The organism is Bacillus sp. HMA207, from assembly GCF_003402455.1.
In the GTDB taxonomy this organism is placed as follows: Bacteria; Bacillota; Bacilli; order Bacillales; family Bacillaceae_G; genus Bacillus_A; species Bacillus_A cereus.
This window is the reverse complement of the sequence record NZ_BEZT01000004.1, coordinates 115,343-203,437: the sequence shown is the minus strand read 5'-3', so window position 1 is coordinate 203,437 and position 88,095 is coordinate 115,343. Positions and strand designations below refer to the sequence as shown.

Sequence of the window (88,095 nt, the reverse complement as noted above, 5' to 3'; positions counted from 1 at the left end):
AGATGATCAGGTTGATAGGTTCGAGGTGGAAGCATGGTGACATGTGGAGCTGACGAATACTAATAGATCGAGGACTTAACCATATAATATGTAGCAATGTTATCTAGTTTTGAGAGAACATAAAAAACTTGTTGACTTTTAAAGTAAATAAGTTATAATAATGATTGTCTCAAAAGAATAATGTCTGGTAATGATGGCAGAGAGGTCACACCCGTTCCCATACCGAACACGGAAGTTAAGCTCTCTAGCGCCGATGGTAGTTGGGACCTTGTCCCTGTGAGAGTAGGACGTTGCCAGGCAATATTATTCCGCAGTAGCTCAGCGGTAGAGCTATCGGCTGTTAACCGATCGGTCGTAGGTTCGATTCCTACCTGCGGAGCCATTGGAGAGCTGTCCGAGTTGGCCGAAGGAGCACGATTGGAAATCGTGTATACGTCACAAGCGTATCAAGGGTTCGAATCCCTTGCTCTCCGCCATAGGATTTATAATATTTGGCCCGTTGGTCAAGTGGTTAAGACACCGCCCTTTCACGGCGGTAACACGGGTTCGAATCCCGTACGGGTCACCACTTTGGAGGATTAGCTCAGCTGGGAGAGCACCTGCCTTACAAGCAGGGGGTCGGCGGTTCGATCCCGTCATCCTCCACCATATAAATTTTATATGAATAGTATTATCGCGGGGTGGAGCAGCACGGTAGCTCGTCGGGCTCATAACCCGAAGGTCGCAGGTTCAAATCCTGTCCCCGCAACCAAATGGTCCCGTGGTGTAGTGGTTAACATGCCTGCCTGTCACGCAGGAGATCGCCGGTTCGACCCCGGTCGGGACCGCCATTTTAATAAGGCTCGGTAGCTCAGTCGGTAGAGCAGAGGACTGAAAATCCTCGTGTCGGCGGTTCGATTCCGTCCCGAGCCACCATTTATTTTAATAAAATACGCCGGCTTAGCTCAATTGGTAGAGCAACTGACTTGTAATCAGTAGGTTGGGGGTTCAAGTCCTCTAGCCGGCACCATGTAAGTTTCGGAGGGGTAGCGAAGTGGCTAAACGCGGCGGACTGTAAATCCGCTCCTTCGGGTTCGGCAGTTCGAATCTGCCCCCCTCCACCATTTACATAGGGGCATAGTTTAAAGGTAGAACTGAGGTCTCCAAAACCTCCAGTGTGGGTTCGATTCCTACTGCCCCTGCCAAATATAATTACACAACATGGCGGTTGTGGCGAAGTGGTTAACGCACCGGATTGTGGCTCCGGCATTCGTGGGTTCGATTCCCATCAGTCGCCCCATTTTTATTTTAAAAATTACAAATAATCTAATGGATACTTACATATAATTAAGTAAGAATTCGATGGGCTATAGCCAAGCGGTAAGGCAACGGACTTTGACTCCGTCATGCGCTGGTTCGAATCCAGCTAGCCCAGCCATTTTTGCGGAAGTAGTTCAGTGGTAGAATACAACCTTGCCAAGGTTGGGGTCGCGGGTTCGAATCCCGTCTTCCGCTCCAATAAAATTTAATATGGCGGCATAGCCAAGTGGTAAGGCAGAGGTCTGCAAAACCTTTATCACCGGTTCAAATCCGGTTGCCGCCTTTTCTTTTGTGCCGATGTGGCGGAATTGGCAGACGCGCACGACTCAAAATCGTGTTCCTTCGGGAGTGTCGGTTCGACCCCGACCATCGGTATCATGAACGGCGTAATAAAAGACTCTACACCAAATGTGTAGAGTCTTTTTATGTTTTCATCACACTATAAAATAAGCAAAAATGGTGTGTTGGTGAAATGGTTATAAATGATTAAGGTAAACTATTCATTTAGTACATGCGATACAGTTGGGGAAAACTACAAAACAATAAAGGGATAAATTTTTATCCCTTTATATAATTTCATTATTTTATAGAGAATTTCTCCAACCTGGTGACATGAAGTTAAATCCGACGCCACCAGTAGATATTAGTACATGATCAGCTGTTAATTTCGTAATTTCTAAGAACTTCTTTTCAAACTCTTCTCTGTTGTATTTGTACATAGTTGAGTGGCATGACCACATGTGCGTTGAAGTACTCAACCAGTCTCCTAATTCCTTTAATTCAGAAAACGACTCAAATCGAATTGGTTCATCTAATTTCATGAATCTCACTTGATAGATAGTTGGGTTTAATTTTTCTCTTATTCCTTTAAAAGCATGTGATTTTTTGTCTTTTGAATGTGTCATAATTCACCCTCCATCTTTTCTTCAAATTTTTTCCTGTTTTTATTATACAACAATAGAAAACAATTATGGGAATAATATGGAAATCGTTATTGGCAATATAAAAAGACTCTAACAGAAATGTTAGAGTCTTTTTGTTAAATTATACTATGTGCTTCTAAAATTCGTAATAAACGTAGGAATTCATGTATAATATAACTTGTCGAAAGAACAAAATGATAGTGATTTATATTATGTCTGTAATATGAATCAAAAATGAACTTTTTATATTTCTTTTAAAAATGTGTTGAACACACAATATATTTCATATTAATATTTTTATGTAGATTTAAAACGGGAAAGAGAGTGGAAAGTATGGGCCGTAAATGGAACAATATTAAAGACAAAAAAGCATCAAAAGATGCAAATACAAGCCGTATATACGCGAAATTTGGGCGTGAAATTTATGTGGCAGCAAAACAAGGCGAGCCAGATCCAGAATCAAACCAAGCACTAAGAGTTGTATTAGAGCGTGCGAAAACATACAATGTTCCAAGAACAATTATTGATCGTGCAGTTGAAAAAGCAAAAGGCGGTTCAGAAGAAAATTATGACGAGCTTCGTTATGAAGGATTCGGACCAAATGGAGCTATGGTTATTGTAGATACACTTACAAATAACGTAAACCGTACTGCAGCAGATGTACGAGCTGCATTTAGCAAAAACAGTGGTAATATGGGTGTGAACGGTTCTGTAGCTTACATGTTTGATGCGACAGCTGTTATCGGCCTTGAAGGTAAAACATCAGATGAAGTTCTTGAAATTTTAATGGAAGCAGATGTAGATGCACGTGACATTCTAGAAGAAGAAGATTCTGTTATCGTGTATGCTGAACCAGATCAATTCCATGCAGTACAATCTGCACTTAAAGGTGCTGGCGTTGAGGAGTTTACAGTTGCAGAATTAACAATGCTTGCACAAAGTGATGTAACACTTCCTGAAGATGCTCAAGCACAATTTGAGAAAATGGTTGATGCATTAGAAGATTTAGAAGATGTTCAACAAGTTTATCACAACGTAGACTTAGGAGAGTAATACGATAGATGACCCTTTTCGCTTAGCGGATAGGGTCTTTTTTATGAAGTTAATTAAGGTGATGAAGTATTAAAGGTATTTTGTTGTAGGTAGGGAATATGATTATAGGGATATATAAAATATTCATTATCTCTAGGAGGCTTAATATGGAACATAAGACACCAAAGCATATCGTTGCTGTAGCCGGTTATTTAACAAATGAAAAAAATGAAGTGTTATTAACAAAAGTGCACTGGCGAGCTGATACGTGGGAGTTGCCAGGAGGACAGGTAGAAGAAGGCGAAGCGCTCGATCAAGCTGTCTGTAGGGAAATAAAAGAGGAAACAGGGTTAACGGTGAAGCCTATCGGAATTACAGGCGTTTATTATAATACTTCTATGCATATTCTAGCTGTTGTTTTTAAAGTAGCATATATAAGTGGTGAAATAAAAATTCAACCTGAAGAAATACAAGAGGCTAAATTTGTTGATTTAAATGAAGAGAACATAGATGAGTATATAACGCGTCCTCATATGAAATCCAGAGCGCTTGATGCAATGAGAGCAACACATTTTATTCCGTATGAAACGTGGGAAGTACAGCCGTATAATTTAATAGGAAGATTGTAAAGAAAAGAGTAGCCGATTTGAGATACATTCGAATCACTACTCTTTTTTTGTATACTGTTTAAGAAAAAGGTCAAAATAATAATAGCACTAGTATTGATTCAAGGAACATTTGTTCTGTATAATAAATCTATATGTTATATACATTTAGATTACTAGATAGTCAAAAGTATATATATTTGTAGATGATATAATTAAAGTGTAAAGTGAAAATATAATAGTCTTAAGGGTTTCTCTATTATTGGTTATTCGTACTTTAACATAACCTATATTCAATATTTCAGATGAATAGTAGATAAAAAAATACTGTGATACAATACTTTTTTATCCCACTATTTGCTGGGCAGTAAGCCTGATTGATGAGGGCTCATTAAAGTTTCACTTTATACCTTACAATGATGTAAGGTACGTGTAAGAGAAATCGATGGGATATTTTTTTACAACAATGTATTCTTAAAGTAAGAGTTATATGCTGTGTGGAAAAGAGGTGTTCAAGATGAAAGAACGAGTATTATCTAGGGTGAACTATCATCAAAAAGTTGCATTAAATCCAATGACTAAACTTTTTTATAAAGCCATTATATTATTATTATTGTTAAGTTGTACGTTATTATTCATTGGAAATGTAATGATTGAGAAAAGTGATATTAGTAAATTACATGTACCGGCTAAGTTAGAGGTGCCAGAATCATTAACACATGCATTTATTGCGACAGAAGATAAAAGATTTTATCATCATAACGGTTTAGATTATATAGCAATTATTAGGGCATCTGTTGAGAATATAAAGGCTGGTGGTGTCGTGCAAGGAGGAAGTACAATTACACAGCAGCTATCTAAAAATGCCTTTTTAACGAATGAACGTACATTTTCTCGGAAGTGGAAAGAGATTTTTTATACGAAAAAAATTGAACGCACATTTACGAAGGATGAAATTTTAAAATTATATGTAAGTAATATTTATTATGGAGAAGGAGCATGGGGAATTGAAAAAGCAGCAAACCTTTATTTCGGTAAAAAGGTAAACCAATTAACGTTGGCTGAAAGTGCAATGATGGCTGCTGTAGTAAAAGCACCTGCTTATTACTCACCTGCACAAAATTATGATAAAGCAGTAGAGAGACGTAATGTCGTTTTGAGACTAATGGAGAAAGAAGGCTATATAAGCCATGATGAGTATGTTCAAGCAGTTAGTGAGAAATTGGTAATTCGTCATGATATAAAAATAGAGCAGTCGATGTTAAATAGCGCGCGTAAAAAAGCAGTAAGTTAAGAGAAGTTCCTACAGAGGAGCTTCTTTTTTTGAATAAATTGTGACAAATTGTGACACAATATCGTCACAATTATTGTGTTTTTGTAATTTATGTGAGCGTGTTCATTGCGTGACGTATATAAGTGTTGATATTATGTGTATTGTGTACAATGCTGTATACAGAATATGAATTTAAAGAGGAATGTATATGAAATCAAATAAACTCATGGCTCTTGGTATAGTTTTTTCTATCGCAGTATTAATTGTAATTGGAACAATTGCGTATAGCATCATAAATGACAAAAAAGATAAAGGGAATGAGATGTTTGCTTATTCTACGCAACAATCTTTAGGGAAAGATGATGCTCCAGTTAAGGTAGTTGAATTTGGAGACTTTAAATGTCCTGCTTGTCGTACTTGGGATGTAACAGTATTACCTCGATTAAAAGAAGAGTATATTGATAAAGGCAAAGTGCAGTTATACTTTATTAATTTCCCATTTATTGGAAAAGACTCAGATTTAGGTGCAGCAGCTGGTGAAGCAATTTATAAACAAGATAAAGATTCATTCTGGATCTTCTATGATGAGATCTATCAAAATCAAAAGAAAGATACAGAAGAATGGATTACAGAAGATTTGCTTCTTAGCATTGTGAAAGAGAAACTGCCGAAAGTTAATGTAGAGCAATTTAAGAAAGATTTACACAGTAAAGACATTAAAGAAAAAGTAAGTAAAGATTCAGATCGTGCTCAAAAATTAAAAGTTCAAGGTGCTCCTTCTGTATATGTAAACGGAAATCTTGCAAATCCTGATTTTGATAGTATGAAGAAGGCAATTGATAAAGAATTGAAAAAGTGATGAGGTCTCTCATCACTTTTTCGACTTTTTTCGATAAAATTCTTGCCTCTACTTTTTTTACATGCTATACTACTTTACATAAGTTATTCTAATATCTTATATGTAATTCATATTTGCGGGTGTAGTTTAGTGGTAAAACAAGAGCCTTCCAAGCTCTGGTCGAGAGTTCGATTCTCTTCACCCGCTCCAAATTTTATTAAATGTTTTTCTATAAATTGTGATCAACGCAGTGTTTCGTTTCCGAGATAAACGAGGCATTGCGTTTTTTAATGTTTGAAAAATATAATTACATGCGAAAATAGAAGTAAATAATAGTATTCCAAACGTGAATTACTAACCAATAGAGTGGTTACATAAGGGGTGGATTCATCTGAGGAGGCGATTAAGAGTGGATTTTGAACAATTAAAGCAAGATGTAATTGCGTATAGTAAAACAATTGGCATAGATAAAATAGGCTTTGCGAGCGCTTCTCCTTTTGAGGAATTAAAGCAGCGCTTAATCCAGCAACAACAATTAAATTATCAATCTGGATTTGAAGAGCCTGATATAGAGAAGAGAACGAATCCGCAACTGTTATTACCGGGTGCTAAATCAATTATTGCGATTGCTTTAGCATATCCTTCAAAATTAAAAAATGCACCATTAAGTAAGCGTGGAGAACGCCGTGGGATTTTTTGTCGTGCTTCTTGGGGACAAGATTATCATCTTGTTTTACGAGATCGTTTGCAAAAATTAGAGGCATATTTAATTGAAAAACTTCCTGATATAGAAGTGAAGTCCATGGTTGATACAGGTGAATTAAGTGATCGAGCTGTATCAGAGCGTGCTGGTATTGGATGGAGCGGTAAAAACTGCTCTATTATTACACCAGAATTTGGTTCGTACGTATACTTAGGGGAAATGATTACAAATGTTCCATTCCCGCCAGATAAGCCGATAGAAGATCAATGCGGGGGCTGTACGAAATGTATCGATATTTGTCCTACCGGTGCTTTAATACAGGGGGGACAGTTAGATTCGAAGAAGTGCATTGCGTTTTTAACACAAACGAAAGGATTCCTACCTGAAGAATATCGCGATAAAATAGGAAATCGCATATATGGATGTGATACGTGTCAGACTGTTTGTCCGAAAAATAAAGGAATGGATTTTCATAATCATCCTGAGATGGAGCCGGATCCTGAGCTAGTTAAACCATTATTAACGCCACTTTTAACAATTAGTAATCGTGATTTTAAAGAGAAATATGGGATTATGTCAGGGTCATGGAGAGGGAAAAAGCCACTGCAAAGAAATGCGATTTTAGCATTAGCACATTTTAAAGAAGCATCGGCAATTCCTGATTTAATTGGTGTTATGAAAGATGACCCAAGACCGGTACTACGCGGAACGGCAGCATGGGCACTTGGGAAAATTGGTGGAGACGGCGTCGGCGAAGCTATTGAAAAAGCGATGCAACGTGAGAAAGACGAAGAAGTGCTTCATGAAATGAATCGCGGGCTTGAATTGTTAGCACAGAAAAAAGAGTAGATAATATTTCCCTTTTTCATATTGTAATATGGGAGGGAGACAGAATGGTTGTAAAAACGAAGATTGAAAACCAAGTACAACAATTTTTAGCATATATAACGGAGAAAAGAACGAATGTGGATGGTATTGCTGAGGATTTACTACAAATGGCACTGAGAAAGAAACAATTGTTTCAAAGGCGTAGTGCACATATAGTGAAAGCAACTGCGGATGTTTCTTTCATTAGACAATTAAATAGTAATGACCATCAAGAAATTGATTATCAAATACATTTTAAATATTTAATTAAGCATAAAGAATTATTTTATATTGAAGAGGAACAATTAAAACGAAGAGTTTGTTTAAATAATAGTCGAATTATAGGTGATTCTGCTATTGAAGTGTCAGAAGAAATTAGAATGGGTGAGACATTAGAAAGGGATATTACGAAAGAGAAGTACGGTTCTTATCAGTATAATCGTTTAGAGGCAGTGAAATATGCAGAGCGTTGGTGGGATGACCGGAATCCTATGTATCGTAATTTCCCTGATAATTGTACGAATTTCATTTCTCAATGTCTTCATACTGGAGAAGTACCTATGAACGGGTATCCTAATATTCGTAAAGGATGGTGGCAAAGGGAGAATCAGTGGAGTTGGAGCTGGGCTGTTGCACATTCTTTTTATTGGTATTTGTCAGGTGCTACAACAGGACTTCGAGCAGAGGCGGTAGAGAGGCCAGAAGAACTTATTCTTGGAGATGTCATTGCTTATGATTTCGAGGATGACGGAAGATGGAATCATACGACGATTGTAGTAGCAAAAGATGCAGATGGTATGCCGCTTGTAAATGCACATTCAGCGAATAGCCGTCGACGTTATTGGAACTATGAAGACTCTAGTAAATATACACCACAAATGAAATATAAATTCTTTCATATTATTAATGGGTAGAGATTTTTCGCTCAAGTGGTATAATACGTAGTAGACAAAAAACAGAGGTGAATATCGCGTGGGAGTACATGTTGTTTTATATCAGCCAGAAATTCCAGCAAATACAGGGAATATTGCTCGTACTTGTGCAGCAACTGGAACAGAATTACATTTGATTAGACCGCTTGGATTTTCAACGGATGATAAAATGTTAAAGCGTGCAGGATTAGATTATTGGCAGCACGTAAAAATTACGTATTATGATTCAATTGAAGAATTTTATGAAAAAAATAAAGACGGTGAATTCTTCTATTTAACAAAGTATGGCGAGAAAGCTCATACAGCGTTTGACTATAGCAAGCGTGAGAAGGATTACTATTTTGTATTTGGAAGAGAAACAAACGGCTTACCAGCTAATGTAATCGAAGAAAACTTTGATCATTGTTTACGTATTCCAATGACAGATAAAGTACGTTCATTAAATTTATCTAATACAGCAGCAATTTTAATTTATGAAGCGTTCCGTCAACAAAATTACCCTGGATTAGATTTAGAAATCGTTTATTAAAAGTCGCCATATGGCGACTTTTTTTTATAAAATAAAAATAATATATAATCATACATTTAAAAGAGAGGACATAATCATATAGAATGGGATATATGATTAAAAATAGATAAGACGGGTTGAGATAAATATGAAGGAAGAATATAGTAATCAAAATACCTTTTTAAGTATGATAGATATGGATTTAATTAGACAAGGATTATTACATGCTATTCAAGATTTAGTATTCATATTGAAAGTTATTGATAATGAAACGTTTCAATATATGTATGTGAATAAGATAGGAATGGATTATGCTAGGTTAAGCGAAGAGTGCTATGGAAAAACTTTTGCAGAAGTATTACCAAAAGATATAGCGGGGATATTGCAAAGGCAATATGCAAAAGTAGTGAGAGAAGCGAAAGCACACACCTTTTGTGATGTAGTCAATTTACCAAAAGGTGAGATACATTATGAATCTTCACTTAATCCTGTCTGCGACGAAGAAGGAATATGTCAATTTGTTATTTGTATTACAAGAGATATTACAGCTCAAATTGAGGAGAAGACAAAGATAGAGGAAAAACAAATGTTATTTAAGTCGTTACTGGAATATAATAATGACTCAATTATATCTATAGATTCTATAGGGAGAGTTACATATGCAAATCCGGCAACGTATGAAATATTTGGATACCGGTATGAGGAATTAAATAATAAATTTATTTTTGAATTCATTAATAAAGAATATGAAAAAGATTTTCAAATTATATTTAAGGGATCGATGCAAGGAAAAGCAAAACAAATTGTTTCAAAGAAATATGTTCATAAAGAAGGGTACGAGCTATATATTTCTTTGAGAACTATCCCGATTATTGTGAACGGTGAAATTGTTGGAATTTATATTGTTACGAGAGATGTTACAAGGCAAGTATTAAACGAAATGCGAACAGAATATTTAGCTTACTATGACCAGTTAACGGGATTAATGAATAGAATTTCATGTACAAATAAGTTAAATACTTTTTTAAATGAGAGTGTAAATTTTGCACTTGTATTTATAGATTTAGATGAGTTTCATCGTATTAATGATACATTTGGTCATAAAGAGGGAGATAAAGTATTACAAAAAGTTACAGAATGTTTAAGCAATCTAAAAATAGAAGATATGCACTTATTTAGAGAACACGATGATCAATTTGTTATGTTGATAGAAAATATAACGAAAGAATATGTAGAGGAAGTTGCAAAAAGCATACTGAAAAATATTAGTGAATATTTTGTAATCGAAGAAGAAGATGTATATTTAAGTGCATCAATTGGAATTGTAATGGCTCCAGCAGATGGAGAAGATGAAAAAATACTATTTCAGAGGGTCGATGCTGCTTTAGAAAAAGCAAAAGAAAAAGGAAAAGGACATTATCATTTTTATTGTAGTGGATTAGACTGTGAGCGTGAACAAAGGTTTATAATAGAAAACCAGTTACATCGTGCTATAGAAAAAAATGAATTTTTCTTATATTATCAGCCACAAATTAATATTGAAACGAAAAAAATAGCTAGTATGGAAGCTTTAATAAGGTGGGAGAATAAGGAATTAGGATTTGTTTCTCCAAACCAATTTATTCCATTGGCGGAAAGAACAGGATTTATTATTAAGCTCGATGAATGGGTAGTAAATCAAGTGTGTCAGCAACTGCGCGAATGGTTAAATAAAGGATATGAAGTGGTCCCAATTGCGGTTAATATTTCAGCTAGACACTTTCGTTCTATTACATTAATAGAGATGATTACACGGGCTTTAAATAAGTACAATGTATCAGCTCATTTATTAGCGATAGAGGTTACAGAAGGAGCTCTTATACATAAAGATATATCAAAGAGAGTGTTACTACAATTAAAAGAACAAAATTTAAAGATTCATTTAGATGATTTTGGAACAGGCTATTCATCTTTAAGTTATTTAAAAACATATCCAATTGATACTTTAAAAATTGATCGTTCTTTTATGGAAGGTATACATATAGATGAACGTGATACGAATATTACAGCTGCAATTATTCATTTAGCTCATACTTTAGAATTGAATATAATTGCAGAAGGAGTAGAAAAAAAGGAGCAAATACAGTTTTTGAAAGAAAAGAATGTGAAGCTTGTACAAGGTTATTATTATAGCCGACCACTATCCAAATATGATATGGAAAATATGTATTATAAATAAAAAAATGATGTGCTAAAAGCACATCATTTTTTATGTGTACCTGGTTTGTCATTGTAACCGGATGTAAAAATAGCTGTAAGAAATGTGAGTGATACACCTAAAATTAATAATAATTTCATACTAATATCCTCCTTACTTTTTTCGGTTCATGAGTTTTATTTATTATCCAAAATGTATGTAAGGTTCTTAGAAGAAAAGAATTTATTTATAATGAATAGCAGTGTAAAAACGTTAATACCTATATTATACAGAATTTTCTTTGAATTTTGGAGAGAATTTTAGCGTGCTATTATATATTTCGTTTTGATTTAAAGAATGTTTAAGGACATCCTAGCATACCTTTTATAATAATCCGATTGAACAAGGAGATGGGGGAGGAGCTATAATGGATATTCTAAAAAAGATTGAACAGCATCGAGCAGCAGAAGAACGTTTACAATGGGAAGGTACGTTTGCGGAGTATTTGGAGCTTGTGAAAGAAAGACCATGGGTGGCTCAAACAGCACACTCTCGCATTTACAATATGATAAAAGACGCTGGAATTGAAGAAGTTGATGGTAGAAGAAAGTATAACTTCTTTAGTAATCAGCTCTTTGGATTAGAGGATGCTCTAGAACGTCTTGTAGAGGAATATTTTCATCCATCTGCAAAACGATTAGATGTTAGAAAAAGAATTTTATTATTAATGGGTCCTGTTAGTGGAGGGAAATCAACGTTAGTTACAATGTTGAAACGAGGATTAGAAACATATTCAAGAACAGATCGCGGAGCAATTTTTGCAATTAAAGGATGCCCAATGCACGAGGATCCACTGCATTTAATTCCACATCATTTACGAGATGATTTCTTTGATGAGTATGGGGTTAGAATTGAAGGGAATTTATCACCACTAAATGTCATGCGTTTAGAGCAAGAATACGGATCAAGAATTGAGGATGTAGTTGTAGAGCGTATTTTCTTCTCTGAAGATCGCCGTACAGGGATTGGTACATTTAGCCCGTCTGATCCAAAATCACAGGATATTGCAGATTTAACAGGTAGTCTGGACTTTTCTACGATTGCAGAATATGGTTCAGAATCAGATCCGCGTGCGTATCGATTTGATGGAGAATTAAATAAGGCAAACCGAGGAATGATGGAGTTCCAAGAGATGTTAAAATGCGATGAGAAGTTTTTATGGCACTTATTATCGCTTACGCAAGAAGGAAATTTCAAAGCGGGAAGATTTGCGCTTATTTCAGCAGATGAATTAATTGTAGCGCATACGAATGAAACAGAGTATCGCTCATTTATAGCAAATAAGAAAAATGAAGCATTGCACTCAAGAATTATTGTAATGCCAGTTCCTTATAATTTACGAGTAAGTGAAGAAGAACATATTTATGAAAAAATGATTCGTGAAAGTGATGTATCGAATGTTCACATTGCACCACACACACTTCGCGTTGCAGCAATGTTCACTATTTTAACTCGTTTAAAAGATCCGAAGCGTCCGGATATTGATTTAATTAAAAAGATGCGTTTGTATGATGGAGAAACGGTAGAAGGTTATAATGCGATTGATGTAGAAGAATTACAACGCGAATATCAAGATGAAGGTATGAAGGGTATTGATCCTCGTTATGTCATTAACCGAATTTCGTCTACAATCATTCGAAAAGAGGTACCATCTATTAACGCGTTAGATGTACTTAGATCTTTAAAAGATGGGCTAGATCAGCATCCATCCATTAGTAATGAAGACCGTGAACGTTACATGAACTTCATCTCATTAGCGAGAAAAGAATACGATGAAATCGCGAAGAAAGAAGTACAAAAAGCGTTTGTTTATTCATATGAAGAATCAGCTAAGACGCTTATGGATAATTACTTAGATAACGTTGAGGCGTACTGCAATAAATCGAAATTACGTGATCCGTTAACAGGAGAAGAAATGAGTCCAGATGAAAAATTAATGCGCTCAATTGAAGAGCAAATTGGAATTTCAGAAAATGCTAAGAAAGCGTTCCGTGAAGAGATTTTAATTCGCATTTCTGCTTATGCCCGTAAAGGAAAACGCTTTGATTATAATTCACATGAGCGTCTTCGTGAAGCGATTCAGAAAAAACTATTTGCTGATTTAAAAGATATAGTGAAAATTACAACATCAACGAAAACGCCGGACGAAAATCAGCTTAAGAAAATCAATGATGTTGTTGCGCGTTTAATTGATGAGCATGGCTATAATTCTTCTTCAGCAAATGAATTACTACGCTATGTAGGTAGCTTGTTAAACAGATAGTTTGATAACAAAACGCTGTCTCTTGTATTTTGCGGGACAGCGTTTTATTATCCGTTCATATGTGTATAAAGTGTCATACCTTGTCCAAATGTAATAAATTAAGATGCAATTTTATGAATTTATTGTCAATTATTTTTACAATATGCATATGATAGAGTAACCAACCATTCATACGAAAAAAGCCAACACAATACAATATGTTGCAAAGTAAAAATGTGTGCAACAATGCATTGTGTTTCTTTCTTATCAGTGGCTGAATATTTCTTTCTATTTATGTGAGTGGCAAAATTTTGTTTAGGATGCTCGGGGTATTGTATGAAAAACGTTATAAATGTTTATGGGATGATTTTCTGTGGGCAGTTACCTTTCAAATATTCTAGCTTGCATATTACAGAACAAAATTTATAGATTGCTGTTCATACAGGAAGACAATTACAGTAAGGAGGGAAAGGAATGGGCGAAGAAAATCAACCAAATTATACGATTTCACAGGAAAACTGGTCCCTCCATCGCAAAGGATATGACGACCAACAGCGCCATCAAGAAAAAGTACAAGAGGCAATTAAGAATAATTTACCCGATCTTGTAACAGAAGAAAGTATAGTTATGTCTAATGGCAAGGATGTTGTAAAAATACCAATTCGTTCTCTAGATGAATATAAGATTAGATACAATTATGATAAAAATAAACATGTTGGGCAAGGAAACGGTGACAGCAAAGTTGGTGATGTCGTTGCGAGAGATGGATCAGGTGGTCAAAAACAAAAAGGGCCAGGAAAAGGGCAAGGAGCAGGAGATGCAGCTGGGGAAGATTACTATGAAGCTGAAGTCTCTATTTTAGAATTAGAACAAGCGTTTTTCAGAGAGTTAGAACTGCCTAATTTAAAGAGAAAAGAAATGGATGAAAACCGGATTGAACATGTTGAATTTAATGACATTAGAAAAACAGGATTATGGGGAAATATCGATAAGAAACGAACAATGATATCCGCATATAAACGAAATGCAATGAGTGGTAAGGCATCTTTTCATCCAATTCATCAAGAAGACTTAAAGTTCCGCACTTGGAATGAAGTATTAAAGCCAGATTCAAAAGCTGTTGTATTAGCGATGATGGATACGAGTGGATCGATGGGAATATGGGAGAAATATATGGCACGTAGCTTCTTTTTCTGGATGACAAGATTTTTACGCACAAAGTATGAAACAGTTGATATTGAATTTATTGCTCATCATACAGAAGCGAAAGTCGTTACAGAAGAAGAATTTTTCTCAAAAGGAGAAAGTGGCGGAACAATATGTTCCTCCGTATATAAAAAAGCATTAGAACTTATCGATAATAAATATTCACCAGACCGCTATAATATTTATCCATTCCATTTTTCAGATGGTGATAATTTAACATCAGATAATGCTAGATGTGTAAAGCTTGTTGAAGAGCTAATGAAGAAGTGTAATATGTTTGGGTATGGGGAAGTGAACCAGTATAACCGCCATAGTACACTCATGTCAGCCTATAAAAATATTAAAGATGATAATTTCAGATATTATATTTTAAAGCAAAAAGCAGACGTATTTCATGCGATGAAAAGCTTTTTTAGAGAAGAATCAGGTGAGAAAATGGCATAACCTCTTTTAAAGAGGTTCTTTTTTTGTAAACTTTTTATTTTTCTAGTTGACAATGATAATGAAAATCATTATCATTTATTCGAGAAATGATTACATTTCGAATTATATATTTCGGAGGAGATGTAAAGTTGAAACAAAATAAAAGAAAACGTATAAATGCAATGATTATAGCGGCGGCGTTATCACTTCCGTTTGCTGTTTATTCAACACCTGCTTTAGCGGCAGTAGCAATTGAGGCGAATAAAACTGGACAAGGTTTAGAAGATGGTACATATGACGCTGTTATTAAAGCGTATAAAGATAAAACGAATGAAGAGTCTATGGCAGCTGTTTATATAAAGGATCCGAAATTAACAATTGAGAATGGAAAGAAAATTGTAACAGCAACATTAAGTGATAGTGATTTCTTTCAATACTTGAAAACAGAGGATATTCACACTCCAGGTGTGTTTCATGATGTGAAAGTAATATCAGAAGACAAAAAGAAAAATGGAACGAAAGTGATTCAGTTTGAAGTAGGGGAATTAGGAAAAAGGTATAATATGCGAATGCATATTTATATTCCAACAATGGCCTATGACAATAAGTACCAAGTACAGTTTGAAGTAAATACATTGAATTTAGATAAAGATGTTCCAGAAGCACAAAAGGAAAATAAAGAGGATAAAGTGGATCAACAAGATGCGAATGTAATAGTAGATAAGCAATTACAAAGGCATATTAATAAATATAACTTGAATAGAGAGAATCTAGATACTCCAATAACTAAGGAAGATTTATTAAAAGTTAAATCCTTAATAGTCGTTGAAGCTAAAAGTAAAGGAATAAAAGACGTAAGTGGTCTAGAATATATGACGAACTTAGAAAACTTAACGTTGGAAGAAGTTAAGTTAAAAAATATAAAATTTATCTCGAACTTGAGACAATTGAAATCATTAAGTATAACCTATGGTGAACTTGAAGATATTGGGCCTTTGGCTAAGTTAGAGCATATTGAGTTTTTAACTTTGAGAAACAATAAAATCTCAGATTTAAGCCCATTAAGCCAAATGAAGAAGATTAAAATGCTAGATTTAAATAGTAATTATATAAAAGATATTAAACCATTATTTACAGTGAAGTCTTTAAGGACTTTGACTGTAGCAAATAATCAAATTAGTAATGATAACCTTGCTGGAATTGAGCAATTGAAAAATGTAAAAAACTTATCTTTAAGTAACAATGGACTTACGAATATTGAACATATTACATCAATGAAAAAATTAGTAGAGTTAGATCTTGCTAAAAATGAATTAGAAAACATCGAACCTTTATCAAGATTGTCTACTGTACAATCACTTAATTTAGAAGAAAACTATATTTCAGATATAACGCCACTCAGTCACTTAACAGACTTATATGATTTAAAACTAGGTTCAAATGAAATTCGTGATGTTAGATCAGTTCAAGAACTAGGAAAAAGAATGTATATCGACATTCAAAGACAAAAAATTTTTTTAGATGATGTAGAAAAAGATAAGGAAGTTAAAATACCTATTTATAATTTACAAGGAGAGGCACTTGATACTATTCAATTGAAGAGTGAAGATGGGATCGTTAATAATGGTTCTGTTAAATGGGGGACTACCGGTGAAAAAACATATGAATTTATGTTGGATATAAATCCAGAAGAGAATCGTATTAAGTTTAATGGAACAGTAATTCAAAATGTTGTTGAAAGATTAGACGAAATCAAGGAAACAATAAAAGAGAATAATGAACAAAAGGAAAATGTAATTCTCGATAAAACTTTACAACAACATATTAATAAAGAGAATTTAGGTAGAGAGAATGTAAACGCTCCTATCACAAAAGAAGATTTATTACAGATTAAAAAACTAGAGATACTTAAAGAAAAAGGAAATGAGATAAAAAATATAACAGGTTTAGAGTACATGACGAACTTAGAAAACCTCACTTTAGAAGGAGTAGGCCTGAAAAATATTGAGTTCATCTCAAACTTGAAACAATTGAATAATGTGAATGTATCTCATAATCAAATTGAAGATATAACACCACTATCTTCATTGGAAAATTTACAGTGGTTAAATCTTGCGGACAATCATATTAAAGATGTAACGGTTATTGGTTCCATGCTAAACTTACTTAGTTTAAAATTAGCTGAAAATGAGATTCGTGATGTAAGGCCATTAATACAATTAGGTCAGTGGATAACAATTGATGTTAGAAGACAAAAGGTCATTTTGGATGATGCAGAAATAAATAAAGAAGTGAAAATTTTTGTATATGATTTAGAAGGAGAGCCAATTGAAAAGATTACACTAAAGAGTGAAGGTGGAACACTTACTGATGAGGGAATTATTTGGAGTACTCTAGGGGAAAAAATATATGAATTTGATTTAGATGCAGATCATTATGAGACTGGCATATTATATAGTGGCATTGTCATGCAGAATATAGTAGAAAAATTAATACCGAAAGAAGAAGTAAAAGAGCCAACAAAAAAAGTTGAAGAAGAGAAAGAAGAAGTAAAAGAGCCAACAAAAGAAGTTGAAGAAGAGAAAGAAGAAGTAAAAGAGCCAACAAAAGAAGTTGAAGAAGAGAAAGAAGAAGTAAAAGAGCCAACAAAAGAAGTTGAAGAAGAGAAAGAAGAAGTAAAAGAGCCAACAAAAGAAGTTGAAGAAGAGAAAGAAGAAGTAAAAGAGCCAACAAAAGAAGTTGAAGAAGAGAAAGAAGAAGTAAAAGAACCAACAAAAGAAGTTAAAGAAGAGAAAGAAGAAGTAAAAGAGCCAACAAAAGAAGTCGAAGAAGAGAAAGAAGAAGTAAAAGAGCCAACAAAAGAAGTTGAAGAAGAGAAAGAAGAAGTAAAAGAGCCAACAACAGGAGTTGAAGGATCGAAAGCGAAGGTAAAAGAAACAGGAAAAGAAATTGAAGGTTCAAAAGACGCGGTAAATCAATCAGCAGTAGTCCAAGAACAAAACGTGAATAATCAAGTTGTGAAAGAAAATAAACCAGCTGTTAATAAGCAAGAAGAAAATAAGAAAGCATTAGGAGCAACAGGTGGACAAGAGAATACATCAATATTACTTTCAGGCATAGCGTTAGTTCTTTCAGCGATGAGTATGCTTGTATTTAGAAAGAGATTATTTAAGAAATAAAAAACGTTTTATCTTATTATAACGTAAGATGATTATATGAGTTTTTGAGAAGACATTATCATGGCGATTTCATTTTGAAATATGCTTATGGTGATGTCTTTTTTAGAAGGAGATAAATGGAAAAGGTGTGAATATATTAGAGAAGGAGGAGAGATTATGTATGTTAGTTCAATTTCAAAAGTTGAAGACGCAGCATCATTTATTGCGAATATGAATAAAGATGCTATTCATCATGTTGGTTATTGCGGAGATGAGAAAAAGGAGGTGTTACATACGATTCTTCATGATTTTTCTGATATAGGCTGGGAGAAATCTTTCGTTGTTACTTATGAGGACAATAAAATAATTGGCGTATTAGGGTTTGATGTGGATGAAGTAAAGAGATGTGCAGAAATTTGGGGGCCGTTTATTAAAGCAGAGAATTGGGAAGAAGTTGCTTTACATATGTGGAAGGAACTTATAGAAAAGGGGCCTTTTCATATTGAAAAATTTTATGGTTTTTATCATGTAGAAAATAATAATTGTGCCCGTTTAATGAAGAATTTATATGCAAAAGAACAAGATCAACATAGTATTTTCAGTTTAAGTCATAATATTGTGGAAGAACGTAGTATATGCAATGTAGAAGAGGCTTTACCAAAAGTATTCGAGCAGTTTATCTCTTTACACAATCATACTTTTCCTAATGCATATTATCAAGGAAATGAAATTATCGAACATTTAAGTGATACGAATAAATTATTTGTAAGTATGAAGAATGGTAAATTAGAGGGTTACGTATATGTTGAAGTAAATCCGGAGTTTCAAGAAGCGAATATCGAATTTATTGCAACCGCTGAAAATAGTAGAAGAAAAGGTGTCGGAGAGCAGTTATTATAAGGGGCAATTCAGTATATTTTCTCCTTCCAAGAGATGAAAGAGATAGAACTATGTTTGAATACGAATAATGATCGTGCGATGGAGTTGTACAAGAAAGTAGGGTTTGAGGAGAAGGCATGTTTACAACACTATATAATAGAGTAAAAACCCATTCGTATGAAGATTATATTTCATACAAATGGGTTTTATTTCATTTACTTTGCCGCCCTCGGTAATAACAGATTCAGGACTAATTTGAGGGCCGAATTCTTCTTGTATAAGAGGTGATAATCGTTACATAACCTTTTTTATTTTTTTCGGGATTTCTTTCGTTTGCGAATTAACATCTTCTTTTTTTAGCTCTTTAAAAAGAGAAGTGACCATAAGAACGACTACAATAGAAAATGGTAGCGCAGCAATTATAGCTGCGATTTGTAGTGCATTTAATCCTCCAGCTTGTAATAAAATAGCGGCAATTATCGCGATTGTTAATCCCCATATAAGTTTTAAACTATTTTTCGGTGATAAGCTTCCGTTACTCGTTTGCATTGAAACAACAAATGTTGCTGAATCGGCAGAAGTAACGAAAAATGTGGCTACTAAAATTAACCCGATAATCGTTAAAAATGTAGAGAATGGTAGATGTGAAATAACAGCAAATAATCCAATCTCTGTACCATTTTTAGCAATTTCATCAGCTATTCCAAGCGATTGGAACATTTCCATATGAATTGCGGTACCACCAAATACTGCAAACCAAAATGTACAGATAAGAGTTGGGACTAATACAACTCCAAAAATAAATTCTTTTATTGTGCGTCCTTTAGAAATACGTGCGATAAATGTGCCGACGAATGGAGACCAAGAGATCCACCACCCCCAATAGAAAATAGTCCAGTTTTCAATCCAAGAAGAAGATTTTTCACTAAATGCTCCTAAATTTAATCCCATACTAGGTAAAGCGCCGATATAAGAACCGAGTGTAGATGTGAAATATTTCATAATAAATACAGTTGGTCCTAAAAGTAAGAAAGAGATGAGTAAAATGCCTGCAAGAGAGAAATTCAAGTTGCTCAAATATTTAATCCCACGATCTAAGCCAGTTTGTGCACTTGTTAAATATAAAACAGCGAATATAGCTATAAGTACGAGCTGAGTAAGTAAAGTGTTATGAATGGAAGGGAATAAATAGCTTAATCCTCCAGCAATTTGTTGAGCACCAATCCCAACAGATGGTACAATGCCAAATACTGTGGCTAAAACAGCTAGAATATCAACTGTTTTTCCAATACGAGAATTTTTCGATCGATTAAATAATGGAGTAACTGTAGCCCCGATAGTGCTCCCTTTTTGTTTGCGGAATGTGAAATATGCAATTGTTAAAGCGACCATTGCGTATAGTGACCACGGAAAGAGTCCCCAGTGGAAAAATGAATATTGCATAGCGAGTTTGGCGCTTTCTTCTGTACCTGCTTTTCCTGTTAACGGATCTGTAAAATGTGAAATCGGTTCAGCGATTCCATAAAAGAGGAGTCCAATTCCCATTCCTGCCCCAAACAACATGGATAGCCAAGATGGATAATTATATTTTGGCTTTTCTCCATCTTTACCAAGACGAATAGAACCGTACTTGGAAAATGCTAAATAAGCAGCCAAAATAATCATTGTAGTCATAAGTAGAGAGTAAAACCATCCAAATTTATTGAGGATAAATGAGTTTAAAGAAGATGTAACACTTTGTAAATCGTAGCCTTGTATCCAACTTGCTGGGGTAATTCCCCATATAATGAATAATGTTGTTAGCAAGAAGGAGATATAAAATACACTGTTTTCTTTTTTTATCATAGAATCCCACCCTTATTTAATAAAGTTAACAATTATAATAATCATAACAATTAAGTTTTTAATTGTCAAAAAATTCCCTTTTTATAATGTGAAAGGATGCAATTTGTTTTAGGGAGGTAAAGAGCAATGCGTTCACGATATGTACAAATTATAGGAAGAAATAATATGAAATATTGCATTTTATATTGTTACATCCAGATTTTATGTTAAATTCTTGAATGGAATATTAAAATAGGGGGCAAGGATATGAACAAGAAATCAAAGATCAATAAAGTGATGCTTAGCATTAGTACAATGGCTTTATCGTTAGGCGCACTTCAAACTCATGCAGCAGCGGAAGAAAAAGTACCGTATAACGTGTTAAAAACGAAACCGGTTGGAATTGAAAAGTCGGTAGATGAAGTTGGACATATTTCAAAAGTTGATGAAACTTTATCATTTCAAGAACGTTTAAAAGTAGGAGATTTTTCACAGCGACCAGCATCTATTAAGAAGAAAACTGCAGTAAAGCAGGTTAAAGAAAGCTATTCAATGGCTGATTTAAACAAAATGAATGACCAAGAATTAGTTGAAACGTTAGGCAGTATTAAATGGCACCAAATTACAGACTTATTCCAGTTTAATGAAGATGCAAAGGCTTTTTATAAAGATAAAGGAAAAATGCAAGTCATTATAGATGAATTAGCTCATAGAGGTAGTACATTTACGAAAGATGATTCAAAAGGAATTCAAACGTTTACTGAAGTGCTGCGTTCAGCTTTTTATCTTGCATTTTATAATAGTGAATTAAGCGACTTAAATGAAAGAAGCTTCCAGGATAAATGTTTACCTGCTTTAAAAGCAATCGCAAAAAATCCAAACTTTAAGCTTGGTACAGTTGAACAAGATACAGTCGTATCTGCGTACGGTAAATTAATTAGTAATGCTTCAAGCGATGTTGAAACGGTTCAATATGCATCGAATATTTTAAAGCAATACAATGATAATTATACTACTTATGTAAATGATCGAATGAAGGGACAAGCAATATACGATATTATGCAAGGTATTGACTATGATATGCAGTCGTACTTAACTGAGGCTCGTAAAGAAGCGAATGAAACGATGTGGTATGGAAAAGTAGATGGGTTTATTAATGAAATAAATCGTATTGCTCTTCTAAATGAAGTAACGCCAGAAAATAAATGGCTCGTTAATAATGGCATTTATTTTGCTAGCCGTTTAGGGAAGTTTCATAGCAATCCAAATAAAGGATTAGAGGTTGTTACACAAGCAATGCATATGTACCCGCGCTTAAGTGAACCGTATTTTGTTGCGGTAGAACAAATTACAACAAATTATAATGGTAAAGATTATAGCGGGAATACAGTAGATTTAGAGAAAATACGTAAAGAAGGAAAAGAGCAATACCTACCAAAAACGTATACATTCGACGATGGATCAATTGTGTTCAAAACAGGAGATAAAGTATCAGAAGAAAAAATTAAGAGACTATATTGGGCTGCGAAGGAAGTAAAGGCACAGTATCACCGTGTAATTGGAAATGACAAAGCGTTAGAGCCAGGAAATGCGGATGATGTATTAACGATCGTAATTTATAATAGTCCAGATGAATATCAGTTAAATAGACAATTGTATGGATATGAAACAAACAACGGTGGAATTTATATTGAAGAGACAGGTACATTCTTTACATATGAGCGTACACCAGAGCAAAGTATTTATAGTTTAGAAGAGTTATTCCGTCATGAATTTACTCATTATCTGCAAGGGAGATATGAAGTTCCTGGTTTATTTGGAAGAGGAGATATGTATCAAAATGAAAGGCTAACTTGGTTCTAAGAAGGAAATGCAGAGTTTTTCGCAGGATCTACTCGTACGAATAACGTTGTACCAAGAAAGAGTATAATTAGCGGATTATCATCTGATCCTGCAAGCCGTTATACAGCAGAGCGTACACTATTTGCTAAATACGGTTCTTGGGATTTCTATAATTACTCGTTCGCATTGCAGTCTTACTTATATACGCATCAGTTTGAAACATTTGATAAAATTCAAGATTTGATTCGTGCGAATGACGTGAAAAATTATGATGCATATCGTGAAAATCTAAGTAAAGATCCTAAGTTAAATAAAGAGTATCAAGAGTATATGCAGCAGTTAATTGATAATCAAGATAAATATAATGTACCGGAAGTAGCAGATGATTATTTAGCTGAACATGCACCGAAATCGTTAACTGAAGTGAAAAAAGAAATTAGTGATACGTTGCCTATGAAAGATACAAAAATGACAAAACATAATTCTCAATTCTTTAATACATTTACATTAGAAGGTACGTATACAGGTAGTGTCACAAAAGGTGAATCAGAAGATTGGAAAGCAATGAGTAAAAGAGTAAATGAATCTTTAGAACAATTGGCGCAAAAAGAATGGAGTGGCTACAAAACTGTTACAGCATACTTCGTCAATTATCGTGTGAATAGCTCAAATGAATTTGAATATGATGTAGTCTTCCATGGAATCGCAAAAGATGATGGAGAAAATAAAGCTCCAACGGTTAATATAAATGGCCCTTATAGCGGTCTTGTAAAAGAGGGAATTCAATTTAAAAGTGATGGCTCAAACGATGAAGATGGAAAAATTGTTTCTTATTTATGGGAATTTGGAGATGGAAGCACAAGTGTAGAAGTGAATCCAGTACATGTATATGAAAGAGAAGGTTCTTATAAAGTATCGTTAAGAGTAAAAGATGATAAAGGCAAAGAGAGTAGAAGCGAAACAACTGTTACGATTAAAGATGGAAGTTTAACAGAATCAGAACCAAATAATCGTCCAGAGGAAGCAAATCGTATCGGGCTAAATAGTACGATAAAAGGTAATCTTATTGGCGGGGACCACACTGATGTTTATACATTTAATGTAGCATCAGCGAAAGATATCGACATTTCTGTTTTAAATGAGTATGGAATTGGGATGACATGGGTACTTCACCATGAATCAGATATGCAAAATTATGCAGCTTACGGTCAAGCCAATGGGAATCATATAGAAGCGAAATTTAATGCAAAACCAGGCAAGTATTACTTGTATGTATATAAATATGATAATGGCGATGGAACGTACTCATTATCAGTAAAGTGAAACTTTAATCATTCATCCCCCAATGATTATTAGCCCACACCAATCGGGGGAAAATAAGCGCTTTTCCAATGTATGTTTAACTTTACTTTTTGTGGAAAATAGTATATTATATAGATATATAATATATCGGTTATTTTCTAGGAGGAGCCTGTCACAATAGGTTTCTCCTGTTCTTTTTTAGGGGCCTGTTTTACAGGCTTTTCTTTAAAGAGTAAATAACTGAAAATTAAGAACTATAATCTTTGAAAGAGGTGGGGCATACACATAACAAAAAAGGGATTGTTTAAGAAAGGGGGATAAGAAATGGTCTTGTTTGGTTATCCACTTGAAACAATTTATTTATATGGATTTATTATTGCTACTATACTCACTGTTATTTATATCTTCTTTGGAGATATATTTGAATCGATATTTAGTTTTGGGGGCGGATCTGTATCCGTTGTTACTTTATTACTTAGTTTCTTCGCCATGTTATGTGGGCTTAGTTATATAGGAGAGTACTTATTTTCCTTTAATAGTATTACTATTTTCGGGGCTGCATTTGCTATATCTTTTATCGGTGTTTTCATCATGAAAATACTAATTTTAAAACCGATTGCAGAAGCAGAACAAAATACGATGCAACGTATGGATGAATTTATTGGTTGCAAAGGAGAAGTCATTACGACAATTCCTACAGAAGGATTTGGTGAAGTATTAATTTTATCCCAATTTGGAAGTAATGCAATCCCAGCTAAAACTGTTGGAAAAAAAGATATTTCGCAAGGAACAGAGGTTATTATCGAGGGAGTCCAAGATGGTGTTTTACTTGTACAAAACATCGCTTATTCTTTAAAAAAACCAAAATTATAAGGGGGAATTTACATGACGATTCCATTAATTATCGGTGGAGTTTTACTGGCAATTTTAATTCTACTCATTTTAGTATTCATTACGAAGTATCGTACGGTTGGTCCAGATGAAGCGTTAATTGTTACAGGGAACTGGCTTGGTGGAGGAAAGAATGTTGTTACCACTGATGATGGAAAGAAGATTAAGATTATCCGCGGGGGCGGTACTTTCGTAGTTCCAATTATGCAAAGAGCAGAGCCTTTAAGCCTATTAAACTACAAATTAGAAGTTGGTACACGTGATACGTATACGAAGCAAGGTGTTCCAGTTACAGTAAATGGTGTTTCTATTATTAAAGTAGGTTCTACAATTGAAGAAGTATCTACTGCAGCTGAGCAATATTTAGGAAAAGAAACAGAAGAGTTAAAAGTAGAAGCAAAAGAGGTTTTAGAAGGTCACTTACGTGCAATCTTATCTTCTATGACAGTAGAGGATGCGTATAGTAATAGAGAGCAATTTGCTCAAAAGGTACATGAAGTAGCTTCTACAGATTTAAAGAAGATGGGACTTCGCATTGTTTCTTTCACAATTAAAGAAATAATGGATAAAAACGGATACTTAGATGCGCTTGGTCAGCCGCAAATTGCGACAGTTAAGCGTGATGCAACAATTGCAAATGCAGAGCGTGAAAAAGAAGCACGTATTGAAAAAGCACGTGCTGAAAAAGAGGCAAAAGAAGCAGAATATCAACGTGATGCACAAATCGCTGAAGCTGAAAAACATAAAGAATTAAAAGTACAGTCCTATAAGAGAGAACAAGAGCAAGCACGTGCAGATGCGGATCTTTCTTACGAATTACAACAAGCGAAAGCACAACAAGGTGTTACAGAAGAGCAAATGCGCGTTAAAATCATTGAGCGTGAAAAGCAAATCGAGTTAGAAGAAAAAGAGATTGCGCGTCGTGAAAAGCAATACGATGCAGAAGTTAAGAAAAAAGCAGATGCAGATCGCTATGCTGTTGAGCAATCAGCAGAAGCAGAAAAAGTAAAACAAATTAAAAAGGCAGATGCGGATCAATATAAGATTGAAGCTGAAGCGAGAGCTCGTGCGGAAGAAGTACGTGTGGAAGGTTTAGCGAAGGCGGAAATCGAAAAAGCGCAAGGTCAAGCGAAAGCGGAAGTACAAAAAGCGCAAGGTACAGCAGAAGCAGATGTTATTAGATTAAAAGGTTTAGCAGAAGCAGAAGCGAAACAAAAAATTGCTGAAGCATTTGAATTATATGGTCAAGCGGCAATTATGGATATGGTTCTTAAAATGCTTCCAAGTTATGCGAAGGAAGTTGCAAGTCCGCTTAGTAATATTGATAAAATCACAGTTGTCGATACAGGCGGCGGTGGTAAAAATAGCGGGGCCGGAAAAGTTGCGGGCTATGCCACTGATTTAATGGCAACGATGCAAGAAACGTTAAAGGCTTCTTCTGGAATTGACTTAAAAGAGCTATTAGAAGGATTTGCAGGAAAAGGAGCAGTGCAACAATTATCAAGTGATAAACCTGTTGTATCTGTAGTAGAAGATGAGAAAAAAGAAGTAGAAAAAGATAAAGAATAATAAGGTGGAAAGAACCTCTAGTAAGTGAAATACTAGAGGTTCTTCTGTGAATTATAATATTTCGAATAATATACATTTTTATACATTGTTTTAATTATTTAATTTATATAGAATGAAAAAGATATGTATCAATTCTTTATGATGTAGAAAAAGATAGAGAGTCTCATCGATACATTTAAATCGTATTATTTTTATAGAAAGATTAAATGTTAATTAATTACATTTAAAACGGTATGGAGGGGTAGAAGTATGTTTCAAGGGAAACTAAGGAGTAGTAGTTTAAAAACAAAGTTACTTGTATCATTTATTATTATTTTAGTTCTTCCAAGTATTGTAATTGGTTGGACGTCTTATCAACAGGCGAAGACGAATTTTAATGAAACGATTTTAAACTCGGCGAAAGATAATATAAAAATTTTGGATAATGTAATTAATAAAGAATTGGATAGTAAAAAAGTAGATGCAACTTATTTTACGAAATTATTCACACAATCAAGTTACCAAGCAGATCAAATTCAAAACATACAAAATAAACTAGAAGAATACAATAAACTGCATCCAGAAATGGAAGCAATCTATACAGGATCTAGTAATGGACAGTTCATTCAATCACCAGCTATTCAGATGCCAGATGGATATAATCCTACAGAAAGAGATTGGTATAAAGAGGCCGTGAAGAAAAGCGGAGAAGTAATTGTAACTGCTCCATATAAGTCAAAAACGACAGGGAATATTGTTATTACACTAGCAAAGCAAAACGAGGATAAAAGTGGAGTTCTTGGGATTGACTTAATCATTAATGATATTGTTACTACTTCCAAGATGGTTAATATCGGTAAGGAAGGATATGTAGCGATATTTGATCAAGATAAAAATGTAGTAGCGCACCCGAAAATGAAGCCAGGAGAGAAATTAGAAGAGAAACTTAGTAAAGAATTGTATAAACAGGAAGCTGGGGATTTTCATTATTCATTAGATGGTGAAGATCGCAATATCACTTTTAAAACGAATAAGAAAACTGGGTGGAAAATAGCAGGAATTATGCCTTCCAAAGAAATTATCGAAGCGGCTGAACCTATTTTCTATAAAACAGTAACTGTTCTTGGAATTTCACTAATAATCGGTGGGATTGTAATTTACTTCATAATTGCGTCTATTATTAAACCGTTAAAACAACTTGTCATATCATCGAAGAAGATTAGTGAAGGTGATTTAACAGAATCAATTACAGTTCATTCTAAAGATGAAATTGGACAGCTAGGAGAAAGTTTTAACGAGATGGCTGCATCGTTACAAAGTGTCATTTCCAATATAAACACTTCAGCAAGTCATGTAGCGGCATCTTCAGAAGAATTAACAGCTAGTATGAAGCAGACAAGCGAAGCGACGGAACAAATTACACAGGCAATAGAGCAAGTATCAAGTGGTGCAGAAATACAAACGAAAGAAGTTGAAGAAGGAGCAACATTGTTAGAAGAAGTTACAGAAGGAATTCAGCGTGTTGCAGATAGTTCTTCATTAGTATCTACAGCCTCTATGTATACGAAGAAAAAAGCTGAAAATGGTGGGAAGTTAGTTGAACAAACTGTGAATCAAATGCAATTAATTCATGAGTCTGTTTCACAGTCAGACAAAATCATTGGTTTGTTAGACGATAAGTCGAAACAAATTGGAGCAATCCTTGAAGTGATTCAACATATTGCAGAACAGACAAATTTATTAGCGTTAAATGCGGCAATTGAGGCTGCGAGAGCTGGAGAGCAAGGAAGAGGATTTGCAATTGTAGCAGATGAAGTGCGAAAGCTAGCAGAACAATCAGGACAGTCTTCTACGGAAATTGGGAAACTAGTGAAAGAGATTCAATTTGATATAAAAGAAACAGTAAGCTCTATGAATCAAGTTGGAGCAGAAGTACAATCAGGACTTGTAGTTGCAAATGAAACGAAGCAAAGCTTTGCTGAAATATTGAAATCTACGGATGATACAGTTGTACAAATTGATAACATGGTAGATGTAGCAAAACAAATGACGGTAGATGCAAAACAAGTAAGTGCATCTATTAATGAAATTGCAGCTACAATTGAAGAAAATGCAGCAAGCGTTCAAAATATTGCTGGTTCCTCTGAGGAACAATTAGCTTCAGTAGATGAAATAAATGCAGCAGCAGTCCATTTATCACAAATGGCAGAAGAATTACAAGAGATGATTAGTAAGTTTAAAGTGTAATAACGAATGTTAAGAAACGAGGTAGTAATTTTACTTCGTTTCTTTTTTTATGAGAAGAAAAAGAAAGAAATATAGAGTAACCGTGTTATGATTAAGTATAATTAAAGAGACTGTATATTCTTTAAATTCTATCTTTAATCATGTTAGGGGAATGGTTTTGAAATTAAAAAAATTAAAACTCCAACCGAGAATTACATTAACTATTAGTACACTTATTTTAGTTGTACTTATGCTAACGAGTTATTTATTTTATTACATATTATCTGAAACGGTAGAAGAGCAAATTGGCAAAAGGGCTTTGCATGTTGCGAAAACAGTTGCTGCTATACCTGAAATAAAGGAAGCTTTTCAAAAAGAAAACCCAGCTTCTATTATTCAGCCGATTGCAGAAAGAATTCGAATGGATACAGAGGCTGACTTCATTGTAGTTGGAAATAAAGAGGGGATTCGATATGCACATCCTGAGCGAGATAAAATAGGAGAAGCGATGATTGGTGGAGATAACAAAGGCGTTTTATTAGAAGGAAAATCATATGTTTCGAAAGCAACTGGATCATTAGGCCCTTCATTACGCGGAAAAGTTCCAATCCGTAATCAGGAAAATGAAATCATTGGTGTGGTGTCTGTTGGATTTTCAATGGATGATATTCATGGAGCGGTAGAGGTGTATGGAAAGCGTGTATTTTGGATTACAATAATAGGGCTATTAATTGGAGTAATCGGCTCTATATATTTAGCGGCAAGTATAAAAAGAATGATGTTCGGTATGGAACCAGAAGAAATTTCATCTTTATATGAAGAGCATAGTACAGTGATTCAATCTGTACGTGAAGGGATTATTGTAATCGATAAAAATGGCATGATTAGTTTAGTCAATCAAGCAGCTTATGATATTCTTTCGCTAGATAAACAACAAAATATTATTGGGGAATTTATTTTAAATGTAATTCCTAATTCAACGATACTAGATGTACTTCAAACTGGTGAAGAACAGTTTGATCGCCAATTAAATATAAAAGGACAGGCTGTTATTGCGAACCGTCTACCTATTAAAGTAAAGAATAAAGTAACTGGCGTTGTATCGAGCTTACGTTTGAAATCTGAAATGGATCAGTTAACAGCAGAATTATCTCAGACGAAGCAATATACAGAGGCATTACGAGCGCAAGCGCACGAATATAACAATTTATTGTATACGCTTTCAGGTCTTATCCAATTAGAATCATATGAAGATGCTTTAGAGCTTATTCATAAGGAAACAGCGGTATATCAAGATTTTGTTCAATTTATTATGAAGCGGATTCAAAATCCATGGCTAGGTGGAATTTTAATTGGATTTTATAATAGAGCACGAGAGTTGAAGATTGATTTTATGCTAGATAGAGAAAGTGGTTTAGACAAATTAAGTCCACATATTGAGAGTAATTATGTCGTTTCTATTTTAGGAAATTTAATTACGAATGCATTTGAAGCAATTGAAAAAAATGAAGAGAATGATAAGAGAGTAAGGATGTTTGTAACTGATATTGGAGAAGAAATATTAATTGAAGTGGAAGATTCAGGACAAGGGATTCATGATGAAATAATTACTAGCATATTCTATAAAGGCTTTTCGACGAAAGAAGGAGGAGAGCGAGGATATGGATTAGCAAAAGTGAAAGAGTTAGTAGAAGATTTAAATGGAAGTATTGCAATTGAAAAAGGGGATTTAGGTGGTGCGTTATTTATTATTGCACTACCGAAAGAGAGAGGCGAATAGTAATGGGTGAGGAGATTGAAGTATTAATTGTAGAAGATGATATTCGGATTGCTGACATTCATCGTCGTTTTACTGAGAAAATTGAGGGATTTAAAGTAATTGGAACGGCAACGACTGGAGAACAAGCGAAAGAATGGCTAGAGCTTGTGAAGCCACAGCTTGTTTTATTAGATGTGTACTTACCTGATATGCAAGGAACGGAACTTGTCACATATATTAGGCATCATTTGCACGATACAGATATTATTATGATTACAGCGGCATCGGAAACAGATGTAGTGAGGCACGCCCTGCGGGGCGGAGTAACAGATTATATCGTAAAGCCACTAATGTTTGACCGATTTAAAGCAAGTCTGGAAGGCTATCAAAAAAAGATTATACAGTTAAAGAAAAATAATCAATTATCTACGGAGCAAATTGAATATTTATGGTCTCAAAGAGGGGTGAAGGGAGATCAAATAGAATATGCCCCGAAAGGGATAGATCCTTTAACTTTAGCGAAAATAAAAAAGCATATGTTAACAGTTAATGAAGAAGGGATTACAGCAGAGGTGCTAAGTTCAATGGTAGGCGTAAGCCGATCAACTGCAAGGCGTTATTTAGAGTATTTGATATCTGGGAAGAAAGTCCACGCAGAGCTAATATATGGAAGTGTTGGGAGACCGGAGAGACGTTATTTTCTTGTTTCTTCATAATAAAAAACAGTAGAGGATTTTATTCCTTCTACTGTTTTTTTTGCATCTTATATTGGAATAATCCCAATTACAATTCCGGTAATTAACATAACCATTGTCGTTCCAACGGCCCATAATAAAGTGAAGCGTTGATGTTCACCGAAATCAACTTTTGCCATTCCGACCAATAAATAAGTGGAAGCGACAAGAGGACTTAATAAGTGAACGGGTTGCCCAAGTAAGGAAGCACGCCCCATTTCAGCTGCACTAATTCCGTAAGTCGCAGCAGCTTTCGTCAAAATAGGTAATACCCCGAAGTAAAATGCATCATTAGACATGAAAAATGTGAATGGCATACTGAGAAGTGCTGTAATAATTGGCAATTGTGGTCCAAGTGCATCTGGTATAAGAGTTACTACACTGTTAGCCATTGCATCTACCATTTTTGTTCCAGATAAAATACCAGTGAAAATACCGGCAGCAAATACGAGAGAAACAACTGCTAATACATTCCCAGCATGAGAAGCAATACGTTCTTTCTGTTGCTCTAAGTTTGGATAGTTAATCATAACAGCGATAGCAAAAGCGACTGTAAATAAAACAGGTAACGGCATAACTTCTAGTATGAGACAGACAAGTAATGTGGCGGTTAATAAAAAGTTAATCCATAGAAGTTTAGGGCGTTTATGCACTGCTGCTTCGACAGTTGCAGCTTGCTCATCCATTGTTTGCATTTGTTTTAAATATTGTACATCCATAATTCCTAAACGTTTTCTTTCTTTTTTTCCAAGATAGTAGGCAACGAAAACAACCCAAATTGCACCAGCAATCATTCCTGGAATAAGAGGTGTAAATAATTCGGAAGCCTCAAGTCCAAGTGCGCTCATAACACGAGCTGTCGGTCCACCCCAAGGTGTAAGATTTGTTACCCCTGCCCCTAACATAACAACTCCAGCTAATATGAGGGGGTTCATTCCAAGGCGCTTATATAGTGGATACATTGCGGAAACTGTAATCATGTATGTTGTTGTACCATCACCATCTAGAGAAACGATAATAGTCAATATAGCCGTTCCGACAACGATTTTTAAAGGATCTCCTTTTACAAATTTTAAAATCTTACTAATGACAGGATCGAATAAACCGCTATCAATCATAATCCCAAAATATAAAATAGCGAACATAAGCATAATACCAGTAGGTGCTAATTTTTGAATCCCCTCTAACATCATAGGCCCCATATTGGCATAGAATCCGCCAATTAATGCAAAAACACTCGGAATTAATATTAATGCTACTAGCGCTGACATACGTTTCGTCATAATTAAAAACATAAAGACAAATACCATCGCAAATCCAAGTAGTGCTAACATGTAATTTCCCCCTTAAAAGAATGATTGCGCTTTCAAAATAGAATAAAAATTCAGAAAAAGGTTTTTTATTTATAATAAAAGCATCTATTCAAATGGTAAATAATTTGAAAAATAACATCATTAGAAGCATAATTTTTATTTTGTTCATTTTGTTCACGGTAGTTAATTTGAATTTTTAAAAAGTAAGCTGCTTTTCGTAAGAATGGTAGAATAAGATGAAAATAGTGAAGTGTGAAATAGGGAGTAGATGTTATATGAAAACGAGAATTGAAGAGATTTATAGCTCTTATGAAGGAAAAGTAGAGGAGATTTTTATTAATGAATCTTCTTACGTATATGAATGGGAAAAATTACTGATGATCCGAAAAAATGACGGTGAGCTTAAAAAAATTGCAGTCGGGATTAGTGGAAATATAAGATTGGTAAATGTAGAAGTTGGACAGGAAATTAGTGCGGATACATTATTAGTTAAATTAGAAGATGATTTGTTAATTACAGGTTGCGAGTGATGAGAGATGTGTAGAAATAACTACACATCTTTTTTTGTTTTCTATATTACAAAAAGCACATTGTTTTTTCACAAATCTCACACAACCTTTTGGTATTCTTTTCGTGGAGTATACGGTTTCTAGGGAGGAATATTGATGAAAGTAAAATATGTCGTACTTGCTATATGTTTATGTTTCGTATTTACGGTAGTCGGGTGTGGGAAAAAGGAAACAGCAGCTGTTGCCATTGATGAGAAACATGATAAATGTGATATTTGCCAAATTGGGGTAACAGATAATCAATTTGCAACAGAAATTATTTTAGAAAATGGAAAAGCGTTAAAGTTTGATGATATCGGTTGTATGTATAAATGGATGGAGATCAACTCAGATGAAAAGACGAAAGAGAAATTTGTCCGAGATTATGATTCGAAAGATTGGATTTCGTTAGAAGACGCTACTTACGTATATGATAAAACAATAACGACACCGATGGCTTATAATGTCATCTCATTTAAAAATAAAAAAGATGCAGAGAGCTTTGTATCTAACTATAAGGGGAAAGTTCTTTCGTATAAAGAGCTAGCAGAGCATAAATGGGAAATGAATAAAGAGATGATGGGGAAACCGAAGGCAGGAAATCATGGTGGACATCATTAATAATAGAAAAAGACAACTATATAGTTGTCTTTTTCTATTATTACTCAGGTGCAAATATAGAAAAGGTGTAAAATTTTTAGAAGAACGGTTACAATGGAATATAGTAACCTAAAGCAATCATTTATCCCGCATTAACGGGCGGTAAGATCCCCACCTCAAAATTTAGTGAAAGCAAAGAAGTTAGGTGGAGTCGGGCTGCCCGTAAAAGCCCAACTGGTGTGGGCTAATAATTAGTGGTGGATGAACAAAACCCCCACTAATTAAAGTTTCACTTTATGTACTTTTTAGAAATGTATACAAATGCGGTAAAAACGTGCTAAACTAATTGCTTCATAATGTTAATGATGGGGCCATCAGGCGTATCATTTCAATAGGTTGAGAAACATAGTATAAGCTTAAGATAATCCGATTAAAGAAGGAATCTAAAGGGCTTATGGATAAATGTACTCAAGAAGAGTTATTGTATGTGATGGAGGAATGGTTAAGAAAACATTATCTTTCATAGGAGCTGTAGTTGTGAGAAAACAAAAAATTTTATTATGTATTTTATTAGGACTTTTAATGACGGTAGTGGCTTGCGATAAGCAAGAAGAACCAGAATCGAAACCGGTTCATGTGAAAAATGAGAAGAAAAAAGAGAAGCATAAAGAACAGGAAGAATCTAAAGAAGAGAAAAGTATAAATTTAATGGACAAACAGTTGTTACTTTCAGCTACTCTTGGAGACACAGAGACAGCTATGAAGTTGATTCAGGATGGAGCGAATATAAACGTAGAAGGTGACAACGGAGAAACGCCTGTCCTTGCAGCGACGTACCAAAATCATGTAGAGACAGTTAAAGCATTAATTGGTGCAGGTGCTAATATTGAAATTAAAGATGAGAAAAAAAGTAATCCACTTCTTTATGCAAGTAGAGAAGGATATACGGATATTGTAAAAGTATTAATTAATGCAGGAGTTAATACGAAAGAAACGACTAGGTCAGGTGGGACAGCACTTATTTCTGCATCTGAGCGTGGCCATGTAGAGGTTGTTAAAGAATTATTAGAGCATACAGATATTGATGTGAATTATAAAAATGAACGTGGTGGAACAGCGTTATTAGAAGCAATTGTATTAGGAAATGGTAGTGAAAACCATAAGAAAGTAATTCAATTACTTATTGATCACGGTGCAGATGTAAACATGGCTAACAAGGAACATCTGACACCACTGCAATACGCTGAAAAAAGAGGTTTTAAAGATATTGTAAATATGTTGAGGGTAGCTGGAGCGAATGAAGTAGTACAGCCACAACAACCAGTAGAGTAAAAAACGAAAAATAATCCCATTTAGATAGACAGAATGAAGAAATCAGTTAGTATGATGGATTCAGTAATGTGTATTTGAATGGGATTTTTATTTTGAACATGAAAAATAGATTATGAATGGATGGTAAATGGAGTAAATAAGGAGGCAACCTTATTTGGCAATTGTAAAAAATGAAAAAGTAGTTTCTGTTTGTTGCAGTGCCAGAAGTACGCCCGTAGCTGCTGAGGCAAGTGTGGAAACTTTAGCTGAGTTTCAAGGGAACGGATATGGTACTGATGTTGTTACAGCCTAGGCCATATCAATACAAGAGAAAAGGCGCATTCCACTTTATAGTACTGCTTGGGATAACTTTAGTTTGCAAGCAGTGGCAAGCAAACTAAAAATCATTAACTATGGAATGAATTTACATATTGATTGAATTTTAAGTATTGTTTCGTTCTATTTATTTATATTTTAATATCTAGATTAATGTAAATAATGATATGGTGAATATTAACATTCGATTAACACCTAATTAACAATCTATCAAAACTGACTTAATAAATGCGTAATATAGTAAAGGTAACAAAATAACTAGGGTAGAGAACATTTGAGAACACCCACTTACATATAATGTGCCACTTTCTTAGGTGTGCTCTATTCCCTAGAGTTCAAATAAGGAGAAAGGCGTTCTATGTAAGTAGGTGTTTTTAGTTTGGATAAAAATAGAACAGTTAGGTGGAATAAATGTTTAAAGAACCTTATATTGCGATGATAAAGGATTGGAAAGGATACAAAGCATACAAAAAATTGCCGAAAACAGTTTTTCTTATGACTGGTTCAATGCTGGAATTACCAGAGCGTGTATATGAATTGCAGAAACATGGACATGATGTATTTCTTCATTGTGATTTTATACAAGGCTTAAATACGAATACAGAGGAAGCGCTTTTGTATATTCAAGATGTTATCGGGGCACAAGGTATTATTTCAACAAAGGGTTCAACAATTCGAAATGCTAATAAAATTGGATTGAAAACAATTCAACGTATTTTTATTGTAGATACTTTATCTCTTACTAAATCAATTGAAAATTGTAAAACGACTAAACCAAATGCAGTAGAGATTATGCCGGGGATTATGCCTTCTATTATTAAGCAGCTAGTAGAGGAAATAGAGTTTCCTATTATTGCAGGAGGGCTGATTCAAACGCGAGAAGATGCGGAAATTGCAATTCGTGCAGGAGCAAGTGCGATTTCAACAAGTCATTATGAAGTATGGATACAAGAAGAAAAAAGGAGTGCAACCTTGTGATTGAATTGAAAAATGTTTCAAAGGTATATAAAAATGCAGAAGAGACAGCGGTTAAAGGCGTATCGGTTCATATTAAGAAGGGTGAATTTTTTGTTTTAGTTGGACCTTCGGGATGCGGGAAAAGCACATTATTACGAATGATCGCTGGCTTAGAAGAGATTTCTTCAGGAGATTTAATTATTAATGAACGTGTTGCAAATGATCTAGAGCCGAAAGACCGTAATCTATCAATGGTATTTCAAAATTATGCATTATATCCACACTTATCTGTAGAAGAAAATATTTTATTTGGACTTAAGGTAAGAAAAGTACAAAAAGAAGAGCGACAAAAGCGATTAATGGAAGCTATTGAAATGGTAGGACTGAAAGAGTATGTGAAAATGAAACCAGGCCAATTATCAGGCGGACAAAGACAGCGTGTTGCACTTGCCAGGGCAATTGTGAGTCAAGCGCCAATCTGTTTAATGGATGAACCACTTTCGAATTTGGATGCGAAATTACGTGCGCAAATGAGAATTGAAATTAGAGAAATTCAGCAGCGATTAGGAATTACGATGATTTACGTTACCCACGATCAAATAGAAGCGATGACTATGGGTGATCGTATCATGGTTTTAAATAAAGGAAGTATACAGCAAGTTGGAACACCACTTAACATATATAACGAACCAGCAAACGAATTTGTTGCAAGTTTTATAGGTTCTCCTTCTATGAATATAAATGATGGGGAAGTAAATAAAGAAAAAGGTGTATTACATATAGGACAATTGCAAATTCCATTATCTATTAGACAGTTAAAGCAATTACCAGAAGGAACAATTCGCATAGGCATGCGCCCTGAGCATATTGCACTGTCTGAGGAGGGACAAGAAGTGACGTTGCAATCTGTAGAAGTATTAGGGAATGAATCTATATTGAACTTTGCGGTAAATGGAACAACTTGGAGTGCGAAAGTTATCGGACAGTTACTCCTGAACAAAGGTGACAAAGTAAAATTATTATTCTCGCAAGAAAAGTTATGCTTCTTTAACGAAAACACGAATGAACGCTTAAAAGTGGTAGCTGAAGAAGAGTTGAAAGTGGTGGCGAAATAATGATCGAAGTAAGTAAGTTACCAGTTCAAACAAAGGTGTCAAAAAAGAAAAAATTATGGGAGAGAACGAAAGATTTAAGAGTAGGATTATTGTTTTTGGCGCCATCTATTTTGCTATTTTCGATTTTTCTGTTCTATCCATTGTTTAGGACGATTTATTATAGTTTTTATTTAACCGATATACATGGAGAAGCTAATCTTTTCGTTGGCTTAGAAAATTATCAATATTTATTCTCTGATCCAGCCTTCTACAAAAGTATAAAATCAACTTTATTATTTGTTTTATATACAGTTCCTACGAGTATTATATTTGCTTTGTTTCTTGCATTGATTGCAAATGGAAAGGTAAGAGGTATTGGGTTATTCCGAGTTCTGTTTTCTTCGACGATGGGAATATCAGTAGCTGCTAGTGCAGTGATTTGGCTATTTTTATTTCATCCAAGTGTAGGATTATTTAATAATATATTAGCCTCTATGAACCTTCCTGCAATCGCATGGTTAACGAGTCCGGACTGGGCACTATTCTCTGTATCAGTTACAACAGTTTGGGTGAATACAGGTTTTGCATTTTTAGTTATATTAGGTGGTTTACAAAATATTGATACGTCTTTATATGAGAGTGCATCTATAGATGGCGCTAGTTATTTATATAAGCTTCGCCGTGTTACATTACCGATGCTATCACCAACTTTATTCTTTATTGTAACAGTAACATTAATTAGTGCGTTCCAAAGCTTTGGACAAATTGATATTTTAACGCACGGTGGACCAAATGATGCAACGAATTTAATTGTGTACTCGATTTACAAAGAGGCGTTTGTGAATCATCAATTTGGAACAGCAAGTGCACAAGCGATGGTATTATTTGTTTTCATTTTCGTTGCTACATTACTTCAATTTAAGTTTGCTGAGAGAAAGGTGCATTATAAATGATTGTTAAACAGTGGAAACAAAATTTCCTATTATACATGCTACTCATTATTAGTGCAGTGATGGTATTTTTTCCTGTACTGTATGCTTTTTTAATAAGCTTTATGACACCAGACGATATTCAAATGAGAAGGTTATTTCCGACCCAGTTTACTTTTGATAATTTCATTAATATTTTTCAAAAAGTACCGCTTTTTACATACTTATATAACAGTTTAATTGTATCGACAGTCGTTATGATTGGACAACTTATCGTATCAAGTTTAGCAGCTTATGCTTTTGTTTTTCTTCAGTTTAAAGGGAGAAACTTAATTTTCTTCCTGTTTATTTCAACGATGCTTATTCCGTGGGAAGCAACGATGGTGCCTAACTTTTTAACGATTCAAAACTTTGGCTGGATCAATAGTTTCGCCGGGATGACAGTGCCGTTTTTTGCAACAGCTTTCGGTATTTTCTTGTTACGTCAACATTTTATGACACTTCCGAATGAACTGAAAGAAGCTGCTTTTATTGAAGGGATTGGAAATATAAGATTTTTATTCAGCGTTGTAATACCGTATTGTAAAACGAGTTTTATTACGCTTGGAGTATATAGCTTTTTAACAACATGGAATATGTATTTATGGCCACTTTTAGTGACCACTGATGAAAAAGTAAGAACAGTGCAAATCGGTGTAAAGCAGCTTCAGTCTCAAGAAGTTGCAACTGATTGGGGAAGCGTAATGGCCGGTGTTACGGTTATCGTTATTCCAACATTGATTTTACTATTTTTAGGGCAAAAGCAATTACAACAAGGATTAACAAAAGGTGCAATTAAATAACTAAGAGAAGGTGGGATTTAAATGAGTCTAGTTAAAAAAGGTGCTGCTCTATTAATGGTAGCAACAATGGCATTATCTAGTGCAGCTTGTTCAAATAGTAAAACAGAGGGAAAACCTGAAGCACAGGCAAAAGTATCACCATTTGAAAAAAATGGTGATAAAACTGTAATTCGTTTCTGGCATGCGATGAGTGGAAAAACACAAGGAGTATTAGATGGTCTTGTTGCAGACTATAATAAGTCGCAAAATAAATATGAGATAAAGGCAGAGTTCCAAGGGACATATGAAGAGTCTTTAACGAAATTTAGAACGATGTCTGCAACGAAAGAAGCGCCAGCTCTTGTTCAATCGAGTGAAATTACAACGAAATATATGATTGATAGTAAAAAAATCACACCAATTGATAGCTGGATAAAAAAAGATAAGTACGATACGTCAAAATTAGAAAAAGCAATTACAAATTATTATTCAGTTGATGGAAAAATGTATTCTATGCCATTTAATTCATCTACACCAGTATTAATTTATAATAAAGATGCTTTCGCAAAGGCGGGCTTAGATCCAGAGAAAGCTCCAAAAACATATGCGGAATTACAAGAAGCAGCGAAAAAGTTAACGATTAAAGAAGGCGGAAATGTAAAACAATATGGATTCTCCATGCTTAACTACGGTTGGTTCTTTGAAGAATTGTTAGCGACACAAGGTGCTTTATATGTAGATAACGAAAACGGTCGTAAGGATGCTGCAAAGAAGGCGGTATTCAACGGTAAAGAAGGACAGAAAGTATTTGGAATGTTAGATGATTTAAATAAGGCTGGCGCCCTTGGAAAGTATGGAGCAAGTTGGGATGATATTCGTGCCGCGTTCCAATCTGGACAAGTTGCTATGTATTTAGATTCTTCAGCAGGTGTTCGTGATTTAATCGATGCATCTAAGTTTAATGTAGGTGTTTCATATATTCCGTATCCAGAGGATTCGAAACAAAATGGTGTTGTTATTGGTGGAGCATCATTATGGATGACGAATATGGTTTCAGAAGAAACGCAACAAGGTGCTTGGGACTTTATGAAATATTTAACGAAGCCAGACGTACAAGCAAAATGGCATACTGCAACAGGTTATTTCTCAATTAATCCAGATGCATATAATGAGCCATTAGTAAAAGAGCAATATGAAAAATATCCACAGTTGAAAGTAACAGTAGATCAATTGCAAGCGACGAAGCAATCTCCAGCAACACAAGGTGCTTTAATTAGTGTATTCCCAGAATCACGAGATGCAGTTGTAAAAGCATTAGAAGCGATGTATGACGGGAAGAATAGTAAAGAAGCGTTAGATGAAGCTGCCAAAGCAACAGATAGAGCAATTAGCATTTCAGCTCGTACGAGTCAAAAATAAGAGAAAGCCGTATCCTTAAAAGGGATACGGCTTTCTTTATAGGGAGATAAGGGATCAAAGAAATGATGAAGTCTTATCTCTTTTATATGAGTAAAGGGTCTAGAGTGAATGTTGTCCTTTTCATTATTTATTTAACTCCATTGCGACTTGTTTACCATTTAAGAAAACCTCTACTACCGCTACTACAACTTCCATTACTTTTTTCATCTCTCATCTCTCCTTATTTTTGTTTCATTTCTTACTCTCAGTATAAGGAAATACAGTAATTACAACTATCGAATTGGATGACAAGAGACTTACATTGTTGTAAGGATAATAGTTTAGTTTGTAATAAAGTGAAACTGTAATCAGTGGGGGGCTTACTGCCCGTTAATGCGGGATTTCAATTCTGAACTTTCTGTCGTTTTGAACTATAATTAGAAAGAGGGGGGATAATATGAAAAGAATTCTTGTTATTAGTGATATTCATGGAGAGATAGAAAAGTTCGAACAGTTATTGGAAGAAGCTCAATATGATGCGAAACAGGATCAATTAATCTTACTGGGAGATTATGTAGATCGTGGTCCAAATGCGCGTGCTGTAATTGAAAAGGTAAGAGAATTGAAAAAAGAGGGAGCACTCATTTTAAAAGGAAATCATGAAGATATGATGATTAAGGCGTTAACGACAAATGAGGAACGTTCATGGAACCATTGGGTAAAAAGAAATGGTGGAGATAAGACATTATATAGCTATGGATTTGTAGAAGAAGATATTGCGGTTAATGAGAAAGACTTCCAAAAACCGATTTTACACTCTCGTGTATTAGAGGAACATATAAAGTTTATTCAAGAATTAGATCATTACATTGAAACAGAAGAGTATATATTTGTACATGCTGGGGTTGAACCGATGAAACGAGTTTCTGAATCTGAACCATATACATTAATGTGGATCCGTAATGAATTTCATAATGGATATAGCGGTGAAAAGGTTGTTGTATTTGGGCATACGGAAACAAAAACGCTTCATGGTAGTGAGGATTGCGGAGTGTATTTTGGTAGTAATCGTATTATTGGGATTGATGGCGGGGCTGTGTATGGCGGTCAGCTAAATTGTTTAGAGTTGCCGAGTAAAAAGGTATATGTAATAAAAAATTGAAAGAGATAAGAGGAATCTTATTTCTTTCAATTTTTTATTAAGCTAAATTTAAGACAAAGTTTTTATAATAAAACTTCAAAATTTTAGAAGGAAATAGTTAAAAATGAAATTACGTAATGTAACTACATTCTTTTGTTATAAAGAGAAGAAATGTAATAATAAATAGAATTGAACTATTTGATGGAAGGTGAGAGCATGCGTTTACTTGTAGTAGAAGATAATGCTTCGTTATTAGAGTCTATCGTACAAATTTTACGTGATGAATTTGAAGTAGATACGGCAATAAATGGAGAAGATGGATTGTTTTTAGCTCTTCAAAATATATATGATGCAATTTTGCTGGATGTGATGATGCCAGGGATGGACGGATTTGAAGTGATTCAAAAAATACGAGATGAAAAGATTGAAACACCAGTCCTGTTTTTGACAGCGAGAGATTCTTTAGAAGATCGGGTGAAGGGATTGGACTTTGGTGGAGATGACTATATTGTTAAGCCATTTCAGGCCCCTGAATTAAAAGCGAGAATTCGTGCTTTACTACGCAGAAGTGGTAGTTTAACAACGCAGCAAACAATTCGTTATAAAGGGATTGAATTGTTCGGAAAAGATAAAGACGTTCAAGTAGATGGACAAAGTATTAAGTTGACATTGAAACAATATGAGCTACTAGAGTATCTCATTCAAAATAGCGGGAAGATTTTAATGCGTGAACAAATTTTTGATCGTGTTTGGGGATTTGATTCAGATACTACAGTAGCGATTGTAGAAGTATATGTGCATCATTTGCGTAAAAAATTAGAACCATTCGGTTATCAGAAAGATATTCAAACCGTTCGAGGTATTGGATATATATTAAAAGAACAATGAAAAAAGGAAGTATGTTTCAAAAAACACGCATTCGTTTGACTATAGTGAACTCATTAGTATTTATTCTATTAATAGGTATATTAGGTAGTATTATTTATTCATACACATATAAGCGTATTTATAATGAAGTGGATCAATCTATAAAAATGATGGCTCAGTATAGAGAAAAATTAGATGTTAAAATACCACCAAGAAAACGCATGGAGAATATCCAAATTGGAGATCCGCGAGTAACTAGAATAACTTGGAATGGAAAAATAGTGAAAATAGAGGGCGATAACCGTAAATTCCGTTCTATTTTTGAAGAGAATTTGGAAAGTTTTTCTCCCGAAAAATTAGAGGAGTTACAAGATATTGAAATACAAGGACGATATTTTAGAGCATTTTCGCTTCAAAAAGATGGAGAAATAGTTCAAATCGTGCGAGATATAACAGCGGAAGAAGGAATGTTAAATACTTTATTTTTAATTCTCGTTATAGGTTGTAGCATAGGAAGCCTCTGTGCGATAGGTATTGGCTTTTTCCTAGCTGGTAGAGCACTTGTACCTATTCAAAGTTCATGGGAGAAACAGCAACAATTCGTTTCTGATGCATCACATGAACTCAGGACACCACTTGCAGTTATTCAATCAAAAACGGATGTTTTATTCCAGTCACCATCCGCTACGATAGAAGAAAAAGCGATGGATATTTCTACAATTTCAAAAGAATGTAGGCGGTTATCGAAACTCGTTAGTAATTTATTATTGCTAGCACGTTCTGATTCTAATCAAATTGAGATGGATAAGAAAACATTTGAACTTGATAAATTGTTAGAAGAAATAGTAGCTCCATATAAAGAGATTGCTTCTTATCAAGAAAAAGAAATGATGCTAAAAGTAGAACGTGGTGTATCTTTTATGGCTGATAGAGAGCGGATTCATCAAATGATGGTCATACTGTTAGATAATGCGATGAAGTATACAAACGAAGGTGGGCATATTCAAATTGATTGCACGCAAACGAGTAGTTCAATTCGCATACAGGTGAAAGATGACGGGATAGGAGTGAAAGAAGAAGATATTCCGAAATTATTTGATCGTTTTTATCAAGGGGATAAAGCAAGAAGTACGTCAGAAGGAGCTGGATTAGGTCTTTCAATCGCAAATTGGATTGTAGAAAAGCATTACGGAAAAATATCAGTAGAGAGCAAATGGGGAGATGGCACTTGTTTTGAAGTGATTTTCCCTAAAAACCAAAAAATATAAGTAAGAAGACGACCTTGTTTTTACAGGGTCGTCTTTTTTTAAGGTAAAGTTAAGAAACTATTTATATTATGTATGGCATAAAGAAAGTTCGTTACATGAAGAAGAGACTAGGTGTATGTGAGTGGGGGTTATCAATCATAATGTTATCTCAAGCAGCGATGAGATGTATGTATAGTATTAAAAAAACTAGGGGAATGATGGGAAAGAAAGTATAAGAGGGAGGAATTAATTTTGAAAAAGAAAATGATGACGGTATTCACTATTGGAGTAATGAGTTTAAGTATATTAGGGGGTGCCTCTCCTTCTGAAACACAAAAAGGAAAGACAGATTACACGCAGCGCAGTAAAGAACAATTGAACAATGGTAAGATACATGCAGTGCATACAGAAGAAAAAGCAGAGAAACTAGGTATTGAAACGGAAGGAAAAGAACAAATTACACTAGAAAAAGAAATTCATGAAACAGAAGTAGGAAGGGAAGCAGAGCAGTTAGGCATATCGATTGAAGGAAAAGATGTTGGGACGCTGTCAGAAGAAATCTATGAAACAAAAGTAAAGCAAGAAGCGTTAAAGCTAGGTATATCTATAGAGAATACATCAATTGTAGATTTAATTACTCAAATTAATGCGATTAAAATTAAAGATGAAGCAGATAAATTAGGTATTTCGACAGATGGAAAAGAAATCGAAGACATCGCGGAAGAAATCTACGGAAAGAAAGTAAGAGAAGAAGCAGAAAAGCTAGACATTTCTCAAAAAGGAAAAGAAATTGAAGAGTTAGCACAAGAAGTGTACGAACAAAAAGTACAAGAAGAAGCAAAAAAACATCATATTGATTTGTATGGTAAAGATATATATCAAATATTAAGAGAAATTAATGAACAAAAGGTGCTACAAATGGCAGATGAGCTTAATATGGATAAAATGAATATGAATATTCAAGAGTTAGCGGAAAAGATAAAAAAAGATCAGCCTGAAAAAGGAAAAGAACTAAATTTTGTACCGATGGTACGAACGGATGCTGACGCATTTTATTCTTATTTAACGAATTAATAAGGGTGTGAAAGCGATAAGAAAATTGAAGTGGTATATATGTACAGCTTTACTAGGTGCAGCAATATGGAGTGTATATACAAATGGAATTCCAAAGTATGTAGAGAAGTTAACATTCTCAAATATACAAAGAGGAAAAGAAACGGAGTTTAGTAATAACGATGAAAAAGTCATCTTATCAAATGTTCCCTTAATTCAGCAGTTACCAGAATTGGATAGAGGCTGTGAAGTGACGAGTTTAGCGATGATGTTACAATACGCTGGTGTTTCAGTGGATAAGATGACATTAGCAAATGAAATAAAAAAAGTTGATTTTATAGACGATGGTGTGCGCGGGAATCCAAATGAAGGATTTGTAGGTAATATTTATACATTTTCTGAATCGGGATATGGTGTATATCATGGGCCACTTTTTCAGTTAGCGGAAAAATATTTACCTAATAAAGCTGTAGACTTAACAGGGAAGAATATAGAAGAAATTTATAAGAGTATAAAAGCAGGGCAACCTGTAGTCATGATCACAAATGCAACATTTGCACCATTAGATGCAGATGAATTTACTACATGGGAAACAAATAGTGGAGATGTTTCTATTACGTATAATGAACATTGTATTGTACTTATCGGGTATGATCAGGAATCTGTATATATTCGAGATCCACTTGAGGGTAGCTTAGATGTAAAAGTACCGAGAGAAACCTTTGAACAGGCATGGGCGCAAATGGGAAGTCAGGCAATTAGTTATGTAAAGAGCGTCAAATAAATTAGGACGAAGAGTTTTAGTAATATGACTATAAGGCGAAGGATAAAGATTTGAGGATTATAAGAGAAGTTTTATAGAGTATAAGCTGTTAAGAAATAAGAGAACTTTAGCATATATAATGCTAAAGTTCTCTTATTTTTATGATTAAAATACGTATAAGGAGTGAATATGCAAAAATGCATAATTGACGAAAAAATTACATGTTATCATTATATATTGTTTTATATATGTTAATTGTATAAAATGACACAAGTATCCACATTACATAAAGGAGGCTTATTATGCAAAAAATATTTAACTGGGTTAAATGTATGAGTATCAATAAAAAATTAATCATTTCATTTTTTATTATTTTAACTATACCAGGAATTATTATCGGTGGTGTTTCATATCAAACTGCCAAAACAAATTTTGAACATCAAATGACAGCTAAAGCAAAGGAGAATATTTCGATTTTAAATACTGTTATTTCTCAAAATATAGAAGAGAAATTTGTTGATGCGACGTACTTTGCAGACATCTTAACAGAGGATACATATCCAAATGGACAGGAAGAAATAGTAAGAACGAAGTTAGCACAATATATAAAGCTTCATCCAGAAGTAGAAGGTATTTATATTGGAACAGAGACAGGAAAGTTTATAAGAGAACCATTTATCCAGATGGCTGATGGGTATAATCCAACAGATAGATCTTGGTATAAAGAAGCTCATGAAAATAAAGGGAAAGTAATTGTTACTGCACCATATCAGTCAGCATCTACAAAAAATATGGTAGTGACAATTGCGAAAGAAGTAAAAGATGGTAAAGGTGTTATAGGAATTAATTTAAATTTAGATAACATCTTAAAAATTTCCAAAATGATTAACATTGGTGAAAAAGGTTATGCAGTTATTTTAGATCAAAATAAGCAAATTGTTAGTCATCCATCTAGAAAACCAGGTGCAAAAGTTACTGATTCTTGGATTAAACCAATCTATGAAGATAAACAAGGAAATGTGTCTTATACAGAACAAGATGATAAAAAGAATTTAATCTTTGCAACAAATGAGAAAACGGGCTGGAAAGTAGTTGGCGTTATGTTCGATGAAGAAATTACCCAAGCTGCCAGTCCAGTGTTTTATAAGACTTTGATTGTCATTGCTATCGCTATTGCATTTGGTAGTATATTAATTTATTTCATTACAAAGTCTATTACAAGGCCATTACGAAAAATAGCTGAATCGGCATATAAAATTAGTAAGGGAGATTTAACAGAGAAAATTACAATCCATTCCAAGGATGACATAGGGAAATTAGGGAATTCATTTAATGAAATGTCTACGTCTTTACAAGATGTTATTACCCAAATTAGCTTTTCAGCAGAACATGTTGCAGCATCGGCAGAAGAGTTAACAGCGAGCGTACAGCAAGCAAATGATGCGACAGATCAAATTACAATTGCAATGGAACAAGTATCAGGTGGGGCTGAATCACAAAGTCAAGGTGTTGAAGAAGGTGCGGCTACATTGCAACAAGTAAATACAGCAATTCAAGATGTAACTGGAAGCGCAGAGTCAATTTCTATTTCCTCATTACATGCGCGAGAAAGAGCTGAAGAGGGAGAAGATTTAGTTGAACAAACTGCAAAACAAATGCAGTCTATTTCTAGGTCGGTATCCGAGTCAGATGCTATTATTAAACTGCTTGATGAGAAATCAAAGCAAGTAGGAGCTATTTCTGAAGCAATTCAAAACATCGCAACTCAAACAAACTTATTAGCTTTAAATGCGGCTATTGAAGCAGCAAGAGCAGGTGAACAGGGACGAGGATTTGCTATTGTAGCAGATGAGGTTAGAAAATTAGCAGAGCAATCAGGAGAGTCATCTGGAGAGATTGCAAATTTAATTGCAGAAATTAAGGCGGATATTGAACATACTGTTAAGGCGATGGATAATGTGAATGGAGAAGTTCAACAGGGCCTTGATGTTGTAACAAAAACGAAAGTAAGTTTTACGGAAATTTTAAGTTCTACTACACATATTGTTTCTCAAGTTAATCAAATGGTAGAAACAACGAAGAGAATTGCTGGAGATGCAAATGAAGTGACAAATGCTATTGATGAAATTGCAGCTGCTGCAGAAGAAAATACAGCTAGTATGCAAAGTGTTGCAGCTTCAACAGAAGAACAGGTTAATTCCATGGAGGAAATTAGTTCAGCTTCGCAAAACTTAGCTGAGATGGCAGAAGAACTACAAGCGATGACTAGTAAATTTAAAGTATAATAACAGCAGATAAGTAAGGTGAAAATAATATCACCTTACTTATTTTTCTATTCAGCAATTAGGGGAGTCATTAACGGGATGAAAAAAAGAAGAAGACTATGGAATTTATGGAAAACGATTACATTGTTAGTTTGTACAGTTGTAATTTTTTCTTTACTTGTGACAGATATATTAATTAGTCATAATGTAGAACGGACGACGGAAGATAGCCAAGCAGAGAAGGCAAAAACAATTGCACACATTGTGGCGAATGATTCGATTGTAATCGATGGTTTGGTTGGGAAAGCAGATACCTCTGCAATCCAAACGTATACAAATAGAATATTACAAAACACAGGTGTTCAGTTTATTGTAGTTATGGACATGAATGGAATAAGAAAGTCACATCCAAATCCTCAAAAAATAGGGCATCATTTTATTGGGGGAGATGAAGGGCCTGCATTGAAAGGGAAAGAACATGTATCGTTAGCAGAAGGAACTTTAGGTATTTCCATGCGAGTGTTTGTACCAATATTTTCTGAAACAGGTGAACAACTTGGAGCTGTGGCTGTTGGTATTTCAGCAGATAATGTAAAAGAGAGAGTTAAGGAAAGTAGACATATCATTTATATTGGTGTCGGAGTTGGTGTATTAGTCGGAATTATAGGAGCAATATTGCTAGCTAGACATATAAAGAAAAGTTTATTCGGTCTTGAGCCGCACAGGATAGCAAAAATTCTTGAAGAAAGAAATACGATGCTACAATCTGTAAAGGAAGGTATTATTGCTGTAGATAAAGAGGCTAGAGTAACATTAATTAATAATGAAGCGAAACGTCTATTTAAAAAAAGCGGACTTGAAGAAGATTTTATCGGTAAAGATGTTGAGTTGTATATGCCAAATTCACGTATAAAAGAAGTATTGCAAACGGGAGAAGTACAATTAAACGAAGAACAAAATATTTATGGAATTACGATTGTGACGAATCGAGTTCCTTTATATGTAAAAGGAGAAATAGTTGGTGCAATTGCAACATTTCGTGATAAAACAGAGATTAGAAAACTAGCAGAGGAACTAACTGGTATTAGACTATATGCAGAAGCATTACGGGCACAATCTCATGAGTTTATGAATAAGATGCATGTCGTATTAGGGCTTACACATATGAAGCAGTATGAAGAATTACAGAAGTATATAAGCGGCATGGTATCAGAGCATCAATATGAAATTGGTGGAGTTATGAAAAGAATAAAAAGTCCAGTATTTGCTGGTTTTTTACTAGGTAAGCTCAGCTATGCTAGAGAGAAAAATATAAAATTAATTATAAGTGAAGATTCTTATATGCCGGAAATAGATGATGAAAGTATTACTCATGAACTTATTACGATTGTCGGAAATTTAATTGATAATGCATTAGAGGCAGTTACGAATTGTGAAAAGAAGCGAGTTGAAGTTAAGATACAACATGGGGATATACTAACTATTACAGTACAAGATACGGGAAAAGGTATACAAGAAAAAGAAATAGAGGAATTATTTACGAAAGGTTATTCCACAAAGGGAGATAACCGCGGTTATGGTTTGTATCTTGTAAAAGAAAGTATACAGCGAATAAATGGGGAAATTCATATGCATTCATTAGTAGGTAAGGGAACAACGATAACAATTGAAATACCTAAAGGTAGGGATGAGAGGCAAATATGATTAAAGTTTTAATTGTAGAAGATGACCCGATGGTAGCAATGCTAAATACGCATTATTTAGAGCAAGTAGGAGGATTTGAACTTGTTCAAGCAGTTAACTCAGTAAAGTCGGCGATCGAAATATTAGAGAAATCACGAGTAGATTTAGTATTACTTGATATTTTTATGCCTGAAGAGACTGGTTTTGAGCTTTTAATGTATATCCGGAACCAAGAAAAAGAAATCGATATTATAATGATTTCAGCTGTACATGATATGGGAAGTATTAAAAAAGCATTACAATATGGTGTAGTAGATTATTTAATTAAACCATTTACATTTGAACGATTTAAAGAGGCATTAACTATATATCGAGAAAAACTTACTTTCATGAAAGAACAACAAAAAATTAGTCAATCGGAATTAGATTCGTTAATTTTACAAAAAGAAAAAAGGGAGCCTACTGTCACGAAAGAGCTTCCGAAAGGGTTAACGAAGCAAACGTTGCAATTAATTTGGCAGAAGATCGAGTCGTTGAATGGAAGAGTGTTTACAACAGATGAAATGGCACAATTAGTTGGAATTTCAAGAGTTTCTATTCGAAAATATGTAATGTTTTTGACTGACATTGGGGTGTTAGAAAACGAAATGATGTACCAACATGTGGGCAGACCTGTAAGTAAATTAAGATGTGTTGATCAAAAGAAAATAGAGTTTTACGTATAAGCGACTTAATATAAGTCGCTTATACTTTTTTTAATTACAAAATCAATTACAAAACTTACAAAAACTATTTTTACTATTGAAAGCGTTTTAATATTGTTATTAAGAAAACGAGGGGGTGCCATATGGGAATTCAAAAGAATGTGGAAGCGGTATCATTTTCTGAAGGAAATGAAGTACAAAGAGAATCTTTCGCTTCTAAAATTATGAATGTAAAAATCGGTGTTATACCTTTACCGTTATATGTAGTATTGGCTGCTATTATTTATGGGGCATCTGTATATAATAAATTGCCAGCAGATATGATTGGTGGATTTGCAGTTATTATGATCATGGGGATTTTCTTAGGCGATATTGGGATGAGAATTCCAATTTTAAAAAATATCGGCGGTCCAGCAATACTTTCGTTATTTATTCCATCATTACTTGTATTTTTTAACTGGATGAATCCAGCTTCAATGGAAGCTGCGACTATGTTAATGAAAAAATCGAACTTTTTATATTTATATATTTCTTGTTTAGTAGTCGGAAGTATTTTAGGAATGAACCGTAAAGTGTTAGTACAAGGTTTCGTTCGCATGTTTATTCCTTTAGTAGTAGGGACGTTAGCTTCTGTAGCAGTAGGGTTATTGGTCGGTTCATTATTTGGATTTGAAATGAAGCACACATTCTTCTTTATCATCGTACCAATTGTGAGTGGTGGTATCGGGGAAGGGATTTTACCATTGTCGCTAGCTTATAGTGATATTTTAAATGAATCATCAGCGACGTTTGTATCACAGCTTATTCCAGCAGCTATTATTGGAAATATGTTCGCAATTGTAAGTGCAGGGTATATGAAGCGTTTAGGTGAGAAGAAACCGGAGCTTAGTGGTAACGGTGTATTAGTGAAAACAGACAATCAAGCAGAATTATTAAAAGAACAAAATACAGAGAAGCCAATTGACTTCTCATTAATGGGAGCAGGTTTATTAATTGCGTGTACGTTCTTCATCTTCGGAGGATTTGCTTCTAAGTTCATCGGTATTCCTGGGGCAATCATTATGATTTTTTCAGCAGCACTTGTGAAATACTTTAAATTAATGCCAGCAAAAATGGAGCAAGGAGCATTCCATTTATATAAATTTATTTCGAAGAATTTAACTTGGCCTTTAATGGTTGGATTAGGATTGCTATATATTCCGTTAAAAGACGTAGCAGCAGTTCTTTCAGTAGGATATGTTGTTGTGTGCGCATCGGTTGTTCTTACAATGGTAGCATCAGGTTTTCTTGTAGGGAAAGTGATGAAGATGTATCCAGTTGAATCGGCGATTGTAACTGGATGTCATAGCGGTTTAGGCGGAACTGGAGATGTTGCTATTTTATCGGCTTCAAATCGTATGGAATTAATGCCGTTCGCACAAATTTCAACTCGTTTAGGCGGGGCGGCAATGGTTGTAACGGCGACAATATTATTAAAAATGTTTTCATGATCAAACAAGCTAGCTATATTCGTATAGCTAGCTTGTCAAATTAAGGGGAGATTATAAGTATGTTAGCAAATCAAATTAATGAAAGATCATTGTTATTGCATAAAGAATTAGTAGGGAAAATTGAAATTACAAGTAAAGTGGAGGTAAATTCAGCGGATGATTTAAGCCTGACGTATACACCAGGTGTAGCGGAGTCGTGTAAAGCGATTGCGGCAGATGAAGAAACAGTGTATGACTATACAGCACGTGGCAATATGGTGGCAGTTGTTTCAGATGGAACAGCGGTACTCGGTTTAGGAAACATTGGACCGAAAGCCGCTATGCCTGTTATGGAAGGAAAAAGTATTTTGTTTAAGAAGTTTGCGAATGTAGATGCTTTCCCACTATGTTTAGGCACAACGGATGTAGATGAAATCGTTACCCTTGTAAAAAATTTAGAGCCTACATTTGCAGGGATTAATTTAGAAGATATTGCAGCACCGCGTTGTTTTGAAATTGAAAAACGATTAAAAGAAGAAACGAATATTCCTGTATTCCATGATGATCAACACGGAACAGCTATTGTCGTTTTAGCAGCTGTTATTAATGCATTAAAAGTTGTTAGCAAACAAATGGATAATGTGAAAATCGTTATTAACGGTGCGGGTTCGGCAGGAATTGCAATTGGAAAATTATTATTAAAGGCTGGTGCAAAGCACATTACGCTAGTTAGCCTAGAAGGTATTGTTTGTGAAGGTGAAACATGGATGAACGAAGCACAAATTGAAGTTTCAAAAAAGACAAATCGTGAACATGTGCGTGGAACGTTAAAAGGAGCAATTCACCAAGCTGATATTTTTATTGGCGTATCTGCTCCTAACGTATTAACGAAAGAACTTGTACAGACGATGAATGAGAAAGCAATTGTGTTTGCAATGGCGAATCCAATTCCAGAAATCTTCCCTGAGGATGCATTAGAGGCTGGGGCAGCTGTAGTAGGAACTGGACGCTCGGATTATGCGAATCAAGTAAATAATGTATTGGCGTTTCCCGGAATATTCCGCGGTGCGTTAGATGTGCGCGCAACTGATATTACAGAAGAGATGAAATTAGCGGCAGCATATGGGATCGCTAACATCATTACTGATGAAGAACGTAATGCGAATTATGTAATCCCCAATCCATTAGATAAAAGAGTTGTTCCAAGTGTTGCAGAAGCAGTAGCGAAAGCAGCTATTGATTCAGGCGTGGCACAAATTACGAAAATACCACGTTATTAATAGCGAAAAGCAGTGCCTAAAAGGCACTGCTTTTTTGAGATAAGAAATCAAAATAATGAAGAAGTGTAGAATTATTTATGTTTCTTCACTATTTATTTAATTCCATTGCAACTTGTTTACCATTCACTAAAACCTCAGTTACTGCTACGATCACTTCTATCATTTTTTTCATCTCTCATCTCTCCTCGTTTCATTTCTTACTTTAAGTATAAGAGAAGAGAGATAATTCAACTATCGAAGTACATGATGTAGAAATTACATTGTTGTAAGAAAGTGGCTTATTTTTGTCACTTTACTCAGCGGTGATTACAAACTGATTATAATATTTTTCATTCACATATATATTTAATAACCATAATCCAGATGAAGGTAGTGACATAGCGAGAGGGAGTTCGCTTGTAGTAGAATCGATTGTATTTGAAGTAGTCCAAGTTTGTTTGGAAGTTTCTTTTTGAAAGAGTACTGGTGTTGGAGTTACAGATCCTTGTTTTAGCGCAATAATAGACAATTTTCCAGTTGGTATTTCAGAATCTAGAAAGTACCACATTATTTCATTTTGTTCATTTGCGATAATAGGACTATCAGCCATTGCGACTTTACCTTCGATGCCTTTTAAAGGTATTTTTCCGTCTATGAATGAGGGTGCTTCTTCCCAATTTACATCTTTTAAAACACTAAGGTGAAAGAAGGAAGGTGCGTTCACTTGAGTGGATGACGTTGCTATTACGTCTTTTTTTTGTTCTTTTGAATCCGGTTGCGTTTGTGTACATCCAGTGATGAGGAAGGAGAGAAGTAGCATAGTTCCGATTTTTTTCATGGTGCCACACTCCTAGTTTTTATTGTTAGTGTAATTGTATTTGCTAGAAGGCGGGACAATTCCTTTAAAGTATAAAAAGAGGTCGTAAGTTTTGTACGACCTCTTTTGACATTTTTATCACGTAAAAGCCCGATTGGTGTAGGTTAATAATTAGTGGGAGATAGTCCCCACTAATTAAAGTTTCATTTTATATTTGTTCCGTTGTATAGGTTGGTTCGGTTTCTTTTTGAGGCATCGTCAAAAAAATAACGGACAGAACGATACATACGCCGCCTAATAATTGATATGTTCCAAAAGATTCATTTAGCCAAGTGATTGAAACGATGGCAGCTACAAGGGGTTCAATGCTAGATAAAATGCTTGTTTCTGTTGCTGCTAAATATTTAAGACTACCGATATATAGAAGGAAAGAAAGGGTACCACTAATAATGATAAGAATAAGCATAGAAAAAGTTTTTAGTGTAAGGGTTTGTGAAAATTGATTCCACCCGAATGAACGATTATAAATAAGTAGTGCAATTCCTCCGATTAACATCCCCCAACCAATTACTACAGTTGTCCCGCATTCTTTAATGAGAGAAGCCGGATGAAGGGTATAAAATGCAAATCCGATTGCTGTTAATAGTCCAAAAATAATAGCTTCTTTGGATAAAACAATATTTTCAATTGAGCCATTTGTAATAATAAAGTATGTTCCTATTAGCGCGGCTATAATTGCGAATAGTTGCATGGAAGCAGGGAATTTTCTTTGTTCAAATGCAACATACATGGTAATAAGAACAGGACCTAGAAATTGAAATAGCGTTGCTGTGACTGCATTACTAATATGAACCGTTTCGATAAAGGCGTATTGCGCACCGAGCATGCCGAGAATAGAAAAAATAATAAGTTGTATAGAATATCTAGGGTGTTTCCAAATTTGAAATATGTTTTGTTTCTTTATAAGTAAGAAAGACAAAATAAATATTCCTGCAAGCAACAATCGAATTGTTAAAAAATCAATTGAGGATACATTAGTATGCTGAAATAGCCACTGAATCATTGGACCAGATAATCCCCATAATGTAGCCCCTGTAATAATCATAATAAGTCCGATACGTCTACCATTGTTCATTATCATGTTTCTCCTCTCCGGTATTTGATTTTTTATGTGTGACATGATAAAAGGAATTATATATAAAATCTGGTACTGTAAAAAGTATCAGATTTTAGTTTTATTAAGGGGTCAGATATTATGTTAGAATTAACGCCTAATTTAAATATGAATAGTAAAAAGGCATTGTATGTGCAATTGTATGAGTATATAAAAAAAGAGATTAAAGATGGATCGATTGTCCCTTTTACGAAATTACCGGCTAAGCGAAAGTTAGCGATACATTTACAAGTAAGTAAAAATACAGTAGAGGCAGCGTACGAACAATTACTTGCAGAAGGTTATATTGAGTCGATATCGAGAAAAGGCTATTTTGTATGCAAAATTGAGCAAATGGCTCATGTAGAGGATAGTGGAGATAGAATAGAAGAAGTACCGTTTCAGGAGAAGAGTTATAAATTTGATTTTACACAAACAGGAATTGATACAAATGCTTTTCCATTCAATATGTATCGGAAAATTGTAAATGAAATATGGCAGCCGCATAATAACGAACTGCTCTTTCTAGGACACCCTCAAGGAGAAGCGAGCTTAAGAGAAGAGATTACGAATTATTTGTATGAATCTAGAGGTGTACGTTGTTCAGCTAGTCAAATTGTATTAGGAGCGGGAACACAAATATTAGTGAAACTATTGTTTCAATTGTTAAAGGGAAGCAATTATGCAGTTGAAAACCCAGGGTATCATAGAAAGATGGTTGTTTTTGAACAGGGAGAAGCAAGAGTCCAAATGTTATCTTTAGATAGAGATGGAATTTGTATTGCAGATTTAGAAAATAGCAATGCGAATGTTGTATTTGTTACACCTTCCCATCAGTTTCCATATGGAATGATTATGCCTATTACGAGAAGGATGCAGCTTTTACAATGGGCAAAGAAAGAAGAGAGCAGGTATATTATTGAAGATGATTACGATAGTGAATTTCGCTATTCTGGAAAGCCTATACCGGCGCTGCAAGGGTTAGATACAGAGGGGAAAGTTATTTATATGGGGACGCTATCTAAAGCATTATTGCCATCGCTACGGATGAGCTATATGGTGTTGCCGAAGAAATTAATTAAAAAGTATCAACAGCAATATTTATTTTATACACAAAGTGTTTCAAGAATGGACCAAGAAGTGATTAGAAGATTTTTAAATGAAGGCTATTGGGAAAAACATATTCATAAAATGCGTGTCGTCTACCGAAAGAAGAGAGATCGACTTGTTTTTGAAATAGAGAAGTATTTCTCTAATCGTGTTGAAGTGATAGGAGAAGATTCGGGATTACACATTTTATTAAAAGTGCATAATGGAATGCGGGAAGAAGAATTAATTCAAGAAGCTGCGAAACATAGTATCAAAATATATCCTGTGTCTACGTACTATAAAGACGGTACGGCGCCTGAGAATGTAGTTTTACTTGGGTTTGCGATATTATCAGAGGGCGAGATTGCGAAAGCGATTCAATTATTACACACGGCATGGTTTACAAGAAAGTAAAAAACATCCTCCAAACATGAGGATGTTTTTTATTATTTATTTTCATCTAAGAATAAGACCATATGCTCTTCATCCCAATATTGTCCGTTATATTTTAATGAACGTTCTTGTACACCGAATGTTTTAAAACCTAATGATTCATAAAGTTTTTTCGCTCCATCGTTGCCAACAACAACATCAAGCATAACTTGTTCTACTTCTAAAGATTTAGCAAGCTCAAGACATTCTTTAATAAGTGCTTTTCCTGCTCCAAGTCCGCGTGCTTTTGGAGATACATATACAGAACCGATTTTAGCTTTATGTTCTTGTTTTACATATGGTTTCGTTTCCAGTGTTGCAACCCCGATTAATTTTCCATCTTTAAATGCACCTAGCGTATAGTTTTCGTCTTGTGCTAATTTTTGTGCTTTATATTCAATTGCACACTCTTTATTAATAATATCTTCATAAGAAGAGCTGAATGCTTCAGGGTTTTGCTTTAATCCTTCTACGCGAAGTTCTAAGTAAATTTCTGCTTCGTTTTTTGTTAATACATGGATATCCAATTATATCACCCTCCAAATCTTTGCAAATGTACCTTTATTTTATATTGAAATAAGAATAATTTCAAAAGCTTAGCTTATATGAGCTGTTGTTATGAACAAAATAACACCAGTAGTGTTTACTACTACTGGTGTTTTCACACGCATATTATTCAAAAGGTAGCTCGATTATAAAGTTTGTTCCCGCTCCTAATTGGCTTGTTACTAGAATAGAACCATTATGCAATTCTACAATTTCTTTTGCAACAGCTAGCCCGATGCCTTTTCCGCCTGTAGCTCGTGTTCTGGATTTATCAACACGATAAAAACGGTCAAAAATATGCGGGATATCTTCTTCAGGAATACCTTCACCTTCATCTTGTACACTTATTGTAAAAGAATCTGTTTCCATGAGTACACGTATCGTAATGGATGTGTTTTCTGGCGAATGTTGATAAGCGTTGTGTAATAAATTTAACATAACTTGTTCCATACGTCTTTCGTCTATGCAAACTTCTAAATCATCTTTGCAATATACATGAAGTTGCATTTGCTTATTTGTTAATGTTGTTTTTGTTTTTTCAACCATTCGTTCTAAAAATGGCTGAAGAAGCACTTTTTGTTTTTTTATAACAAATTGGTGTTGTTCTAATTGTACAAGCATAAATAAATCTTGGACGAGATCGGTTACACTATCCGTTTCATCCTCAATAATTTGTAAGTATTCTTCTCGCTCCTCTTTTGTTAAAGAGTCTCTCTTTGCTACCTTCGCATAACCTTTCATATAGGTCAATGGAGTTAATAGTTCATGAGCGACACTAGCGAGAAATTCATTGCGCTCTTTTTTCATATACGTAAGTTCACTCGATAAATCTTCAATTGTTTTTGCTAAACTTCCGAGTTCATCATTTCGTTTAATACCTAATTGAATTGGCCTGTTTAATTTTGACATTTTTTCTGTCGCTCTCTTCATTTTTACAAGTGGTTCTGTAATAACGCGTGAAAAAACAAAGACAGAAATTGTTGTTAAAATAATTGTTAAAACGCTAATGATAAGAAATTGGTTCATGAGTTTAAGTAACATATTTTCTAGGAAAGATGTTTTTAATAACATATATAGCTTTCCTTGAAACTTTGTTGTGTTAAGTGGGCTTACTGTTGTGATGAACTTTGATTTTTTCCAGTTCCTTTCAACGACCAATCCGCCGTCTGGGACAGTTTCTGTTTTACAAGTAAGTTGTTTTTGCATATCTTTTGTTACGGGTTCTGAGGTGGAAATAATTTTGCCGTTATGGTCAGTAATAATGATAGCTATATCGGAGTTAGAAATTGATTCCGATTCAACTAAGTGTGCAGCCTCATTCGTAATATCGAACTCAGGGTACACAGGACGTTTAGGATTTTTATTATGTTCAGCGTGTTTCATTTCTTTATAATATTCATCCCGTCTCTCGCGGCTTTTAATTTTTTTACTATAGCGATTACCTTTCTCTAAAAGAGCATCTGTTTCCTCTACAATACGCATTTTTGAAAGACTTTTATAAAAAGATACGAAGGCAATTGTTTCAATACATAAAGCTAATATTAAAAAGTATGTCCCAATTTTAAGGGAAAGTTTACTCATTTTTTCACCATACCTTATTCATAATAAAGAGTCAGTGGTATACGATTTCCCACTGACCGAAGTAATTATTCACTTTTCCATTTATATCCGACTTTATAGACCGTTTCTAGGTAATCTTCAATAGGAAATCCTTTTTTGCGTAGTTTATCACGGATATTACGAATGTGTGAATCAATTGTTCTATATTCGATATCTGTTTCATAGCCCCAAATTTTTTCGATTAAATCATCTCGGCTATAAGCACGGTTTGTATTTTGTAAAAATAGTCCGAGTAACGAAAATTCGATAGGAGTTAATGAGATTTTTTCATCATAAACTGTGACAGTATGTTTCGTTTTATCCCACTCAATACCATTGAAACTAACAAAGCCATCTTTTTTTGTACGGCGTAATATAGCCTCGATTCGTGCGACTAATACATGCTCATCAAATGGTTTTGTAATATAATCATCTGCGCCCATCGTGAGGCCTTTCACCATATCGTAGTTTTGGTTGCGAGCTGTTAACATAATGATAGGAACGTTGGAAATTTGACGAATTTGATAGCAAGTATCCCATCCATCCATACTTGGCATCATAACATCTAATAAAATAATATCGAATTCTTTTTGTTCGATTAATTTTAGTGCTTCAAGGCCAGAGGTAGCTTTCATACAAAAATAGCCGCGAGGGCTTAAGAACAGATCTAATAATCGTAACATACGTTCTTCATCGTCTACTAATAAAATTTTTACCATAATCTTGTGCACCCCAAACTGTTCATTCTACTTGTATAGTTTACATGAAAATAATAAAAAACTCTTTTTATGTGATTGAATGGAGGGCTGATTTTTTCGCTCAGAGTAATTGACATAAAAAATGCACTAGTTTTGCACAACTATTTTTTATAATAGAAAACGTAGCGACACAAAATACCCTATGTTGCGACATAACGTCATGTCATTTTATTTATAAAATGACAATTCCATTCTATTGTGTATGTGAGATAGAGAGGGTTTTCGTATTCACCTCGCATCGGATAAGAAAAATTTCCTATCTCACACTTTTTTTAAAAGGAGATCATACACATGAATTCAAAAGAAAAAATTTCAAAAAAAGAAAAGCAAGATCGTAATACGGTTGTCATGTGCGTTGCCGTATCTATGGTTATTATTATAAGTTGCGTAAATAAAATTTTGGGGATTTTATAATATAAAAAAAGCTGATTGCTTCTTAAGAAGCAATCAGCTTTTTTCATTGTTAGGGGGAGTGTTCATATAATAAACCAAGGTAAAATTGCTAATCCAGAAGTTACAATTGCTGTAGTAAATATTAAAAGCATAGCTCGTTTGTTTTGTTTCATGTCACATTCTCCTCTACATATCAAGTACATGCGATCAGCGTGGGATGTAGTTCCTCACTGAGTAAAGTTTCACTTTATATTTTTAGTATAATGAATGGAAAGGTTTGGTACGATCGATAAAGGTGACATGAAGATTACATTGTTGTAATGAAAAAAACATCTTTCTTATTAAGAAAGATGTTTTTGGAAAACTCCCCCACTGAGTAAAGTTTCACCTTATATTGAAGTATTAATCATTTAAGAACAGAACCATATGTTCCTCGTCCCAATATTGACCGTTATGTTTTAATGAACGCTCTTGTACGCCGTAAGTTTGGAAACCTAATGACTCATATAATTTTTTTGCTGCATCGTTACCAACTACAACATCGAGCATAAGTTGTTCTACATGTAATTTATCGGCATTTTCAATAATTGCTTTAATTAGAGCTCGTCCTGCTCCGAGACCACGTGCTTTTGGGGAAACAAAAACGGAGCCAATTTTTGCTTTATGTTCTTGTTTAATGAAAGGCTTTGTTTCTAAAGTAGCGATACCAATTAAATCGTTATCTTTGAAGACCCCTAGAGTATACTTATCCGGATTGCTTAATCGTTTTGCCATAGCAGCTACAGGATCCTCATGTTTAAGAACATCTTCATAAGAAGAGCTAAAAGCTTCCGGGTTCTTCGTTAAACCTTCCATACAAACTTTTAAATATATTTCTGCGTCCTCTGTCGTTAATAAGCGAATTTCCATCGTTGTAACCTCCTTGGTCGATTTTAAATAAAATAAATCCATTGCTTTTATAAGAATGTGTATGCGTTTTGTTAGAAGTCTCTTTTAATTTGTAAAAGAATGAAAAGATATATGCTACAATGTTTTGTTTTAATTATGTAATGAAATTATATATTAACTTTATTAACTATTCAAGCGTTTAATATGTTACATTTTTATAACTAAAATAACTCCTCGATTGAGGAGTTATTTTTTAAACATTGGATTGATAGCCATCAATTCGTTTTGGATGTGTGTAAATATTACAAGAGTCATTTCTAATAAACCCTACGACTGTAATGCCTAAATCATGGGCAAGTTGCAATGCTAGTTTTGTTGGGGCAGATTTAGATAGAACAATTTCACATCCGATTTTTGAAACTTTGAGTAAAATTTCAGATGAAATACGTCCGCTAAATGCGATAATTTTTCCTTTAACAGATATATCATTGCGTAAACAATGACCGTATATTTTGTCTAATGCATTATGTCTTCCGATATCCATTCTTGATAGAAGGATATTATTTCGATCACATAGCGCGGTATTGTGAACACCACCAGTTTGGCGAAAGGTAGTGGAAGATTGTTGTAAAGTATTCATTAAGTAAAAACATTCTTCAGGAGTAATTTTTACGTGTATATCATGTAAGTCTTTTGCTTTTGCTGCGTCGTTTACGAAAATAAAACCTTGTCTACCTTTTCCGCAGCAAGAAGTGACGTATCGTTTATTATATAAAGTTTGATAGAGCGGATTCACTTTTGATGATTTTACATGGACAATTCCGTTATCTTTTTGAACCCATAGTTCTTCAACATCGTTATAGGAAGAAATAATCCCCTCAGAAATTAAAAAACCAATTACCATATCTTCAATATAATTTGGTGTGCATACGACTGTTACATATTCTTCACCATTCAATTTAATAGTAATAGGAGATTCTGTAACAATCTCATCCAGTTGTTTTGAAAATGTACCAGATTGATAACGTACAATTGTATAAGTCTCTTGCGTAGGCCCCATATTTAATTCCCCTTTTATATGTATTTCTCTCCCACATTTATCATAAAACAATGGGAAAAATAAAAACACCTATTAACAAGAAGATCACAGATTATTTTGGTTATTATTGTATATGTACGATATAATAGAACTGTAGAATAGTGATATTTTCAAGCTTTCGTAGTTATACCTTATAACATCTAGAATCGACTTCATAAGAAAGTATTTGGGTAGAGCGTTTCAAAAATATGTACAGTAATGCGATTTTGAAAACGGATTCATGATTGTGTTGTACAGTTGGTTGTAAGGAGAGGGGAAACTATGGCAGAACAGACAGTCCGTGTAACCGTCGATGGTAAAGAATTTTCTGCATCAGGTGAAAAGACGATACTACAATTATTTAACGAGAGTAATTTGGAACATCCTCAAATTTGTCATGTACCAGAAGTAGATCCAATTCAAACTTGTGATACGTGTATTGTAGAAGTAAATGGAAAGTTATTGCGTGCTTGTTCAACGAAATTAGAGAACGGTATGCATATCGAAAGACAGTCCCAGCGTGCAAAAGAGGCACAGACTGAGGCAATGGATCGAATATTAGAGAATCATCTACTGTATTGTACCGTTTGTGATAACAATAATGGTAACTGTAAAGTCCACAATACAGTACATATGATGGGAATTGAGGAACAGAAATATCCGTATGAGCCAAAAGTAAGTGCGTGTGAAGTGGATATGTCACATCCGTTTTATCGATATGATCCAAATCAATGTATTGCTTGTGGACAGTGTGTAGAAGTATGTCAAAACTTACAAGTGAATGAAACTATATCGATTGATTGGAGCTTAGACCGTCCACGTGTTATATGGGACAATGGTGTAAGTATAAATGACTCATCTTGTGTAAGTTGCGGGCAATGTGTAACAGTATGTCCATGTAATGCGTTGATGGAGAAATCAATGTTAGGTGAAGCTGGATTCATGACAGGATTGAAACCGGATGTGTTAGATCCGATGATTGATTTTGTAAAGGATGTAGAGCCGGGATATAGTAGTATTTTAGCAGTTTCAGAAGTAGAGGCTGCGATGCGTAAGACGAAAGTGAATAAAACAAAAACAGTTTGTACATTTTGTGGTGTAGGTTGTTCATTTGAAGTATGGACGAAAGACCGCCACATTTTGAAAGTGCAGCCTGTTTCAGATGCGCCGGTTAACGGTATTTCAACATGTGTAAAAGGCAAATTTGGATGGGATTTTGTAAACAGTGAAGATCGTATTACAAAGCCATTAATTCGCCAAGGAGATATGTTTGTTGAAGCTTCATGGGAAGAGGCTCTTGAAGTTGTTGCATCCAATATGCAGCATATTAAATCAGAATATGGAAGTGATGCATTTGGGTTTATTTCTTCTTCGAAAGTAACGAATGAAGAAAATTATCTTATGCAAAAACTAGCCCGTCAAATATATGGAACGAATAATGTAGACAACTGTTCCCGTTATTGTCAATCTCCAGCAACAGACGGTTTATTTAAAACTGTCGGTATGGGCGGGGACGCTGGAACAGTGAAAGATATTGCGGAAGCAGGCCTTGTCATTATCGTTGGAGCAAATCCGACAGAAGGACATCCTGTACTTGCAACGCGTGTAAAACGTGCTCATAAATTACATGACCAAAAATTAATTGTGGCGGATCTTCGTAAACATGAAATGGCAGAGCGTGCGGATTTATTCATTCATCCGCGCCAAGGAACTGATTACGTATGGCTCGCTGGTATTACGAAATATATTATTGATCAAGATTGGCACGATAAAAAGTTCATAGCTGAAAATGTGAAGAATTTTGATGAATATAGCAAAATGGTAGAAAAGTATACGCTTGATTATACAGAAGAAATTACGGGGATTTCGAAAGAAAATCTGAAAGAAATGGCACGTATGGTATATGAAGCAGATGGTACTTGTGTACTTTGGGGAATGGGTGTAACTCAAAATACTGGAGGAAGTACAACTTCAGCAGCAATTTCAAATCTATTGCTTGTTACGGGTAACTATCGTCGTCCTGGTGCAGGAGCATACCCATTACGCGGACATAATAACGTACAAGGCGCTTGTGATATGGCAACATTACCAAACTGGCTTCCAGGTTACCAAGCGGTTTCAGATGATGTGCTTCGTGCGAAATTTGAAAAAGCATACGGTACTACAATTCCGAAAGCACCAGGCTTAAATAATATTGCAATGTTACTGGCAGCAGATGAAGGAAAACTGCGTGGTATGTATGTTATGGGTGAAGAAATGGCTTTAGTAGATTCGAATGCCAACCATGTACAACATATTTTAGCGAATTTAGATTTCCTTGTTGTTCAAGATATGTTCTTATCGAAAACAGCTCGTTTTGCTGATGTTATTTTACCGGCAGCACCAAGCTTAGAAAAAGAGGGAACATTTACGAATACAGAGCGCCGTATTCAAAGATTATATGAAGTATTGAAGCCGCTTGGTGATTCAAAGCCAGACTGGTGGATTTTACAAAAAGTAGCTCGTGCGCTTGGCGGGGACTGGAATTATGCAAGTCCAAGTGAAATCATGGATGAAATTGCATCGCTTGCACCTTTATATTCTCAGGCAACATACGATCGTTTAGAAGGATGGAATAGTTTATGTTGGGGTAGCCACGATGGTAGCGATACACCGCTATTATATGTGGACGGATTTAACTTCACGGATAAACTAGCTCGTCTATCATTAGATGAATGGGTACCACCAGTTGTAGCGCCAGATGAGTATGATTTACTTTTAAATAATGGTCGTATGTTAGAACATTTCCACGAAGGGAATATGACGAATAAATCGGCTGGTATTTTATCTAAAGTATCTGAAGTGTTCGTTGAAATCTCGCCTGAACTTGCCCTAGAGCGCAATGTGAAAGATGGTGGCCTTGTAGAATTAGCATCACCATTTGGGAAAATTAAAGTACAGGCACTTGTTACAGATCGTGTAACGGGGAAAGAGCTATATTTACCGATGCATGCAACGGTAAATGAAGAGGCAATCAATATTTTAACTGGAACGGCGACAGATCTTTATACGTGTACACCAGCGTACAAACAAACAATGGTAAAGATGCGTGTATTACGTGAAAAAGGGAATCGTCCGTTACCATCTTCAAACCCGAGAGATAAAAAGCGTAATCCGCAAAACGGTGTTGAAATCGAGCGAAAATGGCAAAGAAAACAATACGTATCACTTGTGGACTAGGGGGCGGAGATAGTGGCGAAAGAAATTACTGTAATTAAAAAGAAAGTTGTAACAGAGGAAGAACAGAAACAGCAAGTAGCAGATGAACTTCTAAATGAGCTATCTAATAATCGTGAAGCAGTAGAAGAAACAATGCAGCTTTTAGCACAGTTGCAGAAGGCTGGTATATTAGATGCGGCAATTAGTTTACTTGCTGCGAAGGAAGATGTTTCAAAAATCGCTGTGGAGCAACTAAATCGTGAACCAGTTAAAAATGCACTCAACAATATGATGGGGGCAGGAGAAGCGTTATCTTCAGTTGACCCAGAAATAACGAAGCAAATTACGTCAAGTTTAGTTACAGGATTGCAATTTGCAACAGATGAATTAAATAGTGGTAAAAAAACAAAAGTGATGGATTTCTTTAAAGTATTAAAAGATCCAGATATCAATAGAGCTATTACATTCGGTTTTAGCTTCTTGAAAGCATTTGGACAAGGGCTAGAGAAAAAATAGAATAAATGAAAAAGTGATGGGAAGTAGCCATCACTTTTTTCATTATATGTATAAGAGTGTTCATGTTAAGCGGAATATATTATTATTAAAAAGATGGATTAGGACTGGAAATATGGAATCCATCTCAAATACCGTTTTAGAATTTGGAGGAATATATGCAACACCGTAAAAAACTATCTATACCAGGAGTAATGAGACATTCCTTTCAAACAGTTAAATTTGCTTTTTGGAATGTATTAACTTTTCAACTTGCTTATAAATTATTAGCAGCGATTGTGTTCGTTCCACTATTTGGAATTATTTTTAATAAGTTATTGTATTTTGGTGGTTATGCAAATGCGACAAATGATGAATTATTAGCGTTTTTAAAGACGCCTTATGGCATCTTAGCAATCGTAATTTTATCATTGTTAGCACTGTTTCTTATCTTTACAGAATTTGCGGTGCTTATTATTATTTCGTATTTCGCTCATAAAAGACAGAAGGTGAAATTACGTCCGATTTTATATAAAACGGTAACGTATTTACCTACTCTTTTCACATATTGCTTACCAGGATTTATTTTATATGCTGTCGTATTGTTGCCTCTTTTGAATATGGGATATGAAACGGCATTAATCCCGCAAATTCAAATTCCTAACTTTATTACAGGAGAACTGTTTAAGACAACGATGGGACAAGTTGGTTATTACACGTTCTTTGCTGTAGTCGCGTATTTGAATCTTCGATGGATTTTCGTTCTACCTATTGTTGTTTTAGAGCAAAAACCATTTCGCGTGGCAGCACGTAAAAGTGCAACTTTAGTAAAGGAAAGCTTTTTTAAAGTACTATTCTTTTTAGTAGGATTTTTTATCTCAATTGGAATTGTATATGTCGTGTTTTTGGGAATGTATTTATTGTGCCTATGGGGTGTTTATGAATTTACAAACCCGAAAGGAACATTTGCATTATTAGCTGAATCAACGATTTCTGTATTTTTAACGAGTACATTGTATTTATTCAGCTTTATCGTGACGCCATTTTATATTATGGCGATTACGCGATTATACTTACAAAAGGTTCCAGTTGAGGATGTTTTATTAGAAGAAGGATTAGATTATTCGAAAACGAAAGCAGATAAATGTTTCTTCCAAAAACATCGTTGGAAATTCATTGGCGTATACATTGTAGGAATTATTACTGCGGGAATGGTCGTTGCCTTCATTGTAACGTTTATTTCAAATTCGTATAAAGAACCGATTATTATGGCGCACCGCGGGTATATATCAAAAGGCGTAGAAAATACGAAAGAAGCTGTGCAAGGTGCTATTGATGCAAAAGCAGACTACGCTGAAATAGATGTATTACAAACGAAAGACGGTGAACTAGCGGTTATACATGATTTGAAGCTGAAACGTCTCGCAAATGCCAATGTGCATGTGTCAGATTTAACGATGGCGGAGTTAAGGCAGCTTACCCTTAGTCAAGATGGACTTTCAGGACAAATAAGTACACTTGATGAAATCATTAAGCTAGCAAATGGCAAAATCAAACTTAATATAGAAGTGAAGCTTCATGGGGGCGAAAAAGATTTTGTAAACAAAGTCTTAAAAACGATTAAAGATAATGAATTTGAGAAGCAATGTGTAATTCAAACGTTACACTATCCACTTATTAAAGAGTTTAAGCGTGCAAATCCAGATATAAAAGTAGGGTATATACTGTATGCAAGTAGAGCTAACTTAAAGAATGTGAAGGCTGACTTTTACGTAGCAGAAGAATATATGTTAAATAAGAAATTAGTAAAAGAAGCAAGGAAGTTAAACAAACCAATTTACGTATGGACAGTAAATGATATGGAAAATTTAAAGGCATATTATAAGTTAAACGTAGATGGTATTATAACCGATTACCCTGAAGATGCACGTGAAACAATTAAGATGTTAAAAGAGCAAGAAGCGGAAGAAAGTGATCTGTTTGATAAAATTACTGAAACGACAGATGATTTATTTTCTAAGTTATTTATAAGTTACCCAGCTGCTAGCTAAATGCTAGCAGCTGTTTTTTTGTGAAAAGAATATATCTCTAAAGTATTGAGTAAAGTAATAACTGTATATGTATACGTTATCGCTTAGGTTTCTTACATTGTTACATTATTGTCAAATAATAAATGATTGCTGTTTATTTTGAAGCAGTATAATAAAAATAGAGTGAAAGATAATGGAATGACACGAAACCCCTAATAGAATCAATGTTTTATATATTTACACTATTCTAAATATAAAAACTTTAGGAAAATGATATGTTAGCGTTTTCATAACTTTTAAGTTATGCTAGAATAAGGACATAAGTTATTAATTATTACAAAAAGAAAAAAGAATCTCTTTTTTCTGTTAATTATAAGGGGGCATTTCATTATGCGTATTGGGGTACCAGCAGAAATTAAAAACAACGAAAACCGTGTGGCAATGACACCAGCAGGTGTTGTACATTTAATTCGTAACAATCACGAAGTATTCATTCAAAAGGGTGCAGGTTTAGGGTCTGGTTTCACAGATGCTCAGTATGTTGAAGCGGGAGCAAAAATTGTTGATACAGCTGAAGAAGCTTGGAATATGGAAATGGTTATGAAAGTTAAGGAACCAATTGAAAGCGAATACAAACACTTCAGTGAAGGCTTAATCTTGTTCACATACTTACACTTAGCTCCAGAGCCAGAATTAACAAAAGCTTTAATCGAGAAAAAAGTTGTTTCTATCGCATATGAAACAGTACAATTAGAAAACCGTTCATTACCATTACTTGCGCCTATGAGTGAAGTAGCTGGTCGTATGGCTGCACAAATTGGTGCACAATTCCTTGAGAAAAACAAAGGCGGTAAAGGTATCTTACTTGCAGGTGTTCCGGGGGTTAAACGTGGTAAAGTAACAATCATCGGTGGTGGACAAGCTGGTACAAATGCTGCTAAAATTGCAGTTGGACTAGGTGCGGATGTAACAATCATCGACTTAAGTGCAGAACGTCTTCGTCAATTAGATGACATTTTCGGAAACCAAGTAAAAACTTTAATGTCTAATCCTTACAATATTGCAGAAGCTGTTAAAGAGTCTGATCTTGTAATCGGTGCAGTATTAATCCCAGGTGCAAAAGCTCCAAAACTTGTAACAGAAGAAATGATTAAATCAATGGAACCAGGTTCTGTTGTTGTAGATATCGCGATTGACCAAGGTGGTATTTTCGAAACAACTGATCGTATTACAACTCATGATAACCCAACTTATGAAAAACACGGCGTTGTTCATTATGCAGTTGCAAACATGCCAGGTGCGGTTCCACGTACATCAACTCTTGCATTAACAAACGTAACAGTACCATATGCAGTACAAATTGCTAACAAAGGCTACAAAGAAGCTTGCCTAGGTAACACTGCATTACTAAAAGGTATTAACACATTAGATGGCTATGTAACATTCGAAGCAGTTGCAGAAGCTCACGGTGTAGAGTACAAAGGTGCTAAAGAATTATTAGAAGCAGAAACAGTATCTTGCTAATAGAAGCATTATACAAAACAAAATCGAACAATATATAAAACAACATGATAAGAGCTAAGAGTGAAGATCTCTTAGCTCTTCTTGGCAAAAGGGGGCATACATCGTGGCCAACCTATTTAAAAAGAAATCCGTTACGCAATTGTTAGGGGAAAGTAAAAGTAAAACTTTGACGAAAACGCTAGGGGCATTTGACCTAACAATGCTAGGGATTGGTGCGATAATTGGTACAGGAGTTCTAGTATTAACTGGATTAGTAGCAGCAAGAGATGCTGGTCCAGCAGTTATTTTTTCATTCATGATTGCAGCCATCGTTTGTGGATTTGCAGCATTATGTTACGCAGAGGTTGCTTCTACACTTCCTGTTTCAGGTAGTGTGTACACATACTCATATGCAACAATTGGTGAGTTTGTAGCTCATTTAATGGGATGGACATTACTATCCGTATATGTTGTAACGACTGCCGCAGTAGCTGGCGGATGGACTGGTTACTTCCATAACTTAGTGAGTGGATTAGGGCTTGAAATTCCAAAAGCACTGCTAACGATTCCGTCTCAAGGTGGTATGGTGAATTTACCAGCAGTTATCGTTACATTAGTTATAACTTGGTTATTATCAAGAGGTACGAAAGAAAGTAAACGCGTGAATAACATAATGGTATTAATTAAAATTGGTATCGTTGTTTTATTCATTGCAGTTGGTGTATTCTACGTGAAACCAGAAAACTGGATACCATTTGCACCGTACGGTTTAAGTGGAGTTTTCGCGGGGGGAGCAGCAGTATTCTTTGCTTTCTTAGGATTTGATGCATTAGCAACTTCTGCTGAAGAGGTAAAAAATCCGCAACGTGATCTACCGATTGGTATTATCGCTTCGTTAGTCATTTGTACAATCATTTATGTTGTAGTTTGTCTCGTTATGACGGGTATGGTTTCTTATAAAGAATTAGATGTACCAGAAGCTATGGCATATGTGTTAGAAGTTGTAGGACAAGATAAAGTAGCAGGTGTAATCGCAATTGGAGCTGTAATTGGTATTATGGCAGTAATTTTTGCTTACATTTATGCAACGACACGTGTATTCTTTGCGATGAGCCGTGACGGTTTATTGCCAGAATCTTTCGCGAAAATTAATAAAAAGACAGAAGCGCCAACATTTACAGTTTGGTTAACAGGAATTGGTAGTGCTTTAATTGCTGGATTTATCGATTTAAAAGAATTGTCGAATTTAGCGAATATTGGAGCGTTGTTAACATTTGCGATGGTTGGTGTGTCAGTTATTATTCTTCGTAAAACACATCCAAAATTACAACGTGGATTTATGGTACCACTTGTACCGATCTTGCCGATTATTTCGATTGCATGTTGTCTATTCTTAATGGTAAATCTACCATTAAAAACATGGATGTACTTCGGTGCTTGGTTAGCAATTGGAGTAGTTGTATACTTTGTTTATTCGAAAAAACATAGTCATTTAAAAGACGATGGAAGTTCGCAGGATAATTTAGAACAAGCTAATTAAAAGCTTAATTGAAAGGGATATAAGTATAGTAAGCCTTGTGCGTCTAGGGAGCGCGCAAGGCTTTTTCTTTTGTTGAAATAAAGGGAATGTATATTACTTTGTTGAATTTTTATGTCGGAATATGAAAAAAGGGTGGGAGCAAAATGGAAGAAACAAAAGTTGTTGTTGGAGCAGAGGGTTATAATAATAACTCTGGTTGGTTACATACGAATGAAGAAGAATTAAATTTATTACGGAGAGAAACTTGGCTTGATAAATTTCAACCTAATTCTTTATCAGTAATTTTGGCAGAACATGTATGGGAGCATTTATCATATGAAGAAGGAATTGAAGCTGCAAAAATTTGTTATGAGTTTTTAATGGAGAATGGATATATTCGTTGTGCAGTACCAGATGCATTTTTTCCAGATGAAGAATATCAGCAAGGGGTACAAGTAGGTGGACCTGGTCCATTAGATCATCCTGCAGCAAGCCATAAAATTGTTCATAACTATAAAACAATCACGTCCATGTTTGAATCAGCAGGTTTTCAAGTGAGGCTCTTAGAATACTGTGATGAGAATGGTAAGTTTCACTATAATGATTGGAATGAGAAAGATGGATTTATTTATCGATCGAAGCGCTTTGACCATAGAAATCGGGATAATCAGTTAGGATTTGTTTCTTTAATTGTGGATGCGGTGAAAATGAAAAGTAAGTAAAAAGGGGTGTGCGAATTGTACATCCTTTTTTGTATGAGAATATAGAGGGTGCGAAAAATATGTATATGACTTATTAAAATGTGAACGGAAAGTTCATAAAAAAAAATCAGATTTCATTGACACATATGAGTGGGCGCTCATATAATAAGAGTATAAGATATATGAATGATTGTTCATATGTTCAATTAAAGAGGTGAGCTATAATGGCTGGAAATAAAGTAGAAACACCACAAGAGACATGTTCTCAAACGATAATTCATGAAGAAGTTGTAGAGCAAGTAAAACAAACAATTCCAACTGATGAAAGTTTAAGTAAAGTAGCAGAACTATTTAAAGTGTTAGGTGACCGTACACGTACGAGAATATTACATGCGCTATTTGAAGCTGAAATGTGCGTTTGTGATTTAGCTTATTTATTAGGAATGACACAATCATCTATTTCGCATCAGCTTCGTGTGTTAAAGCAAGCGAAACTTGTGAAGAATCGTAAAGAAGGAAAGGTTGTTTATTATTCGTTAGCTGACCAGCACGTAATTCATATCTTCGAGCAAGCGTTTGAACACGTAAACGAAGAAGAATAAAAAGAACGCGAGGAGGGAGAACGATGGCTGAAGCATTAGTGAAAAAGAAACTGATGTTAGAAGGTTTAGATTGTGCGAACTGTGCAATGAAAATTGAAAAAGGTGTTGGGAATATAGAAGGAGTAAATTCTTGCTCTGTAAACTTTGCAACAAAGACGATGATTTTAGAAACGGCACAAAATAAAGAAAACGAAGTTGTTACGGAAGCAAAACAACTCGTTACAAAATTAGAACCGCATATTAAAGTGCAAGAAGAACAAAAAAATAAAATTGCTAAAGAAGTATTTATATTAGAAGGTTTAGATTGCGCGAACTGTGCAATGAAAATTGAAAATAAAGTGAAGGAAATGCCAGCTGTCTCAGAAGCAACTGTTGATTTCGTATCGAAGAAACTACGAGTAGAAGTTGCGAATAAAAGAGAACTAGAAGCGACTGTAGCAAATATAACAAATGTCGTTCAAAAGTTAGAGCCAGACGTGAAAGTTGTTCGTGAAGAGAAGAACGGTCATGACCACGGGCATAGTCATGATCATGGTGAAGCAAATGTGAAAAAGATGGTAGGGAGATTAGTGGTCGGCGGAATTTTGACAGCAATTGCTGCATTAGCGGGCTTACCACAAATGGTAACAATTCCGTTATTCGTCCTTGCTTATTTATTAATAGGTGGAGATATCGTTTGGAGAGCGATAAGAAACATAACTCGTGGCCAAGTATTTGATGAAAACTTCTTAATGGCAATTGCAACTGTAGGAGCTTTTGCAATTCAACAATACTCAGAAGCTGTAGCAGTAATGCTATTTTATCAAGTAGGAGAACTATTCCAAAGCATTGCGGTAAACCGCTCTCGAAAATCAATTACTTCATTAATGGATATTCGTCCTGATTATGCGAATGTAAAGGTTGGAAATGAAACGAAACAAGTATCACCAGAAGATGTACAAATTGGCGATTATATTATCGTTAAGCCAGGTGAGAAAGTGCCGTTAGACGGAAAAGTAATTGAAGGAACATCAATGGTAGATACTTCAGCATTAACAGGTGAATCTGTACCACGTGAAGTTGAAGTTGGAAATGATGTATTAAGTGGCTTTGTGAACCAAAACGGTGTGTTGACAATTGAAGTTACAAAAGAATTCGGTGAATCAACTGTATCGAAAATTTTAGATTTAGTTCAAAATGCAAGCAGTAAAAAAGCACCAACGGAAAACTTTATTACGAAGTTTGCACGTTACTACACTCCAGTTGTAGTTATTACAGCGGCAATCATGGCGTTTATTCCACCACTTATTTTAGAAGGAGCTACATTCTCTGAGTGGATTTATAGAGCTTTAGTGTTCTTAGTAATCTCTTGTCCATGTGCGTTAGTTGTATCCATTCCTCTTGGATTCTTTGGAGGTATTGGTGGTGCATCTAAAAGTGGTGTGTTAGTAAAAGGTAGTAACTATTTAGAAGCTTTAAATGATGTGAAATATATTGTTTTTGACAAAACAGGAACATTAACAAAAGGTGTTTTCAAAGTTACAAAAATGGAACCGAGCGAAGGTACTACAAGTGAAGAGTTATTAGAGTATGCGGCATTTGCTGAAGTATATTCTAACCATCCAATTGCCCAATCTATTCGAAAGGCATATGGAAAATCAATTGATGAAAAAATAATCGATGATTATAACGAAATTTCTGGTCACGGTACAGTTGTAAAAGTACAAGGAAAAGAAATTTTTGCAGGTAATGCAAAATTAATGAGAAAAGAAAATATTGAATTTAAGCAACCAGAAACAGTAGGTACATTAGTTCATGTTGCTGTAGATGGAAGATATGCAGGTTATATTGTTATCTCTGATGAGGTAAAAGAGGATTCGAAACAAGCGATTCAAAAATTAAAAGAACTAGGTATTAAAAAGACAGTAATGTTAACTGGTGATACAAAACCAGTTGGTGAAGCTGTCGGTAAAGAATTAGGCTTAGATGAAGTTCATGCGGAATTACTACCGCAACAAAAAGTAGAAGAGATTGAAAAAATTGATGCAGCGAAGCACGGAAAAGAAAAAATTGCCTTCGTTGGTGACGGTATTAACGATACACCAGTATTAGCCCGTGCAGACGTTGGTATTGCGATGGGTGGTTTAGGGTCAGATGCAGCAATTGAAGCGGCAGACATCGTTATTATGACTGATGAGCCTTCAAAAATTGCGACAGCTGTAAAAATTGCAAAACGTACAAGAAGTATAGTGTGGCAAAATATCATCTTTGCTTTAGGTGTAAAAGGGATCGTTTTATTACTTGGTGCTTTTGGTATTGCAACAATGTGGGAAGCTGTTTTCTCAGATGTTGGTGTGACACTACTTGCAGTGTTAAATGCAATGCGTGTATTAAGAGTGAAAGATTTATAAAAAAGAGGACGCGACCCGCGTCCTCTTTTTTATTGGTGATTTTGTTGAAATTGACTCAATAAAATAATACCAAATATTACTTTACTTTTAAATATCGTTATATTAAAATTTACAAATAAAATACACTCGTCTTATTATTTTAATATATTTTTTACAAATATCCATATAGTATTGAAAAAACAGAGAAGGGAAACTTCTCTGTTTACTTTTGTATGTTTTTTTCAACTTGTTCTCGAACTGTTTGAATGTAATTCATTTTATGATCCCAGCACTCTTGGCTTAAATCGACAGGGTATTCTTCAGGATTTAAAGTTCGCATATATTCTTCCCAAAATAGAGAGAGACTCTGTTCATTATATTTTTGAATATCTAATATACTTGGTAGTTCATATGTTCTTTCACCGTTAACGAAAATATCTTTATGCAGTTCACGGGCTTCAAAGTTTGTTACGAATTTACTTATATATGTGTGAACTGGATGGAACATTTTTAAGCGCTCTTCTTTTCCAGGTTCTTCAGAATCTAACGCAATATAATCGCCTTCTGCATGATCGTTTACCCGATTGATAATACGATAAATTCGTTTCAGTCCTGGAGTGGTAATTTTTTCAGGGTTAGATGAAATTTTAATCGTATCATTTAATTTTCCGTCAGTATCTTCAATCGCAACTAGTTTGTAAACAGCCCCCAATGCAGGTTGCTCAAAGGACGTAATTAATTTTGTCCCAACGCCCCATACGTCAATTTTTGCTCCTTGAGATTTAAGGTGCATAATTGTGTATTCATCTAAATCGCTAGAAGCGATAATTTTTGTATTTGTAAACCCTGCTTCATCTAATAGTTTTCGTGCCTTTTTCGATAAATAAGCCATATCACCACTATCAAGACGTATGCCATAGAAATCAATACGATCCCCAAATTCTTTTGCAACACGAATCGCATTTGGAACACCAGATTTCAATGTGTCATATGTATCAACGAGAAAGACGCACTTTTTATGAGTTTCAGCGTATTTTTTAAACGCGACGTATTCATCGCGATATGCTTGAACGAAAGAGTGAGCGTGTGTGCCAGCTACAGGAATCCCAAAGCGTTTCCCAGCACGAACGTTGCTTGTAGAGGAGAAACCACCAATAAAGGCAGCACGCGTCCCCCAAAGGGCAGCATCGAACTCATGGGCACGTCTTGTGCCGAACTCTAAAAGCTCATCATTACTTGCAGCATGTTTCATACGTGCTGCTTTTGTGGCAATTAATGTTTGGTAATTCACAATATTTAAGAGGGCAGTCTCAATAATTTGTGCTTCACCAAGTGGTGCATCAACACGTAATAAAGGCTCGTTATTAAATACAACTTCACCTTCTTGCATACTGCGAATCGTCCCAGTGAATTTCATATTTTGTAAATAATGAAGGAATTCTTCTTCAAATTGTAATTCTGCTAAATAAGCGATATCGCTTTCAGTAAAACTGAAATTTTCTATGTACTCTACAATTTTCTCAAGGCCAGCAAAAACAGCGTAGCCGTTCTCAAATGGAAGCTTTCGAAAATATAAATCAAAAACAGAACGGCGATTATGAATACCATCTTTCCAATATGTATAAGCCATGTTGATTTGATATAGGTCTGTATGTAAGGCATAACTATCGTCTTTATAATGAGTCATCGCGAGAACACCTCCATAATTTGGTTATAGTATACCAATTTTTCACCATTCGTAGCAAAGAAGAGATATTGATGTGAAGTCAAGAGAGAAAAAAATGAAATTATGCATATTTTTTAGAAAATTTATATTTATCAATTTATATTTCTACAGATTTTATGTATTATTAGAGTAATGGGGGTAATGAGAATGGAGGAGGACAATGCAACAAACATTAGAAAAAATAGGCAAACAAGTCTTTTATAAACGGCTACAGCAAAAAATGACACAAGAAGAATTATGTCAGGGCATTTGTTCTGTCTCATACTTAAGTAAGATTGAAAATGGAAAGATTGAAGCATCAGAAGAAATTCTACAATTGCTCTGCGCAAGATTAGAAATTGCCGTGACGGATTTGAGGGATGTAGAAGAAGATGTGAAGGGGAAGCTGGATGAATGGTTGAATGCACTAGTTCATTTAGACAAGCAACAAGTAGAACGTATATATGAAGAGTTGCAAGGTGAAATGAAGCATGTGTTGGATTTTGAAATTATAAATTATTATAAACTGCTGTATACACGTTATTTAATTATGAAAAGGGATTTTCCTGCTGTCGAAAAAGAGTTAGAGAGCTTAAAGAAGATGTACAAAAAGTATTCACCATTCCAAAAATTATTATATACGTATAGCAAAGGGTTATATTATTTTTTACAACATAGATATAAGAAGGCATTGGAGTATTTGACTCGAACAGAAGTAATGGCAAAGGAACAAGGTTATCATGAGAATGGAATATATTTCAATTTGGCTCTTGTTTATAATGAATTAGAAGTTGAACATATGACTTTACATTTTGCTAATGTAGCAATGGAAGGATTTAAGAATGAATATAAATTCCGTTATGTGATAAATTGCCAGTTACTTATTGCGTTGAGTTATATACAAAAAAAGCAATATAATGAGGCACTATCTATTTATAATAATATTTTGAGGGAAGCAAATTCTTTTGCTGATAAAGAAAGTATAACAGCTATTGCTTTAAATAATTTAGGCTTCTTGTACTATAACTTAAAAGATTATGCAAAAGCAAAAGATTATTATTTACAATGCCTAAAGTACAAAAAGGAAGAGGATTTAAATTATATTGATGCAGTGTATGAGATCGCTTTGCAGTGTATTGAATTAAAAGAATTTGAAGAAGCGAAAGATTGGATTAATAAAGGAATAGATGTTGCCAAGAGGGATGAAAAGTATAAAAGTATGCTATATATACTTTCAATGCTTAAGAATAAATACTTTGAAACGAAAGATGTTTATAAAAGATTTTTAGAAGTTGAGGCAATCCCATTTTTTAGAGGCGAAGAAAATAAAAAGGAATTAAAAATGGTGTATTTAGAACTAGCAGGATATCACGAGGAATTACTAGAATTTAAGGAAAGTAATAACTACTATAAATTAGCAATTAATTTATTAGAAGAAAAGGGAGGAAAATAATATGAAAAAAATAATTATTGGTGCTTTGGCTTTGGTAGCTGTATTAGTGGTATTGGAACCGCAATATGCTTGGACATCGGATATTTATGGTCAAGGCGAAAAAGTAGTAGAATTAATAAATTCTTAACAGAAACCCCTTTCCAATCGGAAAGGGGTTTTTCAATATTTGTTCCTCAAAATTCTACAAAACTTGAGAAAATAATTATTTGAATTTTTAGTATATTAATAGTGGAAACATAATGCTAATATAAAACTACTCTTTTTCAAAAAAATTTTTTATTAGGGGGAAGGTTCATGAAAAAGAAAAGTTTAGCGTTAGTGTTAGCGACAGGAATGGCAGTTACAACATTTGGAGGGACAGGCTCTGCATTTGCGGATTCTAAAAATGTACTCTCTACGAAGAAGTACAATGAGACAGTACAGTCACCTGAGTTTATTTCTGGTGATCTAACTGGAGCGACTGGTAAGAAAGCGGAATCTGTTGTGTTTGATTACTTAAATGCAGCAAAAGGTGATTACAAGCTAGGGGAAAAGAGTGCGCAAGATTCTTTCAAAGTGAAACAAGTGAAGAAAGATGCTGTAACTGATTCAACAGTAGTACGTATGCAACAAGTTTACGAAGGAGTGCCTGTATGGGGTTCTACTCAAGTGGCTCACGTAAGTAAAGACGGTTCTTTAAAAGTATTGTCTGGAACAGTTGCACCTGATTTAGACAAAAAGGAAAAGTTGAAAAATAAAAATAAGATTGAAGGCGCAAAAGCAATTGAAATCGCGCAGCAAGATTTAGGGGTAACACCGAAATATGAGGTAGAACCAAAAGCGGACTTATATGTATATCAAAATGGTGAAGAAACAACATATGCATACGTTGTAAATCTAAACTTCTTAGATCCAAGTCCAGGAAACTACTACTATTTCATTGAAGCAGACAGCGGTAAAGTATTAAATAAATATAATAAATTGGATCATGTAACAAATGAAGATAAATCACCAGTTAAGCAAGAGGCTCCTAAACAGGATGCGAAAGCAGTAGTAAAACCTGTAACAGGAACAAATAAAGTAGGAACTGGTAAAGGTGTATTAGGAGATACAAAATCACTTAATACAACGTTATCTGGTTCATCTTACTACTTACAAGATAATACGCGCGGGGCAACAATTTTCACATATGATGCGAAAAATCGTACTACATTGCCAGGAACTTTATGGGTAGATGCAGATAATGTTTTTAATGCAGCGTATGATGCAGCAGCAGTAGATGCTCATTACTATGCAGGTAGAACATATGATTATTATAAAGCTACATTTAACAGAAACTCTATTAATGATGCAGGAGCTCCGTTAAAATCGACAGTTCATTACGGAAGTAAGTATAATAATGCATTCTGGAATGGCTCACAAATGGTATACGGAGATGGTGATGGTGTAACATTCACTTCATTATCTGGTGGAATTGATGTAATTGGTCACGAATTAACGCATGCTGTTACTGAAAATAGCTCGGACTTAATTTATCAAAATGAATCAGGAGCGCTAAATGAAGCAATTTCTGATATTTTTGGTACTTTAGTAGAATTCTATGATAACCGTAACCCGGATTGGGAGATTGGTGAAGATATTTATACGCCTGGTAAAGCAGGAGATGCGCTTCGCTCTATGAGTGATCCAGCGAAATACGGTGATCCAGACCATTATTCTAAGCGTTACACTGGTACTAGTGATAACGGTGGGGTTCATACAAACAGTGGTATCATTAACAAACAAGCTTATTTATTAGCAAATGGTGGTACGCATTCGGGTGTAACTGTAACGGGCATTGGTAAAGATAAGTTAGGTGCAATTTATTACCGTGCAAACACACAATATTTCACGCAATCTACTACATTTAGCCAAGCTCGTGCTGGTGCAGTACAAGCTGCAGCTGATTTATATGGTGCGACTTCTGCGGAAGTAGCAGCAGTTAAGCAATCATTTAGTGCTGTTGGTATTAACTAAGGATTAAAAAGGATAGCTATTAATAAAATACCTCAAAAATAAAGAAGGAGCCTATGCTCCTTCTTTATTTTTTTTTCTCCATTTTTTCCACAAATAAAACAATCCAATAGCGCCTGCGATTGTTACAATCCACTTTGCTTCATTTGTTCCGTTCATGACATGATAGGCAGAATATACTTCGATTAACAATGCCGGTATTTTCCCTATTGTGCTGGCAATACTGAAGGAGAGTAATGACATCTTACCTAGAGCCGCAAATAAAGTCACGATACTTGATGGGATGAAAGGTATCAAGCGAAATGATAGAACGAGTAGAAAGGCCTCTCTACCTTCTACATAAAGAAGACGCTCTACCTTTGGGTATTTATTTACTTTATCGTGAGTGAACTTTTGAAGGCCCATGCGGTAAATATAAAACGAGATAATAGCCCCTAATGCTTCGCCTACGATCGAAATAACAGTACCATTTGTTACGCCAAAGAGCTGTATATTAATGGCGGTTAAAAAAATACTAGGGATAAAACCTAAAAGACTAATGATGATGTTAATTAAGATACTAAGTGGAATTGCGATTGAATAGTATTCTGTTAAGAAATTTTGAATCGTTTCAGCCATTGTTTAAAATCCTTTATCTTTTTTTGCATTACACCACATTTCGTTTGTATAGGCAAGGAGAAATTTACATAATGTAGAAAAACGTTGATAAGAAGGGTATTTTATACCTTATATGGGTATTGGGTATATGAAAATAGGGGTATTTTAAAATGTTTTTAAAAATACTATAAAAACCTTTGTATAAAAGAGTTTTATAGTTATGTTATCGGTGATTTCATCTGGGAAATAATCGAAAAATATAGGGGGTATATATTATAAAAGGCGAAAAATAGAGGGTTGATGAAATTGCTGGGGTAAATATGGAAAAATAGATAAAAAAAATGAAAACTGATAGATTTTTTCGTTGTGAAATTGACTTTTAGTGAAGTTGCGATAATAATCATGGAAGAGGTGATATGATGAAACGAATAAGTAGTCTTTTCTTCAGTAGTTTATTGGTATTAATGCTGATCTTAAGCGGATGTGCAGGAAAAGAACAAAAAACAGAGAAACAGACAGGGAATCAAGCTACATCGGTAGAAAAAATTAGTGATAATATTTTAGATGAAATGGAAGGACCACCTAAAAATGGTCATACGATTGAAAGACATGTAGGCAAGTCAGAAGAGGATTTGAAGAATCGCTTGAAGACAGATAAAGTGTCAGCCGCAAGTACATACTATGATAAAGAAACAGCGACGAAAGCTGTAAAAGATAGCTTGAAGCAACATGACAAGGAAATTCAAGATTGGTTAAAAAATTCTAAAGAGGCTCGTCTCGTATTAAATACAACTCATTCATTTCCTGTTGGAAAAACGGTAATAAAGAAAAATATGAGTGTAAAAGACAAGTTAGTAAAAACTGTTACTGTTTTAGCAAGAGATAAGTCAGGAGAATTAGGGTTTAAGATTATTACTTCTTATCCATCTGATAAATAAGAAGGGGGAGTACATTATGTATACGACATTACAATACTTTCTTAAATCGTACTGTACGTTAAGTATTCATGAGGATGAAATAGTAAGCGTGATGGAAGAGTTTATTGAACAAGAAGACGAAGAAATTGTTTTGAAATTACGTGATGAATTAATAAATATGAAGAAAAAGAACGCGTGGGAAGAGGCGTGTGTATTAGCTGCGAAGCAAGGAAATCGTATGTGGTCTTTAGAAGAAACGAAAGACCATCTTGAAACTTTTTTACTATTACTGCAAAAGAAAAAGGCGTGATTTAATCACGCCTTTTTCTTTATGCTATTCGGTTGGTATTATCTATTCTTTTGGAGCGCTTTTATATACGCTTTTTGAAATTTGTCCATTTGATATTACTTCCCCGTTTTGTGTTACTTTTTTATACGTAACCGCGGTGATTTTATCACTAGTTCTACTAATTACTTGAGAAGAAACTTCAACATTTTTACCAGTATTTGTACCGAAAATGCGTGTAGTAATACTACCTCCATTTGAAAATGCTTGAATATAAATATGATTGCCTGTATTATTTTTAAATTTTAAATCTGGACCATAATCTGCTACTGCTGCATCTTGCCCAAGTGGTAAATAATTTACTGGCATAGAATGATTGCTTCGAGAAACAATGCCTAAATCTGCCCTTAAAGCTGCACTGTATAATGTACTACTGACTTGGCAAACTCCTCCGCCTGCACTTTGTATTACTTTACCTTGTGAATATACTGCTGCAGATTTATAACCATGTGCAGCATCAGTTACGCCAACGCGACCGTTAAAACTAAATGTTTCATCAGGTGCGACAATAACCCCACTTAAAGTATTAGCTGACTTATTTACGTTAAATGATTGATTTCCGTTACGGCCAGCCATTGGAGTAGAATATTCAGCAATGACTTCTTTAATACCCATTTTCTGTATGTCTTCTGTAGAACGTTCTGGTTTTATGAATGTAACTGGTAATGTAACATCTGATTTACCAGTAGTAATAGCTTCATTTGTTAAACCGCTTAGTTTCCCTTTATCAATTTTTTCTCCGTTTTGGCTTTGACTAATATTTACTGTTGAGCCTTCAATACTTAATTCTGCGTTAACAGGATTTTTTAATGTTTCATTATATTTATCTTTTATAAAGGTTTCATAAGCTGTTGCATTTAATTGTGGTGTTAATTTATAGTCACGTTTTAATTCACCGTTTTCAGCTTGCTTACGCATTTTATAATGATTCATTACGTTTCCTTCTTGTTCTTTGAAGATTTTGTCAATAATATCTTTCTCTTTATAATTTATCCCTAAATCTTTCCATGTGTAAGTTTGTTTATCGTTTTGGAATATGTAGGTAAGGGATTTTTGATCTAACTCAGTTACCTTTTGATTAATAATTGCTTGAATATCCTTCTTATTTTTTCCGTCGAGAGAAATACCTTCAAATGTAGTATTTGGTAATGCAGTAGTATCTAATTGATTATTTAATTTGGATACATATTGATATCCCCCAACACCGCCTACACAAAGTAATATGCCCCCAGCAATTGCAGAACCAATCAGTATTTTACTTAGCTTCATTTATTTCCCCCCAGAAATTTATGTATAAATATATGTATTACATTTTTTGTATAAAAATGATGAAAATAACATTATGTACGTACTAGTATACTATTATTTTCACTGTGTGTGTAATGTTTTCATAAAAAATGTTACACCGCTGTAATAATTGTCACTTCTTGTCACAATGTGTATGAAAAATATGTTGAAAAATATAATAAAAAGGCTGTCTAGAAAGATCTAGCAGCCTTTTTATTATAATTTTTTATGTTCATTTTTATTCGTAACACCGAGATGTTTTTGAAGGGTAGTTGAAATAGTATCGACGCTTTTTTCATTTGGAACGTAATAATAAATACCACCTATATATTTATCTGTACCCTCTACTTGCATTTTTTCCATTTTTAAATTTGAATCCATTGAATTTTTTGTAATTGTCATCATATCATCAAAAGTTAAATTGGTTTTTAAATCTTTATCGACAGCGTCTAGTAGGCCACCGATTTTATTAATGGAATTAAGAGATAGTGCCTTTTCAGCAATGGCCTCTAATACAAGCTGTTGACGTTGACCACGCATATAATCACTATCGATATGACGAGTTCTAGCTAGTGCCAGTGCCTCTTCTCCATTTAAATGTTGACGTCCTTTTTTTAGATGAATGGCATCTGCTTCATCTTTACTATTTTGCTCTGTGAACTCAACTGGAACGTCTACAGTAATACCACCAAGAGAATCAACAATTTTAATAAAGGATTTAAAATTGAATTTTACATAGTAGTCAACTGGAACATCTAAAAAGTTCTCTACCGTATCAATTGTGCTGTCTACACCACCGAATACGTGCGCATGTGTGATTTTATCGTATTTATCACGTGATTTAATGTAGACGCGTGAGTCACGTGGAATGCTTACAAGTTTAACGGATTTATCGTTTTTATTAATTGTTGCAAGTAATAACGCATCTGTTCGAGTTGCTTTTCCATAACCTTTTTCCCTAATATCACTTTCATCAACACCCATAATTAGTACGGAAATATTGTCGGTCATAGGTTTAACAGCTTTTTCACGTTTACTGGACTTATCTCCTCGACCTAGTTCAGCATAAGCATTATTTAAGACGGACTTTGCTTTACTGTATATATGGAAGGAGTAGCCTCCTGCTCCAAGTGCTACAATTAGTAATGGAATAAGAAGGAACCAAAGTAGGCGTTTTTTCTTTGAGCGTCCTTTTTTGGCTCGCGTATTGTTGTTCGTGTCGGATTTCATCATTTTTTCTCCTTTAAAACTATCAAAGTGTATACATTTAGAAGTGTATTCAAACACATAAAAAATATTTTACGCTAAATAAAAGCGATTGTACATGTATAAAAAATAGATGTCTTGATTATTTATAAGACACCTATTCGTTATTGTATACAAAAGATAGGGATAAGAAAATGATAAAATTTTACCTAATTACAACATAATGCTTACGATAATTGCAGATAAAATACTAACGAGAGTAGCTCCATATAGTAATTTAAGGCCAAACCTCGCAACAACGTTTCCTTGTTCTTCGTTTAATCCTTTTACCGCACCTGAAATAATACCAATGGAAGAAAAATTGGCAAAAGATACAAGGAAAACAGAAATAATACCAACTGTACGGGGAGAAAGGCTATTAGAAATTTTACTAAGGTCCATCATTGCGACAAATTCATTCGTTACAAGCTTCGTTGCCATAATGCTGCCAGCCGCGACAATTTCAGAACTGGGTACACCGATAAGGAATGCGATAGGTGCAAATACATAGCCGATTAATTGTTGGAACGTAATACCGAATATAATGAGGAACAGGTCATTAATACAACTAATTAATGCGACGAATCCGATGAGCATAGCGCCGACAACAATGGCTACACGAAAACCATCAAGAATGTATTCTCCAAGCATTTCAAAAAAGCTTTGTTTTTCACCTTTGATTTCTAAAATATCTTCGTCATCTTTAACGTCGTAAGGGTTAATGATGAGTACGATAATAAAACCGCTAAATAAATTGAGAACGAGTGCAGTTACTACATATTTAGGTTCAATCATTGTCATATAGGCACCTACGATAGACATAGATACGGTTGACATAGCAGAGGCACAAAGTGTATAAAGACGGTGTTTTGGAATTTGAGCTAATTGTTTTTTCACTGTAATAAAAACTTCTGATTGGCCGACAATGGCAGAGGCGATAGCGTTGTAAGATTCTAATTTACCAAGACCATTTATTTTACTAAGAAAGTACCCGATCCAACGAATAAAAAATGGTAGTATTTTGAAATGTTGTAATATACCAATTAAAACAGAAATAAAGACGATTGGTAATAATACAGTAAGGAAAAATGGCATTTCACCTTTATTTGCAAGACCACCAAATACGAAATTTATTCCATCAGCAGCATACTCGAGTAGCTTGGTAAACAAACTGGAAATGATTCTAATAAGTATGAGGCCGATTTCTGTATTTAATAGTAAATAGGTTAAAATTAACTGTATAATAAGCATGATAAAAATTGGTTTAAATTTAATATGCTTCTTATTATTGCTAGCAATATAAGCGAGCAAGAAAACAACAATTAGTCCGACGAAAAAAGTAATGAATTTCATGGTAAGCCCCCTAAAAGAGATATTCTGCTATATATGTTTTTCATTTCAAGGGAGAATATGCATCTTTGGTAAAGAAAGGAATAGAGAGAGCATGAATATATGTAGAGTGCATCACGTTGCAATTATTTGTTCGAATTATGAGACGTCAAAGGATTTTTATACTAGGATATTAGGGTTTAAAGAGATAAATGAAGTATATAGAAAGGAACGAGATTCTTATAAATTAGATTTATGTGTAGGAGAAGAGTATCAAATCGAATTATTTTCATTTCCAAATCCGCCTGAGCGCAAAAGTTTTCCAGAAGCAGCCGGTCTTAGACATTTAGCATTTGCTGTTACAAATATAGAAGAAGCTGTGAAGCATTTAAACCAATGTGGTGTTGAGACGGAACCAATCCGTATTGATGAAATAACGGGGAAGAAATTCGTCTTTTTCCAAGACCCTGATGGTTTACCTTTAGAATTGTATGAGGTTTGAAAATTGGTGGATTTTATATAGAGTTGCTTTCCAATAATTGAAGAAACTAAAGTGAAACTTCTTTTTAAAAGGAGGTGTAACTTTAGCTAAGAAAGCTAAAGAGCATATGTGGATATTTTAAAATTATTGATGGTAGTCATTCTTATTGGGTTAACAGCATTTTTTGTGGCTGTTGAATTTGCAATTATTAAGGTACGTAGCAGTCGTATTGATCAACTCGTTAGCGAAAAAAGACGAGGTGCACTGGCAGCTAAAAAGGTAACTTCAAATTTAGATGAATATTTATCGGCCTGTCAGCTAGGTATTACAATTACTGCTTTAGGGCTTGGGTGGTTAGGGGAACCAACCATTAAACATTTACTCGAGCCGTTGTTTTTAAAATTAAAATTCTCACCTGCAATTTCCAGTACAGTTTCATTTATTATTGCCTTTGCAGTAATTACATTTTTACATGTTGTCATTGGGGAACTTGCTCCAAAGACATTTGCTATACAAAAAGCAGAACAAGTTAGCTTATTGTTATCGAAACCACTTATTTATTTTTACCGAGTTATGTATCCGTTTATTTGGGCTTTGAATGGTTCAGCGAGGGTTGTAACTGGTTTATTCGGATTACATCCAGCTTCTGAACATGAAGTAGCTCATTCAGAAGAAGAATTAAGGTTAATCTTATCTGAGAGCTATGAGAGCGGAGAGATTAACCAAAGGGAATTTAAATATGTAAATAATATTTTTGAATTTGATAATAGAGTAGCAAAAGAAATTATGGTACCTCGTACGGAAGTTGTAGGCTTATATGAGGATGAACCATTTGAAACACATATTAAAGTAATCGCGCAAGAAAAGTACACGAGATATCCTGTATTTGGTGAAGATAAAGATGAAATTATTGGGATGGTTAATGTAAAAGATTTATTTATTCGTTATATGGATGGTAATCGGGATGAGGAGTGCTCGATTATGCCATATACAAGGCCAGTTATTGAAGTGCTAGAAAATATTCCAATTCATGATTTACTATTACAAATGCAAAGAAAACACATTCCATTAGCTGTATTGTATGATGAATATGGTGGTACAGCTGGGATTGTTACACTAGAAGATATTTTAGAAGAAATTGTTGGAGAAATTCGAGATGAATACGATGAAGATGAGAATCCTCCTATAGAGCATGTAAGTGAAGGTTATAAAATCGTAGAGGGAAAAGTGCTTATTAGTGAAGTAAATGATTTGCTTGGCATACATTTAATTGCTGATGATGTAGATACAATTGGTGGCTGGATTATGGTACAAAAACAAATCGTTGCTGAAGGAGATATTATTGAGAAACACGGTTTTTATTTTAAAGTCCTTGAAAAGGATATGCATCAAATTAAACGAGTGGAAATAAGGAAAGTAGAAGAATGATTTTCTATAAACTTTAATAAAAAGGATATATAGAAAAATAAATGTTTGCGCTTTCAAAAAAGGTGCTATATAGTGAAGGTGGATACTGAAAAATTCTTCTGAATGATACTCGTGTTTTTAGAGGGCGGATTTTTTGGATAAGGATTTAGAATGAAAAAGTATAGGTGATAAAAATGATAGCAACGAAGGATATACGTATAGAAAAAGATTTTTTAGGTGAAAAAGAAGTACCAAGTGCAGCTTATTATGGTGTACAAACATTACGTGCCGTAGAAAACTTCCCAATTACAGGATATCGCATTCATCCATCACTCATTACAGCAATGGCAATTGTGAAAAAAGCGGCGGCGCTTGCGAATATAGATACTGGTTACTTAGCTAAAGACATTGGGCATGAAATTGCAGAAGCAGCGCAAGAAATTGTTGATGGAAAGTTTCATGATCAATTTATCGTGGATCCTATTCAAGGTGGAGCCGGAACTTCTATTAATATGAATACAAATGAAGTAATTGCGAATAGAGCGTTAGAACGTATGGGATATGAAAAAGGGGCGTATGCGAAAATTAGCCCAAACACCCATGTGAACATGGCCCAATCAACGAACGATGCGTTTCCAACAGGGATTCATATTGCAACTCTTATGATGTTAGAAAAGCTTCTTATTACAATGGAAGAACTTCATTCTGCTTTTCGTAAAAAAGCAAAAGAGTTTGATCATGTTATTAAAATGGGACGCACACATTTACAAGATGCAGTTCCAATTCGCCTTGGACAAGAATTTGAAGCGTATAGCCGAGTGCTTGCGCGTGATATAAAAAGAATTAAACAGTCTCGTCAACATTTATATGAAGTGAATATGGGCGCGACAGCTGTTGGTACAGGATTAAATGCAAATCCTACGTATATTGAACAAGTGGTAAAACATTTAAGAACGTTTAGTGGATTCCCACTTGTTGGTGCAGAGCATTTAGTTGATGCAACGCAAAATACAGATGCATACACAGAGGTATCTGCAGCACTTAAAGTATGTATGATGAACATGTCTAAAATTGCAAACGATCTTCGTATTATGGCGTCTGGTCCACGTGTTGGGTTAGCTGAAATTCAATTGCCAGCACGTCAGCCAGGTTCATCGATTAT

67 protein-coding genes, 16 tRNA genes, 2 rRNA genes and 4 pseudogenes (1 of these 89 running past the window's edge) are annotated in these 88,095 nt (G+C 34.6%); 74 read left to right on the top strand and 15 right to left on the bottom strand.

What is annotated here, in order from left to right:
* From HMAS_RS25535 to HMAS_RS25455, 17 genes are all read left to right on the top strand, one after another.
* Positions 1-83: ribosomal RNA gene (locus tag HMAS_RS25535) — 23S ribosomal RNA — on the top strand; the annotation flags it as partial.
* A 100-nt stretch (positions 84-183) separates the two neighbouring features.
* A 5S ribosomal RNA gene (gene rrf, locus HMAS_RS25530) occupies positions 184-299 on the top strand.
* A gap of 8 nt (positions 300-307) precedes the next feature.
* A tRNA-Asn gene (locus tag HMAS_RS25525) sits at positions 308-382 on the top strand.
* Between the two features lie 2 nt (positions 383-384).
* A tRNA-Ser gene (locus tag HMAS_RS25520) sits at positions 385-476 on the top strand.
* Between the two features lie 17 nt (positions 477-493).
* A tRNA-Glu gene (locus HMAS_RS25515) sits at positions 494-568 on the top strand.
* 4 nt (positions 569-572) lie between these two features.
* Positions 573-648: transfer RNA gene (locus HMAS_RS25510), tRNA-Val, on the top strand.
* 26 nt (positions 649-674) lie between these two features.
* Positions 675-751, top strand: a tRNA-Met gene (locus HMAS_RS25505).
* Positions 752-754: 3 nt separating this feature from the next.
* Positions 755-830: transfer RNA gene (locus HMAS_RS25500), tRNA-Asp, on the top strand.
* Positions 831-839: 9 nt separating this feature from the next.
* Positions 840-915: transfer RNA gene (locus HMAS_RS25495), tRNA-Phe, on the top strand.
* Between the two features lie 18 nt (positions 916-933).
* A tRNA-Thr gene (locus HMAS_RS25490) sits at positions 934-1,009 on the top strand.
* 10 nt (positions 1,010-1,019) lie between these two features.
* Positions 1,020-1,103, top strand: a tRNA-Tyr gene (locus tag HMAS_RS25485).
* A 7-nt stretch (positions 1,104-1,110) separates the two neighbouring features.
* A tRNA-Trp gene (locus HMAS_RS25480) sits at positions 1,111-1,184 on the top strand.
* Between the two features lie 19 nt (positions 1,185-1,203).
* Positions 1,204-1,279, top strand: a tRNA-His gene (locus HMAS_RS25475).
* Positions 1,280-1,342: 63 nt separating this feature from the next.
* Positions 1,343-1,417: transfer RNA gene (locus tag HMAS_RS25470), tRNA-Gln, on the top strand.
* 5 nt (positions 1,418-1,422) lie between these two features.
* A tRNA-Gly gene (locus HMAS_RS25465) sits at positions 1,423-1,497 on the top strand.
* 14 nt (positions 1,498-1,511) lie between these two features.
* A tRNA-Cys gene (locus HMAS_RS25460) sits at positions 1,512-1,582 on the top strand.
* Positions 1,583-1,592: 10 nt separating this feature from the next.
* Positions 1,593-1,674, top strand: a tRNA-Leu gene (locus HMAS_RS25455).
* A 209-nt stretch (positions 1,675-1,883) separates the two neighbouring features.
* Here HMAS_RS25455 and HMAS_RS25450 read toward each other — a convergent pair.
* A complete protein-coding gene (locus HMAS_RS25450; RefSeq protein WP_000149746.1) occupies positions 1,884-2,204 on the bottom strand; it encodes a DUF3884 family protein in 321 nt (106 codons plus the stop codon).
* A 351-nt stretch (positions 2,205-2,555) separates the two neighbouring features.
* Between HMAS_RS25450 and HMAS_RS25445 the strand changes: the two genes are divergently transcribed.
* The 13 genes and pseudogenes from HMAS_RS25445 (at position 2,556) to HMAS_RS25385 (ending at position 19,289) form a co-directional block, all read left to right on the top strand.
* Positions 2,556-3,275, top strand: a complete 720-nt coding sequence (locus HMAS_RS25445) for a YebC/PmpR family DNA-binding transcriptional regulator (RefSeq protein ID WP_000532952.1) — start codon at positions 2,556-2,558, stop codon at positions 3,273-3,275.
* A 146-nt stretch (positions 3,276-3,421) separates the two neighbouring features.
* The gene (locus HMAS_RS25440; protein ID WP_044307498.1) at positions 3,422-3,883 is read left to right on the top strand and encodes an NUDIX hydrolase; all 462 of its coding nucleotides are present in this window, start codon (positions 3,422-3,424) and stop codon (positions 3,881-3,883) included.
* A gap of 493 nt (positions 3,884-4,376) precedes the next feature.
* Positions 4,377-5,153, top strand: coding sequence for a transglycosylase domain-containing protein (locus HMAS_RS25435; RefSeq protein WP_000664715.1), 777 nt, complete (start codon positions 4,377-4,379; stop codon positions 5,151-5,153).
* Between the two features lie 187 nt (positions 5,154-5,340).
* Positions 5,341-5,991, top strand: coding sequence for a DsbA family protein (locus HMAS_RS25430; RefSeq protein ID WP_000841309.1), 651 nt, complete (start codon positions 5,341-5,343; stop codon positions 5,989-5,991).
* 115 nt (positions 5,992-6,106) lie between these two features.
* A tRNA-Gly gene (locus tag HMAS_RS25425) sits at positions 6,107-6,180 on the top strand.
* Positions 6,181-6,379: 199 nt separating this feature from the next.
* On the top strand, positions 6,380-7,522 hold the full coding sequence (queG, locus tag HMAS_RS25420; protein WP_070179127.1) for a tRNA epoxyqueuosine(34) reductase QueG: 1,143 nt from the start codon (positions 6,380-6,382) through the stop codon (positions 7,520-7,522).
* A 44-nt stretch (positions 7,523-7,566) separates the two neighbouring features.
* Entirely contained in the window at positions 7,567-8,454 is an 888-nt protein-coding gene (locus HMAS_RS25415) for an amidase domain-containing protein (protein ID WP_000260591.1), read from the top strand.
* 58 nt (positions 8,455-8,512) lie between these two features.
* Positions 8,513-9,001 (top strand): tRNA (uridine(34)/cytosine(34)/5-carboxymethylaminomethyluridine(34)-2'-O)-methyltransferase TrmL, encoded by a 489-nt coding sequence (gene trmL / locus HMAS_RS25410; protein WP_000538147.1) that lies wholly within the window; start codon positions 8,513-8,515, stop codon positions 8,999-9,001.
* Between the two features lie 127 nt (positions 9,002-9,128).
* Entirely contained in the window at positions 9,129-11,198 is a 2,070-nt protein-coding gene (locus HMAS_RS25405; protein WP_016121804.1) for a sensor domain-containing protein, read from the top strand.
* Positions 11,199-11,583: 385 nt separating this feature from the next.
* On the top strand, positions 11,584-13,479 hold the full coding sequence (locus HMAS_RS25400) for a PrkA family serine protein kinase (protein WP_000353273.1): 1,896 nt from the start codon (positions 11,584-11,586) through the stop codon (positions 13,477-13,479).
* A gap of 453 nt (positions 13,480-13,932) precedes the next feature.
* Entirely contained in the window at positions 13,933-15,108 is a 1,176-nt protein-coding gene (gene yhbH / locus HMAS_RS25395) for a sporulation protein YhbH (RefSeq protein ID WP_000503519.1), read from the top strand.
* A gap of 128 nt (positions 15,109-15,236) precedes the next feature.
* Positions 15,237-18,266 carry a leucine-rich repeat domain-containing protein gene (locus tag HMAS_RS25390; RefSeq protein WP_116345088.1) on the top strand — a complete coding sequence of 1,010 codons (3,030 nt, stop codon included), beginning with the start codon at positions 15,237-15,239 and terminating at the stop codon, positions 18,264-18,266.
* Between the two features lie 156 nt (positions 18,267-18,422).
* Positions 18,423-19,289 (top strand): annotated as a pseudogene (locus HMAS_RS25385) (GNAT family N-acetyltransferase).
* A 129-nt stretch (positions 19,290-19,418) separates the two neighbouring features.
* Here HMAS_RS25385 and opuD read toward each other — a convergent pair.
* Positions 19,419-20,969, bottom strand: a complete 1,551-nt coding sequence (opuD, locus tag HMAS_RS25380) for a glycine betaine transporter OpuD (RefSeq protein WP_000591573.1) — start codon at positions 20,967-20,969, stop codon at positions 19,419-19,421.
* Positions 20,970-21,215: 246 nt separating this feature from the next.
* Between opuD and colA the strand changes: the two are divergent.
* From colA to HMAS_RS25350, 7 genes and pseudogenes are all read left to right on the top strand, one after another.
* A pseudogene (colA, locus tag HMAS_RS25375) lies at positions 21,216-24,113 on the top strand (collagenase ColA).
* A gap of 303 nt (positions 24,114-24,416) precedes the next feature.
* Entirely contained in the window at positions 24,417-24,965 is a 549-nt protein-coding gene (locus tag HMAS_RS25370; RefSeq protein ID WP_000242444.1) for an NfeD family protein, read from the top strand.
* Positions 24,966-24,977: 12 nt separating this feature from the next.
* A complete protein-coding gene (locus HMAS_RS25365) occupies positions 24,978-26,552 on the top strand; it encodes a flotillin family protein (protein WP_000155019.1) in 1,575 nt (524 codons plus the stop codon).
* Between the two features lie 249 nt (positions 26,553-26,801).
* Positions 26,802-27,836: pseudogene (locus HMAS_RS28485) on the top strand (HAMP domain-containing protein); the annotation flags it as partial.
* Positions 27,831-28,778, top strand: coding sequence for a methyl-accepting chemotaxis protein (locus tag HMAS_RS28480; RefSeq protein WP_370512796.1), 948 nt, complete (start codon positions 27,831-27,833; stop codon positions 28,776-28,778). The pseudogene HMAS_RS28485 and the gene HMAS_RS28480, both read left to right, overlap by 6 nt.
* A 151-nt stretch (positions 28,779-28,929) precedes the next feature.
* A complete protein-coding gene (locus HMAS_RS25355) occupies positions 28,930-30,537 on the top strand; it encodes an ATP-binding protein (protein ID WP_002060713.1) in 1,608 nt (535 codons plus the stop codon).
* Positions 30,538-30,539: 2 nt separating this feature from the next.
* Positions 30,540-31,232, top strand: a complete 693-nt coding sequence (locus HMAS_RS25350) for a response regulator (protein ID WP_000503461.1) — start codon at positions 30,540-30,542, stop codon at positions 31,230-31,232.
* Positions 31,233-31,279: 47 nt separating this feature from the next.
* On the opposite strand, the gene HMAS_RS25345 is transcribed toward HMAS_RS25350, so the two are convergent.
* A complete protein-coding gene (locus HMAS_RS25345) occupies positions 31,280-32,584 on the bottom strand; it encodes a CitMHS family transporter (protein ID WP_000880474.1) in 1,305 nt (434 codons plus the stop codon).
* Between the two features lie 254 nt (positions 32,585-32,838).
* Between HMAS_RS25345 and HMAS_RS25340 the strand changes: the two genes are divergently transcribed.
* The 19 genes and pseudogenes from HMAS_RS25340 (at position 32,839) to HMAS_RS25250 (ending at position 53,028) form a co-directional block, all read left to right on the top strand.
* On the top strand, positions 32,839-33,093 hold the full coding sequence (locus HMAS_RS25340; RefSeq protein ID WP_000857376.1) for a hypothetical protein: 255 nt from the start codon (positions 32,839-32,841) through the stop codon (positions 33,091-33,093).
* A gap of 135 nt (positions 33,094-33,228) precedes the next feature.
* Complete coding sequence (locus tag HMAS_RS25335; protein ID WP_000865665.1) at positions 33,229-33,732, top strand: nitrous oxide reductase accessory protein NosL; 504 nt, start codon at positions 33,229-33,231, stop codon at positions 33,730-33,732.
* 441 nt (positions 33,733-34,173) lie between these two features.
* Positions 34,174-35,043: an ankyrin repeat domain-containing protein gene (locus tag HMAS_RS25330; RefSeq protein WP_000287336.1), complete on the top strand. Its 870-nt coding sequence runs from the start codon at positions 34,174-34,176 to the stop codon at positions 35,041-35,043.
* 142 nt (positions 35,044-35,185) lie between these two features.
* Positions 35,186-35,461 (top strand): annotated as a pseudogene (locus HMAS_RS25325) (GNAT family N-acetyltransferase); the annotation flags it as partial.
* Between the two features lie 308 nt (positions 35,462-35,769).
* Positions 35,770-36,336, top strand: coding sequence for a glycerol-3-phosphate responsive antiterminator (locus HMAS_RS25320; protein WP_000472003.1), 567 nt, complete (start codon positions 35,770-35,772; stop codon positions 36,334-36,336).
* Positions 36,333-37,430: an ABC transporter ATP-binding protein gene (locus HMAS_RS25315; protein WP_000571390.1), complete on the top strand. Its 1,098-nt coding sequence runs from the start codon at positions 36,333-36,335 to the stop codon at positions 37,428-37,430. The genes HMAS_RS25320 and HMAS_RS25315 overlap by 4 nt, the downstream gene beginning before the upstream one ends.
* Positions 37,430-38,362, top strand: coding sequence for a carbohydrate ABC transporter permease (locus tag HMAS_RS25310; protein WP_116345087.1), 933 nt, complete (start codon positions 37,430-37,432; stop codon positions 38,360-38,362). Before HMAS_RS25315 ends, HMAS_RS25310 begins: the two co-directional genes overlap by 1 nt.
* Positions 38,359-39,180, top strand: a complete 822-nt coding sequence (locus tag HMAS_RS25305) for a carbohydrate ABC transporter permease (RefSeq protein ID WP_000635946.1) — start codon at positions 38,359-38,361, stop codon at positions 39,178-39,180. The genes HMAS_RS25310 and HMAS_RS25305 overlap by 4 nt, the downstream gene beginning before the upstream one ends.
* Positions 39,181-39,201: 21 nt before the next feature.
* Positions 39,202-40,578 carry an ABC transporter substrate-binding protein gene (locus HMAS_RS25300; RefSeq protein ID WP_116345086.1) on the top strand — a complete coding sequence of 459 codons (1,377 nt, stop codon included), beginning with the start codon at positions 39,202-39,204 and terminating at the stop codon, positions 40,576-40,578.
* Between the two features lie 436 nt (positions 40,579-41,014).
* Complete coding sequence (locus tag HMAS_RS25295) at positions 41,015-41,719, top strand: metallophosphoesterase family protein (protein WP_000821975.1); 705 nt, start codon at positions 41,015-41,017, stop codon at positions 41,717-41,719.
* A 195-nt stretch (positions 41,720-41,914) separates the two neighbouring features.
* Positions 41,915-42,586, top strand: a complete 672-nt coding sequence (locus HMAS_RS25290; protein WP_001238623.1) for a response regulator transcription factor — start codon at positions 41,915-41,917, stop codon at positions 42,584-42,586.
* Complete coding sequence (locus tag HMAS_RS25285; protein WP_000715832.1) at positions 42,583-43,833, top strand: sensor histidine kinase; 1,251 nt, start codon at positions 42,583-42,585, stop codon at positions 43,831-43,833. The genes HMAS_RS25290 and HMAS_RS25285 overlap by 4 nt, the downstream gene beginning before the upstream one ends.
* A gap of 231 nt (positions 43,834-44,064) precedes the next feature.
* Positions 44,065-44,886: a hypothetical protein gene (locus HMAS_RS25280; protein ID WP_000728587.1), complete on the top strand. Its 822-nt coding sequence runs from the start codon at positions 44,065-44,067 to the stop codon at positions 44,884-44,886.
* Positions 44,887-44,893: 7 nt separating this feature from the next.
* Positions 44,894-45,649 (top strand): C39 family peptidase, encoded by a 756-nt coding sequence (locus HMAS_RS25275; protein WP_002023225.1) that lies wholly within the window; start codon positions 44,894-44,896, stop codon positions 45,647-45,649.
* 281 nt (positions 45,650-45,930) lie between these two features.
* Entirely contained in the window at positions 45,931-47,913 is a 1,983-nt protein-coding gene (locus HMAS_RS25270) for a methyl-accepting chemotaxis protein (protein ID WP_063264149.1), read from the top strand.
* 78 nt (positions 47,914-47,991) lie between these two features.
* Positions 47,992-49,596 carry a sensor histidine kinase gene (locus HMAS_RS25265; protein WP_000747345.1) on the top strand — a complete coding sequence of 535 codons (1,605 nt, stop codon included), beginning with the start codon at positions 47,992-47,994 and terminating at the stop codon, positions 49,594-49,596.
* Entirely contained in the window at positions 49,593-50,300 is a 708-nt protein-coding gene (locus tag HMAS_RS25260; protein ID WP_000598666.1) for a response regulator, read from the top strand. Before HMAS_RS25265 ends, HMAS_RS25260 begins: the two co-directional genes overlap by 4 nt.
* 122 nt (positions 50,301-50,422) lie before the next feature.
* A complete protein-coding gene (locus HMAS_RS25255) occupies positions 50,423-51,769 on the top strand; it encodes a 2-hydroxycarboxylate transporter family protein (RefSeq protein WP_000512722.1) in 1,347 nt (448 codons plus the stop codon).
* A 59-nt stretch (positions 51,770-51,828) separates the two neighbouring features.
* Positions 51,829-53,028 (top strand): NAD(P)-dependent malic enzyme, encoded by a 1,200-nt coding sequence (locus HMAS_RS25250; protein WP_006925047.1) that lies wholly within the window; start codon positions 51,829-51,831, stop codon positions 53,026-53,028.
* A 292-nt stretch (positions 53,029-53,320) separates the two neighbouring features.
* Here the strand turns inward: HMAS_RS25250 and HMAS_RS25245 are convergent, their stop codons facing one another.
* Together HMAS_RS25245 and HMAS_RS25240 are read right to left on the bottom strand one after the other, a co-directional pair.
* Positions 53,321-53,845, bottom strand: a complete 525-nt coding sequence (locus HMAS_RS25245; protein ID WP_006925045.1) for a DUF4871 domain-containing protein — start codon at positions 53,843-53,845, stop codon at positions 53,321-53,323.
* A gap of 187 nt (positions 53,846-54,032) precedes the next feature.
* Positions 54,033-54,959 (bottom strand): DMT family transporter, encoded by a 927-nt coding sequence (locus HMAS_RS25240; protein WP_001059054.1) that lies wholly within the window; start codon positions 54,957-54,959, stop codon positions 54,033-54,035.
* A gap of 120 nt (positions 54,960-55,079) precedes the next feature.
* Between HMAS_RS25240 and HMAS_RS25235 the strand changes: the two genes are divergently transcribed.
* Positions 55,080-56,480: a PLP-dependent aminotransferase family protein gene (locus HMAS_RS25235; RefSeq protein WP_025710215.1), complete on the top strand. Its 1,401-nt coding sequence runs from the start codon at positions 55,080-55,082 to the stop codon at positions 56,478-56,480.
* Positions 56,481-56,512: 32 nt separating this feature from the next.
* On the opposite strand, the gene HMAS_RS25230 is transcribed toward HMAS_RS25235, so the two are convergent.
* From HMAS_RS25230 to HMAS_RS25220, 3 genes are all read right to left on the bottom strand, one after another.
* A complete protein-coding gene (locus HMAS_RS25230) occupies positions 56,513-57,025 on the bottom strand; it encodes a GNAT family N-acetyltransferase (protein ID WP_086420790.1) in 513 nt (170 codons plus the stop codon).
* Between the two features lie 145 nt (positions 57,026-57,170).
* Positions 57,171-58,625: a sensor histidine kinase gene (locus HMAS_RS25225; protein WP_116345084.1), complete on the bottom strand. Its 1,455-nt coding sequence runs from the start codon at positions 58,623-58,625 to the stop codon at positions 57,171-57,173.
* Positions 58,626-58,690: 65 nt separating this feature from the next.
* On the bottom strand, positions 58,691-59,362 hold the full coding sequence (locus HMAS_RS25220; RefSeq protein WP_000238957.1) for a response regulator transcription factor: 672 nt from the start codon (positions 59,360-59,362) through the stop codon (positions 58,691-58,693).
* 330 nt (positions 59,363-59,692) lie between these two features.
* Between HMAS_RS25220 and HMAS_RS28290 the strand changes: the two genes are divergently transcribed.
* Positions 59,693-59,815: a hypothetical protein gene (locus tag HMAS_RS28290; RefSeq protein WP_281994100.1), complete on the top strand. Its 123-nt coding sequence runs from the start codon at positions 59,693-59,695 to the stop codon at positions 59,813-59,815.
* Positions 59,816-60,196: 381 nt separating this feature from the next.
* Here the strand turns inward: HMAS_RS28290 and HMAS_RS25215 are convergent, their stop codons facing one another.
* Both HMAS_RS25215 and fdhD read right to left on the bottom strand, forming a co-directional pair.
* Positions 60,197-60,703 carry a GNAT family N-acetyltransferase gene (locus HMAS_RS25215; RefSeq protein ID WP_000405875.1) on the bottom strand — a complete coding sequence of 169 codons (507 nt, stop codon included), beginning with the start codon at positions 60,701-60,703 and terminating at the stop codon, positions 60,197-60,199.
* Positions 60,704-60,935: 232 nt separating this feature from the next.
* Positions 60,936-61,742 (bottom strand): formate dehydrogenase accessory sulfurtransferase FdhD, encoded by an 807-nt coding sequence (gene fdhD / locus HMAS_RS25210; RefSeq protein ID WP_000529241.1) that lies wholly within the window; start codon positions 61,740-61,742, stop codon positions 60,936-60,938.
* A gap of 300 nt (positions 61,743-62,042) precedes the next feature.
* Between fdhD and fdhF the strand changes: the two genes are divergently transcribed.
* The 8 genes from fdhF (at position 62,043) to HMAS_RS25170 (ending at position 74,195) form a co-directional block, all read left to right on the top strand.
* Positions 62,043-64,979: a formate dehydrogenase subunit alpha gene (gene fdhF, locus HMAS_RS25205; protein WP_116345083.1), complete on the top strand. Its 2,937-nt coding sequence runs from the start codon at positions 62,043-62,045 to the stop codon at positions 64,977-64,979.
* Positions 64,980-64,991: 12 nt separating this feature from the next.
* Positions 64,992-65,474 carry a DUF1641 domain-containing protein gene (locus HMAS_RS25200; RefSeq protein WP_001040540.1) on the top strand — a complete coding sequence of 161 codons (483 nt, stop codon included), beginning with the start codon at positions 64,992-64,994 and terminating at the stop codon, positions 65,472-65,474.
* A 155-nt stretch (positions 65,475-65,629) separates the two neighbouring features.
* Positions 65,630-67,501, top strand: a complete 1,872-nt coding sequence (locus HMAS_RS25195) for a glycerophosphodiester phosphodiesterase (protein WP_001164717.1) — start codon at positions 65,630-65,632, stop codon at positions 67,499-67,501.
* A gap of 369 nt (positions 67,502-67,870) precedes the next feature.
* The gene (ald, locus tag HMAS_RS25190) at positions 67,871-69,004 is read left to right on the top strand and encodes an alanine dehydrogenase (protein WP_001219744.1); all 1,134 of its coding nucleotides are present in this window, start codon (positions 67,871-67,873) and stop codon (positions 69,002-69,004) included.
* A gap of 103 nt (positions 69,005-69,107) precedes the next feature.
* Positions 69,108-70,523, top strand: a complete 1,416-nt coding sequence (locus tag HMAS_RS25185; RefSeq protein WP_001284893.1) for an amino acid permease — start codon at positions 69,108-69,110, stop codon at positions 70,521-70,523.
* Positions 70,524-70,666: 143 nt separating this feature from the next.
* Entirely contained in the window at positions 70,667-71,224 is a 558-nt protein-coding gene (locus HMAS_RS25180; RefSeq protein ID WP_016121823.1) for a class I SAM-dependent methyltransferase, read from the top strand.
* A 203-nt stretch (positions 71,225-71,427) separates the two neighbouring features.
* Positions 71,428-71,805 (top strand): ArsR/SmtB family transcription factor, encoded by a 378-nt coding sequence (locus HMAS_RS25175; protein ID WP_000918378.1) that lies wholly within the window; start codon positions 71,428-71,430, stop codon positions 71,803-71,805.
* Positions 71,806-71,828: 23 nt separating this feature from the next.
* Positions 71,829-74,195, top strand: coding sequence for a heavy metal translocating P-type ATPase (locus HMAS_RS25170; protein ID WP_025710100.1), 2,367 nt, complete (start codon positions 71,829-71,831; stop codon positions 74,193-74,195).
* 202 nt (positions 74,196-74,397) lie between these two features.
* Here HMAS_RS25170 and HMAS_RS25165 read toward each other — a convergent pair whose 3' ends face one another.
* A complete protein-coding gene (locus tag HMAS_RS25165; RefSeq protein ID WP_000150184.1) occupies positions 74,398-75,861 on the bottom strand; it encodes a nicotinate phosphoribosyltransferase in 1,464 nt (487 codons plus the stop codon).
* Between the two features lie 199 nt (positions 75,862-76,060).
* Between HMAS_RS25165 and HMAS_RS25160 the strand changes: the two genes are divergently transcribed.
* From HMAS_RS25160 to HMAS_RS25155, 3 genes are all read left to right on the top strand, one after another.
* Positions 76,061-77,332 (top strand): helix-turn-helix domain-containing protein, encoded by a 1,272-nt coding sequence (locus tag HMAS_RS25160; protein WP_001187937.1) that lies wholly within the window; start codon positions 76,061-76,063, stop codon positions 77,330-77,332.
* Position 77,333: 1 nt separating this feature from the next.
* Positions 77,334-77,459, top strand: coding sequence for an NprX family peptide pheromone (locus HMAS_RS27855; RefSeq protein ID WP_000720172.1), 126 nt, complete (start codon positions 77,334-77,336; stop codon positions 77,457-77,459).
* Between the two features lie 167 nt (positions 77,460-77,626).
* Positions 77,627-79,327, top strand: coding sequence for a M4 family metallopeptidase (locus tag HMAS_RS25155; protein WP_000730383.1), 1,701 nt, complete (start codon positions 77,627-77,629; stop codon positions 79,325-79,327).
* Positions 79,328-79,378: 51 nt separating this feature from the next.
* Here the strand turns inward: HMAS_RS25155 and HMAS_RS25150 are convergent, their stop codons facing one another.
* Positions 79,379-79,942 carry a TVP38/TMEM64 family protein gene (locus tag HMAS_RS25150; protein WP_000852225.1) on the bottom strand — a complete coding sequence of 188 codons (564 nt, stop codon included), beginning with the start codon at positions 79,940-79,942 and terminating at the stop codon, positions 79,379-79,381.
* Between the two features lie 398 nt (positions 79,943-80,340).
* Between HMAS_RS25150 and HMAS_RS25145 the strand changes: the two genes are divergently transcribed.
* Together HMAS_RS25145 and HMAS_RS25140 are read left to right on the top strand one after the other, a co-directional pair.
* Positions 80,341-80,859 carry an RNase A-like domain-containing lipoprotein gene (locus HMAS_RS25145; protein ID WP_000822700.1) on the top strand — a complete coding sequence of 173 codons (519 nt, stop codon included), beginning with the start codon at positions 80,341-80,343 and terminating at the stop codon, positions 80,857-80,859.
* A 16-nt stretch (positions 80,860-80,875) separates the two neighbouring features.
* Positions 80,876-81,148 (top strand): hypothetical protein, encoded by a 273-nt coding sequence (locus HMAS_RS25140; protein ID WP_000288803.1) that lies wholly within the window; start codon positions 80,876-80,878, stop codon positions 81,146-81,148.
* A 42-nt stretch (positions 81,149-81,190) separates the two neighbouring features.
* On the opposite strand, the gene HMAS_RS25135 is transcribed toward HMAS_RS25140, so the two are convergent.
* The 3 genes from HMAS_RS25135 to HMAS_RS25125 all read right to left on the bottom strand — a co-directional run bounded on the left by HMAS_RS25135 (position 81,191) and on the right by HMAS_RS25125 (position 85,069).
* Positions 81,191-82,453 (bottom strand): VanW family protein, encoded by a 1,263-nt coding sequence (locus HMAS_RS25135; protein ID WP_116345082.1) that lies wholly within the window; start codon positions 82,451-82,453, stop codon positions 81,191-81,193.
* A gap of 234 nt (positions 82,454-82,687) precedes the next feature.
* Positions 82,688-83,704 (bottom strand): LCP family protein, encoded by a 1,017-nt coding sequence (locus HMAS_RS25130; protein WP_002163841.1) that lies wholly within the window; start codon positions 83,702-83,704, stop codon positions 82,688-82,690.
* Between the two features lie 186 nt (positions 83,705-83,890).
* Complete coding sequence (locus HMAS_RS25125) at positions 83,891-85,069, bottom strand: NupC/NupG family nucleoside CNT transporter (RefSeq protein ID WP_006925013.1); 1,179 nt, start codon at positions 85,067-85,069, stop codon at positions 83,891-83,893.
* A 91-nt stretch (positions 85,070-85,160) separates the two neighbouring features.
* On the opposite strand from HMAS_RS25125, the gene HMAS_RS25120 reads away from it, so the two are divergent.
* From HMAS_RS25120 to aspA, 3 genes are all read left to right on the top strand, one after another.
* Positions 85,161-85,547 carry a VOC family protein gene (locus tag HMAS_RS25120; RefSeq protein WP_001017675.1) on the top strand — a complete coding sequence of 129 codons (387 nt, stop codon included), beginning with the start codon at positions 85,161-85,163 and terminating at the stop codon, positions 85,545-85,547.
* A gap of 108 nt (positions 85,548-85,655) precedes the next feature.
* On the top strand, positions 85,656-86,954 hold the full coding sequence (locus tag HMAS_RS25115; protein WP_000353314.1) for a hemolysin family protein: 1,299 nt from the start codon (positions 85,656-85,658) through the stop codon (positions 86,952-86,954).
* Positions 86,955-87,127: 173 nt separating this feature from the next.
* Positions 87,128-88,095, top strand: the 5' portion of a protein-coding gene (aspA, locus tag HMAS_RS25110) for an aspartate ammonia-lyase (RefSeq protein ID WP_000562131.1). 466 nt of this gene lie beyond the right edge of the window; the window shows 968 of its 1,434 coding nt (coding positions 1-968); the start codon lies at positions 87,128-87,130; its stop codon lies off the right edge, out of view.

What these genes read in the sequence shown, in the direction of transcription:
- HMAS_RS25330 (WP_000287336.1), top strand. Translation starts at nt 34,174, where the DNA reads ATGTACTCAAGAAGAGTTATTGTATGTGATGGAGGAATGGTTAAGAAA.
- HMAS_RS25215 (WP_000405875.1), bottom strand. Translation starts at nt 60,703, where the DNA reads ATGGAAATTCGCTTATTAACGACAGAGGACGCAGAAATATATTTAAAA.
- HMAS_RS25245 (WP_006925045.1), bottom strand. Translation starts at nt 53,845, where the DNA reads ATGAAAAAAATCGGAACTATGCTACTTCTCTCCTTCCTCATCACTGGA.
- HMAS_RS25300 (WP_116345086.1), top strand. Translation starts at nt 39,202, where the DNA reads ATGAGTCTAGTTAAAAAAGGTGCTGCTCTATTAATGGTAGCAACAATG.
- HMAS_RS25440 (WP_044307498.1), top strand. Translation starts at nt 3,422, where the DNA reads ATGGAACATAAGACACCAAAGCATATCGTTGCTGTAGCCGGTTATTTA.
- HMAS_RS25345 (WP_000880474.1), bottom strand. Translation starts at nt 32,584, where the DNA reads ATGTTAGCACTACTTGGATTTGCGATGGTATTTGTCTTTATGTTTTTA.
- opuD (WP_000591573.1), bottom strand. Translation starts at nt 20,969, where the DNA reads ATGATAAAAAAAGAAAACAGTGTATTTTATATCTCCTTCTTGCTAACA.
- yhbH (WP_000503519.1), top strand. Translation starts at nt 13,933, where the DNA reads ATGGGCGAAGAAAATCAACCAAATTATACGATTTCACAGGAAAACTGG.
- HMAS_RS25160 (WP_001187937.1), top strand. Translation starts at nt 76,061, where the DNA reads ATGCAACAAACATTAGAAAAAATAGGCAAACAAGTCTTTTATAAACGG.
- HMAS_RS25435 (WP_000664715.1), top strand. Translation starts at nt 4,377, where the DNA reads ATGAAAGAACGAGTATTATCTAGGGTGAACTATCATCAAAAAGTTGCA.
- HMAS_RS25165 (WP_000150184.1), bottom strand. Translation starts at nt 75,861, where the DNA reads ATGACTCATTATAAAGACGATAGTTATGCCTTACATACAGACCTATAT.
- HMAS_RS25310 (WP_116345087.1), top strand. Translation starts at nt 37,430, where the DNA reads ATGATCGAAGTAAGTAAGTTACCAGTTCAAACAAAGGTGTCAAAAAAG.
- ald (WP_001219744.1), top strand. Translation starts at nt 67,871, where the DNA reads ATGCGTATTGGGGTACCAGCAGAAATTAAAAACAACGAAAACCGTGTG.
- HMAS_RS25290 (WP_001238623.1), top strand. Translation starts at nt 41,915, where the DNA reads ATGCGTTTACTTGTAGTAGAAGATAATGCTTCGTTATTAGAGTCTATC.
- HMAS_RS25285 (WP_000715832.1), top strand. Translation starts at nt 42,583, where the DNA reads ATGAAAAAAGGAAGTATGTTTCAAAAAACACGCATTCGTTTGACTATA.
- HMAS_RS28290 (WP_281994100.1), top strand. Translation starts at nt 59,693, where the DNA reads ATGAATTCAAAAGAAAAAATTTCAAAAAAAGAAAAGCAAGATCGTAAT.
- HMAS_RS25145 (WP_000822700.1), top strand. Translation starts at nt 80,341, where the DNA reads ATGAAACGAATAAGTAGTCTTTTCTTCAGTAGTTTATTGGTATTAATG.
- HMAS_RS25175 (WP_000918378.1), top strand. Translation starts at nt 71,428, where the DNA reads ATGGCTGGAAATAAAGTAGAAACACCACAAGAGACATGTTCTCAAACG.
- HMAS_RS25155 (WP_000730383.1), top strand. Translation starts at nt 77,627, where the DNA reads ATGAAAAAGAAAAGTTTAGCGTTAGTGTTAGCGACAGGAATGGCAGTT.
- HMAS_RS25320 (WP_000472003.1), top strand. Translation starts at nt 35,770, where the DNA reads ATGTTTAAAGAACCTTATATTGCGATGATAAAGGATTGGAAAGGATAC.
- HMAS_RS25265 (WP_000747345.1), top strand. Translation starts at nt 47,992, where the DNA reads ATGAAAAAAAGAAGAAGACTATGGAATTTATGGAAAACGATTACATTG.
- HMAS_RS25415 (WP_000260591.1), top strand. Translation starts at nt 7,567, where the DNA reads ATGGTTGTAAAAACGAAGATTGAAAACCAAGTACAACAATTTTTAGCA.
- HMAS_RS25195 (WP_001164717.1), top strand. Translation starts at nt 65,630, where the DNA reads ATGCAACACCGTAAAAAACTATCTATACCAGGAGTAATGAGACATTCC.
- HMAS_RS25405 (WP_016121804.1), top strand. Translation starts at nt 9,129, where the DNA reads ATGAAGGAAGAATATAGTAATCAAAATACCTTTTTAAGTATGATAGAT.
- HMAS_RS25140 (WP_000288803.1), top strand. Translation starts at nt 80,876, where the DNA reads ATGTATACGACATTACAATACTTTCTTAAATCGTACTGTACGTTAAGT.
- HMAS_RS25335 (WP_000865665.1), top strand. Translation starts at nt 33,229, where the DNA reads ATGAAAGTAAAATATGTCGTACTTGCTATATGTTTATGTTTCGTATTT.
- HMAS_RS25180 (WP_016121823.1), top strand. Translation starts at nt 70,667, where the DNA reads ATGGAAGAAACAAAAGTTGTTGTTGGAGCAGAGGGTTATAATAATAAC.
- HMAS_RS25255 (WP_000512722.1), top strand. Translation starts at nt 50,423, where the DNA reads ATGGGAATTCAAAAGAATGTGGAAGCGGTATCATTTTCTGAAGGAAAT.
- HMAS_RS25170 (WP_025710100.1), top strand. Translation starts at nt 71,829, where the DNA reads ATGGCTGAAGCATTAGTGAAAAAGAAACTGATGTTAGAAGGTTTAGAT.
- HMAS_RS25235 (WP_025710215.1), top strand. Translation starts at nt 55,080, where the DNA reads ATGTTAGAATTAACGCCTAATTTAAATATGAATAGTAAAAAGGCATTG.
- HMAS_RS25355 (WP_002060713.1), top strand. Translation starts at nt 28,930, where the DNA reads ATGGTTTTGAAATTAAAAAAATTAAAACTCCAACCGAGAATTACATTA.
- HMAS_RS25270 (WP_063264149.1), top strand. Translation starts at nt 45,931, where the DNA reads ATGCAAAAAATATTTAACTGGGTTAAATGTATGAGTATCAATAAAAAA.
- HMAS_RS25340 (WP_000857376.1), top strand. Translation starts at nt 32,839, where the DNA reads ATGAAAACGAGAATTGAAGAGATTTATAGCTCTTATGAAGGAAAAGTA.
- HMAS_RS27855 (WP_000720172.1), top strand. Translation starts at nt 77,334, where the DNA reads ATGAAAAAAATAATTATTGGTGCTTTGGCTTTGGTAGCTGTATTAGTG.
- HMAS_RS25350 (WP_000503461.1), top strand. Translation starts at nt 30,540, where the DNA reads ATGGGTGAGGAGATTGAAGTATTAATTGTAGAAGATGATATTCGGATT.
- HMAS_RS25125 (WP_006925013.1), bottom strand. Translation starts at nt 85,069, where the DNA reads ATGAAATTCATTACTTTTTTCGTCGGACTAATTGTTGTTTTCTTGCTC.
- HMAS_RS25370 (WP_000242444.1), top strand. Translation starts at nt 24,417, where the DNA reads ATGGTCTTGTTTGGTTATCCACTTGAAACAATTTATTTATATGGATTT.
- HMAS_RS25240 (WP_001059054.1), bottom strand. Translation starts at nt 54,959, where the DNA reads ATGAACAATGGTAGACGTATCGGACTTATTATGATTATTACAGGGGCT.
- HMAS_RS25445 (WP_000532952.1), top strand. Translation starts at nt 2,556, where the DNA reads ATGGGCCGTAAATGGAACAATATTAAAGACAAAAAAGCATCAAAAGAT.
- HMAS_RS25400 (WP_000353273.1), top strand. Translation starts at nt 11,584, where the DNA reads ATGGATATTCTAAAAAAGATTGAACAGCATCGAGCAGCAGAAGAACGT.
- HMAS_RS25365 (WP_000155019.1), top strand. Translation starts at nt 24,978, where the DNA reads ATGACGATTCCATTAATTATCGGTGGAGTTTTACTGGCAATTTTAATT.
- HMAS_RS25250 (WP_006925047.1), top strand. Translation starts at nt 51,829, where the DNA reads ATGTTAGCAAATCAAATTAATGAAAGATCATTGTTATTGCATAAAGAA.
- HMAS_RS25430 (WP_000841309.1), top strand. Translation starts at nt 5,341, where the DNA reads ATGAAATCAAATAAACTCATGGCTCTTGGTATAGTTTTTTCTATCGCA.
- fdhF (WP_116345083.1), top strand. Translation starts at nt 62,043, where the DNA reads ATGGCAGAACAGACAGTCCGTGTAACCGTCGATGGTAAAGAATTTTCT.
- HMAS_RS25260 (WP_000598666.1), top strand. Translation starts at nt 49,593, where the DNA reads ATGATTAAAGTTTTAATTGTAGAAGATGACCCGATGGTAGCAATGCTA.
- HMAS_RS25450 (WP_000149746.1), bottom strand. Translation starts at nt 2,204, where the DNA reads ATGACACATTCAAAAGACAAAAAATCACATGCTTTTAAAGGAATAAGA.
- HMAS_RS28480 (WP_370512796.1), top strand. Translation starts at nt 27,831, where the DNA reads ATGGCTGCATCGTTACAAAGTGTCATTTCCAATATAAACACTTCAGCA.
- HMAS_RS25295 (WP_000821975.1), top strand. Translation starts at nt 41,015, where the DNA reads ATGAAAAGAATTCTTGTTATTAGTGATATTCATGGAGAGATAGAAAAG.
- HMAS_RS25135 (WP_116345082.1), bottom strand. Translation starts at nt 82,453, where the DNA reads ATGAAGCTAAGTAAAATACTGATTGGTTCTGCAATTGCTGGGGGCATA.
- fdhD (WP_000529241.1), bottom strand. Translation starts at nt 61,742, where the DNA reads ATGGGGCCTACGCAAGAGACTTATACAATTGTACGTTATCAATCTGGT.
- HMAS_RS25225 (WP_116345084.1), bottom strand. Translation starts at nt 58,625, where the DNA reads ATGAGTAAACTTTCCCTTAAAATTGGGACATACTTTTTAATATTAGCT.
- HMAS_RS25150 (WP_000852225.1), bottom strand. Translation starts at nt 79,942, where the DNA reads ATGGCTGAAACGATTCAAAATTTCTTAACAGAATACTATTCAATCGCA.
- HMAS_RS25120 (WP_001017675.1), top strand. Translation starts at nt 85,161, where the DNA reads ATGAATATATGTAGAGTGCATCACGTTGCAATTATTTGTTCGAATTAT.
- HMAS_RS25305 (WP_000635946.1), top strand. Translation starts at nt 38,359, where the DNA reads ATGATTGTTAAACAGTGGAAACAAAATTTCCTATTATACATGCTACTC.
- HMAS_RS25130 (WP_002163841.1), bottom strand. Translation starts at nt 83,704, where the DNA reads ATGATGAAATCCGACACGAACAACAATACGCGAGCCAAAAAAGGACGC.
- HMAS_RS25220 (WP_000238957.1), bottom strand. Translation starts at nt 59,362, where the DNA reads ATGGTAAAAATTTTATTAGTAGACGATGAAGAACGTATGTTACGATTA.